At 65.7% G+C, this 109,831-nt stretch carries 119 protein-coding genes and 3 tRNA genes (2 of these 122 cut by a window edge); 85 read left to right on the top strand and 37 right to left on the bottom strand.

Features of this window, described 5'->3' with window-relative positions; genetic code table 11:
- The 6 genes from ACFOOR_RS03595 to ACFOOR_RS03570 form a co-directional block, all read left to right on the top strand.
- Positions 1–972, top strand: the 3' portion of a protein-coding gene (locus tag ACFOOR_RS03595) for a DNA-packaging protein (RefSeq protein ID WP_380213818.1). Its footprint begins 252 nt before the window's first position; only the last 972 of its 1,224 coding nucleotides appear in the window; its start codon lies beyond the left edge, outside the window; the stop codon is at positions 970–972.
- Positions 973–1,119: 147 nt separating this feature from the next.
- Complete coding sequence (locus ACFOOR_RS03590; protein WP_343164059.1) at positions 1,120–1,869, top strand: DUF3800 domain-containing protein; 750 nt, start codon at positions 1,120–1,122, stop codon at positions 1,867–1,869.
- Positions 1,870–1,943: 74 nt separating this feature from the next.
- On the top strand, positions 1,944–3,101 hold the full coding sequence (locus tag ACFOOR_RS03585) for a phage portal protein (RefSeq protein ID WP_343164058.1): 1,158 nt from the start codon (positions 1,944–1,946) through the stop codon (positions 3,099–3,101).
- On the top strand, positions 3,098–3,340 hold the full coding sequence (locus ACFOOR_RS03580; protein WP_236955088.1) for a hypothetical protein: 243 nt from the start codon (positions 3,098–3,100) through the stop codon (positions 3,338–3,340). Before ACFOOR_RS03585 ends, ACFOOR_RS03580 begins: the two co-directional genes overlap by 4 nt.
- 23 nt (positions 3,341–3,363) lie before the next feature.
- Positions 3,364–3,822, top strand: coding sequence for an HK97 family phage prohead protease (locus tag ACFOOR_RS03575; protein ID WP_343164057.1), 459 nt, complete (start codon positions 3,364–3,366; stop codon positions 3,820–3,822).
- A 32-nt stretch (positions 3,823–3,854) separates the two neighbouring features.
- A complete protein-coding gene (locus tag ACFOOR_RS03570) occupies positions 3,855–5,075 on the top strand; it encodes a phage major capsid protein (protein ID WP_343164056.1) in 1,221 nt (406 codons plus the stop codon).
- Positions 5,076–5,126: 51 nt separating this feature from the next.
- On the opposite strand, the gene ACFOOR_RS03565 is transcribed toward ACFOOR_RS03570, so the two are convergent.
- Together ACFOOR_RS03565 and ACFOOR_RS03560 are read right to left on the bottom strand one after the other, a co-directional pair.
- Positions 5,127–5,669 (bottom strand): hypothetical protein, encoded by a 543-nt coding sequence (locus ACFOOR_RS03565; RefSeq protein ID WP_343164055.1) that lies wholly within the window; start codon positions 5,667–5,669, stop codon positions 5,127–5,129.
- Between the two features lie 5 nt (positions 5,670–5,674).
- Positions 5,675–6,304 carry a hypothetical protein gene (locus ACFOOR_RS03560; RefSeq protein ID WP_343164054.1) on the bottom strand — a complete coding sequence of 210 codons (630 nt, stop codon included), beginning with the start codon at positions 6,302–6,304 and terminating at the stop codon, positions 5,675–5,677.
- Here ACFOOR_RS03560 and ACFOOR_RS03555 point away from each other — a divergent pair.
- From ACFOOR_RS03555 to ACFOOR_RS03540, 4 genes are all read left to right on the top strand, one after another.
- Positions 6,303–6,887: a head-tail connector protein gene (locus ACFOOR_RS03555; protein ID WP_343164053.1), complete on the top strand. Its 585-nt coding sequence runs from the start codon at positions 6,303–6,305 to the stop codon at positions 6,885–6,887. The two genes, ACFOOR_RS03560 and ACFOOR_RS03555, sit on opposite strands and share 2 nt — an antisense overlap.
- Entirely contained in the window at positions 6,884–7,297 is a 414-nt protein-coding gene (locus ACFOOR_RS03550; RefSeq protein ID WP_343164052.1) for a DUF3168 domain-containing protein, read from the top strand. Before ACFOOR_RS03555 ends, ACFOOR_RS03550 begins: the two co-directional genes overlap by 4 nt.
- A gap of 94 nt (positions 7,298–7,391) precedes the next feature.
- Entirely contained in the window at positions 7,392–7,721 is a 330-nt protein-coding gene (locus ACFOOR_RS03545; protein ID WP_343164051.1) for a DUF4258 domain-containing protein, read from the top strand.
- Entirely contained in the window at positions 7,718–8,179 is a 462-nt protein-coding gene (locus tag ACFOOR_RS03540) for a helix-turn-helix domain-containing protein (protein ID WP_343164050.1), read from the top strand. The genes ACFOOR_RS03545 and ACFOOR_RS03540 overlap by 4 nt, the downstream gene beginning before the upstream one ends.
- Before the next feature lie 155 nt (positions 8,180–8,334).
- Here ACFOOR_RS03540 and ACFOOR_RS03535 read toward each other — a convergent pair whose 3' ends face one another.
- From ACFOOR_RS03535 to ACFOOR_RS03525, 3 genes are read right to left on the bottom strand one after another with little or no spacing between them, the layout of a single operon-like run.
- The gene (locus tag ACFOOR_RS03535; protein ID WP_343164049.1) at positions 8,335–8,781 is read right to left on the bottom strand and encodes a hypothetical protein; all 447 of its coding nucleotides are present in this window, start codon (positions 8,779–8,781) and stop codon (positions 8,335–8,337) included.
- Positions 8,778–9,230, bottom strand: a complete 453-nt coding sequence (locus ACFOOR_RS03530; RefSeq protein ID WP_343164048.1) for a hypothetical protein — start codon at positions 9,228–9,230, stop codon at positions 8,778–8,780. The genes ACFOOR_RS03535 and ACFOOR_RS03530 overlap by 4 nt, the downstream gene beginning before the upstream one ends.
- Positions 9,227–9,736 carry a hypothetical protein gene (locus ACFOOR_RS03525; RefSeq protein ID WP_343164047.1) on the bottom strand — a complete coding sequence of 170 codons (510 nt, stop codon included), beginning with the start codon at positions 9,734–9,736 and terminating at the stop codon, positions 9,227–9,229. Before ACFOOR_RS03525 ends, ACFOOR_RS03530 begins: the two co-directional genes overlap by 4 nt.
- A 46-nt stretch (positions 9,737–9,782) precedes the next feature.
- Here ACFOOR_RS03525 and ACFOOR_RS03520 point away from each other — a divergent pair, with 46 nt between their 5' ends.
- The 27 genes from ACFOOR_RS03520 (at position 9,783) to ACFOOR_RS03390 (ending at position 36,579) form a co-directional block, all read left to right on the top strand.
- Complete coding sequence (locus tag ACFOOR_RS03520; RefSeq protein ID WP_343164046.1) at positions 9,783–10,199, top strand: phage major tail protein, TP901-1 family; 417 nt, start codon at positions 9,783–9,785, stop codon at positions 10,197–10,199.
- Entirely contained in the window at positions 10,196–10,471 is a 276-nt protein-coding gene (locus ACFOOR_RS03515) for a GTA-gp10 family protein (protein WP_343164045.1), read from the top strand. The genes ACFOOR_RS03520 and ACFOOR_RS03515 overlap by 4 nt, the downstream gene beginning before the upstream one ends.
- Before the next feature lie 41 nt (positions 10,472–10,512).
- Positions 10,513–10,746 (top strand): phage tail assembly chaperone, encoded by a 234-nt coding sequence (locus tag ACFOOR_RS03510; protein WP_343164147.1) that lies wholly within the window; start codon positions 10,513–10,515, stop codon positions 10,744–10,746.
- A gap of 241 nt (positions 10,747–10,987) precedes the next feature.
- A complete protein-coding gene (locus ACFOOR_RS03505) occupies positions 10,988–11,416 on the top strand; it encodes a phage tail tape measure C-terminal domain-containing protein (protein ID WP_343164044.1) in 429 nt (142 codons plus the stop codon).
- Positions 11,413–12,045, top strand: a complete 633-nt coding sequence (locus ACFOOR_RS03500) for a DUF2460 domain-containing protein (RefSeq protein WP_343164043.1) — start codon at positions 11,413–11,415, stop codon at positions 12,043–12,045. Before ACFOOR_RS03505 ends, ACFOOR_RS03500 begins: the two co-directional genes overlap by 4 nt.
- Position 12,046: 1 nt before the next feature.
- Positions 12,047–12,943, top strand: coding sequence for a DUF2163 domain-containing protein (locus tag ACFOOR_RS03495; RefSeq protein WP_343164042.1), 897 nt, complete (start codon positions 12,047–12,049; stop codon positions 12,941–12,943).
- Entirely contained in the window at positions 12,940–13,365 is a 426-nt protein-coding gene (locus tag ACFOOR_RS03490) for an NlpC/P60 family protein (protein ID WP_343164041.1), read from the top strand. Before ACFOOR_RS03495 ends, ACFOOR_RS03490 begins: the two co-directional genes overlap by 4 nt.
- A gap of 1 nt (position 13,366) precedes the next feature.
- Positions 13,367–17,251, top strand: a complete 3,885-nt coding sequence (locus ACFOOR_RS03485; protein WP_343164040.1) for a baseplate multidomain protein megatron — start codon at positions 13,367–13,369, stop codon at positions 17,249–17,251.
- Between the two features lie 68 nt (positions 17,252–17,319).
- Positions 17,320–18,198, top strand: a complete 879-nt coding sequence (locus ACFOOR_RS03480) for a DnaJ C-terminal domain-containing protein (RefSeq protein ID WP_343164039.1) — start codon at positions 17,320–17,322, stop codon at positions 18,196–18,198.
- A 48-nt stretch (positions 18,199–18,246) separates the two neighbouring features.
- On the top strand, positions 18,247–18,579 hold the full coding sequence (locus ACFOOR_RS03475) for a PepSY domain-containing protein (RefSeq protein WP_343164038.1): 333 nt from the start codon (positions 18,247–18,249) through the stop codon (positions 18,577–18,579).
- A 10-nt stretch (positions 18,580–18,589) separates the two neighbouring features.
- Positions 18,590–19,264: a response regulator transcription factor gene (locus ACFOOR_RS03470; RefSeq protein ID WP_343164037.1), complete on the top strand. Its 675-nt coding sequence runs from the start codon at positions 18,590–18,592 to the stop codon at positions 19,262–19,264.
- Complete coding sequence (locus tag ACFOOR_RS03465) at positions 19,261–20,643, top strand: ATP-binding protein (protein ID WP_343164036.1); 1,383 nt, start codon at positions 19,261–19,263, stop codon at positions 20,641–20,643. Before ACFOOR_RS03470 ends, ACFOOR_RS03465 begins: the two co-directional genes overlap by 4 nt.
- Positions 20,644–20,704: 61 nt before the next feature.
- A complete protein-coding gene (locus ACFOOR_RS03460) occupies positions 20,705–22,060 on the top strand; it encodes a hypothetical protein (RefSeq protein WP_343164035.1) in 1,356 nt (451 codons plus the stop codon).
- Between the two features lie 47 nt (positions 22,061–22,107).
- Complete coding sequence (locus ACFOOR_RS03455) at positions 22,108–22,758, top strand: DUF938 domain-containing protein (protein ID WP_343164034.1); 651 nt, start codon at positions 22,108–22,110, stop codon at positions 22,756–22,758.
- Positions 22,755–23,696, top strand: a complete 942-nt coding sequence (locus ACFOOR_RS03450; protein WP_343164033.1) for a tetratricopeptide repeat protein — start codon at positions 22,755–22,757, stop codon at positions 23,694–23,696. Before ACFOOR_RS03455 ends, ACFOOR_RS03450 begins: the two co-directional genes overlap by 4 nt.
- Entirely contained in the window at positions 23,696–24,154 is a 459-nt protein-coding gene (ccmE, locus tag ACFOOR_RS03445; RefSeq protein ID WP_343164032.1) for a cytochrome c maturation protein CcmE, read from the top strand. Before ACFOOR_RS03450 ends, ccmE begins: the two co-directional genes overlap by 1 nt.
- Positions 24,151–26,091 carry a heme lyase CcmF/NrfE family subunit gene (locus ACFOOR_RS03440; protein WP_343164031.1) on the top strand — a complete coding sequence of 647 codons (1,941 nt, stop codon included), beginning with the start codon at positions 24,151–24,153 and terminating at the stop codon, positions 26,089–26,091. The genes ccmE and ACFOOR_RS03440 overlap by 4 nt, the downstream gene beginning before the upstream one ends.
- A complete protein-coding gene (locus ACFOOR_RS03435; protein ID WP_343164030.1) occupies positions 26,088–26,450 on the top strand; it encodes a cytochrome c-type biogenesis protein in 363 nt (120 codons plus the stop codon). The genes ACFOOR_RS03440 and ACFOOR_RS03435 overlap by 4 nt, the downstream gene beginning before the upstream one ends.
- Positions 26,451–26,468: 18 nt before the next feature.
- Positions 26,469–27,689 (top strand): bifunctional alpha/beta hydrolase/OsmC family protein, encoded by a 1,221-nt coding sequence (locus tag ACFOOR_RS03430; protein WP_343164029.1) that lies wholly within the window; start codon positions 26,469–26,471, stop codon positions 27,687–27,689.
- A gap of 123 nt (positions 27,690–27,812) precedes the next feature.
- Positions 27,813–29,288 carry a Do family serine endopeptidase gene (locus ACFOOR_RS03425; RefSeq protein WP_343164028.1) on the top strand — a complete coding sequence of 492 codons (1,476 nt, stop codon included), beginning with the start codon at positions 27,813–27,815 and terminating at the stop codon, positions 29,286–29,288.
- A gap of 31 nt (positions 29,289–29,319) precedes the next feature.
- On the top strand, positions 29,320–29,991 hold the full coding sequence (locus ACFOOR_RS03420) for a response regulator transcription factor (RefSeq protein WP_343164027.1): 672 nt from the start codon (positions 29,320–29,322) through the stop codon (positions 29,989–29,991).
- Between the two features lie 4 nt (positions 29,992–29,995).
- Entirely contained in the window at positions 29,996–31,399 is a 1,404-nt protein-coding gene (locus ACFOOR_RS03415) for a sensor histidine kinase (RefSeq protein ID WP_343164026.1), read from the top strand.
- 45 nt (positions 31,400–31,444) lie between these two features.
- Complete coding sequence (locus ACFOOR_RS03410; protein WP_343164025.1) at positions 31,445–34,327, top strand: bifunctional [glutamine synthetase] adenylyltransferase/[glutamine synthetase]-adenylyl-L-tyrosine phosphorylase; 2,883 nt, start codon at positions 31,445–31,447, stop codon at positions 34,325–34,327.
- 67 nt (positions 34,328–34,394) lie between these two features.
- Complete coding sequence (locus tag ACFOOR_RS03405; protein WP_343164024.1) at positions 34,395–34,958, top strand: hypothetical protein; 564 nt, start codon at positions 34,395–34,397, stop codon at positions 34,956–34,958.
- 48 nt (positions 34,959–35,006) lie between these two features.
- On the top strand, positions 35,007–35,642 hold the full coding sequence (locus ACFOOR_RS03400; RefSeq protein WP_343164023.1) for an RNA polymerase sigma factor: 636 nt from the start codon (positions 35,007–35,009) through the stop codon (positions 35,640–35,642).
- Positions 35,639–36,046 carry a hypothetical protein gene (locus tag ACFOOR_RS03395; protein ID WP_343164022.1) on the top strand — a complete coding sequence of 136 codons (408 nt, stop codon included), beginning with the start codon at positions 35,639–35,641 and terminating at the stop codon, positions 36,044–36,046. The genes ACFOOR_RS03400 and ACFOOR_RS03395 overlap by 4 nt, the downstream gene beginning before the upstream one ends.
- A complete protein-coding gene (locus ACFOOR_RS03390) occupies positions 36,043–36,579 on the top strand; it encodes a periplasmic heavy metal sensor (protein ID WP_343164021.1) in 537 nt (178 codons plus the stop codon). Before ACFOOR_RS03395 ends, ACFOOR_RS03390 begins: the two co-directional genes overlap by 4 nt.
- A 15-nt stretch (positions 36,580–36,594) precedes the next feature.
- Here ACFOOR_RS03390 and ACFOOR_RS03385 read toward each other — a convergent pair whose 3' ends face one another.
- From ACFOOR_RS03385 to ACFOOR_RS03370, 4 genes are all read right to left on the bottom strand, one after another.
- Positions 36,595–39,135 carry a PAS domain-containing sensor histidine kinase gene (locus tag ACFOOR_RS03385; RefSeq protein ID WP_343164020.1) on the bottom strand — a complete coding sequence of 847 codons (2,541 nt, stop codon included), beginning with the start codon at positions 39,133–39,135 and terminating at the stop codon, positions 36,595–36,597.
- Between the two features lie 96 nt (positions 39,136–39,231).
- Positions 39,232–39,738 carry a response regulator gene (locus tag ACFOOR_RS03380; protein WP_343164019.1) on the bottom strand — a complete coding sequence of 169 codons (507 nt, stop codon included), beginning with the start codon at positions 39,736–39,738 and terminating at the stop codon, positions 39,232–39,234.
- A 70-nt stretch (positions 39,739–39,808) separates the two neighbouring features.
- Complete coding sequence (locus ACFOOR_RS03375; RefSeq protein ID WP_343164018.1) at positions 39,809–40,366, bottom strand: hypothetical protein; 558 nt, start codon at positions 40,364–40,366, stop codon at positions 39,809–39,811.
- 75 nt (positions 40,367–40,441) lie between these two features.
- Positions 40,442–41,623, bottom strand: coding sequence for an aspartyl/asparaginyl beta-hydroxylase domain-containing protein (locus tag ACFOOR_RS03370; RefSeq protein WP_343164017.1), 1,182 nt, complete (start codon positions 41,621–41,623; stop codon positions 40,442–40,444).
- Between the two features lie 103 nt (positions 41,624–41,726).
- On the opposite strand from ACFOOR_RS03370, the gene dusA reads away from it, so the two are divergent.
- Positions 41,727–42,713, top strand: a complete 987-nt coding sequence (gene dusA, locus ACFOOR_RS03365) for a tRNA dihydrouridine(20/20a) synthase DusA (protein WP_343164016.1) — start codon at positions 41,727–41,729, stop codon at positions 42,711–42,713.
- On the top strand, positions 42,710–43,537 hold the full coding sequence (locus tag ACFOOR_RS03360) for a sulfite exporter TauE/SafE family protein (protein ID WP_343164015.1): 828 nt from the start codon (positions 42,710–42,712) through the stop codon (positions 43,535–43,537). The genes dusA and ACFOOR_RS03360 overlap by 4 nt, the downstream gene beginning before the upstream one ends.
- On the opposite strand, the gene ACFOOR_RS03355 is transcribed toward ACFOOR_RS03360, so the two are convergent.
- From ACFOOR_RS03355 to ACFOOR_RS03345, 3 genes are read right to left on the bottom strand one after another with little or no spacing between them, the layout of a single operon-like run.
- Entirely contained in the window at positions 43,534–43,794 is a 261-nt protein-coding gene (locus ACFOOR_RS03355) for a hypothetical protein (protein WP_343164014.1), read from the bottom strand. The genes ACFOOR_RS03360 and ACFOOR_RS03355 overlap by 4 nt on opposite strands.
- On the bottom strand, positions 43,791–43,976 hold the full coding sequence (locus ACFOOR_RS03350; RefSeq protein ID WP_343164013.1) for a DUF1289 domain-containing protein: 186 nt from the start codon (positions 43,974–43,976) through the stop codon (positions 43,791–43,793). The genes ACFOOR_RS03355 and ACFOOR_RS03350 overlap by 4 nt, the downstream gene beginning before the upstream one ends.
- Before the next feature lie 4 nt (positions 43,977–43,980).
- Entirely contained in the window at positions 43,981–44,703 is a 723-nt protein-coding gene (locus ACFOOR_RS03345) for an acyltransferase (protein ID WP_343164012.1), read from the bottom strand.
- A gap of 28 nt (positions 44,704–44,731) precedes the next feature.
- On the opposite strand from ACFOOR_RS03345, the gene ACFOOR_RS03340 reads away from it, so the two are divergent.
- The 3 genes from ACFOOR_RS03340 (at position 44,732) to ACFOOR_RS03330 (ending at position 46,743) form a co-directional block, all read left to right on the top strand.
- On the top strand, positions 44,732–44,986 hold the full coding sequence (locus tag ACFOOR_RS03340; protein ID WP_343164011.1) for a DUF3253 domain-containing protein: 255 nt from the start codon (positions 44,732–44,734) through the stop codon (positions 44,984–44,986).
- Positions 44,983–45,576, top strand: coding sequence for a uracil-DNA glycosylase family protein (locus ACFOOR_RS03335; protein WP_343164010.1), 594 nt, complete (start codon positions 44,983–44,985; stop codon positions 45,574–45,576). The genes ACFOOR_RS03340 and ACFOOR_RS03335 overlap by 4 nt, the downstream gene beginning before the upstream one ends.
- A gap of 105 nt (positions 45,577–45,681) precedes the next feature.
- Positions 45,682–46,743, top strand: a complete 1,062-nt coding sequence (locus ACFOOR_RS03330; RefSeq protein ID WP_343164009.1) for a Leu/Phe/Val dehydrogenase — start codon at positions 45,682–45,684, stop codon at positions 46,741–46,743.
- A 3-nt stretch (positions 46,744–46,746) separates the two neighbouring features.
- Here ACFOOR_RS03330 and ACFOOR_RS03325 read toward each other — a convergent pair whose 3' ends face one another.
- From ACFOOR_RS03325 to ACFOOR_RS03310, 4 genes are all read right to left on the bottom strand, one after another.
- Complete coding sequence (locus tag ACFOOR_RS03325) at positions 46,747–47,772, bottom strand: ABC transporter ATP-binding protein (protein WP_343164008.1); 1,026 nt, start codon at positions 47,770–47,772, stop codon at positions 46,747–46,749.
- Entirely contained in the window at positions 47,769–49,367 is a 1,599-nt protein-coding gene (locus tag ACFOOR_RS03320) for an ABC transporter permease (RefSeq protein WP_343164007.1), read from the bottom strand. Before ACFOOR_RS03320 ends, ACFOOR_RS03325 begins: the two co-directional genes overlap by 4 nt.
- Entirely contained in the window at positions 49,358–50,431 is a 1,074-nt protein-coding gene (locus ACFOOR_RS03315) for an extracellular solute-binding protein (protein ID WP_343164006.1), read from the bottom strand. Before ACFOOR_RS03315 ends, ACFOOR_RS03320 begins: the two co-directional genes overlap by 10 nt.
- A 127-nt stretch (positions 50,432–50,558) precedes the next feature.
- Positions 50,559–50,633: transfer RNA gene (locus ACFOOR_RS03310), tRNA-Val, on the bottom strand.
- A gap of 238 nt (positions 50,634–50,871) precedes the next feature.
- Between ACFOOR_RS03310 and ACFOOR_RS03305 the strand changes: the two genes are divergently transcribed.
- Positions 50,872–51,120 carry a phosphoglycolate phosphatase gene (locus ACFOOR_RS03305; RefSeq protein WP_343164005.1) on the top strand — a complete coding sequence of 83 codons (249 nt, stop codon included), beginning with the start codon at positions 50,872–50,874 and terminating at the stop codon, positions 51,118–51,120.
- Between the two features lies 1 nt (position 51,121).
- On the opposite strand, the gene ACFOOR_RS03300 is transcribed toward ACFOOR_RS03305, so the two are convergent.
- Positions 51,122–51,805 (bottom strand): HAD-IA family hydrolase, encoded by a 684-nt coding sequence (locus ACFOOR_RS03300; RefSeq protein ID WP_343164004.1) that lies wholly within the window; start codon positions 51,803–51,805, stop codon positions 51,122–51,124.
- Between the two features lie 103 nt (positions 51,806–51,908).
- Between ACFOOR_RS03300 and glmU the strand changes: the two genes are divergently transcribed.
- The 5 genes from glmU to ACFOOR_RS03275 are packed head-to-tail and all read left to right on the top strand — an operon-like array spanning position 51,909 to position 58,184.
- Positions 51,909–53,255 (top strand): bifunctional UDP-N-acetylglucosamine diphosphorylase/glucosamine-1-phosphate N-acetyltransferase GlmU, encoded by a 1,347-nt coding sequence (glmU, locus tag ACFOOR_RS03295; RefSeq protein ID WP_343164003.1) that lies wholly within the window; start codon positions 51,909–51,911, stop codon positions 53,253–53,255.
- Positions 53,256–54,719, top strand: coding sequence for an NAD-dependent succinate-semialdehyde dehydrogenase (locus ACFOOR_RS03290; RefSeq protein WP_343164002.1), 1,464 nt, complete (start codon positions 53,256–53,258; stop codon positions 54,717–54,719).
- Positions 54,719–55,420 (top strand): ribose-5-phosphate isomerase RpiA, encoded by a 702-nt coding sequence (rpiA, locus tag ACFOOR_RS03285; RefSeq protein WP_343164001.1) that lies wholly within the window; start codon positions 54,719–54,721, stop codon positions 55,418–55,420. Before ACFOOR_RS03290 ends, rpiA begins: the two co-directional genes overlap by 1 nt.
- 9 nt (positions 55,421–55,429) lie before the next feature.
- Positions 55,430–56,812: a glutathione-disulfide reductase gene (gene gor / locus ACFOOR_RS03280; RefSeq protein WP_343164000.1), complete on the top strand. Its 1,383-nt coding sequence runs from the start codon at positions 55,430–55,432 to the stop codon at positions 56,810–56,812.
- A gap of 1 nt (position 56,813) precedes the next feature.
- Positions 56,814–58,184: a class II 3-deoxy-7-phosphoheptulonate synthase gene (locus ACFOOR_RS03275; protein WP_343163999.1), complete on the top strand. Its 1,371-nt coding sequence runs from the start codon at positions 56,814–56,816 to the stop codon at positions 58,182–58,184.
- Positions 58,185–58,265: 81 nt separating this feature from the next.
- Here ACFOOR_RS03275 and ACFOOR_RS03270 read toward each other — a convergent pair whose 3' ends face one another.
- On the bottom strand, positions 58,266–58,532 hold the full coding sequence (locus ACFOOR_RS03270) for an HU family DNA-binding protein (RefSeq protein ID WP_039718716.1): 267 nt from the start codon (positions 58,530–58,532) through the stop codon (positions 58,266–58,268).
- 206 nt (positions 58,533–58,738) lie between these two features.
- On the opposite strand from ACFOOR_RS03270, the gene ACFOOR_RS03265 reads away from it, so the two are divergent.
- A complete protein-coding gene (locus ACFOOR_RS03265; RefSeq protein ID WP_380213741.1) occupies positions 58,739–58,930 on the top strand; it encodes a hypothetical protein in 192 nt (63 codons plus the stop codon).
- Here ACFOOR_RS03265 and ACFOOR_RS03260 read toward each other — a convergent pair.
- From ACFOOR_RS03260 to ACFOOR_RS03250, 3 genes are read right to left on the bottom strand one after another with little or no spacing between them, the layout of a single operon-like run.
- Positions 58,917–59,645, bottom strand: a complete 729-nt coding sequence (locus tag ACFOOR_RS03260) for a hypothetical protein (protein ID WP_343163997.1) — start codon at positions 59,643–59,645, stop codon at positions 58,917–58,919. The two genes, ACFOOR_RS03265 and ACFOOR_RS03260, sit on opposite strands and share 14 nt — an antisense overlap.
- Entirely contained in the window at positions 59,642–60,637 is a 996-nt protein-coding gene (locus tag ACFOOR_RS03255) for an NADP-dependent oxidoreductase (RefSeq protein WP_343163996.1), read from the bottom strand. The genes ACFOOR_RS03260 and ACFOOR_RS03255 overlap by 4 nt, the downstream gene beginning before the upstream one ends.
- A complete protein-coding gene (locus ACFOOR_RS03250; protein ID WP_343163995.1) occupies positions 60,634–61,428 on the bottom strand; it encodes a hypothetical protein in 795 nt (264 codons plus the stop codon). The genes ACFOOR_RS03255 and ACFOOR_RS03250 overlap by 4 nt, the downstream gene beginning before the upstream one ends.
- Before the next feature lie 128 nt (positions 61,429–61,556).
- Between ACFOOR_RS03250 and ACFOOR_RS03245 the strand changes: the two genes are divergently transcribed.
- Genes ACFOOR_RS03245 through gltX form a run of 3 tightly spaced genes read left to right on the top strand, consistent with a single transcriptional unit; the run spans position 61,557 to position 65,507 of the window.
- On the top strand, positions 61,557–62,480 hold the full coding sequence (locus tag ACFOOR_RS03245; protein ID WP_343163994.1) for a Gfo/Idh/MocA family protein: 924 nt from the start codon (positions 61,557–61,559) through the stop codon (positions 62,478–62,480).
- Between the two features lie 28 nt (positions 62,481–62,508).
- Positions 62,509–64,167: an NAD+ synthase gene (locus tag ACFOOR_RS03240; protein ID WP_343163993.1), complete on the top strand. Its 1,659-nt coding sequence runs from the start codon at positions 62,509–62,511 to the stop codon at positions 64,165–64,167.
- A gap of 5 nt (positions 64,168–64,172) precedes the next feature.
- Positions 64,173–65,507: a glutamate--tRNA ligase gene (gene gltX / locus ACFOOR_RS03235; protein WP_343163992.1), complete on the top strand. Its 1,335-nt coding sequence runs from the start codon at positions 64,173–64,175 to the stop codon at positions 65,505–65,507.
- A 277-nt stretch (positions 65,508–65,784) separates the two neighbouring features.
- Here the strand turns inward: gltX and ACFOOR_RS03230 are convergent, their stop codons facing one another.
- Positions 65,785–66,378, bottom strand: a complete 594-nt coding sequence (locus tag ACFOOR_RS03230) for an LOG family protein (protein ID WP_343163991.1) — start codon at positions 66,376–66,378, stop codon at positions 65,785–65,787.
- A gap of 112 nt (positions 66,379–66,490) precedes the next feature.
- On the opposite strand from ACFOOR_RS03230, the gene ACFOOR_RS03225 reads away from it, so the two are divergent.
- Positions 66,491–67,483, top strand: coding sequence for a LysM peptidoglycan-binding domain-containing protein (locus ACFOOR_RS03225; protein ID WP_343163990.1), 993 nt, complete (start codon positions 66,491–66,493; stop codon positions 67,481–67,483).
- 38 nt (positions 67,484–67,521) lie between these two features.
- Positions 67,522–69,375 (top strand): ABCB family ABC transporter ATP-binding protein/permease, encoded by a 1,854-nt coding sequence (locus ACFOOR_RS03220; protein ID WP_343163989.1) that lies wholly within the window; start codon positions 67,522–67,524, stop codon positions 69,373–69,375.
- Here ACFOOR_RS03220 and ACFOOR_RS03215 read toward each other — a convergent pair.
- The 3 genes from ACFOOR_RS03215 to selD form a co-directional block, all read right to left on the bottom strand.
- On the bottom strand, positions 69,347–70,888 hold the full coding sequence (locus ACFOOR_RS03215; RefSeq protein WP_343163988.1) for a hypothetical protein: 1,542 nt from the start codon (positions 70,886–70,888) through the stop codon (positions 69,347–69,349). The genes ACFOOR_RS03220 and ACFOOR_RS03215 overlap by 29 nt on opposite strands.
- 11 nt (positions 70,889–70,899) lie before the next feature.
- Positions 70,900–72,765, bottom strand: a complete 1,866-nt coding sequence (locus ACFOOR_RS03210) for a vWA domain-containing protein (RefSeq protein WP_343163987.1) — start codon at positions 72,763–72,765, stop codon at positions 70,900–70,902.
- A 63-nt stretch (positions 72,766–72,828) separates the two neighbouring features.
- Positions 72,829–73,884, bottom strand: coding sequence for a selenide, water dikinase SelD (gene selD, locus ACFOOR_RS03205; protein ID WP_343163986.1), 1,056 nt, complete (start codon positions 73,882–73,884; stop codon positions 72,829–72,831).
- A gap of 55 nt (positions 73,885–73,939) precedes the next feature.
- Between selD and mnmH the strand changes: the two genes are divergently transcribed.
- Positions 73,940–74,998 carry a tRNA 2-selenouridine(34) synthase MnmH gene (gene mnmH / locus ACFOOR_RS03200; RefSeq protein ID WP_343163985.1) on the top strand — a complete coding sequence of 353 codons (1,059 nt, stop codon included), beginning with the start codon at positions 73,940–73,942 and terminating at the stop codon, positions 74,996–74,998.
- A gap of 8 nt (positions 74,999–75,006) precedes the next feature.
- Here mnmH and ACFOOR_RS03195 read toward each other — a convergent pair whose 3' ends face one another.
- The 3 genes from ACFOOR_RS03195 to ACFOOR_RS03185 all read right to left on the bottom strand — a co-directional run bounded on the left by ACFOOR_RS03195 (position 75,007) and on the right by ACFOOR_RS03185 (position 76,400).
- Positions 75,007–75,645: an SOUL family heme-binding protein gene (locus ACFOOR_RS03195; protein WP_343163984.1), complete on the bottom strand. Its 639-nt coding sequence runs from the start codon at positions 75,643–75,645 to the stop codon at positions 75,007–75,009.
- Between the two features lie 87 nt (positions 75,646–75,732).
- Positions 75,733–76,152, bottom strand: a complete 420-nt coding sequence (locus tag ACFOOR_RS03190) for a hypothetical protein (protein ID WP_343163983.1) — start codon at positions 76,150–76,152, stop codon at positions 75,733–75,735.
- A gap of 172 nt (positions 76,153–76,324) precedes the next feature.
- A tRNA-Asn gene (locus ACFOOR_RS03185) sits at positions 76,325–76,400 on the bottom strand.
- Between the two features lie 287 nt (positions 76,401–76,687).
- On the opposite strand from ACFOOR_RS03185, the gene ACFOOR_RS03180 reads away from it, so the two are divergent.
- A complete protein-coding gene (locus ACFOOR_RS03180; RefSeq protein WP_343163982.1) occupies positions 76,688–77,047 on the top strand; it encodes a DUF962 domain-containing protein in 360 nt (119 codons plus the stop codon).
- Positions 77,048–77,060: 13 nt separating this feature from the next.
- On the opposite strand, the gene ACFOOR_RS03175 is transcribed toward ACFOOR_RS03180, so the two are convergent.
- Positions 77,061–77,134: transfer RNA gene (locus ACFOOR_RS03175), tRNA-Cys, on the bottom strand.
- A 140-nt stretch (positions 77,135–77,274) separates the two neighbouring features.
- On the opposite strand from ACFOOR_RS03175, the gene ACFOOR_RS03170 reads away from it, so the two are divergent.
- From ACFOOR_RS03170 to ACFOOR_RS03140, 7 genes are all read left to right on the top strand, one after another.
- Positions 77,275–77,928: a protein-L-isoaspartate O-methyltransferase family protein gene (locus ACFOOR_RS03170; RefSeq protein WP_343163981.1), complete on the top strand. Its 654-nt coding sequence runs from the start codon at positions 77,275–77,277 to the stop codon at positions 77,926–77,928.
- A 145-nt stretch (positions 77,929–78,073) separates the two neighbouring features.
- Positions 78,074–79,423: a TolC family outer membrane protein gene (locus ACFOOR_RS03165; protein ID WP_343163980.1), complete on the top strand. Its 1,350-nt coding sequence runs from the start codon at positions 78,074–78,076 to the stop codon at positions 79,421–79,423.
- A gap of 94 nt (positions 79,424–79,517) precedes the next feature.
- Positions 79,518–80,123: a PopZ family protein gene (locus tag ACFOOR_RS03160; RefSeq protein WP_343163979.1), complete on the top strand. Its 606-nt coding sequence runs from the start codon at positions 79,518–79,520 to the stop codon at positions 80,121–80,123.
- A gap of 70 nt (positions 80,124–80,193) precedes the next feature.
- Positions 80,194–83,019, top strand: coding sequence for a valine--tRNA ligase (locus ACFOOR_RS03155; protein WP_343163978.1), 2,826 nt, complete (start codon positions 80,194–80,196; stop codon positions 83,017–83,019).
- Between the two features lie 64 nt (positions 83,020–83,083).
- A complete protein-coding gene (locus ACFOOR_RS03150; RefSeq protein ID WP_343163977.1) occupies positions 83,084–84,067 on the top strand; it encodes a DUF3137 domain-containing protein in 984 nt (327 codons plus the stop codon).
- Between the two features lie 157 nt (positions 84,068–84,224).
- Complete coding sequence (locus tag ACFOOR_RS03145) at positions 84,225–84,662, top strand: hypothetical protein (RefSeq protein ID WP_343163976.1); 438 nt, start codon at positions 84,225–84,227, stop codon at positions 84,660–84,662.
- Positions 84,662–84,895, top strand: coding sequence for a helix-turn-helix domain-containing protein (locus tag ACFOOR_RS03140; protein WP_343163975.1), 234 nt, complete (start codon positions 84,662–84,664; stop codon positions 84,893–84,895). Before ACFOOR_RS03145 ends, ACFOOR_RS03140 begins: the two co-directional genes overlap by 1 nt.
- 74 nt (positions 84,896–84,969) lie before the next feature.
- Here the strand turns inward: ACFOOR_RS03140 and xth are convergent, their stop codons facing one another.
- The 4 genes from xth to ACFOOR_RS03120 form a co-directional block, all read right to left on the bottom strand.
- Positions 84,970–85,752 (bottom strand): exodeoxyribonuclease III, encoded by a 783-nt coding sequence (gene xth, locus ACFOOR_RS03135; RefSeq protein WP_343163974.1) that lies wholly within the window; start codon positions 85,750–85,752, stop codon positions 84,970–84,972.
- A 61-nt stretch (positions 85,753–85,813) separates the two neighbouring features.
- The gene (locus ACFOOR_RS03130; RefSeq protein WP_343163973.1) at positions 85,814–87,070 is read right to left on the bottom strand and encodes a hypothetical protein; all 1,257 of its coding nucleotides are present in this window, start codon (positions 87,068–87,070) and stop codon (positions 85,814–85,816) included.
- A gap of 176 nt (positions 87,071–87,246) precedes the next feature.
- Positions 87,247–87,918: a nitroreductase gene (locus ACFOOR_RS03125; protein WP_343163972.1), complete on the bottom strand. Its 672-nt coding sequence runs from the start codon at positions 87,916–87,918 to the stop codon at positions 87,247–87,249.
- Positions 87,918–88,250, bottom strand: coding sequence for a HesB/IscA family protein (locus ACFOOR_RS03120; RefSeq protein ID WP_343163971.1), 333 nt, complete (start codon positions 88,248–88,250; stop codon positions 87,918–87,920). The genes ACFOOR_RS03125 and ACFOOR_RS03120 overlap by 1 nt, the downstream gene beginning before the upstream one ends.
- Positions 88,251–88,318: 68 nt before the next feature.
- Between ACFOOR_RS03120 and ACFOOR_RS03115 the strand changes: the two genes are divergently transcribed.
- The 9 genes from ACFOOR_RS03115 (at position 88,319) to serS (ending at position 96,160) form a co-directional block, all read left to right on the top strand.
- Positions 88,319–89,509 carry a deoxyguanosinetriphosphate triphosphohydrolase gene (locus ACFOOR_RS03115; RefSeq protein ID WP_343163970.1) on the top strand — a complete coding sequence of 397 codons (1,191 nt, stop codon included), beginning with the start codon at positions 88,319–88,321 and terminating at the stop codon, positions 89,507–89,509.
- A gap of 77 nt (positions 89,510–89,586) precedes the next feature.
- Positions 89,587–90,447, top strand: a complete 861-nt coding sequence (locus ACFOOR_RS03110; RefSeq protein WP_343163969.1) for an SPOR domain-containing protein — start codon at positions 89,587–89,589, stop codon at positions 90,445–90,447.
- Entirely contained in the window at positions 90,444–91,460 is a 1,017-nt protein-coding gene (gene nagZ, locus ACFOOR_RS03105; protein WP_343163968.1) for a beta-N-acetylhexosaminidase, read from the top strand. Before ACFOOR_RS03110 ends, nagZ begins: the two co-directional genes overlap by 4 nt.
- Entirely contained in the window at positions 91,457–92,263 is an 807-nt protein-coding gene (locus ACFOOR_RS03100) for a segregation and condensation protein A (protein ID WP_343163967.1), read from the top strand. Before nagZ ends, ACFOOR_RS03100 begins: the two co-directional genes overlap by 4 nt.
- Positions 92,260–93,039 (top strand): SMC-Scp complex subunit ScpB, encoded by a 780-nt coding sequence (gene scpB, locus ACFOOR_RS03095; RefSeq protein WP_343163966.1) that lies wholly within the window; start codon positions 92,260–92,262, stop codon positions 93,037–93,039. The genes ACFOOR_RS03100 and scpB overlap by 4 nt, the downstream gene beginning before the upstream one ends.
- 177 nt (positions 93,040–93,216) lie before the next feature.
- On the top strand, positions 93,217–93,465 hold the full coding sequence (locus ACFOOR_RS03090; RefSeq protein WP_343163965.1) for a twin-arginine translocase TatA/TatE family subunit: 249 nt from the start codon (positions 93,217–93,219) through the stop codon (positions 93,463–93,465).
- 9 nt (positions 93,466–93,474) lie between these two features.
- The gene (gene tatB, locus ACFOOR_RS03085) at positions 93,475–93,903 is read left to right on the top strand and encodes a Sec-independent protein translocase protein TatB (protein ID WP_343163964.1); all 429 of its coding nucleotides are present in this window, start codon (positions 93,475–93,477) and stop codon (positions 93,901–93,903) included.
- Positions 93,896–94,711 (top strand): twin-arginine translocase subunit TatC, encoded by an 816-nt coding sequence (gene tatC / locus ACFOOR_RS03080; protein ID WP_343163963.1) that lies wholly within the window; start codon positions 93,896–93,898, stop codon positions 94,709–94,711. Before tatB ends, tatC begins: the two co-directional genes overlap by 8 nt.
- A 168-nt stretch (positions 94,712–94,879) precedes the next feature.
- Positions 94,880–96,160, top strand: a complete 1,281-nt coding sequence (gene serS / locus ACFOOR_RS03075; protein WP_343163962.1) for a serine--tRNA ligase — start codon at positions 94,880–94,882, stop codon at positions 96,158–96,160.
- Here the strand turns inward: serS and ACFOOR_RS03070 are convergent.
- Together ACFOOR_RS03070 and ACFOOR_RS03065 are read right to left on the bottom strand one after the other, a co-directional pair.
- The gene (locus ACFOOR_RS03070) at positions 96,157–96,534 is read right to left on the bottom strand and encodes a type II toxin-antitoxin system death-on-curing family toxin (RefSeq protein WP_236955223.1); all 378 of its coding nucleotides are present in this window, start codon (positions 96,532–96,534) and stop codon (positions 96,157–96,159) included. The genes serS and ACFOOR_RS03070 overlap by 4 nt on opposite strands.
- Complete coding sequence (locus ACFOOR_RS03065; protein ID WP_343163961.1) at positions 96,531–96,758, bottom strand: hypothetical protein; 228 nt, start codon at positions 96,756–96,758, stop codon at positions 96,531–96,533. Before ACFOOR_RS03065 ends, ACFOOR_RS03070 begins: the two co-directional genes overlap by 4 nt.
- A 120-nt stretch (positions 96,759–96,878) precedes the next feature.
- On the opposite strand from ACFOOR_RS03065, the gene surE reads away from it, so the two are divergent.
- From surE to ACFOOR_RS03030, 7 genes are all read left to right on the top strand, one after another.
- On the top strand, positions 96,879–97,667 hold the full coding sequence (surE, locus tag ACFOOR_RS03060) for a 5'/3'-nucleotidase SurE (protein WP_343163960.1): 789 nt from the start codon (positions 96,879–96,881) through the stop codon (positions 97,665–97,667).
- Between the two features lie 2 nt (positions 97,668–97,669).
- Positions 97,670–98,311, top strand: coding sequence for a protein-L-isoaspartate(D-aspartate) O-methyltransferase (locus tag ACFOOR_RS03055; protein WP_343163959.1), 642 nt, complete (start codon positions 97,670–97,672; stop codon positions 98,309–98,311).
- 223 nt (positions 98,312–98,534) lie between these two features.
- Positions 98,535–99,503 (top strand): M23 family metallopeptidase, encoded by a 969-nt coding sequence (locus tag ACFOOR_RS03050; RefSeq protein WP_343163958.1) that lies wholly within the window; start codon positions 98,535–98,537, stop codon positions 99,501–99,503.
- 84 nt (positions 99,504–99,587) lie between these two features.
- The gene (yajC, locus tag ACFOOR_RS03045; RefSeq protein ID WP_343163957.1) at positions 99,588–100,007 is read left to right on the top strand and encodes a preprotein translocase subunit YajC; all 420 of its coding nucleotides are present in this window, start codon (positions 99,588–99,590) and stop codon (positions 100,005–100,007) included.
- A gap of 24 nt (positions 100,008–100,031) precedes the next feature.
- Positions 100,032–101,690, top strand: a complete 1,659-nt coding sequence (gene secD, locus ACFOOR_RS03040) for a protein translocase subunit SecD (protein WP_343163956.1) — start codon at positions 100,032–100,034, stop codon at positions 101,688–101,690.
- A 9-nt stretch (positions 101,691–101,699) separates the two neighbouring features.
- Entirely contained in the window at positions 101,700–102,632 is a 933-nt protein-coding gene (gene secF / locus ACFOOR_RS03035) for a protein translocase subunit SecF (protein WP_343163955.1), read from the top strand.
- Between the two features lie 61 nt (positions 102,633–102,693).
- Positions 102,694–103,302 carry a urate hydroxylase PuuD gene (locus ACFOOR_RS03030; protein ID WP_343163954.1) on the top strand — a complete coding sequence of 203 codons (609 nt, stop codon included), beginning with the start codon at positions 102,694–102,696 and terminating at the stop codon, positions 103,300–103,302.
- Positions 103,303–103,363: 61 nt separating this feature from the next.
- Here the strand turns inward: ACFOOR_RS03030 and ACFOOR_RS03025 are convergent, their stop codons facing one another.
- The gene (locus ACFOOR_RS03025) at positions 103,364–103,969 is read right to left on the bottom strand and encodes a superoxide dismutase (protein ID WP_343163953.1); all 606 of its coding nucleotides are present in this window, start codon (positions 103,967–103,969) and stop codon (positions 103,364–103,366) included.
- Positions 103,970–104,061: 92 nt separating this feature from the next.
- Here ACFOOR_RS03025 and ACFOOR_RS03020 point away from each other — a divergent pair, with 92 nt between their 5' ends.
- Positions 104,062–104,901 carry a squalene/phytoene synthase family protein gene (locus ACFOOR_RS03020; protein WP_343163952.1) on the top strand — a complete coding sequence of 280 codons (840 nt, stop codon included), beginning with the start codon at positions 104,062–104,064 and terminating at the stop codon, positions 104,899–104,901.
- 106 nt (positions 104,902–105,007) lie between these two features.
- Positions 105,008–105,217, top strand: a complete 210-nt coding sequence (locus ACFOOR_RS03015; RefSeq protein WP_343163951.1) for a hypothetical protein — start codon at positions 105,008–105,010, stop codon at positions 105,215–105,217.
- Here the strand turns inward: ACFOOR_RS03015 and trmFO are convergent, their stop codons facing one another.
- A complete protein-coding gene (gene trmFO, locus ACFOOR_RS03010) occupies positions 105,218–106,612 on the bottom strand; it encodes a methylenetetrahydrofolate--tRNA-(uracil(54)-C(5))-methyltransferase (FADH(2)-oxidizing) TrmFO (protein WP_343163950.1) in 1,395 nt (464 codons plus the stop codon).
- A 128-nt stretch (positions 106,613–106,740) separates the two neighbouring features.
- On the opposite strand from trmFO, the gene ACFOOR_RS03005 reads away from it, so the two are divergent.
- The 4 genes in view from ACFOOR_RS03005 to ACFOOR_RS02990 are tightly spaced (at most 49 nt apart) and all read left to right on the top strand, a layout consistent with a single transcriptional unit that may run on beyond the window.
- Positions 106,741–107,604, top strand: a complete 864-nt coding sequence (locus tag ACFOOR_RS03005) for a hypothetical protein (protein WP_343163949.1) — start codon at positions 106,741–106,743, stop codon at positions 107,602–107,604.
- A gap of 4 nt (positions 107,605–107,608) precedes the next feature.
- Positions 107,609–108,760, top strand: a complete 1,152-nt coding sequence (locus ACFOOR_RS03000; RefSeq protein ID WP_343163948.1) for an energy transducer TonB — start codon at positions 107,609–107,611, stop codon at positions 108,758–108,760.
- The gene (locus ACFOOR_RS02995) at positions 108,757–109,584 is read left to right on the top strand and encodes a hypothetical protein (RefSeq protein ID WP_343163947.1); all 828 of its coding nucleotides are present in this window, start codon (positions 108,757–108,759) and stop codon (positions 109,582–109,584) included. The genes ACFOOR_RS03000 and ACFOOR_RS02995 overlap by 4 nt, the downstream gene beginning before the upstream one ends.
- Before the next feature lie 49 nt (positions 109,585–109,633).
- Positions 109,634–109,831: the 5' end (the start) of a hypothetical protein gene (locus ACFOOR_RS02990; RefSeq protein WP_343163946.1), read on the top strand. 648 nt of this gene lie beyond the right edge of the window; 198 of the gene's 846 nt are visible here — the first part of the coding sequence; it begins with the start codon at positions 109,634–109,636; its stop codon lies beyond the right edge, outside the window.

The raw sequence follows: 109,831 nt of genomic DNA, 5'->3' as shown, positions 1-109,831 counted from the left end.
AGGCCGTCCTACGAAACCTCGCGCAGGCGGCTGGTCTGGCCGTGCGGTGCGGTGGCCTATGTCTTCTCTGCGGAAGACCGGGATTCGCTGCGCGGGCCGCAATTCGACACCGCATGGGCGGACGAATTCGCAGCGTGGCCGGACCCGCAGGGCGTGCTCGACACGCTGCGCCCGGCCTTGCGGCTCGGCAACGACCCGCGCCTGATGGTGACGACCACTCCGCGCCCGATCCCGGCACTGAAGCGCCTGATCGCGGCGGACGGCACGGTGGTGACGCATTCGGCGAGCGCGGAAAACGCGGCCAATCTGGCGCCCGGCTTCATCGCGGCGATGGAGGCGGCCTATGGCGCGTCTCGCATGGGGCGGCAGGAACTGGGCGGTGAACTGATCGAGGATCCGCCGGGCGCGCTGTGGACGCGGGACGGGGTCGAAGCCGCCTTTGCGGCGCGGCCCGCAGACTTCGACCGCATTGTTGTGGCGGTCGACCCGCCGGCAAGCGCCAATGCGAATTCGGACGAATGCGGCATCGTGGTCGCCGGGGCGGCAGGCGAGGGGGCGGCGCGAACCGCCTTCATCCTCGCCGACCGCAGCTTCGGCCCGGCCAGCCCGTCCGCCTGGGCGGGCGTGGTGGCGCAGGCGTTTGAAAGCTTCGAGGCCGATGCGGTGATCGCCGAGGCCAATCAGGGCGGGGACATGGTGGCGAGCGTGTTGAAGGCCGCCGCGCCGGACCTGCCGGTGACTTTGGTGCGCGCCAGCCGGGGCAAGCGGACGCGGGCCGAACCCGTCGCCGCGCTCTATACCGCGGGCCGCGTGCGCCATGCCGGGCGTTTCCCGGCGCTGGAAGACCAGATGTGCAGTTTCGGCGCGCCCGACGGCCCCCGCACCAGCCCCGACCGGGTCGATGCGCTGGTATGGGCGGTGTCGTCGCTCTTGCTGAAGTCCGCCGGCACGCCGCGCCTCCGAGCGCTTTGAGGAACTTTGAAAGCTGAAGAACGTTCTTGCCCTGTTAACAAATTCCACTGTATGGTGGAGACGTGGTTGGGAGAGCTGCATTTGCGGTTCGCTGAGACATAGCTCTCGCCCAACTGCATTTTTTATATTACATTTCGGCACATGCACGTGCTTTATGTCGATGACTCTGGCTCGGTTGGGAATCCTGGCGAAGAATTCTTCGTCTTGGGTGGTGTTTCTGTGTTCGAGCGCGGCATATATCATTTAATCCGAGATTGCGATGAATGCGTCGCCGAATTTGGCATTGGCGATGGGGTCGATGTGGAGCTTCACGGAAGCGAAGCGTATAGTGGCCGGGGTCGCGTCTGGGGTGCTCTGAGAAGCCGCGCCGAACGGGAGGAGAAAATCCAACTAGCATTGGATTTGCTTGCGCGCCCGACGCCTGCGGTTCGGTTGTTCGCTGTAGCAGTAAACAAGGAAGCCGTGAGTCCTCGTGACCCGATTGAGCTTGCATTCGAAGAAATCTGCAACCGCTTCAATCTTTTTTTGCAACGAAACAACAATCGAAAGCGGACCAATGAGCGCGGCTTGATTGTGATGGACAAAAGTAAGCATGAGCGCCCACTTCAATCACTCGCGCGTCACTTTCGTGTCAACGGAGCGACGTGGGGGCAATTTAGAAACTTGGCTGAAGTGCCGCTTTTTGTCGATTCGACATCCACTCGCTTAGTCCAACTTGCAGATTTAGTTGCATGGGCCACTTGGCGAAAATTTGAACATCAAGATGGTCGCTTTTTTGATAAGCTAATTCCCCGTTTTGATGCTGATGGCGGCGTAATTCATGGTCTGTACCACGCAAAAGGTAACGGAGCATTGGATTGCTATTGTCCAGCTTGTCACTCTCGAGCGACACGCTAGGCACAAAGTTAGACAACCCCGTTTGATCTAAGAAGCCCGCCAGTTGGCGGGCTTTTTTGTTTCCGGAGAAAACCATGAGCTTCATCGATCGCGTCCTCGGGCGCGAAACGAAGACGAGTGCCGCGAAACGGCTGATTGCGCTGTCGCTCGGCAGCCGGGCGGCCTGGACACCGCACGACTATGCCGCGCTGGCGCGGGAAGGCTTTGCGCGCAATCCGGTGGCGCATCGCTGTGTCCGCCTGATCGCCGAGGCCGCTGCCGCCGCGCCGCTGAAGGTTCTGCGCGGCGGGCAGGTGCGCGAGGACGATCCCGCTGCCGCGATGCTGGCCCGGCCCAATCCCGACCAGTCGGGGGCGGAGCTGCTGGAGGACCATTACGGCTATCTTCAGGTCGCGGGGAATGCCTATCTGGAACTGGCTGCGCTCGACGGGACACCGCGCGAACTGTTCGCGCTGCGCCCCGACCGGATGCGGGTTCTGCCCGGGCCGCGCGGCTGGCCGGACGGCTGGGAATACACGGTCGGCGGCCGCAGTGTGCGTTTCACCCGCGACCGGGCGAGCGGGCAGAGCCCGATCCTGCATGCGCGGCTGTTTCACCCCTCCGACGATCATTACGGCCTGTCGCCGCTGGAGGCCGCCGCCGCGGCGGTGGATGTGCACAATGCCGGCGGGGCGTGGGCGAAGGCGCTGCTGGACAATGCGGCGCGCCCGTCCGGTGCGCTCGTCGTGACGGCGAAGGAGGGAGAGGGGCGGCTGACCGATGAGCAGTATGAGCGCCTCAAGGCCGAGCTGGCCGATGCGCATGCCGGGCCGACCAATGCCGGGCGGCCGATGCTGCTGGAAGGTGGGCTCGACTGGAAGCCGATGGCGCTGACCCCGGCCGACATGGATTTCAGCGGCGCGCGGCGCGAGGCGGCGCGGGAGATCGCACTGGCCTTCGGCGTGCCGCCCATGCTGCTGGGTCTGCCGGGCGACAATACGTATGCGAACTATCGTGAGGCCAATCTCGCCTTCTGGCGCCACACCGTGCTGCCGCTGGCGCGCAAGACGGCGGCGAGCCTGACCGGCTGGCTGCAGCCCTGGTTCGGAGCCGACCTGTCCGTGAGCGTGGAAGAGGACCGCCTGCCGGCGCTGGCCGAGGAGCGCGCGGCGCGTTGGGCGCAGGTCGGGGCGGCGGACTTCCTGAGCGCGGACGAGAAACGCGCCCTGCTGGGCGTCGAGGGTGAGCCATGAACGACCCCGTGAACAGCTGGCGGATCGAACGCTCGGTGACGCTGGGCGTGATCGTCGCGCTGGCGTTGCAGACGGGCGGAGCGCTGATCTGGGCCGGGGCGGCGGGCGAACGGCTCGACCGGCTGGAGGCACAGGGTGCGGCCCTGACCACGGCCGGAGAGCGCCTGGCGCGCCTCGAAGAACAGATCGGCCAGGCCCGCGAAAGCCTCGCCCGCATCGAGCGCAGGCTCGAAGACTGACCTAACCGAAAAGGAAGAAGCCCATGGAGCCGGACGCTTTCGCGCCCGATGGCGGAGCCTTGCCCATCGAGGGCTATGCCAGCCTGTTCAACATCCCGGATCTGAATGGCGATGTCGTGCGCCCCGGCGCCTTCGCGCGGAGCCTGAAACGCCAGGGCGCGCGCGGTGTGCGCATGCTGTTCCAGCACGAGGCGGGCGAGCCCGTCGGTGTGTGGGACGAGATGCGCGAGGACGCGACCGGGCTTTATGTCCGCGGCCGGGTGCTGAAGGCCGCGCCGCGCGGCCGGGCGACGGCCAGCCTGATCGCGCAGGGCGCGGTCGATGGCCTGTCCATCGGCTTCCGCACGATCCGCTTCGCGCCGCTGAAAGCCGGCGGACGCGAGCTCATCGAACTCGATCTCTGGGAAGTGTCGGTCGTGACCTTCCCGATGCTGCCGCAGGCGCGCCTTCGCGTCGCGGAACCGGCCGCCGTCGCGGCGTGACCGGCCCCCGTCTCAACAAACCAGGAAACACCATGAGCAAAGAAACCAAGATGGCGGCGCCGTCGGCGGAAACGCGCGCGGCGCTGGGCGAAGTGCTGTGCGCCTTCGAAGCCTTCAAGGACGCCAATGACCGGCGCCTCACCGAGATCGAGGCGAAGTCCTCCGCCGATCCGCTGCTGACTGAGAAGGTGGCGCGGATCGACACGGCGCTGACCGAAGCCAAGTCGCGGCTCGACCGGCTGTCGCTCGACGCGGCGCGGCCGGGCCTCGAGGCCGGGCGTCCGTCCTCCGAACGCAAGGCGGCGTGGGACGGCTATATGCGCTCCGGCCAGCTGAGTGCCGGCATCGAGGGCAAGGCGCTGTCGGCGGGATCGAACCCCGATGGCGGCTATGTCGCCCCGGCGGAGACGCAGGCGCTGATCGACCGTCTGATGGCCGACGTCTCCCCGATCCGCGCCATCGCCAGCGTGCGCCAGACCACGGCGAACGTGTTCAACAAGCCGGTCTCGCTGGGCGGGGCCGCGACGGGCTGGGTCGCGGAAACCGCGGGCCGTCCGGAGACCGACACGCCGACGCTGGACCTGCTCGACTTCCCGGTGGCCGAGCTCTACGCCATGCCGGCGGCGACCACCGCGCTGCTCGACGATGCGGCGACGGATCTCGACCTGTGGCTGGCGGAAGAAGTGCGCGACGTGTTCGCAGCGCAGGAAGGCGCGGCCTTCATCTCCGGCAATGGCACGAACAAGCCGAAGGGCTTTCTCAGCTACACGATGGTCGCCGAGGCGAGCCATGCCTGGGACACGATCGGTTATCTCGCGACGGGCGTGGACGGCGATTTCGCCGCTTCCGACCCGGCGGACGACCTGATCGACCTGATCTATGCGCCGAAGGCGGCGTACCGCGCCCATGGCCGCTTCGTGATGAACCGCCGCACGGTGTCCGCCGTCAGGAAGTTCAAGGACTCCAATGGCGATTATATCTGGCAGCCCTCGCTCAATGCCGGGGGCGAGGCGACGCTGCTCGGCTATCCCGTCACCGAGGCCGAGGACATGCCGGACATCGGCTCGGACGCGTTCGCGATCGCGTTTGGCGATTTCGAGAAGGGCTATCTGATCGTCGATCGGCAGGGCATCCAGGTGCTGCGCGATCCGTATTCGGCCAAGCCCTACGTCCTTTTCTACACCACCAAGCGCGTCGGCGGCGGGGTGCAGAATTTCGACGCCATCAAGCTTTTGAAGTTCGGCGTGTCGTAAGGCGCGCCGGAGGTTGCCCGGCCGGGTGCGCCCCTCCGCCCGGCCGGGTGGCTAACCTTCGTCGAGCATTTTCAGAGCGCGATTGAGAAAAGCGATCTCTGAGGCGTACAGCTTGCGCCGATCGGCCGATGATGCAGCCTTGATCTCGGCCCGGCGCAACTCCTCCGTGATCAGGCTTGCAAGGGTCCGAAGCTTTGCCTTCGCGGCGTGGGCCTCTGCCTGGCTCAGCTTATTATCGCGGCGCATGGAGCGCAGCGCCCGGACAAGGTCGGCTTGGTCGGCCGTTTGACGGGACAGGGTGACCCGTTCGCCCTTGAGGGAGAGCTTTCGGCCACCGACCACCTCAATGTCGATTCCGTCAGCGACAGGATAAACAACCAGCCAGCCGTCGGACTCTTCGTTGAGCCCGTCCAGCGCGCCGGGTTCGAAGCGCGGCGCCGTGATGACAATCTCGAGCACATCTGTCTTGTCGGGAAGTTCGTGATCCCAGAAATCGGGAAAGCGAAGGACGGCCTGCTCGGAAGAGAATTCGCGCAGCTCTACCCATCGCGTATCGATGGCGTCGGAGTTGGCGGGCTGAATAGCGTTGTCCATTCAAACTATCCCCATCCGTCGACGTTGGGCCAGGCGGTGTTGAACCGCTCGCGGCGCTGGCGGAGTTTGTAGGGCAGGACCGAGATCCGGAACTCCTGATCAGGCGTTCGGCGGGCGATCCAAACTGCATGGGAGACGGCGAGGGGAAAGAGAAAGGGCCAGCCAACACGGGCCACGAACGCTGCCATCACCATGAAGGACCCAAGGAAGGTGTTGAAAACGAACACGCCAGCCCATGTGAACCCCCACGCGGCGGCGCCGACTGCGAGCAGTGCACCCGTTGCACAGGCCGACCAGCGCAGCCAGAAGGCCACCTCTGGCGCCCAATGCTTCGGCGGCGGGCCGTCCGCCGGGGTGAAGGGCCAGGCCCCGTCTCCGGTCGGGGTCTTGAACCACGCCCGCAGGATGAGGACGAAACCGACATTCAGGGCGATGCCGAAGATCGCGTAGAGCACCCAAGACTGCATCCACAGGCTGGCCGCGAACATCAGCGGCGAGACCGCAACGAGGACGAGACCACTGCGGATCATGGTGCGTGCGGGGTGGGTCTCTCCGGGCTCGCCTGAATCCAAGATCTGAACCGCCGATCCGGCACCGGACTGCGGCTTTTCTTTATCGACAGGACGAAGAGACATGACCCTCCAACTCGTCACGCCGCCGGCGGCCGAGCCGGTGACGCTCGCCCAGGCGAAAGCCTATCTGCGCGCCGGTTACGACGCCGAGGATGAACTGATCCTACAACTTGTCCGCGCCGCGCGCGAGCGGGTCGAGGCGGAAACCGGACGGGCGCTGATCACGCGCGCATACCGGGAGGTGCTGGACGACTGGGCAGTGCCGGGGCGGTTCGTGCCGCCGGGTCAGTTGCGCCTGCCCATGCCGCCGCTGATTTCCGTCGGCGGGATCGCCTTCCTCGACGAGGAGGACGCCGAGACCGAGTGGCCGGCGGACCAGTATGCCGTCGACATGGACGCCGATCCGGGCCGGATCGCGGTGCGGGGACGCTCGACCTTTCCCCGCCCGCCGCGCGCGGTCGCGGGGATCAGGATCACCTTCGATGCGGGTTATGGCGCCGACCCCGAGGACGTGCCCTCGGCCCTGCGCGATGCGGTGCTGCGACTGACGGTGGAGGGGTATGCGCGGCGCGAAGCGGTCGGAAATTCGCCGCTGCCGCTGTCGGTCCAGGCACTGCTCGCGCCCTACCGCCGGGTGCGGCTATGAGCGCCGAAGCCGCATTCCAGGACGCGCTGATCCAGCACCTCAGCGCCGATGCCGGCGTGATCGCGCTCTTGGGTGATCCGCCGCGCGTGTTCGACGAGGAGCCGGCCGGGGCGGCTTACCCCTATGTCACGATCGGGCGCGGGGTGAGCGAGGACGCGGACGGAGACGGTGCGCGCGTGATCGAGCACCGGCTGACCCTGCATGTCTGGGTGCGCCATGGCGGGCGGCGCGAGGCAAAGACCATCGTCGACGCCATGCGCACCGCCGGGCATGAGGCGGCGCTATCGCTTTCGGGCGGGTGGCGCTGCGTCTTCTGCCGCTCGGTCTATGCCGACGCCTTCCGCACCGCCGACAGCCGCATCGCCCACGGCGTCATCCGCTTCCGGGCGCTGCTGGAGGAGGTGGCGTAGGGCGAGCCGCTTGAACAAGAAATGTGATATTTTTGTCACCAAATTTGAACTCGCGTTAACTTGTCAACATATATCACCGTGATATGTTTCCCTCATGCGAGGGGAGCCAAAAGCATGGAGTCCGGCCGATGCAACGCATCGCATCAACGAATGCGGCAGAAATGACCATCTGAGCATTTCGTTCACGCTTCATGCAAAGGAGCGAATGGCGGAACGCGGCCTGATCATGGCCGATTTGCTGCACCTGCTCAAAACGGGTTTCGTTTACCAAGAGGCGGAACCTTCGAGCAGGGATGGTCTGTTTAAGTACAAGATTGAGGGGCCAACCCCCAACAGCGATGGCCGGACGGTTTGCGCCGTGGTCATCCCCGGTTCGGGTTGCGCGATGAAAATCGTGACGGTGATGTGGAGAGACGAGAAATGACCACGAGGTTCGTGAACTACCAATACGACGAATGCGGCCTCGACAATGTCGTGCTGGAAAACTTTCCTGTGCACACGGATGATGCCGGGGAAGAGGTCGTGACGATTCCCAATGTCAATTTGCTTCATCGGGTGCTGGTAGGCGCTGTCGCTGTGAAGCAAGGAGGCCTGAAGCCGAAAGAGATACGCTTCCTTCGTTCGGAACTGGGTCTGTCCCAGGCTGAGCTTGCTAAACTCGTCGGTCGCGATGGCCAGACTGTTGGGCGCTGGGAGCGTGGTGAAACCGAGATTGACCAAGCATCAGAGATCGTCGTGCGGATGAAGGCGCTCGAGCACGCGATGAACGCAGACGACCTCGGAGTCGATGAACTTGCTGAACGATCGGTCTTTCGCGCCGTTCAGTCCCCGATCCGCATCAAGGCGGACGACCCGGAGGACTATCGGCCGATTGCAGCGTAAGCGATCGTTGCCTGCCGATCAAAGGCCGCCCAACCGGGCGGCCTTTTTCGTTGGAGAAAGCCCATGACCGCGCAGAGCGGAAAAGACCTGCTGTTGAGCATTGCCCACGGCGTGATCCGCTTCCGGGCGCTGCTTGAGGAGGTGGGGTAGGGTGGTCACCGCGCCTCCCGCCAGTACGCGATGTAGTGAGACGCGGAGAGGTAAATCATTGTCGGGGCAAAAAGGACGATCATCAGTTCGATCGGGCGGCTGTCCGACGCAATGATCCAGTTCTTCGCAATCAGAATTGCCGTAACGATGCTTGCGAATATGGCGAACACCATTGCCATGCCCGGGAAGTAGGGATCATCGCGATCCAGCGGCCAGGTGAACGATTTTCTGGTGATGTTGCGCATGATCGAACTGCCGATTGAGCGTTCGAACCGCCAGAAGACCAAAGCCGCCGATAAACCGATCAGGGCCGCGAGAAGTGTGCCGAGCCAGGGGAAGAACGCACCTTCGGAGAAGGTCAGGTCGAGCGGCTCGTCAGGCATGATGATGGTGATCAGGAATCCGACCACGAGTGCTGCCACGAAGAGCGAGAATACCGCGATGCGGTTCATGCCGGATCGTTCCGCTGCGAATGGTAATGCGAGCCCATGAGGTAGACGAGCGAGGGCCAGAGCATCACGCCGGCCAGCTCGATCGCGCGGTGATCGGCCGGCAAGAAAAGGGTCTTCACCGTCAGGGCGATGCCCGCGATCGCGATGAGCACCGCAAACGCCATGCTGAGCCCGGCGACGAAGGCACCGTCGCGCTGGAAGGGCCAGGTGTTCGCGTCTGCGTTCATGCTGCGCCAGATCGAACTGCGCAGCAGTCGCTCGATGAGGGCGAAGACCGTGGCCAGTGCGAAGCCGATGGCGAGCGCAATCAGAATGCCGAGCGTGGGGTAGAAATGTCCGTCGGAGATCTGACGGTCGATCTCACCGCCGGGCGGAAACAGCCGGGTCGCAATGAAGAGCGAGGTCGAAACCAGCGCCAACAGGCTGATGAAGGCGATCAGAGATCTCACCGCCGCCACCGCCACCCTCGGGCGCGGAGGGTTTCGAGCATGTAATACCCTGTCCAGACGCCTGCCGCGATCGCGATCAGGTGCATGGCGGGAACAGACCGCCCCTCGAATTCGATCCGGATCCAGATATAGCCGCCGAGTGCGAGAATGAGCGCGAAGGCATAGATCAGAGCCATGCTGCGGCCGGTATTCACGCGCCGCGCGGCGCGCAGGACCTGGGGCATTGTGAGGATGTCAGCCCGTTCCGCCTTGCCGAAATAGGCGATCACGAGCCCCGTCATAATGGGCAGACCGGACAGCCAGCAGACGAACAGGATGGCGACATCGAAAGCGGGATTCATCGGCCAGTTCGCGAGCGCCGGACCGATCCCGAAAATGGTCGCCGAGGTCATTCCGAGGGTGACGATCAAGAACACCAACGCGACAGTGAAATTCTGACGCAAGGCTTCAAGCCGGCCTGAGAAGAGCGGAACAGGCAGGGTTCGCGAGTCCGTCGCATCCGTCATCGCCTGTCCTTTCAGACATCTACACGCCCAAGTGGAGGAGTATTCCATGACCGCGCAGAGCGGAAAAGACCTGCTGCTCAAAATCGGCGACGGGGGAGACCCGGAAAGCTTCGCGAGTGTCGCGGGGCTGCGCGCGAAGACGATCACGCTGAATGCCCTCACGGTGGACGCCACCAACGCCGACAGTCCCGGCGCGTGGCGCGAGCTGCTGTCCGGTTCGGGGGTGAAGTCCTGCGCCGTGTCGGGCAGCGGCATCTTCGTCGATGCGGCCGCCGACGAGACGGTGCGCGCCGCCTTCTTCGCGCAGAGCGCGGACACCTGGCGCATCGTGGTACCGGATTTCGGCACGATCGAAGGGGCTTTTCTGGTCACCAGCCTGGAATATTCCGGCCGGCATGACGGCGAGGCGGCCTATGCCCTCTCGCTCGCCTCGGCCGGGGCGCTGGGCTTCACCGCGGCATGAGCAATCCCGCGCGCGGCGAGGTGACGCTCGACGCCGGCGGCGAGACGCACACGCTCTGCCTGACGCTGGGCGCGCTCGCCGAGATCGAGGCGGGGCTTGGCGTGTCCGGCTTTGCGGCGATGGCCGAACGGCTGAAGACGCTGTCGGCGGCGGATCTGGCGCTGGTGTTGGCGGCGCTGATGCGTGGCGGTGGAGCGGTGGCGGACGTATCCGCGATCGATCCGGTGCGGGCCGCCCGGGCGGTTGCCGACTGTTTCGAGCGGGCGTTGTGAGCGGCATTCCCTTCGACGCCTGGCTGCTTCTGGCGGTGCGGATGGGGATTACGCCGCGCGACTTCTGGCAGCTTTCGCTGAAGGAGTGGCGGGCGCTGACGCAAGCCACCGGCCCCGCGCCGTTGGGGCGAGACGAGCTGGAGGCTCTGCGGGCCAGGTTTCCGGACGCCCCCACCCCAACCCTCCCCCGGTGGGGGAGGGAGGGCACGCTCCGACCTGACTCCTCTCTTCCCAACCCTCGCCCGTCGGCGGAGGGAGGGCACGCGAAGACCTGACTCCCTCCCCTTCGAGGGGAGGGCCGGGGTGGGGTGGCAATGCCCGCCCTTCGAGACGCCGCCTGCGGCGGCTCAGGACCAGGCCTTGCTCGAATACCGGAATAGACCCCGTTGTCCCCGTGAAAACGGGGACCCGGCGTGCGCACGACATTCAGGTCCCCACTTTCGTGAGGACCCCATGTGATCTGGATCCCGGACCGCGCCTCGCGCGTCCGGGAAGCGTCGAACTTGAGGACAAGACATGACCACCGACACCAACCTGATCGCCGAGGAAGCGGAGCGGGCGGGCGAGGCGCTGCGCGCGCTGGCCGACGGGCCGGGCCGCGACGCCGCCGACAGCCTCGCCGACGCCTTCGAGCGCGCCGGATCGAGCATCGAGGCGGCGCTGACCCGCGCCGCGCGCACCGGCGAGCTGAGCTTCGCCGGCATGGCGGAATCGATCCTGCGCGATCTCTCGCGGCTGGGCGCGGAGCGCTTCGTCTCCGGGCCGATCGAGACGCTGCTGGGTGGGCTGAGTGGGGCGGCGAAACCCGAGGCGGCGGGTGCGCCGCCGGTGACGATCAACCTCACCCTGCCGCCGGGTGCGGATGCGTCGAGCATCCGGCGATCGGAGACGCAGATTGCCAGCGCGCTGGCGCGGGCAGTGCGGAAAGGCGCGGGGCGGCTATGAGCGGATTTCACGAGGTGAGCTTCCCCTTCGCCGTAGCGCTGGGTGCGCGGGGCGGGCCGGTGCGGCGCACGGAGATCGTGACGCTCGGGTCCGGACGGGAAGAGCGCAACACGCCGCATGCGCATTCGCGCCGGCGGTGGAATGCCGGGCCGGGCGTGAAGACGCTCGACGACCTGCACACGCTGGTGGAATTCTTCGAGGCGCGGCGCGGGCGGCTGCACGGCTTCCGGTTTCGCGATCCGCTCGATCACAAATCCTGCGCGCCGTCGGCAAGCGTGTCCGCGACCGACCAGCTGCTCGGCACCGGCGATGGCGTCACGACAGAATATTCGCTTGTGAAGCATTATGCGAGCGGTGGCGAGAGCTATGCCCGCCCGATCCCGAAACCGGCGGCCGGGAGTGTTCGCATCGCGGTGGATGGCGTCGAACTCGACGCGGCGGATTTCGCGGTCGATCTGGCGACCGGTCTCGTCAGCTTTGTCGCCCCGCCGGCATCGGGGATGGCCGTGACGGCCGGGTTCGAATTCGACTGCCCGGTGCGGTTCGATGCGGATGCGCTCGACATCTCGCTCGACGCCTTCGGCGCGGGCGAGGCGGCGGATGTGCCGCTGATCGAGCTGAGGCTCTGACATGCTGCCGCTTCCCGAAGACTTGCAAGCCCGGCTCAATAGCGGGGTGACGACGCTCGCCTGGTGCTGGCGCGTGACGCGCCGCGACGGGGCCGTGTTCGGCTTCACCGAGCATGATGGCGACCTGGTCGTCGACGGCCTGACCTGCCGCGCCGCCAGCGGTTTTGCGCCCGGCGAACGCGACGGACGGGCCGATCTCGGCGCCGATCAGGCCAGCGTGTTCGGCGCGCTGAGCGACGAGGCGATCACCGAAGCGGATCTCGCCAACGGGCTGTGGGACGGGGCGCGGGTCGATGTGCTGCGGGTCGACTGGCAGGACCCGAGTGTCTTCGCGCATGTCTGGACCGGAGAAATCGGCGAGACAAGACGCGGCAAGACTTCCTTCGAGGCGGAATTGCGCGGCCTGTCGGCGCGGCTCGAACGCGTGACCGGCCGGATCTATTCGCGGCAGTGCGATGCCGAGATCGGAGATGCGCGCTGCGGCGTCGACCTGGGCGATCCGGCCTTCCGGGGCGAGGGGAGCGTGGCGAGCATTTCGGGCGATGATCTGTTTCTGGCCGACGGCCTCGGCGGTTTCGGTGACGGCCTGTTCGCCGGAGGCCTGCTGACCTGGACCGGCGGCGGCAATGCCGGCGCGATCTGTCTGGTCGAGGCGCACCGGGTTTCGGGCGGTGTGGTCACGCTGCAGCTGTCCAAGGCACCCGCGCAGCCCATCGCGCAGGGCGATGCGTTCACGGTGACCGCAGGCTGCGACAAGCGGCATGCGACCTGTCGCGACCGTTTCACCAATATCGTGAACTTTCGCGGTCATCCCTTCCTGCCGGGCAATGACGTGCTGATCGCCGGCCCTGCCGGTGACACGCTGCGCGACGGGTCGAGCCGGGGCGGGGCACGGTGAGTGTTCGCGCGGCGGCGCTGGCCGAAGCGCGGCGCTGGATCGGCACGCCCTATCGCCACCAGGCCAGCGTGTGCGGGGCGGGGGCGGATTGCCTCGGGCTGGTCCGCGGCGTGTGGCGCGCGCTGAATGGGGCGGAGCCCGAGCCTCCGCCGCCCTATCCGGCGCGCTGGGATGCGGGCGGTGACGACCTGTTGATGCAGGCCGCCGAACGCTGGCTGACCCCGGTGGCCGAGGCGCAGCCGGGCGATGTCATCCTGTTCCGTCTGAAGCCCGGCCTGTCGGCCCGGCATTGCGGCATCCTCTCCTCGCCCGACGCGCTGATCCACGCCTATTGGGGCCGCGCGGTCTGCGAGACCGCGCTGACGCAATGGTGGCGGCGGCGGATCGCCGGGCAGTTCCAGTTTCCTTCACAAGTGAAATAACATGGCGCAACTTCTTCTCGGTGCGGCAGGCTCGGCCCTGGGCGGTTCGATCCTGCCCGGCAGTGTCTCGCTGTTCGGAAGCTCGATTTCCGGTGCGGCGCTCGGCGGTTTCGTCGGGGCACAGCTCGGTGCCATTGCCGACCGGACGCTGCTCGGTGCACTAGGCCCCGACCGCGAAGGTCCGCGCCTGCCCGATCTGCGTCTGCAGGCTTCGACCGAGGGTGCGCCGATCCCGCGCCTTTATGGCCGCGCGCGGATCGCCGGGCAGGTGATCTGGGCGGCGCGCTATACCGAGACGGCAACAAAGGACCGGGCTGGCAGCAAGGGCGGGCCGAGCGCCACTGCCTATTCCTACACGGTCAGTTTCGCGGTCGGGCTGAGCGAAGGCGTGATCGACGGGGTCGGCCGGGTGTGGGCCAATGGCGCGCCGCTCGACCTGTCACAGACCGACATGCGCATCCATCGCGGCACCGAGGACCAGCTGCCCGACGCCCTGATCCAGGCGGTCGAGGGCGCGCAGAATGCGCCCGCCTTCCGGGGTCTGGCCTATGCCGTGTTCGAGGACTTTCCGCTCGACGATTTTGGCGCGCGGATTCCCAATCTGAGCTTCGAGGTCTTTCGCCCGTCCCCCGTGGCCGATCCCGGTCAGCCGCGCCTTGAACAGATGATAAGGGGCGTCGACCTGATCCCCGCATCGGGTGAGTTCGCCTACGCCGTCGAGCCGATGATGCGCCGGATCGGGCCGGGCAAGGAAGAGCCGGAGAATGTCCATAACGGGCGCGGCGTAACGGATTTCGCCGCGGCGATCGACGATCTCGAGGCGCGGCTGCCCAATTGCCGGTCAGTGCTGATCGTTTCAGCCTGGTTCGGAGATGATCTGCGCTGCGGCGCGTGCGAAATCCGTCCCGGCGTCGAGACGCGCGACAAGGTCACGCGGCCGTTGGGCTGGCAGGTTGCGGGCGAGAGCCGAACCACGGCCTGGCTGGTGACCGAGGAAAGCGGGCGTCCGGTCTATGGCGGTACGCCGGACGATGCCTCGCTGATCGCGGCGATCCGGGAACTCAAGGCGCGCGGTTTCACCGTGTCGCTCTACCCCTTCATCCTGATGGATATTCCTGCCGGGAACGGTTTGCCGGACCCGTATGGCGGGGCCGAACAGGCCGCCTTTCCCTGGCGCGGACGGATCACCTGTCACCCGGCGCCCGGTCAGCTCGGAACGCCGGACAAGAGCGCGGCGGCGGGCACGCAGGTCGCCGATTTCTTCGGCAGTGCCGCCGCCGCGGATTTCGCGATGTCCGGTGATGCGGTCAGCTATGCCGGACCGGCGGAGTGGGGCTTCAACCGTTTCATCCTGCATCATGCCGCGCTGGCGGCGATCGCCGGGGCGGACGGCTTCCTGATCGGGTCGGAAATGGTCGGGCTGACGACGATACGCGATGCCGCGGACCACTACCCGGCGGTGGACGCGCTGTGCGGTCTTGCGGCGGACGCACGATCGATCCTCGGCTCCGGCGTTCGCCTGTCCTATGCTGCGGACTGGAGCGAATATTCCGGCCACCGCCCGGCCGACGGGTCGGGCGATGTCTTCTTCCATCTCGACCCGCTGTGGTCCCACCCCGCGATCGATGCGGTCGCCATCGACTGGTATGCCCCGATCGCCGACTGGCGCGACGGCGACGGTCACGCCGATGCCGCGCTGTCGCGCAGCGGGCACGACCTCGACTACCTTGCCGCGGGCGCCGAGGGCGGGGAGGGGTATGACTGGTATTATGCCAGCGATGCCGACCGCCTGACCCAGACCCGCACGACGATTTCCGACATCGCGCATGGCGAGGACTGGGTGTTCCGCGTCAAGGATATTCGCGGATGGTGGTCGCATGCGCATCACAACCGGCCGGGCGGGGTGCGCTCGGCGACGCCGACAGGCTGGGTGCCGCAATCGAAGCCGGTCTGGCTGACCGAGACTGGCTGTCCGGCGGTCGACAAGGGCGCCAACCAGCCGAACGTCTTCGTCGATCCCAAGAGCGCGGAAAGTTCGGTTCCGTACTTTTCAGCTGGTGCGCGCGACGATCTGATCCAGCGCCGTTATCTGGAAGCGGTGATCGGGCACTGGACCGCCGACGACACCGTCTCCGCGCTCTATTCCGGTCCGATGATCGACCCGGCCGACATCCATGTCTGGACCTGGGATGCGCGGCCCTTCCCCGACTTTCCCGCCCGGGACGATGTCTGGGGCGATGGGGCGAACTGGCGGCTCGGACACTGGCTGACAGGGCGGATGGGGCTGGCCCCGCTGGGCGATGTGGTGCGTGACCTGGCCGGCGGGGCCGGGATCGGGGCCGATGTGTCCGCACTCGACGGGCTGGTGAGCGGCTATCTGGTCGACCGGCCCATGGCGGTGCGCGATGCGTTGGCGCCGCTTGCCGAATTGTTCGGCTTCGGCGCGACGGATACGGCAGGCGGCGTTCGGTTCGGCCGGGCGGACGGCCCGCCTGCGACCCTGATCGAGGCCGAGCTTGTCGTGCCCGATCGGGGTGAAGTTATGCGCTGTGAACGGCAGGACCTTGCCGGTCTGCCGTCGGATCTGCGCATCCATTTCATCACGGACGGGGATGATTATTCGCGCGGGGCGGTGCTGGCCCGCAACCGGCTTGGCGCGGCGCGCGGCGTGACGGATCTGGCCGTGCCGCTTCTGGCCGATGCCGGACAGGCGGCCGGCTGGGCGCAGATCGCGCTGCGGCGGCTGGAGGGCGAAGGCGAGCGTTTCGCTTTCACCCTGCCGCCGTCGGCGCTTTCGATCGAGCCGGGCGACCGGGTTTTGCTGCACCACGGTGGCGGCACGCTCGACCTGACCCTTGCGGACCTGTCGGGTGGAAATGAGCGGCAGGCCACGGCGCTGCCTTCGCAGGAGACCGGGTCCGCGATATCCGGTGCGACGCCCGGACGACCGCGCGGATCGGTCCGTCCGCCGTCGCGGGCGGATTTGTTCGTTCTCGATGTGCCGCTGCTCGGCGGCGAAGCCGCGCGGCCGGGACCGCTGGCGGCGGTAGCGGCGGAGCCCTGGTACGGGGTCGCGGCCATTCACGCCGGCGACGGGCTAACGCGCCGCGCCGTAGCCGAGCGGCCATGCCTGTCCGGGCGATTGCTCGAACCGCTCGTTCCGGCCGCAAGTGGCCGCATCGTGGCACAGTCCATTGCCATCGCGCTCGACCGGGGCGGGCTGGGAAGCGTCACCGAGGCTGCCTTGCTCGCCGGAGCGAACCGGCTGGCGGTCGAGACCGGCGAGGGCTGGGAGGTCCTGCAGTTTCGCGATGCCACCCTGGCCGGCGAAGGTGTCTGGCAAATCGGAACGCTGCTGCGCGGCCAGTGCGGCAGCGAGACGGACGCCCCCCTTCCGGCCGGCAGTACCATCGTCATCCTCGATAATGCGCCGGTCGCCTGCCCGGTCTGGGACCATGAGTGGAACACACCGATCGAGTTCCGGGGCGGTCCGGTGCAGCTCACGGCCGACCACGCCTCCTACGGAATTGCCACGGTCACGATCGCGCGTACCGATCTGCGCCCGCTTTCGCCCGTTCATCTGCGGGCGGTCCGCGAAGACGGCGATCTGACAGTGAGATGGATCCGCCGGACACGCGTTGGAGGCGATGCCTGGGGTATCGGCGATGTGCCGCTGGGCGAAGCGTTCGAGCGTTACCAGATCGCCGTCGGACCGCCCGGAGGGGTTTCCGAGACGTTCTTGAGCGCAGTGCCCGTGTGGACGCTCGACCCGGGGGAGGAGGCTGCGCTGTTCGGCGGCCTGCTCGACGAGGTGGAGATTGCGGTCAGCCAGGTCTCCGAATGCTACGGGCCGGGTCGCGCCGCGACCGGCGTGTTCATCCTCTGACGCGCGGTTGGCGTTTTCACGGAAACCCGCCTACATCTCGGCGGCATGTTTCGTGAACGCACCGCCGCATGACCGATCCGTATTCCATCCTGGGTGTCCCGAAATCCGCCGACGCGGACGAAATCCGGCGCGCCTATCGCAAGCTGGCGAAGGAACTGCACCCCGACGCCAATCCCGGTGACCAGGCGGCCGAGGACAGGTTCAAGAAGGTCAGCTCAGCGTTCAAGCTCTTGTCCAATACCGAAACGCGCGCCCGCTACGACCGCGGCGAGATCGATGGCGAAGGCAATGAGCGCGCGGCCTTCCATCCGGGTTATGCGGGAGCGGGGCGGGCGCAGGCCCGCGGGGCCGGCTTCGAGGACATCAGCGACATCTTCTCCGACCTGTTCACCGATTTCCGGCCGCGGTCGCGGGCGCGCAAGGGGGCCGATCTGCGCTTCCGGCTCGATCTCGACTTTCTTGACGCAGCAAAGGGCGCGACCAAGCGCGTGACCCTGCCAGCAGGCCGGACTCTGGACGTGCGTACACCGCCGGGCGTGACCGATGGCCAGACGCTTCGCCTCGCCGGACAGGGCGAACCGGGCGTCTCGGGCGGTCCCCCGGGGGATGCGCTGGTCGAACTGCATGTGCGTCCGCACAAGTATTTCTCCCGCGATGGCGATGATGTGCGCCTCGATCTGCCGGTGTCCTTTGCCGAGGCGGTGAAGGGAGCCAAGGTCCGCGCGCCGACGATTGACGGCGCGGTCGAAGTGCAGGTACCGGCCGGGGCCAGTTCGGGCACGCTGCTGCGCCTGCGCGGCAAGGGATTTCCGACCAAGGGCGGGAAGCGCGGCGACCAGATCGTGCGGGTGCTGATCGATCTGCCCGCGGACGATGCCGCCCTGAAGGCGTTTGTTGCGGACTGGCAACCGCCCAAGGGGTATGATCCGCGCATGAAGCTGCGCTAGACTCACCGTTCAGAAGCTGTTCAGCGAGCTTTCGCCAGTATGCCCGGCATGATGAAGACCCTGATCACCGCCGCCGCGCTGCTTGCCGGCCTCATGCTGGGCGCCGCGGCCGACGCGCTGCAATACCGGCAACCGCCGGACGATGTCCGCAACCGCTATACGGCGGATGAAGCGCGCAATGCGGTTCAGTCCGGCCAGGTTCTGCCGGCGCTTCAGGTCATCCGGACCGTGCGCCAGCGCTATCCCCAGGCCGAGGTGATCGACGCCGAACTCGAACAGGGTGCGCGCCCCAGTTACATTATCAAGATTCTCACCGAAGATGGCCGCCGGGTCGATGTCGTGGTCGACGCCCAGTCCGGCAACATCCTTTACGAACGCTAGGAGAAGGGCGATGCGCGTCCTGGTCATTGAAGACGATCCGGATCTGAACCGGCAGCTTTCGCGTGCACTCGGCGATGCCGGCTATGCCGTCGATTCAGCTACGGATGGCGAAGAGGGGCATTTCCTCGGCGAGACCGAACCCTATGACGTGATCGTGCTCGATCTCGGCCTGCCGAAGCTCGATGGGGTGACCGTCCTGGAGCGCTGGCGCCGCGATGACAATGCCACTCCGGTCCTGATCCTGACGGCCCGCGACCGCTGGAGCGAGAAGGTGGCGGGCTTTGATGCCGGGGCTGACGACTATCTGACCAAGCCGTTCCATACCGAGGAATTGCTGGCGCGTCTGCGGGCGCTGACCCGCCGAGCAGCCGGTCACGCCACCTCCACGATCGATTGCGGGAACCTGTCAGTCGACACGCGCGGTGCCCGTGTGTTCATCGACGGCGCACCGGTGAAGCTGACCTCGCATGAATTCCGCATGCTCAGCTATCTCGCCCATCACCAGGACCGGGTGATCTCGCGTTCGGAACTGGTCGAGCACATCTACGATCAGGATTTCGATCGCGACTCCAACACGATCGAGGTGTTTGTCGGGCGCTTGCGCAAGAAGATCGGACCCGACCGGATCGAGACGGTTCGCGGGCTGGGTTACCGGCTGACCGATCCCGACGCCCGGTCCGCGTGACACCCAGACGCCATTCGCTTGTTCTCAGGCTGATCGCCACCGGGGCGATCTGGGCCGCGGCGCTTCTCGTCGCTGGCGGCATCGCATTGACCGGCCTGTACGAGCGCGCCGTGCTCGGCGCGCTCGAAAGCCGGCTGCAATCGACCGTGAATGCGCTGGTTGCCGCCTCGGAAACCAGTGCCGACGGCGAGGTCTCGCTGGCGCGTGAACCGACGGATCCCGAATACAATCTCGTCTTCTCGGGCCGCTACTGGCAGATCGCCGACTGGCGGACCGAGGACCGTCTCCGTGTGATCGCGCGGTCGCGGTCGCTGTGGGACGAACGCCTGCGCCCGCCCGACCGGTTGATGGAGGCGGCGGCGGCCCAGCCGGGCACGCCGATCACGATGAAGACCGTGGGGCCCGACGAGGAGCCCCTGCGGGTCATCGCGCAGGCCGTGATCCTGTCGGGTCGTCCCGACATGGTCGTCGTGCTGGCGGCCGAAGACCAGCGGCCGGCTGACCGTGAGGTTCGCCGTTTCGGGTTGATTTCACTTGGACTGATCGCGTTCTTCGCCATTGCGCTCGTGGCCGGTCTGGTCCTGCAGGTCCGTTTCGGCCTCGCGCCGCTTTTCCGCATGCGCGAGGCTGTCGCGGCGGTACGGGAAGGCCAGGCCGAGCGGGTCGAGGGACAGTTTCCGAGCGAGCTTCAACCGCTCGGCGACGAGCTCAATTCCCTGATCGACCATTCGCGCGAAGTGGTCGAGCGAGCCCGGACCCATGTCGGAAACCTGGCGCACGCGCTGAAGACGCCGATTGCCGTGCTGCTCAATGAGAGCCGGAGCGAACAGGGCGGCTTCGCCGAACTCGTCGAACGTCAGGCCGACACGATGTCGCGCCAGGTCGATCACCATCTCCGCCGCGCCCGCGCAGCGGCGCATGCGAAGGCCGTGGGTGCGAAGACCGATGTTTGCGCCACGCTCGACGATCTGACCCGGACGCTGCAACGGATTTATGGCCGCCAGGGCATTTCGATCGGTTTCGAATGCGAGGGCGAGGTCTTCTTCCGCGGGGAGCGGCAGGATCTCGAGGAAATGGCCGGCAATCTTCTCGACAATGCCTGCAAATGGTCGGGCGGCGAGGTGAAAGCGACCGTCCGTCTCGCCGGGGACGGGAGGTTCGAACTCCTGGTGGAGGACGACGGGCCGGGCATGGATGCCGAGCGCCGCGAGCAGGCCCTTCAGCGCGGTGTCCGCCTTGATGAAAGCACGCCGGGAAGCGGACTCGGACTGTCGATCGTCGGCGATCTTGCCGCGGTCTATGGCGGTGCGCTGACGCTCTCGGAATCGGAGCTCGGCGGTCTCCTGGCGCGGCTCGAACTCCCGTCAAGGAAGCGCTAAAGCGACGTTAACCGTAACCGATGCAGATTCGACCGGTCATGACACGAACCGGCGCATCGCGATGACAGGCCTCACCGCGAAGAATATTGAAAAACTCGGCATGTTCTGGGGCACTTTGTCTCCGGAAATGCGCAAGCGCGTGCTGGCGTCCGCGAACGCCGCCGCGGCTTGCGATCCGGCGCAGGCCGGCATCGCCCGCCTGCTTGAAAAACTCGACACGCTCAATGCACCCGACGAAGGCCGTTTGCGGTGCCAGCGGCTGTTTGCTCCGCTCGATCCGCTCACCGGTCATCCTGAAAGCGACCCGCCGTCACGTGCCTATTTTTCTCCGGGCTTTCTGGCCGGGCTGTGGGCCTGGTTCGACGACACGGAGCAATCCGGTTTCACCGCGGATTTTCCGGCGATCAATGCTCCGACGGAGGATTGGCAGGCGATCCGGGCCCGGGCCGGCGAATGCCTCAAGGCGTTTCTCGCGAGCGCGACGGGAGACCGCAAGCTCGAAAGCCGCATCGTCACGATGTGGGGCGCGGGCGGCCGCGAAACGGCCGATCTCGCGGCGACGCTTCTGATCCACGACACGGTGCTGAAAGAGGCGCTGCGGGACGTTCCCGAAGTAATCTCCGATTTCGATCCTGAACTGTGTACGCATGTTCGCGACGTCTATGACGAATTGTCCGAGCGCGCCCCGGCTGCGGGCGTCTGGATGCTCTTGCTCCTGATGACCCGTCTGACCAAGACGGCGCAGATATTCCGCGCGGTCGAAAAGATCGGCCGCCGCAGCGACGATCAGCTGATCTCGAAGACCGACCTTGCCGTTGTTGGCGATGCGGTGCTGAAGGACGCCGAATTCCACGCCACCCGTTTCCGCCGGGCGCCCGCGACGATTGCGGAAGCCGACGAGGCGGTCTCCGGCCTGGCGTGCTTCGTGACGGTGACGGTCGGCATGACGCGCGAATTCGGCATCCGGAAGGACGGACAGTGGGGCAAGACGCTGTTTGCATTGCGTGCTCAGGCATCGAGCGATCTCGAAAAGTTGCTCGCCGGCACCCAGAAGGCGCTCGATGCGGCGCTGCCGGTACCGAAAAAGGCCAAGGGCGGTGTGCTGATCCCGGTGGCATGCCCGGATGAAGCCGTCATCGTCAGGGCCGAAGCCCAGCTGCGCTTTCTTGGCGGGGCGGGAGAGTGGGCCTCGCAGGCCGCGACCGGAAGCGTGCAGAAAAAGGCCGAGGATGCGGCGGTCAATGCACTCGAGGAATGCTGCGGCCAGCTGATCAATGTGCTGCAGCATTCCGAAGGCGAAACGCAGCAACTTGCTTCGGACGGACTCGACGTGATTGCCCGCCTGCAAGAGGCGCTCGGGCAGGAGGAAAGTGCCAGCCTGACCCGCCGACGCAACGCCGCAGCCATGGCGGCGTGACGATCTGACGCTTGCGCGCGCGCGGGGCAGGCCCTAATCCGCCTGCCATGACGCCGGAAAATCAGCCTCCCACCGTCGCCCTCGAAGACCGCATGCGCGATGCGGCGAAACTCTATTCGCCCAGCGCCGCGCGCAATCGCGAACCCGTCCGCGCCGTTCTGGCCGAACGTCTCCGGGACAATGCGCGTGTGCTGGAAATCGGATCCGGGACCGGCGAGCATGGTGAGGCCTGCTGTGCGGCGCGCCCTGACATCGCCTGGCAGTTCACCGAGATCGACCCGGAGTCTCTGGCCAGTTGTGCGGCGCGCGCCGCAGAGATGGACGGGTTGCTGCCTCCCCTTCGCCTTGACGCCGGTTCACCCGGCTGGGTCGACGGGATCGAGCCGGTGGACGCGCTGGTCTGCCTCAACGTGATCCACATTGCTCCGTGGCCCGTTGCCGAAGGTCTGGCTTCGGGTGCAGCAAGACTTGTGAATCCGGGCGGCTTCGTCTTCCTCTACGGCCCCTTCCTGGACGGCGAGCGGACCGCACCGTCGAACCTCGCATTCGATGCCAGCCTCAGGCAACGCAACCCGGCATGGGGTGTTCGCCCGATCGGGACGGTAACGGACCTGTTCACGAAGAACGGTCTGGCGCTCGATGAACGGATCGAGGTGCCGGCAAACAATCTGGCGCTGATCTTCCGGAGGGCGGCATGATGATTTTTGCGCTCATCGCCGCCCTGATCGGAGCTGCGGTCGCGATCTTTGTCCTGGCGCCGTTCCGAGGCGCAGATGTGCCGCGCTGGGCGGGACCGGTTTCGGCCACTGCCTTGCTGGTGCTGGCCGGTGCGGTCTACTGGGCCGGAGGTGCTCCGGATCAGCCCGGCGCGCCCTATGCGCAACAGGCTGCCGAGCGGCGAGCCGCCGACCCTTCCGAGCTCAACCTCGAATCCCGCATCGAGCGGTTGCGCGACATTGTGCGCGAGGACCGGGAGGATGCCGAGGCCTGGGCCATGCTGGGCCGTGAGCTGGCGCGCGCCGAGCGCGAAATGGAGGCGATCAACGCTTTCCAGCGTTCGCTGTCGATCGAGCCGCAGGCGCGGACCTTCTCCGATCTCGGTCAGACCGTGATCAATCTGAACGAAGGCGATGTGACGCCCGACGCTCAGGCCGCGTTCGAAGCTGCATATCAACTGGACCGCGATCTGCCGGAGGCAGGATTCTTCCTTGGGCTTGGTGCCTACCAGAACGGCGATCGCGAGACCGCTGCGCAATACTGGACCGACACGCTGGCCCGGCTGGAAGCGGGTGACCCGTTCCGAATGATCATTTCGCGGCAGGCGGCCGAATTGCTGTCACGACCCAATGTCGATGCCGGAGCGGTCGCTGCGGCCCAGGCCGAGGACGCGCCCGCCCTTTCGCCGCAGGAACGGATCGCCGGCATGGTCGGACGGCTGGACGAACGTGTCCGCAGCGGCGAAGGGTCGCTGTCGGACTGGCTGGTCCTGATCCGGGTCCGCGCCATGATGGATGATGTCGCTGGTGCCCGTGCCGCGCTGACAGAAGCGGAAGCCGACTTTGCCGATGACTCCGGCGCGACCGCCATTCTGGCCGTCGCCCGGCAGGCAATCGGCAATGACGACGGAGAGGAATGATGCGCAAGAGCCGTCAAAGACTGTGGATGGTTGGCGGGGCCGGAGTGATCCTGGCCGGTGCGCTGGCGCTGATGCTGCTCGCCTTCGGTGACGCGCTGGTGCTGTTCTACAGCCCGTCCGAAGTCGCCGCGAACCCGCCGCCCGCAGGAGAACGCGTGCGCGTCGGCGGCCTGGTGGAGGCCGGCAGTGTCCTGCGCCCGGACCAGGGCGGAGCGCTGTTCACCCTCACAGACACCGCCGCGACCATCCGCGTGAGCTATGACGGATCTCTGCCCGACCTGTTCCGCGAAGGTCAGGGGATCGTCGCCGAAGGCCATTTCGACCATGAGGGTCTGTTCCAGGCCTCGAACGTGCTGGCGAAGCACGATGAGACCTACATGCCGCCGGAAGTGGCCGAGGCGCTGCGCGCGCAGGGCGTCTGGCAGGGTGATGGCGACGCCGGCGAGGCGGGCGAATGATCGCGGAAATCGGCCGGTTTCTCGCCGCCATCGCCCTGGTCCTGTCTCTGGTCCAGCTGATGGCTGGCTGGCGTGCGGCCATGGTTCCGGCAAGCGGTCTGGCCAAGGTCAGCGCGCGCGCTGCACAAGCCGCGACCGCGGCATTGGCGATCGCCTTCGGTCTGCTGATCTATCTTTTCGTCGTGTCGGATTTCTCGGTCGCCTATGTCGCCGGGCACAGCCATGTCGACAAGCCGCTCTTCTACAAGATCGCCGCGGCCTGGGGCGGTCATGAAGGTTCGATGCTGCTCTGGTGCACGCTGATGGCGGCGGTCGGTGCCGGCCTTGCAGCGTACGGCCCCAAGGGCGATCCGGGTCTCCGCTTGCGCGCTGTTGCGATCCAGGGCGGCCTGCAGCTGCTTTTCCTCGCCTTTCTCGTCTTTACCTCCAATCCGTTTGACCGGATTGCGATTGCCGACATCCCGGTGCAGGGGGCGGACCTCAATCCGATCCTCCAGGACCCGGCGCTCGCGCTGCATCCGCCCACGCTCTATCTCGGTTATGTCGGGATCTCGGCGGCCTATTCCCTGGCGCTCGCCGGGTTGATCGAAGGGCGCGGGGGACGGCTTGTCGCGGCGGCCATCCGACCGTGGGCCATCGGGGCGTGGACAGCGCTGACCGCCGGAATCGCGCTCGGGGCCTGGTGGGCCTATTACGAGCTTGGCTGGGGGGGCTGGTGGTTCTGGGACCCGGTCGAGAATGCCAGCTTCATGCCCTGGCTCGTCTCCGCGGCGCTGATCCATTCCGCGATCGCCACGCAGCGCACCGGAGCCTTTCCGGGCTGGACGGCGCTTCTGGGGCTGCTGGCCTTCTCGCTGTCGGCGCTCGGGGCCTTCCTCGTTCGCTCGGGCGTCCTGACGTCGGTTCATGCCTTCGCGCTCGATCCGGAACGCGGCATGTGGATTCTTGCCATCCTCGCCATTCTCGCGGGTGGCGGGCTGGCCGTGTTCGGCCTGCGCGCCACGAAGCTGGGCGAGGGCGACGGGTTCGAGCCGACCAGCCGCGAGGCCTTCATCGGACTCAACAATCTCTTCCTTGCCGTGACCGCCGGCATCGTGCTGTGCGGGACGATCTACCCGCTGTTCGCCGATGCGCTTGGCTGGCGCTCGGTGTCGGTCGGCGCGCCATATTTCAACCAGACGGCCACGCCGATGATGGCGGCCCTGCTGATCCTGCTTCCCTTTGCGCCCTACCTGCCCTGGCGGTCGGGCGGCATGAAGCGCGCCGCGTTCAGCTGGCGGCCGCTGGTCTGGGCCATTCCGGGCACCGCCGCCGGACTCGCGGTCCTGCTGATGGGCGGCAGCGTGCTTGCCATTGCGGGCGCCGTGCTCGGCGGCTGGGCGTTGGCCGGAGCCGTGACCGACCTCGTCGAAAGCCGAATTCTGGCGCAATTACCGGCCAGGATTTCGGCGTATGGCCGGGGTCTGGCGCATGCCGGCGTTGGACTGATCGCGCTCGGAGCCGCGGCGGATTCGACGGGTGCTCCCGAAGTCGTCCGGGCACTGGCCGAAGGTGAGACGATGGTGATCGGCACCCGCACGGTCGCGCTTGCCGACCTGCGCCGTGCCGACGGGTCAAATTATCTCGCCGATCAGGCCCAGCTTGTCGTGACCGAGAACGGACGCCGGACAGGCGTTCTGACTCCCGAGCGCCGCTTCTATGTCGCGGCAGAGCAGAATACGCGGGAAGTCGATATCCAGACGACGTTGAGCGGCGACCTCTATGCGGTGCTTGGCGAGCCTCGACAACGCGAGGATGGAAGTGTCGCCTTCGAAGTCCGGCTGAGTTTCAATCCGATGACCTGGCTGCTCGGTTTCGGCGCTCTGATGATCGCGCTGGGCGGTCTGACGGCTCTGACCGGGTTGGCGATCGGGCGCCGGAGGGAGGCCAAGACATGAATCTCATCCTCGTTGCCGTCGCCGCGCTGCAGACAGTAACACTGTCACCGGTGCAGGAAGATCAGGCCCGCGCGATCATGCAGGAAATCAACTGCGTGGTGTGTTCGGGCCAATCCATCGCCGATTCCGATGCCGCGCTGGCACAGGACATGCGCGAATTCGTGCGGCGCCGCGTCGCCGAGGGTGATCGGGCGAGCGAGGTTCGCGCTGCCCTGGCCTCGCATTATGGCGACGAGGTTCTGATGCGGCCGCCCTTCGCCTGGCGCACGGCCTTCCTCTGGGTCCTTCCGGTCCTGTTGCTGATCGGCGGAGGCGCTATGATGGTGTCGGCATCGAGGAAGAAGACGCCGGCGAACTGACGCCGGCAGGAGGCTGGCGTGGCGCGATCGGAAAAAGTCGAGTTTGAAGGCGCCTTCGGCGACACGCTGGCCGCCCGGCTCGAACGCCCGTCCGGCGTACCGCGCGCCTATGCGCTGTTCGCGCACTGCTTTTCGTGTTCGAAGGACATCCTGGCCGCCTCGCGGATTTCGCAGCGCCTTGCCCGTCAGGGCATTGCGGTGCTGCGTTTCGATTTCACCGGGCTCGGCCATTCGGATGGCGAATTCGCCAACACCAATTTTTCCTCGAATATCGAGGACCTGGTTCGGGCTGCCGAATTTCTCGGTGAGGCCCATGAAGCCCCGTCCCTGCTGATCGGTCACTCGCTGGGCGGCGCGGCGGTGATTGCAGCCGCCCGGAGGATCGCCTCCACCCGCGCGGTCGTCACGATCGGCGCTCCGGCCGATGCCGACCATGTCCGAAAGCAGTTCACCGAACGGGTGCCCGAGATCGAGGCGCGGGGCGAGGCCGTGGTTCATCTCGCCGGCCGGCCGTTTCGCATCAAGAAGCAATTCCTCGACGATATCGAGGGCCGGTCGCTGGAGGACGCGGCCAGCGCGCTGAAGCTCCCGATTCTCATCGCGCATTCGCCGGTTGACGAGACGGTCGGCATCGAGAATGCGACGCGGCTATTCGTGGCGGCGCGGCATCCGAAAAGTTTTCTCAGTCTCGATCACGCCAACCATTTGCTGAGCGGCAGGGATGACGCGCGGTTCGTGGCGGACGTGATCGCGGCCTGGGCGAACCGCTATGCCGCCGAAGACCGTTTGCCCGATCCGCCCGCCGCCGTGCCGCAGGGCGTGGTGGTGCAGGAAACCGGGCAGGGCAAGTTCCAGAACTGGGTGGTCGATGCGGATGCGACGTCGCTGACCGACGAGCCCGAAACCTATGGCGGGATGGGGTCGGGACCCACACCCTATGGCCTGCTCAGCGCCTCGCTCGGGGCCTGCACCTCGATGACGATCCGCATGTATGCCGATCGCAAGGCATGGCCGCTCGACCGGGTCACGGTCACGGTCAAGCACAACAAGGATCACGCCGAGGATTGCGAGCATTGCGGCGATGAGCACCGCAAGGTCGACATCTTCGAACGCAGCATCCGCCTTGAAGGTGCGCTCGGTGCCGACCAGATCGACCGGTTGATGGAGATCGCCGACCGCTGCCCGGTTCATCGCACGCTGCACGAACCCGTCGTGATCCGAACCCGCCGCGAGTCTTGATCCTCAAGCGCGGCGTTCTCATGTAATGTTTTCGTAAGACTCGGGCCACGCTCGCGTTACGTGGCGGGCGGCATGGATCATGCGACAGCTCGGTTCAGTTCAGTTGCAGGGAATGATCGACACATGATTTCGACACCTCGTATCCGCCAGCTTTTCGGAGTTTCTCTGGTCGCGCTGTCCGCCTTCGCGGGCGGGGCAGTGGTGACCGGCAGCGTGCCGGCCGCCATGGCCCAGGAGGTCCAGACCCAGAGCGTTGCCGTTCCCCAGGGCGCCTCGCTTGCCGATCTGATCGAACGGGTCAGTCCGGCGGTGGTCTCGATCAATGTGCGTGTTTCCGCGCCGGTGCAGGGCATGCAGGGCGCTCCGAATTTCGAACAGCTCCCGCCGCAATTCCGTGAATGGCTGGAACGCGAATTCGGTGGCCAGCCGCAGCCGCAGATGCGTGAAGGCCTGTCGCTCGGATCCGGCTTCTTCATTTCCGAAGACGGCTATGTGGTCACCAACAACCACGTTATCGACGACGCCACCGAAATCACGGTCGTTCTGTCGGATGGCGAGGAGTTCGCCGCGCGCGTGGTCGGCACCGACCCGCTGACCGATATCGCGCTTCTTGAAGTCGAGAATCCGGACGACCGCAGCTTTCCCTTCGTCCGCCTCAATACCGATCCCTCGCTGAGAGTCGGTGACTGGGTGGTGGCGGTCGGGAACCCGTTCGGCCTGGGCGGTACGGCGACCTTCGGGATCATCTCGGCGCTGGGACGTGAGAGCCGTCTCGCGACCTACAATGAATTCATCCAGATCGATGCACCGATCAATCGCGGCAATTCCGGCGGACCGACCTTCGACATGGAAGGCAATGTGATCGGCGTGAATTCGCAGATCCTGTCGCCGACCGGCGGCAATATCGGAATCGGTTTTGCCATTCCGTCCGACGTCGCGTCGGAGATTGTCGACCAGCTGATCGAAAACGGCCGCGTGTCGCGCGGCTGGCTTGGCGTGCAGATCCAGGACGTCACCGAAGACATTGCCGGCAGTGTCGGCCTCGATTCGCAATCGGGGGCGATCGTCTCGTCGCTGGTCTCCGGCGGTCCGGCGGCGGCAGCTGGCCTGCGCCGCGGGGACGTGATCCTTGCGATGAATGGCGAGGACGTCGAGAACGCCAACGGCCTGACGCGCCGCGTCGGCGCGGCCCGCGCCAATGAGGAAGTCCGCTTCACCGTTCTGCGCGAAGGGCGTGAGCAGACGATCCGCGTCCGGCTGGGCGATCGTCCTTCCGAACAGGCGCTCAACCAGACACCGAGTGTCGGCGAGCCGGCACAGCCGGAGACCTATTTCGGCATGACGCTCGCGCCCACCGTCGGTGAGAACGATGTGACCGGTCTCCTGGTGGAGAATGTGGAGCCGCGCAGCGAAGCGGCCGAAAAGGGCCTGCGTCCGGGCGATATCGTCGTGGAAGCCGGCGGCGCGACCATCCAGTCGGTTTCCGATCTGACCGAAGCCGTCGACGACGCGCGCGGGGAGGGCCGCCCGGCCATCCTGCTGCTGGTGCAGAATGGCAGCACGCAGCGCTACATTGCGCTGCAGCTCGACGGCTTCTGATCCGCAACTCCAGACAAGGACGGGGACGGGAATGCGAATTCTGATCATCGAGGACGATCGCGAGGCAGCGGGTTATATCCGCAAGGGTCTCCGGGAATCCGGGCACGTCGTCGACCACGCGGCCGATGGCGAAGAAGCCCTCGAGATGGCACGGGCTTCGGAATACGACATTCTCGTCGTCGACCGGATGCTGCCGAAGCTCGACGGTCTGACGGTCATCGAGACGCTGCGGACCGAAAATGACCGCACGCCGGCCCTGATCCTGTCGGCGCTCGGCGAGGTCGATCACCGGGTCGAGGGGCTGAAGGCTGGCGGCGATGACTATCTGGTCAAGCCCTACGCCTTCGCCGAACTCCTGGCCCGGGTCGAAGCTCTCGCCCGGCGCCGCGATCCCGAGACGGTCAAGACCAAGCTGGTCGTGGGTGACATGGAAATGGATCTGCTCGCCCGCACCGTCGTGCGCGGCGGCGAGGAAATCATCCTGCAGCCACGTGAGTTCCGCCTGCTCGAATTCCTGATGAAGCATGCCGGGCAGGTCGTGACGCGGACCATGTTGCTGGAAAAGGTCTGGGACTATCATTTCGACCCTCAGACCAATGTCATCGACGTGCACATCTCGCGCCTGCGTTCGAAGATCGACAAGCCCTTCGACCAGCCGATCCTGCACACGGTGAGAGGCGCCGGCTACCGCCTGCAGGCCTAGCGTCATGGCCCGCCGGCTTCCGGCCTTTCTCAACACCACCGCTTTCCGGGTGACGTTGCTCTCGGCAGCGCTGCTGGCGCTGTCGAGCCTCGTCATTCTGACCTTTGTCTATTTCGCATCGGTCGGGGCTTCGCTCCGCCGGACGGACGCGACGGTCGAAGAGGAAATCGCGGTGATCGAGAACCGCGTCCGCAATGGCGGAATCGACGCGGTGAACCGTTATATCCTGCAGCGCAGCGTCGGTGGCAGCGACTTCCTCTACCTCCTCGTCCATCCCACCGGTCGCCGGGTTTCCGGCAATCTGTCGGGTCTGCCCGAGCAGGAGGCCGACGAAGAGGGGCGCCTGGAATTCTCCTATCGCAGACCCCCCGCGGGCGAGGAAGAAAGCGAAAAGGACGAGCGTCTCGCGCGCGGCCGTCTCGCCCCTCTGCCGGGCGGATATGCGGTCTTCGTCGGACTGGATGTCGAGGACGAGGACCGTCTGGTCGGCGGTCTGTTGCGGGCGGTGCTGGCCGCGTCCGCGCTCGCGCTCGCCCTTGGTATTGCCTCGGGGATTTTCATCAGCCGCCGGTTCGCGCGGCGACTCGATGCGATCAACAGCGTGGCTCGGCATGTCCGCGCCGGTGATCTGAGACAGCGGACACCGCGGACCATGACCGGCGACGAACTCGACGAGCTGTCGGCGAATTTCAACGCCATGCTCGACCGTATCGAGGAGTTGATGCACCGCATGAAGAATGTCGGTGATTCGATCGCCCACGATCTGCGCTCGCCGCTGACCCGCATGCGCAACCGGCTCGACGAGGCGTTGCGCGACGAAGGCACGGACCGGGAGGCCACGGTCGCCCAGGCGATCTCGGATGCAGACGAATTGCTGCGCGTGTTCAACGCCATCCTGTCGATTTCCCGGCTCGAGTCCGGGGATCGCCGGCAGAAGCTTGAAGCGATCGATCCGCAGGCGATCGCCGAGGATCTGGCCGAGCTCTACGACCCGGTCTGCGAAGATGCCGGGATCAGCTTCTCGTCCGAGATTGCCGAAGGCTGCCACATCGAGGGCGAACGCGACCTGGTTTCCCAGGCGATCGCGAACCTGCTGGACAATGCGGTGAAATACACGCCGGCGGGCGGGGCGATTGCCTTGCGCCTGCGGTGCCGGGCCAATGGCGAGGTCGAGTTCTCGGTCACCGATACCGGACCCGGCATTCCGGGTGCGGACCGGATCCGCGTGATCCAGCGCTTCGTGCGTCTGGACAATTCCCGGTCGAAGCCCGGATCGGGTCTCGGTCTCAGCCTGGTCAAGGCCATCGCCGAATATCACGGGGCCCGGCTTGAGCTCGACGACGGTCCGGGAACGGGGCCGCACGGCCCCGGCCTGCGGGCGGCACTGGTTTTCCCGGCGCCGAATTAGGCAGCGGGGCTTTTCAACCCCCTCGCAGCACGCCAGTTTCGGCGCATGGCGAAATCCGGCCCGCTTCTCGAAAGGCGCACCCACGACCTTCCCGAATTCCGCGATCCGCGCGGAGTCGAGGTATTGCAGCGGCTGACGGAATCCGGCGCCGGGCTGAGCGATTCCGACCGCGTCTTCCTGACGACGGCATTTTCCGCGGCCCCCTATCTGGGCCGCATCGCCACCCGGCGTGCCGACACGTTCGCGCAAATCCTCGCGCAATCGCCGGACGCGGTCTTCGAGGGAATTCTCGCCGCGGTGCGCGCCACCGGGGCCGAGTCGCCCGATGCCGAAGCGCTGGGGCGCGACCTGCGCCGGGCAAAGGCCGACATGCATCTGCTGACCGCGCTCAGCGATCTCGCCGGCGTGTGGACGCTCGATGACGCAACCTCGCGCCTGTCGCGCTTTGCAGATGCGTGCGTCGCGGCAGGGCTTTTCGGGCTGGTGCGCGATGGCGCGGGCAAGGGGCGCTTCCTGCCACCCGGTGACCCCGGCAACCCGCTGCCCGGGTTGTTCGTTCTGGCGCTCGGCAAGATGGGCGCGGAAGAACTCAACTATTCCAGCGATATCGATCTGGCGATCTATTACGAGCCGGACCAGGTGAGGCTGGCGGAGGGACGGGACGCAGAGCGGGACTTGCCCCGGCTCGTCCAGAACCTCGTTCGCCTGCTGCAGGAACAATCCCCGGAGGGCTATGTCTTCCGGACCGATCTGCGGCTACGCCCGGATCCGTCTGCGACTCCGACCGCGATGTCGTGCGACGCGGCGCTGCGATACTATGAATCCATCGGTCAGAACTGGGAGCGTGCCGCTTACATCAAGGCGCGGGTGTGCGCCGGTGACCCGGGCGCGGGCAGCGCCTTCCTCAAGGCGATGTCGCCCTTCATCTGGCGGCGGTCACTCGACTATGCCGCGGTCGACGACATCCGTGCTCTGGCCCGGCAGATCCAGTCTGTCGGCGCCCGTGCCCAGGTCCGCGCCGCCGGTCACAATCTCAAACTCGGACGCGGCGGCATCCGCGAGATCGAGTTCTTTGCCCAGGTGCCGCAACTGGTCTTCGGCGGACGCGAAGCGTCGCTGCGTATCCGCAGCCCGATCCTGGCGCTCGAACGCCTGTCGGCGCTGGGCAAGGTTCCTTCCGACCGGGCGGCCACACTCATCGAAGCCTACGGTTTCTTCCGGTCGGCCGAGCACCGCATCCAGATGCTGGAGGACGAGGCGACGCAAATCCTGCCCGAGGCCGACGACTTGCGGCGCCGGGTGGGAGTGCTGTGCGGATTTTCGGACCTGTCTGCGTTCGATGACGCCGTGCGATCGCGCCTGACCGGCGTGCATGCCGCCTTCTCCGAGCAATTTGCGCTCGACGAGACGCTGGCCTCGAATTCTGGAAGCCTGGTTTTCTCCGGCGTGGAACCGACGCCCGACACGCTGGAGACCCTGACGCGGCTCGGTTTTTCCGAACCGAAGGCGGTCTGGACCAAGATCAACAGCTGGCTCGGCGGCCGGACGCGGGCAACGCGTACCCAGCGCGCACGCGAGCTCTTGACCACGCTGACACCGCGACTGCTCGATGCCATGGCCGAGACCGGCGAGCCGGATGCGGCGTTCGCGCGTTTCGCGGCGTTCTACGAAAATCTGCCGATGGGCGTGCAGCCTCTGTCGCTGCTGCGAAGCGAGCCGGAACTGGCGCGCGAACTCGTGGCGATACTTGGTCTCGCGCCGCGCATCGCGAGGACGTTGGCGCAGCGTCCCGTCATTCTGGACGTGATGCTCGATGCGCGCTTCTCCCGCCCGCTTTCACAGGATCCGCCCGACGATCTGCGCACGCGCTTCCTCGACCAGATGGCCGCTTCCGAAGGGCTTGAGGATGCGATGAACCGGGCGCGGCGGCTGGCGCGCGAGGAACGCTTCCGGATCGGCGCGCAAATTCTCGTGGGGCGCGCCGACGCAGGCGCGGCGGGGGCGGCCTTTGCCGAGCTGGCCGAAGCCGCCATCGAAGCCATGGCGCAGGCCGCGCACCAGCGCATGGAGGAGAAGCACGGTCCGATGCCCGGGCGGTTTGCGATTCTCGGTCTGGGGAAGCTGGGCGGACGGGAGCTCGCATCGGATAGCGATCTCGACCTGATGCTGGTCTATGAGGCCGAGGGGGAGGGGGCCGAAACCTGGTTCACGCGCTTCACCCAACGCTTCGTCAGCGCCCTGTCCGCACCGACCGAGGAGGGCGAGTTGTTCGAGGTCGACCTGCAACTTCGCCCGTCGGGAAAGGCGGGTCCCGTCGCGGTCTCGCTGCCAAGCTTCCTGTCCTATTATGCCAGCGAAGCCTGGACTTGGGAGCGGATGGCCCTGACCCGGGCGCGCATTGTGTGCGGAGACCCCGATCTGTCGCAGCGGATCGAGGACGGGATTGCGGCCGCTCTGTCGCAGCCGCGAAATCCGGACATCACCGTGGAAGATGCCGTCGCCATGCGGGCGCGCCTGCAACAGGAGAAGCCGGGCCGTGGTCTGTGGGACCTGAAGCGAAAGCCGGGTGGGCTGGTGGACATCGAATTCATCGCCCAGACACTTCAACTGCTTCGGCTCGCGGAAGGGCAGGGAAAGCGCGCCACCTCGACCGTTGCGTCGCTCGCGGCACTTCATCGTGCCTCTGCGCTCCGGGATGAGGATGCGGAACTGCTGACGGGCGCGGCCCGGCTTTACCTCGACCTTCTACAACTGGTGCGGACCGCGCACGGATCGGGCTTCGATCCGTCACAGGCCGCCAAGGGGTTCGCGGCCCGTCTCGCGGGGGTCGGCGGCATGGCGTCGATTGCGGAGTTGAACGCGCGCCTGGAGGTCCTCTCCGAAGCGGTGCGCGCCCGGTTCGAGGCGCTGCTCGGTCCGCTGAATTAGGCGCGACGGAATCCGCCTGTGTCCCGCGTTAAAGGTTCAGCGAGGGTGAAACAGGAGATTCCTCACCATGACAAAGTCCTTCCTCATGATTGCCGGCGCCGCCGGTCTGGCGATGAGCCTGACGGCTGTTGCCGACGCCCAGCATCGCGGCATGCGCGGTCATCACGGCGGCCCGGGTGGCGGTCAGGCCATGCACGGCCTGATGATGCTGCGCGCGGCAGATGCCAATGGCGACAACACGATCACGCGCGCCGAAGTCGACCAGCTCCAGGCGGAAATGTTCACCTGGATGGATCGCAACGACGACGGCGTGCTGTCGTCTGCCGACCGTTCCCCGATGCACCAGCGCCTCGCCGCGATGCGCGACGAGCAGGCCGGCACCGGCGCGGGCGATCGTCCGCGCGGCCGGATGGGCCGGCGCGGCCCCGGCGGTCCCGGCGGCGATCCTGCCCGGATGGATGCCAATGGCGATGGCCAGGTGACGCGCGAGGAATTCATGTCGCGCGGTGCGCCGGGCTTTGAACGTCTCGACGCCAATTCCGACGGTTCGGTGACACCCGACGAGCTGGACGCCGCCCTGGAACAGGGACGCGAACGGCGCGAGGAACGTGTCTTCTGGTGGCGCGACTAGGGTCGGCGTGCCAGACTCGGGTAATCGCGGCGGAGGACTTCGCAGAGCATGTCGAAGCCGGCAGGCACTTTGCCTGACCCCTCCGCCGCTTTCTCCGACCCCGATGCGCCTCTGCTCGAGGCCGTCGGGCGCGGAGACCGGGATGCTGCCCGCCAGCTGATGGCGCGGCGTCTTCCGCGGCTTCTCGCGATTGCCCAGCGTCTCCTGTCCGATCCGGTCGAGGCCGAGGATATCGCACAGGAGACGTTCATCCGCGTCTGGAAAGCGGCCGCACGCTGGCGCAGCGGAGAGGCGAAGGTGGAAACCTGGATGAGCCGTATCGCGATCAATCTCTGCTATGACCGGCTTCGCCGCCGCCGCGAGATCCTGACCGATGCGCTGCCCGAACGGGTTGATGGTGCGCCCGGGCCCGAGACTGCCCTGTCGCTGGGTCAGGCGGCGCGGCAGGTCCATTCCGCGGTCGCGAGCCTGCCGGACAGGCAACGCCTGGCACTGGAATTGTGTCACTTCCAGGAAATGACCAATATCGACGCCGCCGAGGCCATGGACATCAGCGTGGAGGCGCTTGAATCCCTCCTTGCGCGCGGCCGTCGCAGGCTGCGAGCAGTTCTGACGGGACAGGAAGACGCGTTACTGGCCGGATTCGGGGGAGATCTGCCGGTCCACGAGGGGACGAGAGGATGAATATCGAACGCTTCAAAGCCATTCTGGAGGCCTATGGTGCCGACCCGGACCGCTGGCCCGAGGCCGAACGCGATGATGCCGTCGCGTTCCTGCGTTCCGAACGGTCGGCACAGGCTGCCCACGATGCCGCTGCCGAACTGGACGGGCTTCTGGCCCCTGCCGCGATTTCGGCCATGCCGAGCGAGATACTGACTGCGCGACTGCTGCGCGCCGTGCCGCAGCCGGAATTCCTGGCTGACTGGAAGCGTGTCGCTGCCGCCGCAGCGCTGGCGCTCGCGATCGGTCTCGGCGGTGGATATGTCTCCGGTACCTTGGTGCCGCCGGCCGACGAGGAGGCCTATTACGAGATTGCCTTCGACGGGCTCGACAGCGAAGTCCAATTCGATTGGGAGGGCGGCGCATGAACCGCGCAACACCTTGGGTGATTGCCCTTCTGGTTTCGGTTCTGGCCAATGGCGCGATGCTGGGACTGACGCTCCACAGCGTGTCGGGCGGACCGCGCTTCGACCGCGGTCACGATCACACGCCGCCCGCCGGCTTGCGCGGAGACGGGTTCAGTGTTCGCGCGTTTCTGGGCGCGCTTCCGCCTGAGGACCGCGAATCCGCAGCCGGCCGGCTGCGCGACGGACGGGACGAGGTGATCGCGCACATGCGCGATGTTCGTGATGCGCAGCAGGCGGTCGAGGCCGCGCTGCGCCGTGAGCCGTTCGATGCCGAGGCGGTGCGGTCTGCCATGCAGAATCTGCGCGCGGCGCGCGGAGAGCTGGAAGGCGAGATCGAACGCGCCATCATCGATATCATCGCCGATCTGCCGCCCGAAGAACGTATGCGCGTCCTTGAACAGGGCATGCGCGGCGACCAGGGCCGGCGAGGCCTTCCGCCACATCGCCGCCCAGGGGACGGCCCGATGCGCGACGGGCCGCCGCGCGAAGGCTGACGTCCGCCCTTGGGATCAGGCCGCGTCATCGGACAAGACGAAACGCTCGTCCTGTCCTGCGCGATCGGTCTCGTCGTGCGTTTCGAATTCCGAGATATCCGCGGCCAGCGGCATCGTGAAAGTCACCGACGTGCCTTCGCCGATCGTGGATTCGATGGCGAGCCTGCCGCCATGCATCTCGACGAGGGATTTTGACAGGGCAAGGCCGAGACCGGACCCCTGGTGGCTCTTGGAGTGCTGGCTCTCGATCTGTTCGAAGGGCCGGGCCAGGCGCGGAATGTCCTCCTGCGCGATGCCGATGCCGGTGTCCGACACCTGAATGGCCACGGACTTCTCGACCGTGAAGGTCCGGATCGTGACCCGGCCGCCTTCGGGCGTGAATTTCACCGCATTGGAAGCGAGATTGAGGATGACCTGCTTCAAGGCTCGCGGATCGGCCTCGATGTCCGGAGCATCGATCAATTCGGCGATGACGCGGATATTCTTTTCCTCGGCCCGGCCGCGGACCAGGCGCACGCATTGTTCGATGATGTCGCGCGGCCGCACCGGCTCGGTCTGAAGCTGCATCTTGCCAGCCTCGATCTTCGACATGTCGAGAATGTCGTTGATGAGGGCCAGCAGGTGTTCGCCCGAGGTGTGGATGTCGTTGACATAGTCCGCATAGCGGGCGTCACCGAGCGGCCCGAACATTTCGCGCAGCATGATCTCCGAAAAGCCGTTGATGGCATTCAGCGGCGTGCGCAATTCGTGGCTCATATTGGCGAGGAATTCGCTCTTCGAGCGGTTGGCCTCTTCGGCGCGAATCTTTTCCTCTTCGTACTTCTTCGCCAGTTCGGCGATCCGGCGCTCGTTCCGCTTCACGTCCTCGACCGTGCGGCGCAGTGCGGATTCGGAATCCTTCAGCTGGTTTTCCTGGCGCTTGAGGTCGGTGATGTCGGCGCCGACCGAGACGAGGCCGCCATCGGCGGTCGTGCGTTCCGAATAATGCAGCCAGCGCCCGTCCTTCAATTCGATTTCATAGGTCTCGCCGCCAATCTCCGCGCCATGGACCGCCGCAATTGCGCGCGCGGCTTCGGTCTCGACATCGCCATAAGGCAGGCCGGGACGAAGGCCGCTGTCGGTAAAGTCGAAGAAGTCGCGGAACTTCCGGTTCCAGAGGACGAGACGCTGGCGGGAGTCCCAGAGCACGAAGCTCTCGCTCATCGATTCCAGAGCCGCGCGGAGCCGGTTCTCCGCTGCCGCAACCCGGGCCTGCGCGCCCTTGCGCTCCGTGACGTCGATCGCCACGCCAACGATCCGGTCGGTGGTCACGGCGTCGTCCGTGCTCCAGAGCCGGCCACGCAGGTGAATCCAGATAGGCAGGTTGGACGCCTGAAGCTCGACATCGATCTCGCCGGCGCGGGCCGATCCGCGAATGGCCGCAGACAGGCGTTCCCGGTCGCGTCTTGAGAACAGGGCGAGGAAGTCGGCGCTCGACATGACCTCGCCTTCCTCGCGCCCGAGAATGCGGGCCATCGAGTCCGTGACATAGACCTGGTCGGATTTGCGGTTCCAGTCCCACACGCCGCAGCGCGCACCTTCGATGGCGACGCGGAAGCGCCGCTCGCTGTCACCCAGCGCAGCGCGTGCCGCACGCAGATTGCTCATCTGCATGGACAGAGCGGAGCCGAGACCCACGGCAAAGATCACCGGAGCGACAAAGAGCAGGGCGTAGAGGATCTGGGTCCGGATCCAGGCACTGGTATCCATGCGCATCGGTCCGATCAGGACGACGCGCATGTCGGAGCCCGGAAGGCTGGCGGATGCGATCGTGGCCTGGCCCTGGCCCAGTGGGATGCCATTGACCGCGCCGCCGCCCTCGCGCAGGCGGCTCGCCTGTTCCGAGGTGAGCGCGAAGCGGTCGAACAGGCTTTCGGAGAATACGCCCGCCTGCGGCATCGGCCGGATCGACAAGGGGCGTCCGTCCGGACCGGCGAGAATGGCCACGCGCCCGTCATTCCAGTCGGGAAGAAGCGCAAAGGGATCGAGCCGCAAGACGATCGCACCGACACTGCCATCCGCGAGGGCAACCGGGTGTGCCATGGAAATCGAGCGTGCCGTCGCGTCAATGGCGGTGCCGCTGTCGCTGGCCAGCGCGTCGTCGGCGGCGACACGCAGCGCTGCGCTGTCGGCATTTTCCGACAGGATTTGCGTGTTGGCGGTCAGAAGCGCTGCATCCAGAACGCCCGGCGACCGCGCCAGAGCCGAAACGAATTCGCCGCCCTGCGCGGTAACCGTTTCGGTTGGAAGGGCGGAGATCGCCATGACCGCGGAGTCGAGACTGCCGTCGATACCGGCGAGGCGCGAGGCGGTGCGTTCGGCCAGAAATGCGGCTTCGCGCGCATAGGACTGGCCGGATTCGGCCAGCATCGCGCTGCGCTCCTGGAACAGCTTGTAGCCGATCACGGCCGCGAACATCACGATGAAGACAAAGACGGCGACGACAATCCAGACGACGCTGTTCTTGCCGACGGCCGCAGGCGGGCTGTCCGCGCGCTTCCGGCGTTTGCCGGGCACGGGTGATTTCCGCCCCCTGGAGCGGGCCGCGTCATCCCCTCGAATCATGCTGTCAAAGTTAAGGTGACAGGGGTGTGTCTGTCACCCTTTCCGCGCCTAGGCGACGTTCGGCTTGGCCTCGTCGTCGGAGCGCCGTTCCGGGCCGCGATATTTCGACGGATCGTGGCGCCGGCGGTCGGGGCCGAAATAAACCTTTGTGCGCACGAAAGGGCGCGGCCGGTCGATGATCATCGCGATCTTCGCCAGCAGGTCCTTGGCCGTGATCGGCTTGCAGCAGAACTCGGTTGTCCCGGCATCACGCGCCTCGAAGACGCGCGATTTTTCCGAATAGGCCGACAGCATGATGATCGGTACGAGTGGGTTGGCGACCCTGTTCTGGTCTCGCAGCGACTTGATCAGCTCGACGCCGTTCATGCCGTCCATCTGATAATCGGTGATGATGATGTCGATGGCTTCGTTGCGTGCCACTTCAAGCGCCTCGTGCCCGCTCAACGCCTCATAGATGAGGGTGACGCCGAACGCATTGAGGATCGTGCGGACGATCTTCAACATGTGCGGATTGTCGTCGACAATCAGGATGCGGAGTGGTCGCAGGTCGGCCATCTGTGGTCGCTCAAGATCGAAAATCAGGCGTTATCGGAAAACACCGTAAAGCTAAATGGTTAGAAGCCGATTAAGCCGCCGGGCTTTCACGGCGGTCGAGCACCATCGGCTCGTCTGCCGTCGCACGGATCGACCGTACGATGTCGCCGGCATGGCGGCAGAACCCCAGCAGGTCCTGGGGCAGGTCGGGATTGCTCGCCGGCAGGTCGGCCCAGTATTCAGCCAATGTCAGCAGGGCCGGAGCCTGCTCGATAAGGCGGGCCTGAAACTCGACCTTGTGGGGATCCCGGTCGTATTCCGCCCCCGGCACACGCCAGCCGCCCCAGTTCTGCTCGTCGGTCACGACCACGGGATAGGTCCCCGGGAAGGGGTGGTGCGCGCACTCCGTTTCGGTTTGCCACTTGTTCCTGGCGCGCAGCACGCGCCATCCGTCAGGCGAATGATCCTCGACCTGTTCGGCGGCGAGGTCCGCAGCCGTGAAGTCGCGGCCGAGACCGCAATCGTAGTAGATGCGCACCGGCTCTTCGACATCCTTCACCCATTGCGGCTTGACCTGTTCGATCAGAGCCCAGGTTCCGACGGGCCGTACGAAAACCCGCTGGTGTTTGTGAAAGACCGCCTTGGCCATGTCTCGCTCCCGTATTCACACGGGCCAATAGCAGGCCGGGGTTAGGACAGCGTAAAGCCGGGGTCGAATTGCGGCTCAGATATCCCAGTCGGGCCGTCTGCCGTCCTCGTCCTCGATCGCTTCGAACAGGGCCGTGACCTGTTCACGCTCCCGCGGCGTCAGTTCCGGCCGCCAGATCTCCCAGAGCAGGATCACCCGGGTTTCGTTCGAACGGTTCCACGCCTCGTGATTGATCGTGTCGTCAAACGCCCAGGCCTTTCCCATCTCCCATTGCCGGATCTCGTTGCCGACGCGGAATTCGCAGCCCTCGGGCAGGATCACCGGCAGGTGGCAGATCAGCCGTGTGTTCACGAGGCCGGAATGCGGCGGGATATGCATGCCCGGCTTCATCAGCGAAAAGAGGATGGATGGAGACCGGTGCCGGATTTGCGGGATCGGCGCGCCCGCGAGGGCGGCCATCGTTTTCGGACAGCGGGCGATATTGTCCTCGATCGGGCGGCCATTCTTCCAGAGATAGAAGGCGCTCCAGGCGGGATTGTTGAGCAGTTTGTGGACGTCGTTCTGCGGCCGGTCCTTCTTGCCTTCGATATAGGGGGCGAAGGCGGCATCGTCGCTCAGGACTTCGATCAGTTCGGCGCGGATGTCGTCCGTGGCGGCTTCAACCCGGTCCATCCACGGAAACATCGCCCGGTCATAGAACTGGACCTGGGGGAGTTCCGGGAAATTGTAGACTTTCGGTTCCTGGTAGAAGATCTGCCGCTTGCCGGTCAGGACGTCGAAGGAGCGCGAAAAGCGGTCGCGCTCCCCGCCGAGCACCACGCCTTTCGCGGCCAGTCTGGCGCTCAGCTTGTCGGCGTATTCGCCCGCATACTGGCTGCATTTCAGCCGTGCCCGCGCAACGGCCTTTTCGAGATCGGGCGGCAATTGCGCGCCGTCCGGGATCATCCGCAGAACGATGTTGTAGTGCGCCGCCGCGGCCCGGTCGTTTCCCGCGAGCGCGTAGTCGTCGGCCTTGAGGATCAGCAGTCGGGGATTGTGGGGTTCGAGTTCCAGCCCCCTGGTGATGGCCTCGGTTCGCACGGCGTGGTCTTCGAGCGCCGTGGCGGCCAGCGCGACACCATACCAGATACTCGCATCCTCACCGCCAGCGGCCAGGATGGCGCGAAAGCCCGTCAGGGCTGCCGCGGCATTGCCGTCGTTCAGCGCCGCGCCGGCTTCAGCGGCCATCTGGCGGAAGTCGAATCCCGATGCCTGCATGTCACTCCCCCGGTCACATGCAATCCGCCCCGATGCCCTGCGTCAATGCGGCAGCCTCGCTGAACTGTCGCATTCCGCCTTTCGAGCCGCTAAAGAGGCGGCAATGACCGATCTCGACCGCAGATTTTCCGTTGCGCCGATGATGGACTGGACGGACCGGCATTGCCGGGCCTTCCACCGCGTCCTGACGCGCCGCGCGCTGCTGTACACGGAAATGGCCACCGCGCCCGCCGTGGTGCGCGGCGATCATGCGCGCCTGCTGCGCTTCGATCCCGCCGAGCAACCCGTCGCGCTTCAGCTCGGCGGATCGGATGCAGCCGAGCTGGCCGAAGCCGCGAAGTTCGGCGCGGCGATGGGCTATGCCGAAATCAATCTCAATGTCGGGTGTCCGTCCGACCGGGTGCAGTCCGGACGGTTCGGCGCCTGCCTGATGCTCGAGCCGCCCCTGGTCGCCGAGTGCGTGGGCGCGATGCGGTCGGCGGTCGATGTTCCCGTGACGGTCAAATGCCGGATCGGCGTCGATGACCAGGAGCCGGAAGCCGCGCTGTTCGGCTTCGTGGAGACGGTCGCGGCGGCCGGGTGCCGGAGCTTCACCGTCCATGCGCGCAAGGCCTGGCTGAACGGGCTGAGCCCGAAGGAAAACCGCGACATTCCTCCGCTGGATTATCCTCTGGTGCGGCGGCTCAAGGCCGCGCACCCGGAGCTGGAAATCATCCTCAATGGCGGGCTGGCCGATCTTGATCACGCTCGGGCGGAAATGACCGGCCTGGACGGGGTGATGCTGGGCCGGGCGGCCTATCACACACCCTTTGTTCTGGCACAGGTCGACAGCCGCTTCTTTGGCGAACCCGATCCGGTGTCCGGCCGCGCCGAGGTGGTCGAGGCCTACCGGCCCTACATCGAACGCGCGCTCGACGAGGGCACGCGCCTGCACGCCATCACGCGCCAAATGCTGGGCCTGTTCCATGGTGAACCCGGCGCGCGGCAATGGCGGCGCATCCTGTCGGAAAAGGCCAACCGCGACGGAGCCGGACTTGAGGTGATCGACGAGGCACTCGATGCCATCGACCGCCGGCGGGAGGCCGCGTGAGCGCCACCCCCGACCTGCTTTGGCTGGCCGCCGGACTGGCGGCGACCGGCGCGTTTGCCGGGCTGATCGCCGGCCTGTTCGGGATCGGCGGCGGCGTGGTCATGGTTCCGGCGCTCTACTTTGCCTTCGGTCTGCTCGGATACGATGACGGTCCACGTATGCAGGTGGCTGTCGGCACATCGCTGGCGGTCATCGTCGCGACCTCGCTGAGATCGGTGACCTCGCATGCGAAACGCGGCGCGGTCGACGGTCAGGTCTTGCGCACCTTCATCCCGTGGATCGTCGTGGGGGCGCTGGTCGGTGGTTTCGTCGCCGACATCGTGCCGGGCCGGGCGCTGACCGCGCTGTTCGGCGTGACGGCGCTGCTGCTGTCGGCGCAATTCTTCTTCGGCCGCCCGGACTGGAAGCTGGCGGACGATCTGCCGACCGGCCCGGCGCGCGCAGGTCTCGGCGGCCTGATCGGGCTGTTGTCGTCGCTGATGGGGATTGGCGGGGGTGTATTCGGCGTGACGATGATGACGCTGTGCGGCCGGTCGATCCACAAGGCCGTCGGCACGGCGGCAGGGTTCGGCGTGGCGATCGGCGTACCGGGCGCTCTCGGTTTTATCCTGTGGGGGTGGAACGAGACGGGGCGGCCGCCGCTCTCGCTCGGCTATGTGAACCTGCTCGGTTTCGCGATCCTGGCGGCTTCAGCCTTCTTCCTGGCTCCGGTTGGCGCGTCGCTGGCCCACAAGCTGCCGGCGGCCACGCTGAAGCGGCTGTTCGCGGTCGGGCTGGCCGTCACGGCAATCTCGCTGATCCGCGAGGCGTGGGTGGCCGGTTAGACGCCGAACATGTGCAGCACCAGCGCTAATGCCGCGATGATGCCGGCCCATGCCGCGATGTAGAACACCGACTGGCCGAAATTGGCCCGGAAACGGTGCGTGCGCGCGACCAGCAAAAAAGCCAGTAGCAGCACCAGATAGAGCGCGTTCGCCGGATCGACATTCTCGGGCAGCAGATTGCGCGCAGCCGGCACCAGGATCAGGGCGATGACCGCGGTCAGCGCGCCAGCGGCGGCAAATAGCAGAAAATTTCTCATCGTTTCGCCTCCTTTGCCGCACGATAGGCTTCCCTGCGGGCCGGCAGTTCATCTCCGATCGCCGCGCGTTCCGCGTCGCTGTAGCGGGTCCAACGCGCCAATTCTTCCATCGAGCGGAAACACCCGACGCAAATCTGGCGTTCCGGGTCGACGAAGCAGACCTGGATGCACGGGCTCCACATCGCGTCAGTCGCCGCGCCGCGGCAGGAAGCGCGAGCGGAGCCAGCCGAAGGTGGAATTTCCTTTAAGCGCATTGCGATAGGCTGCGTCCATGAAGCGGGTGAGCGTGCGAACCTCGCCCAGCTGGTCGAGACGGGTGCGCATCGGAGCCTCCGGGTCGAGCATCTTCACGATCTTCGCCGGCGAACCGGCCACCACGGCATGGGCCGGGACGTCCCGGGTGACCACGGCCCGGGCCCCCACGACGGCATGATCGCCAATCGTCACTCCCTTGCCGATGAAAGCGCCATCGCCGATCCAGACATTGTTGCCGATCGTGACCGGCCGGCCCTCGGGTGCGGGGTCGATCCGGTCGTACAGGCCGTGCCAGTCGCAGTCGGTCACGGTCGCATTGGCCGCGAACATGCAGGCATGGCCGATGGTCACACGTTTCGCGGCGAGGATGCGCGTGCCGCCGGAGAACAGGCAGGCATCGCCGATCTCGATCGCGGCCTCGCGGTCGTGCGGGGCCCAGACGGTGAAGCGGACGACCGAGTCGCGGGAGGCGATGACATGCAGCGAGGTCCCGACGGAAATGTTCGGGCCGAAGACCTCGACATGCCAGGGCCGCACGATTTTCGCGGCCGGACCTATACGTTCGAAATGCGGATGCAGGAAATGCCGTGCCCACGCATTCTCGAAACGCTCCCAAGCCTGATGCATCCAGTAGGGGCGATGATCTCTTCGCATTCGTCCTCTCCCGCGTTAGACGGGTAGCATGAGCCCCGAAACCATCGAAGCCTCCATCCTTCGCCTGACCGAAAAGCGCGGTCCCGGCAAGTCGATCTGCCCGTCCGACGTGGCCAAGGATATCGAGCCGGACAACTGGAACCGTCACATGCGGGCTGTACGCGCCGCCGCCATCGGGCTGGCACGTGCAGGACGGATTGTGATCCTGCGCAAGGGCAGGCCGGTGGATCCGGACGATTTCCGCGGTGTCTACCGGCTGGCCGTCCCTGCCGCGGACGCATGACCGAATCCAGCGAGTCGCTAGAAGCCCTGCTCGCCCGCATCCGTGCATGCCGGGTTTGCGCCGACCGGCTCGATCCGCGCCCGGTCGTCCGCGGTGCTGCACGTGCGAAAGTGCGCATCATCGGCCAGGCTCCCGGTACACGGGTTCATGCCTCCGGTATGCCGTTCACCGACCCGTCCGGTGACCGTCTCAGGGACTGGCTGGGCGTCGACGAAGAGACCTTTTACGACGAAAGCAGGATCGCGATCACCCCGATGGGATTCTGCTTTCCCGGGCTCGACGCAAAGGGGGGCGACAGGCCGCCTGACAGGCGGTGCGCGCCACTGTGGCAAGGTGAACTCGACGCCCGGCTTGACGCGGTCGACCTGACGCTCCTTGTCGGTCGTCATGCGCAGCAATTTCATCTCGGGAAGCGGGCCAGGCCGACCCTGACCGAAACGGTGCGGAACTGGGCCGAGTATGCACCGGATTTCGTGCCCCTGCCGCACCCGTCCTGGCGCAACAATACATGGCTGAAAAAGCATCCCTGGTTCGAAGCAGAGGTACTTTTCATGCTGCGCCGCCGCATGAAAAAACTGCTCCAAACCTAAGCGCCGCGTTCTTGTGCAAACAGGTTTCAGCGGCTATCCCCGCGCCGCGTTTGCCAACCGCCTTCCGGCGGCGGCCCCTTTCGCGTCCCATCCAAGGATCGCCACATGAGCGTTTTTGAACACCCGTCCTTCGACAACCACGAGAAGGTGCTTTTCGCCACCGACGAGAAGACCGGCCTCAAGGCCATCATCGGCGTGCACTCGACCGTGCGCGGTCCGGCTGTCGGGGGCTGCCGCATGTGGCGCTACGAGGACTCGGCGGCTGCGCTCAATGACGTGCTGCGCCTGTCGCAAGGCATGAGCTACAAGAATGTGATGGCCGACCTGCCGATCGGCGGCGGCAAGAGCGTGATCATGAAGCCGGACGGCGATTTCGATCGCGAAGAACTCTTCCTTGCCTTCGGCCGGGCCATCGAGGCCCTGAACGGCAACTACATCACCGCCGAGGATGTGGGCGTGAGCCCGGCCGACATGATGACCGTCCGCAAGGAAACCCGCTGGGTGACCGGCCTGCCTGAAGGCAAGGCGGCGTCGGGTGATCCCTCGCCGGTGACGGCGGAAGGCGTGTTCCGTGGTATCCGGGCCTGTGTGAAGCGCGCCGGGATGAGCGATCTTCAGGGCGTCCGCATCGCCGTGCAGGGCGCATGCGGCCACGTCGGTCACTATCTGATCGGGCACCTGGCCAAGGCGGGTGCGGAACTGGTGATCACCGATATCAACGAGCCGAAGCTGAAGGAAATCGCCGAGGAATTCGGAGCGAAGATCGTCGACAAGGACGCGATCTACGACCAGGACGTTGACGTGTTCGCCCCGTGCGCCCTCGGCGCCATCATCAATCCGGAAACGATCGACCGCCTGAAGGTGAAGATCGTGGCTGGTGCGGCGAACAACCAGCTCGCGACTCGCGACATGGGCGGACAGCTGCAGCAGCGCGGCATTCTCTACGCCCCCGACTACGTCATCAATGCCGGCGGCATCATCAATGTGATGGGTGAAATCCAGGGTGATTTCGATCCTGCCTGGGTGCAGGGCAAGCTGGACGGTCTGGAAAAGACGCTGGGCGAGATTCTCGACCGCGCCGAATCCGAGGGTCGCCCCTCCAACGTCATTGCGGACGAAATGGCGCGGGCCCGGATCGAAGAGGCCCGGGTCAGCAAGGCCGCCTGACCGTCAGTCCCTGACGATCACGACATCCGAAGGGCTGGCCGAAAGGCCGGCCCTTTCGCTTTCCGGCAGTCCGTCCGGCGCCACCCGGGCGCACCATTCGCTGCCATCCGGCGCGAAGGTGACCAGGTCGACAGCCCCGCCGCGGAAAGTCCGCGTGACCAATGTGAATGTGTCGCCGCTTCCGACCCTTGTGCGCTCCGGCCTGACGATCAGGTGTGCGGTTTCGCCGTCGGGAATGTCGGGGGCTTCGACGTGGCCGATCGGCGAATCCAATCCGCCTTCCCTGACCGTCCCGGTCCAGATATTGGCCGGTCCCAGGAGACGGGCGGCGGCGCGTGAATTGGGCCGGGCGTACAGCGCTTCGGGCGGTCCCGCCTGCACGATCCGGCCCTCCTGCATCAGGATGATCGTCTCAGCCATTTCCATGGCTTCCTCGGCGTCATGGGTCACGAGAAGCGCCGAAATCCCCGAGGCCGCCAGCAATTTGGCCGTGCTTCGCCGGAGGTCGTCACGCAGCGACCGGTCGAGGCTGGAGAAGGGTTCGTCGAGCAGGATCAACCGGGGTCCCGGCGCGAGCGCGCGCGCAAGTGCCACGCGTTGCTGTTCGCCGCCCGACAATTCATGGGGATAGGCATGGGCGCGATGGGCCAGCCCGACCCGGTCGAGCCAGATCATCGCTTCGTCACGGCGCGCCTTGCCCGCGAGATGGTTCAATCCGAAGGCGGTATTCATCACCGCGGTCATGTGGGGAAACAGGGCGCCGTCCTGAAAGACAAGCCCGAATCCGCGACGATTGGGAGGCACCCAGGCCGTCTGGTTGTCGAGGATGCCGGACGGCGTCGAGATTTCTCCCCCGTCCAGACGTTCAAGACCTGCAATCGCGCGCAGCAGCGTGGTTTTTCCGCTGCCGGACGGTCCGAGCAGTGCGACGATTCCACCCTGGGGCAGGTCGAGATCGACGCCGCTGAGAATTTCGCGGCGGCCGCGCAGGAAGCGCGCATCTCGAACGGACAGAAGCGGGCGTGTCATCGGACCTCGATGCGTTTGGGGGCGATGGCCTGGCGCGCGACAATCGCCATGGCCGGCAGGGCGAGCGCGACGAGCACAAGCGCGGGCAGGGCGCTTTGACCCAGGCGTTCGTCGGACGCGTAATTGTGTGCGACGACGGCGAGCGTGTCGAAGTTGAAAGGCCGCAGGATCATCGTGGCGGGAAGCTCCTTCAGCACCTCGACGAAGACGATCAGCGCGGCGGCCAGAATGCCGCCCGAGGCGAGCGGCCAGTGGATCTGCACGAAGCGGCGGACCGGCCCGGCTCCGGCGAGGTGCGAGGCTTCATCCAGCGAGGGCGGGATGCGGCCGAGTGCGGCCTCGCACGGACCGATTGCCGCTGCAGCAAAGCGCGTGAGATAGGCGAAGACGAGGGCCAGAACCGTGCCGGTCAGAAGCACGGGAAAGATCCCGCCGGCGGCGCGGTCCAGCCCGGACTGAAGGGTGCCAAGAACGGCCAGGACGCCGACCGCGGCGACAGCGCCCGGCGCGGCGTATCCGAGCATGGCGGTCCGGACGGGAAAGGCAGCGAAGCGTCCGCCGGAGCGCAGCGCATAGGCGCTCGCCAGACCGAACAGTGCGGCCAGGCAAGCCGTCACGGCGGCGAGCGAGATCGAATTCAGCGACGAATTCCAGACATTGCGCGCCGGCTCGGAGTGAAGCGCGTGCCAGGCAAGCCGGGCCAGCGGCGCGACGAGCGCCAGGAGCAGCGGCGTCAGGCAGGCGATGATGGCGAGCAAAGCAGCGCCGGGTCCCAGAGCGGTCCGGTTGGGCTGGCTGCGCTGACCAGCCGTGCGCGCCCGCGAGCGGCCCGCGCGTTCGAGCGTGGTCAGCACCAGGGCGATCGCGACGATCATGACAGCGAGCCGGGCGGCATCCGCCAGCGACCCCGCCCCGGACCAGGCCCGCAGCACGCCGACGGTCAGGGTCGGGGCGCCGAGATGAATGACTGCGCCATAGTCGGCCAAGGCTTCCATCGCCACGAGGGCGAGTCCGGCCGCAATCGCCGGCCGGGCGGCGGGCAGGGCGATGGTCAGGAATGCGGATGCGCCGGAGCGGCCGAGGGCGCGCGCGGCTTCCTCGAGGTGCGGCGGTTGCCGAAGGAAGGCGTCGCGGGTCAGCAGGTAGACATAAGGGTAAAGCGTCACCGCGAAGATCACGCCCGCGCCCCACCAGCCGCGGACCGTCGGCAAGGCGCCGAGCGGACCCGCTGCAAGGGTCAGGTCGAGCCAGCCATAGGCCGCGATATAGGCCGGCATGGCGAGGGGAAGGGCCAGTGCCCATTCGAAGATGCTCCGGCCCGGGAAACGGGTCCGCGCGATCAGCCACCCAAGACCGGTTCCGATCAGCGCGGCTCCAGCCGCCGCCGTGACCAGCACCAGGACCGTGTTGGCGGCATAGCCGGGAAGGCGGGTCGAGGCGAGGTGCTGCAGATAGCCGTCCGCCCCGCTGCCCGTGACAGCGAGTACGAGAACGGCCAGCAGCGGGAGCGTTGCCACCCCCGCTGCCGTCACGGCCAGAATTACGGAAACCGGCGGCAGACCGACTCGCCGCCGCCAGACTGAGATCACGGCCATTCGGCGCGGTCGAAGATCCGCACTGCAGCTTCGGTATGGTCGCCCAGCTCGCCGAGATTGACCGGATCACGGGCCCAGGCCGCAACCGCCTCGACTCGCGGATTGTCGTAGGTCACGCCGGACCGGGCCGGGATTTCGTTCGTCACTTCGGCGAAGACCCGCTGGGCTTCGTCGCTGAGCAGGAAGCGGATGAATTCGCGGGCTTCATCCGGGTTCGGCGCACCGGCGGCGATCCCGGCACCGGAGACGTTCACGTGCGCGCCGCCGTACTCCTGAGCCGGCGCATACAGCGCAACCGTGTTTGCCACCGCCTGATCCTCCGGAGTCTCGGAATTCGCAAGCCGGACGTAATAGTAATGGTTCACGAAGGAGGCGTCGCAGGTGCCCGCCGCGATGGCGCGAATCTGGTCGGTGTCGCCGCCGCTCGGCGGAACCGCCAGGTTGGCCGCGATGCCGTTGGCCCATTGCTCGGCGGCATCCTCGCCATTGGCGATGATGCGCGATGCCAGAAGGGACTGGTTGTAGGCGTTGTCGGACGACCGCATACACAGGCGGTTGTCCCACTCTTCGCTGGCCAAGGCCTCGTAGCCGGTCAGCGAGGCCGGATCGACGCGTTCGGTCGAATAGGCAATGACGCGTGCGCGTGCAGTGAAACCGAGCCAGTAGCCTTCGGGGTCACGCAGTTCTGCGGGGACGAGGGCGAGAATGTCCTGGTCCTCGATCGGCTGGAACAGACCGGCCTGCTCGGCGCGGTGGAGGCGTGCGGCATCGACCGTCACGATCACGTCGGCCGGGCTGCGCTCGCCATCGGCGCGAACGCGCTCGATCAGCAGGTCGCCATTGGCTTCGACGAGATTGATCTCGATGCCGGTTTCCTCGGTGAAGCGCTGATAGATGATCCGGTCCGAATCGTAGTGCCGGGCCGAGTAGATGTTGACCACCCGCGACTCGCCGGCCGCGGCATCGTTCGCTGCCCGGGAGTCGCCGGTGGTGTCCGAACCGCCGCAGGCGGCGAGGATGGCCCCCGACGCGGCGAGCGCGGCGAATGAAATTTCAAGGCGCATGGGACATGTCTCCTTCGTGTTGGAGACGTTCTGTCAAAAATGCGAATGGTTCGCAACACCTGATCGTGACGTGATGCTGCGGAATGGCGCCGGACAATTGGAAAATCGGACTTAAATGGCCGGGGAATGGTGGGCGATAGTGGGATCGAACCACTGACCCCCTCGGTGTGAACGAGGTGCTCTCCCGCTGAGCTAATCGCCCCCGACAGGAAGGCCGGTGCTATACGAGCCGTCCAACGGACGGTCAAGCACCGGCGTAAGTGACGAGAAATTCATCCTGCGGCGACTTGACGCACGGTCATACTATCGTCACAGAGGCGCGGTCCTTATATGAGGCGCAGCGGTCACGCCGCGATGAGGCGGCGTCACTGCTTTCTTCAAGGGGAGTGCACGTAACGCTGGCCGGACCCGGTGGTCCTGCCGTTACGGAGGTTTTTGACATGACCAATGACTATTGCACGCCCGAAGGCGCGCGCCGTCTGAAGCAGCGTATCGAAGCGTACTGGTCCGAACGGGGCTATAATGTCTCCGTGGATCTCGTCGATGCCGGCTTCATGCCCGCGATGCGTTCGGCTCGTACCGATGTCCGTTCGGACATGGTGAATGGCATGCCGCGCCGTACGGTCGCGGCCAATGACCATGGCCCCAGCTCTGCCAACGACTCCGAGCTGGAGCGCCGCTCGGCCTGAATCAGGGCCTGAGTGACAGGATCGCCTCCAGGGCATCCGGCAATTCCACGAATGACTCGAGTAGCCGGTCGGCACCCAGCGTGCCGACCGGTATCTCGCTGTAGCCGTGCGTCATCAGGATGCAGGGAACCCCCGCAGCCTTTGCGCAGGTGGCATCCGGCTCCGAATCCCCGACCATGACGATCCGCGTCGCACCGGCTTCGACCGAAGCGAACAGATGCGCCGCGTCCGGCTTCTTGGCCGGCGCGCGTTCCGGCCCGACGATCCGGCTGAAATACTTTTCCATACCCAGTTCGCGCAGCAGCAGGTCGGCCAGTTCCGATGGCTTGTTGGTGCAAACCGACAGCGTCGCCCCGGCGGCCCTGAGCCCTTCGAGCGCCTCGATACAACCCGTGAAGGGCTGGCTCCGGTCGGCGATTCCGCCGCGATAGACATCGATGAAGCGGCGCACATGCGCGTCGACGTCGTCGCTTTCGAGATGCCGCCCCTGGGCGGCATAGGCCCGCTCGATCAGGACGCGGGCGCCGCGGCCGACCATGGCGCGAACCTCGGCGACCGGCACCGGCTCGAGCCCCTCCGGTTCGACCACCTCGTTGAGTGCGCGCACCAGATCGGGTGCGGTATCGACGAGCGTGCCGTCCAGGTCGAAGACGATCGAGGCCCCGCTGACATGTTCGGAAAACAAAACTGATCTCCTTCACGCATATGGCGTAACCGGTGCTGTCGCATCGTGCGCGGCGATGGGCTATAGCCCGACGCAGACTCGCGAATTCCCGGGAGCCCCGCTTATGCCTCAGCCTCGCGCAGCCGTCATCCTCGCCGCCGGACTCGGCACGCGGATGAAATCCGACCTGCCAAAATGCGCTCACGCCGTGGCCGGCCGGCCGATGGTGCAATGGGCCATCGATCTTGCCCGCCAGTCCGGCGCGGACCGCATCGTGACCGTCTATGGCCGCAAGTCGCCGCAGATCGCCGCGCTGGGCGAAGCCGCCGGGACGGAAACCGCGCTGCAGGATCCGCCGCTCGGGACCGGGCATGCCGTGCGTGCCGCGGAACAGGCGCTGAAGGGGTTCGACGGCGATATGATCGTGCTCTACGGCGATACGCCGCTGATCACGGCAGCAACGGTCTCGCGCGTGTTCGAAGCGCTTGAAGGCGGTGCGTCGGTCGCGGTCCTGGGATTCGAGCCGGACGATCCGGCAGCCTATGGCCGGCTGATCGTGAATGCGGGCGGTGAGCTGGAGAAGATCGTCGAGTTCAAGGACGCCAGCGCGGAAGAACGCGCGGTCCGCCTGTGCAATTCCGGCGTCATGGCCGGCAATGCGGCGCTGATGTTCGAGTTGCTGGGCGAGGTGACGAACGACAACGCCAACAAGGAATACTACCTGACCGATGTCGTCGGCTTGGCCCGCGCGCGAGGGCTGAAAGCCGTCGCAGTCCATGGCGACGAGGCCGAGGTGCTGGGCGTCAATTCGCGCGCCGACCTGGCCGACGCCGAAGCGGCATGGCAGTCACGCAAGCGCGCCGAGGTCATGAAGGAGGGGGCGACGCTGATCGCTCCCGAGACGGTCTGGTTTGGCTTCGATACCCGGATAGGCCGCGACGTGCTGATCGAGCCGAATGTCTTCTTCGGCCCCGGCGTGACGGTCGAGGACAACGCCGTCATCCACGGATTCTCGCATCTGGAAGGCTGCAGGGTGCGGGCCGGCGCACAGGTCGGTCCTTTCGTCCGATTGCGCCCTGCCGCGGACATCGGGCCGAAGGCCAAGGTCGGCAATTTCGTCGAGGTGAAGAAATCCACACTGGGAGAGGGCGCGAAAGCCAGCCACCTTTCCTATATCGGCGATGCCGAGGTCGGCGCGAACGCGAATATCGGGGCCGGAACCATCACCTGCAATTACGACGGTTTCGGCAAGCACAGGACGGTGATCGGCGATGGGGCCTTCATCGGGTCGAATTCGTCGCTGGTCGCGCCGGTCACGATCGGGGCCGGGGCCTACACCGGGTCCGGCAGCGTGGTGACGGACGACGTACCCGCTGACGCGCTGGGTCTCGCCCGCGCCAAGCAGGCGAACAAGGAAGGCTGGGCCGCCCGCTTCCGGGCCGCCATGACGAAACGCAAAGGGGAAGGCTGAATGAACCCGCTCGACCGGCTCAAGGACCGCGCTCTGTTCCGCACCGAATCCTATATCGGCGGACGCTGGGAGACGGGGGACAGCCGGTTCACGGTGTACAATCCCGCCAATCGCGGCGCGCTGGCCGAGGTTCACGATGTCGGCGCCGAGGGCGCGAAGGCGGCGGTCGCGGCTGCCGCCGAGGCGCTGAAATCCTGGCGCAAGACGAGCGTGTTCGAGCGCGGCCGGATCCTTCGCCGGTGGTATGATCTGATCGTCGAGCATCAGCACGATCTGGGTGTCCTGATCACCGCCGAAATGGGCAAGCCGCTTCCCGAGGCGAAGGGCGAGGTGATCTACGGCGCCGCCTTCGTCGACTGGTCGATCGAGGAAGCCAAGCGCATGCATGGCGAGACCATCGCCGTGCCGATCCCAGGCTCGCGCGGCTGGACGGTGCGTCAGCCGGTCGGGGTCGTGTCCTGCATCACGCCGTGGAATTTCCCCTCCGCCATGGTGACGCGCAAATGCGCGCCGGCGATGGCGGCGGGCTGCACGATCGTTCTGAAACCCGCGCCGGAAACCCCTTTGTCTGCGCTGGCGCTCGCCGAGCTGGCGGACCGGGCCGGCATTCCGGCAGGCGTGTTCAACGTGGTGTGCGGCGACGCGGAAGCGATCGGCCCGGTGCTGACCGGATCGCCGGACGTTCGCCTCGTCGGCTTCACCGGCTCGACCGAGGTCGGGAAAATCCTGATGCGGCAGGCCGCCGACGGCATCAAGCGGGTCGCCCTCGAACTGGGCGGCAACGCGCCCTTCCTGGTCATGGACGATGCCGACATCGAGGAAGCCGCGAACGGGATCGTACGCGGCAAATTCCGCGCCGCGGGCCAGACCTGCGTCTCGCCCAACCGCATCATCGTTCAGGACAGTGTCGCCGAGGAGCTGATCGCGGCGCTGGAAGCCAAGGTGGCAAAGATCAAGGTCGGCGACGGGTTCGAGGCCGGGGTCGAGGTCGGACCGCTGATCCATGACGAGGCTGTCGAACGCGTCTCTGGTCTTGTCGAGTCTGCCCGGCGCGAGGGTGCCCGCATCATCGTCGGCGGCGAGGCGCGCACCGATCTGGGCGGCAGCTTCTTCGCGCCGACGCTGATCGAGGGCGGCAGTTTTGCGCTCGACCTGGCGTGCCACGAGATTTTCGGACCGATTGCGTCTGTCTATCGTGCCAAGGACGAGGCGCAGATGATCGCCGCGGCGAACGACACGCCCTACGGGCTCGCCGCCTATCTCTACACCAACGATATCGGCCGCGTGCACCGCATGTCCGAAGGGCTGGATTTCGGCATGATCGGCATCAACGCCCCGACGGTCGGGGCCGCCTCCACGCCGTTCGGCGGCATGAAGCAGTCCGGTATCGGACGCGAAGGCGGCAAGTGGGGCGTCGAGGAATTCACCGAGCTGAAATACGTCCTCCTCGCGGGAGTGGAATGATGAGCACCTCGCACCAGAAGACCAGCGCCGCCGTGGCTGCGCTCAAATACGTCCAGGACGGGATGGTGCTCGGCCTGGGCTCCGGCTCGACGGCCGAGATCTTCGTGAGGAAGCTGGGTGAGCGCGTTGCGCAAGGGCTGAGCGTCAAGGGCGTTCCGACCTCGGAGCGGACGGCCGAGGTGGCGCGCGAGGCGGGCATTCCCCTCATCCCGGTCGACCAGGCCGACTGCCTGCACGTCACCGTAGACGGGGCGGACGAGGTCGACGGGAAGTTCCAGCTGATCAAGGGCGGGGGCGGCTGCCTGCTGCGCGAGAAGATCATTGCCCACGCCAGCGATCTGATGGTCGTGATCATCGACGAGACCAAGCTGGTCGGGGCGCTCGGCGAATTCCCGCTGCCGGTCGAGGTCGATCCCTTCGCCTTCACGATCACCGCGAAGAAGGTGTTCGACGCGCTGCGCAGCGCCGGTATCGAACGCCCGGATGTGCAGCTGCGCCGCAAGGGGGACGGGCTGGAGCCTTTCATCACCGATGGCGGCAACTACATTCTCGACTGCGCCTGCGGAATGATCCCGGACGCGCCGTCGGCGGACCGGGCGCTGAAGGCCATCCCCGGCGTGATGGAACACGGCCTGTTTCTCGGCCTCGCCCGTGTGGTGATCGTGGGCGAGGACAGCGGCGCCCGTGTGATGGAACTCTAGGAGACCGTATTGGCTCAGTTCGACTACGACCTCTTCGTCATTGGGGCGGGCTCAGGCGGCGTGCGCGCCGCGCGCATGTCGGCGATGAAGGGCGCGAAGGTCGCCATCGCCGAGGAATACCGGGTGGGCGGGACCTGCGTCGTGCGCGGCTGCGTCCCGAAGAAATTCCTCGTCTACGCCAGTGCCTACGGGAAGGGCTTCACCGCCGCCAAGGGCTATGGCTGGACGGCGAAGGACGTGTCCTTCGACTGGAAGACGCTGATCGACGCGGTCCATGACGAGGTGTCGCGCCTGTCGGGCATCTACTGGAAGAATCTTTCCAACAGCGGTGTGGAAATCATCGAGGACCGGGCGGTGTTTGAGGACGAACACACGATCCGCCTGGTGAAATCCGACCGGACGATCACGGCGAAACACATCCTGATCGCGGTCGGCGGCACGCCAGCGCGGCTCGACATTCCGGGCGACGATCTGACGATCACCTCGAACGAGGCCTTCCACCTCGACACGCTGCCCCGGCATGTCGTGATCAATGGCGGGGGCTATATCGCGTGCGAATTCGCGCAGATCTTCGCCGGACTCGGCAGCGAGGTCTGCCTCGTCTATCGCGGCGATACGGTGCTGCGCGGCTTTGACGACGACATTCGTGCCCACATCCACGAAGAGCTGAAGAAGTCCGGCGTCCGGGTCATCACCCATGCCAACACGGTCAGGATCGAGGACCGGGGCGAGGGCTGGAAGGCGGTGCACCTTGATACCGGTGACACGATCGACGCGGACGTTGTGATGCATGCGGTCGGCCGCGTGGCGAAGACCGAAGGGCTGAACCTCGAGGCCGCGGGTGTCGAAACGCGCGAGAACGGGGCCGTGAAGGTCGATGCGTTTTCGAAGACAACGGCCGACCACATCTATGCCGTCGGCGATGTGACCGACCGGATCCAGCTGACCCCGGTGGCGATCCGCGAGGGCGCGGCCTTTGCCGAGACCGTGTTCGGCGGAAATCCGACGGCGTTCGACCATGCCGATGTTGCCAGCGCCGTCTTCACCCAGCCGCCGGTCGGCTCGGTCGGGTTGACCGAGCATCAGGCGCGGCAGACGCACGGCAAGATCGACATCTACAAATCGGTCTTCCGGCCGATGAAGAATGTGCTGTCGGGCAGCGACAGCCGGATGATCATCAAGCTCGTCGTGAAGGCTGACGACCAGCGTGTGCTGGGCGTTCACATGGCGGGCGACGACGCGCCCGAAATCATCCAGGCCGCGGCGATTGCGGTGAAGGCCGGACTGACCAAGGGACAATTCGACGCAACCTGCGCCGTTCACCCCACAGTCGCGGAAGAAATGGTAACCTTGCGCGAAAAATGGACCCCGCCCGAACTTGGAGCGAGCTGACGTGACGGCCTGGATACCTGCCTCCTGGCGTTCCCGCCCGGCGCAACAATTGCCGGATTATCCCGATGCGGATGCCTTGACCCGGGTCGAGGCGGAGCTGTCCGCGCGGCCGCCGCTGGTGTTTGCCGGCGAAGCGCGGCGGCTGAAGCGCCAGCTCGCGGAAGTGGCTGCGGGCCGGGCCTTCCTGTTGCAGGGCGGGGATTGCGCCGAGAGCTTCAAGGAATTCTCCGCCGATGGCGTGCGCGACACGTTCCGCGTGCTGCTGCAGATGGCCGTCGTTCTGACCTTCGCGGCCTCGCGCCCGGTGGTGAAGGTTGGCCGGATCGCCGGCCAGTTCACCAAGCCCCGTTCAAGCGGCACCGAGGTGAAGGACGGGATCGAGCTGCCGAGCTATCGCGGAGACAGCGTAAACGACATGGCGTTCGAGGGGGCCGCGCGGGTGCCGGACCCCGCCCGTCTGATCAAGGCCTACGACCAGTCGGCCTCGACGCTGAACCTGCTGCGCGCCTTTGCCTCCGGCGGCTATGCCGACCTCAACAACGTCCACCAGTGGACGCTCGAATTCGTCAAGGACAGCCCGGCGACCGAACGCTATCTCGAAATGGCCGAGCGGATTTCCGAAGCGCTGGATTTCATGCGCGCCTGCGGCGTGTCGGGCGATGCGGCAAGGAGCCTGGAAAGCGTCGACTTCTACACCAGCCACGAGGCGCTGCACCTGCCGTTCGAGGAAGCGCTGACACGCCGCGACCCGGCCACCGGGCAGTGGCTCGCCAGCTCCGCGCACATGTTGTGGATCGGCGAACGTACGCGGCAGCCCGACGGGGCCCATGTGGAATTCATGCGCGGCATCGCCAATCCGATCGGGATGAAGTGCGGCCCGACGATGGAGCCGGGCGAGCTTCTTACCCTGATCGACCGTCTGAATCCGTCAAACGACCCCGGCCGTCTCGTGCTGATCACACGCATGGGGGCGGACAAGGTCCGCGACCGTCTGCCCGCGCTGGTGCGGGCGGTCGAACGCGAGGGCCGCAGCGTGGTGTGGTCGTGCGATCCGATGCACGGCAATACAGTGAAGACCCGGAGCGGCTACAAGACGCGGGATTTCGACCGCATCGTCATGGAGCTGGAAGGCTTCATGGAGGCGGTGTCCGGCGAGGGCGGCTATCCCGGCGGCGTTCATTTCGAACTGACCGGGCGGGACGTGACCGAGTGCGTCGGCGGCGCGCGCGCCGTGACCGAGGCGGATTTGTCCTCGCGCTACCACACGCATTGCGATCCGCGTCTCAATGCCGATCAAGCCATCGACATGGCATTCCGGATCGCCGAGGCGATGAAACGCTCGCGCCGGGCCCGGTCCGAAGACGCGGCGTGATTCACGGGCCGGCCAACCGGCAAAGAAAAACGCCGCCCCGTTGAGGGCGGCGTTTTCAATTCAGCGATCCGTGAGTGCGGATCAGATGTCCTTCAGCGAAGCCGCCGGGCGGAAAGCCGCCGACGTCTTGGCCTTCGACATCATGGTCTCACCCGTGCGCGGGTTGCGGACCTGACGGGCATCGCGGTGCTTGGCGTAGAAGGTGCCGAAGCCGGCCAGCTGGACGCTGTCCTTCTTCTTCACCGCGCCCACGATGGCGTTGACGGTGGCGTCGACGGCGTCAGAGGCTTGCGACTTGGACAGGCCGGTGGCGTCGGCAACCGCTTTCGCGAGATCGGATTTGTTCATGGTCAGGGACTCCCCCAGTGATTGATGGTCGTTCCACATCCGGGTGTGATCCCGACGGGGAAACGATTCCGTTTTACGAGTGCCATTGAGGACACGGGAGGGCTGTATGGCAAGGCGTTTGGGCCGTTCAGCCGCATGAATCCGTGCTTTTTTGGTGAAAAAGCACTCAATCGGGCATGCGGCGTGGTTATTGCGGGGTAAACGGAATGATGTTCCGCGCTGAAACACAGCCCCGCCGCCGATCCTTCCTGCCGGCGATTCGCGCCCTGATCGTGGCGATACCCGCGGCGATGGCCGCGTATTACGGCCTGGAATGGTTCGGTGCCGCTGCGCCATGGCCCGAACTGGCCGGCGCGATGGCGGGCGGATTTCTGGTCGGGAAGCTCAGCCGCCGTTGACGCGGATCGCCGCGTAGACGAAGCCGATCAGGGCCATGATCAGTCCGCCGAGAAAAACGAGCAGGATCGCCGTCAGCGAAAACAGGAATCCCTTCACGATCGCGCCGGTCCTGGTGCTGGCCAGGATTCCCGGTGCCCCCCGGTAGAATGTGATCCCGTAGAGCAGGGCGATGACCGGGAGGGACCAGGTCATCAGGGTGAAGTGACCGGTTACGGCGGTCACGACGAGCAGAAGCAGTCCGACTACCGAAGCAACCGACAGGATGGCAAAGGTGATGTTGATCCGCGCCGTCCAGTGAAGCGACTTGTTGAAGGCTCCGATCAGGAAGGCCGACAGACCGGTCATGCCCCCTACCAGAACGGCATGAAGCAAATTGGCCACGTCGCCATAATGGCGCGCGATTTCCTCGATCGGCCCACCCATGGCCTGCTCGATCAGCGCGACATTGGTGTCACCACTTTCCCATTGCGACAGCAACAGGCCGCCATAGCCACCCCAGATCACGGAAAAGAGGACCTGAATGCCGATGATGCCGAGCCAGATCCGCAGGCTCGGCGTGTAGGCCTCCCGGTCTCTGTCCGCGTAAGCCTGGAACACGGCACGCGGCTTGACGAACAGGGCGTAGATCGTCCGGAAACTGCGGAAGTTGAAGCCGAGGATGTCTTCGACGAAATCCTCGACATCATCATTGCGCGGCTTCGGACTCGTCGTCACAGCTTGACCAGCATCTTGCCGAAATTCTCTCCGCGGAAGAGGCCGAGAAAGGCGTCGGGCATCGACGCGATCCCGTCACGCACGGTCTCGCGTGTCTGGATCTTTCCGGCCATCATCCACTGCGCGAGATCGGTCATGAAGTCGCCAATCATGTCCATGTGGTCGGTGACGATGAAGCCGCGGATCATCAGCGACTTGGCGACGATGTTGGTGAGGTTGTCGGGCAGGGGCTGGGCGCTGGCATCATTGTAGCGCTGGATCATGCCGCATGCGGCGATCCGGCCCTTCGGCTTGAGCACTTCGAGGGCTGCGGTCCAATGGCTGCCGCCGACATTCTCGAAATAGCCATCGACCCCGCCGCCCGCGGCTTCGCGGATGGCCTTGGCCAGATTGCCGGTGTCCTTGTAGTCGACGACCGCATCAGCCCCGATCTCGAGGCAGAAGTCGCACTTTTCCTTGCCGCCGGCAGTGGCCACGACCTTCGCGCCCATCGCCTTGGCGAACTGGATACCGGCCGAGCCCACCGCGCCGGCACCCGCCGACATCCACAGCGTCTCGCCTTCCTTCAGGTCGATGATCCGCTTGATCCCCACATAAGCGGTCATGCCGGTCAGACCGGCAATGTGCAGATAGGCCTGGGGCGGCAGCAGGCTGGTGTCGATCTTCTGCAGGCCCTTGCCGTCACTGACATAGGCTTCGCGCCAGCCATTCATCGACAGCACCCAGTCGCCCTTGGCGAATTTGGGATTGTTGCTCTCGATCACTTCGCCGACGGCTCCGCCCTCCATGGCCTGCCCGATCTGGAAGGGGTCGACATAGGTGCGGATTCCGCTCATCCGGCCGCGCATATAGGGGTCGACCGACAGCCAGGCGTTGCGCACCAGAACTTCCCCGTCCTTCGGTGCGGGAATGTCGACTTCCGCGAGTTCGAAATTGCCGGGGCCGGGTTCGCCCTTGGGATAGGCCGTCAGGTGGATTTCACGGGATTTCATTGCGAAGGATTCTCCAGCGATGTGGTCATGAGATCGAGAAACGTGGTGTCGTGGAAGGTCTGCAAGGCGAACTCGGCAACGAGAAACTGTCCGGTTCCGACAATGATGAACGACAGCGGCAACAACAGGACTACGCCCAGGGTCTTGAAGATCACGCCGGCGACCGTGGTCGCGTAATGGCTGGCGAAGATCCGGGCCGTGGCCGCGAAATAGGTCAACAGACCGATGGTCGTCGAGACCAGGTACCAGAACAGAAAGTTGCCGAACACCGCCAGCGCCAGGATGGGCAGCATGATGATGTAGGACACATTCGTGGTCAGCAGATAGGCCAGCACATGCCCGTAGAAGGAACGGGATGGGCGATAGGCCTTCATCAACAGTATGTAGGGCAGTGAGGACAGCAGGATCAGTGCGGTGATCGACAGGCTGGCCGCGCGCTCGAGCGTCTGGTCGACCGCGGCGCGGTCAAGTCCCTCTGCCGCCAGCCAGGCATCGAGCCGGGCTGCGGCTTCCGGGGTTGTCGCGAAGGATTCCGTGGTCAGCGAGACGGGCACGCCCACAAAGGCCATCACCGCGAACTGCATGCCGAACAGGATCAGGAAAATCCGGATGATGGGAATGTAGAGGTCGCGGTCGCCCGCATAAGCGGCCTGTAGCACGCGCGGCGTGTGGATGATCGTGTCCCAGACGGTCCTGACGATGCGCGTGTCGAACCCGATCATGGCCTCGGCGACATCGTCGGCATCGGCCCGGGTCGGGCGCGTGTCGTCAGGCTTGTTCGAATCCGCCATGGTGTCCCCCGCTTCGGCATGATCCTAGGCTCAAAGCGTTGCAGGGCAAGTCTGCCAGAAAGCGCAACAATGATTGATGCAGGCCGTTATTGTGCCGGTGGTGCGTGCATGCGAGGTGCGCTGTCGAGATGAAAAGCAAAACCACATCCCTGAAAGCCGGCGTGTTCGGAGCCGGCGTTTTCGGCGGGCATCACGCGCGCAAATACGCTGCGTCGGGCCGGGCCGAACTGGTCGGCGTGTTCGATATCAGCCGCGAACGCGGCGAGGCGCTGGCGGCCGATCTCGGCGTGACGGCATTCGACAGCGCCGAAGCGCTCGTCGAGGCCTGCGAGGCGGTGACAATCGCCAACCCGGCGATCGCCCATTACGACAGCGCCAAACTGGCGCTTGAGGCCGGTTGCCATGTGCTGTGCGAAAAGCCCCTGGCCGATACGGCGGTGCGCGGCCGCGAACTGATCGCGCTGGCCGACGCGACGGGGCGGGTGCTGCAGGTCGGGCACCAGGAACGCTTCGTGTTCAAGGCGATGGGCCTGTTCGACATCAACGAAGTGCCGCGGCGCGTCACGGCGCGGCGTATGGGTTTGCCCTCGACGCGCAATCTCGACGTCTCGGTGACGGTCGATCTGATGATCCACGACCTCGATCTCGCCATTGCGCTGGCGCACGCGCCGCTCGACCGGATGGAGGCCGAGGCGCGGATCGTCAAGAATGACTCCGCCGATGTGGCGCACGCTGTTCTCACCTTTGCCAATGGCTATGTCGCTGAACTGACGTCCAGCCGCGTTGCCGACGCGCTCGACCGGGTGATGCGGATCGAATACCGGTCCGGCGTCCTGGAGATCGACTTCGTGAAGAAGACATTTTCCAACACGACCGGTTTCCCGCTCGACCCGGATTTCGGTGAGAACCCGCAGGCCAAGGACTCCCTTGGTGCCAATGTGAACGCCTTCCTGGCGTCCGTGCTGGACGGCGCGCCCGTGGCGGTTCCGGCGGAGGCCGGGCTGGCTGCGCTTCAGGTGGCGCGGGATATCGACCGGCTCGCGGTTGCCTGAAACCGCCCCCGGGTCTAAAGGCGCGCGCATGACGACGACGCTCCGCATCGCTTCGGCCCAGCTCAACCCGACCGTCGGCGACGTGGCGGGCAATCTGGAACTCGTGCGCGAATACCGCCGGATGGCAGGCGATGCAGGCGCGGATCTCGTTATCTTCCCCGAACTGATGCTGATCGGCTATCCGCCCGAGGATCTCGTGCTGAAGCCGGCTGCCGTGCGCGCCTGCGCCGAGGCGCTGGAGGCGCTTGCGGGGGATCCGGGACCGGCCATCCTCGTCGGTGTGCCATGGGATGATGACGGCAAGCTGCGCAATGCCGTCGCGCTGATCGACGCGGGCAAGGTGCAGGCGCTTCGTTTCAAGCGCGAACTGCCGAACTATGCGGTGTTCGACGAGAAGCGCGTCTTCGAATCCGGCCCGCTGCCCGAACCGGTGGACTGGCGCGGCGTGAAGCTGGGCCTGCCGATCTGCGAGGACATCTGGTTCGAGCATGCCCCCCGCGCGCTCGCTGAAAAGGGTGCCGAGCTCTTCATCTCGATCAATGGTTCGCCCTGGCGGCGTACGATCGAGGCCGACCGCAAGCGCGCCTTCTCGCGCTGGGGCGACCTCAAGATTCCGCTGATCTTCGTCAACCAGGTGGGCGGACAGGATGAGCTGGTGTTCGACGGGGCTTCCTTCAGCTGGGACGCTGCCGGCAAAGAGGTGCAGCGGCTGAAAGGCTTCGCCACCGATCTGTCGATCGCCGACTGGGAGAAGGGCGAGGACGGCTGGGTCTGCAAACACGCCGAACGCGCCGATGTGGTCGGCGGCCTTGACGCAGACTGGCAGGCGATGCGCCTCGCGCTCGCCGACTATGTCGACAAGAACGGTTTTCCCGGCGTTGTTCTGGGAATGTCGGGCGGGATCGACAGCGCGATCTCCGCCGCCATCGCGACCGATGCGCTCGGGCCCGACCGGGTCTGGGCGGTGATGATGCCGTCTAAATACACGTCGCAGGACAGTCTCGACGATGCGAAGGCCTGTGCCGAGGCCCTCGGCGTGCGCTACGATATCATCGATGTCGAACCGGCCATCGCTGCGTTTGGTGGCATGTTGGCTCCCGTTTTCGAAGGCCGGGACGCGGATGCGACGGAGGAGAATATCCAGTCGCGCGTGCGCGGCGTCACGCTGATGGCGCTGTCCAACAAGTTCGGACCGATGGTGCTGTCGACCGGCAACAAGTCGGAGATGGCGGTCGGGTACGCCACGCTCTATGGCGACATGAATGGCGGCTATAACGCGCTGAAGGATGTCTACAAGACCGAGGTCTATGCGCTGGCGCGCTGGCGGAATGACCGCAATGCGCCGGTGGGGTTCGGCCCGGCGGGCGAGGTGATCCCGGAGCGGATCATCACCAAGGCGCCGAGCGCCGAACTGAAACCCGACCAGACCGACCAGGACACCTTGCCCGACTATGACGTGCTCGACGCGATGCTGGAATGCCTCGTGGAGCAGGAAGGCGATCCCAACACGCTCGTCGCGGCGGGACATGACGCCGCCACTGTCGCGCGGATCGAAAACATGCTCTATCGCGCCGAGTACAAGCGCCGCCAGGCGCCGCCGGGCGTGAAAATCGGTCCGAAGAATTTCGGCCGGGACCGGCGCTATCCCATCACCAACAAGTTCCGCGCAAGCAAGACAAAGCTGTAAATTCGATGTCCGCCAAAGTCCGTTTCGCCCCGAGCCCGACCGGCAAGCTGCATGTCGGCAATATCCGCACCGCGCTGACCAACTTCCTCTACACCAAGGGGCAGGGCGGTCAGTTCGTGCTGCGGATCGACGATACGGACCTGGAACGCTCCACGAAGGAATACGAGGACGGGATCAAGGCCGATCTCGACTGGCTTGGCCTTCACTGGGACGAGACCTTCAGGCAGTCCGAACGCTTCGAGCGCTACAATGCCGTCGCGGCAGACCTGCGCGCCAAGGGCCTGCTCTATCCCTGTTACGAGACCGAGGACGAACTTGACCGGAAGCGCAAGCTGCAGCGCGCTCAGGGCAAGCCGCCGGTCTATGACCGCGCGGCACTCGATCTGACCGACGCGCAGAAGGCCACGTACGAGGCCGAGGGCCGCAAGCCGCACTGGCGCTTCAAGCTGTCCGGCAGGACCGTGACCTGGACCGATCTGGTGCGCGGCGAGACGCCGATCGATACGGCTTCGCTGTCCGACCCGATCCTGATCCGTGAGGACGGCAGCTATCTCTACACGCTGCCGAGCGTGATCGACGATATCGACAGCGGCATTTCTGCGATCATCCGCGGCGAAGACCATGTGACCAATTCCGGCGCCCAGATCGAGATATTCGAGGCCATTGCCGGGCATTCGCCGCAGCTGGGTCATCATCCGCTTCTGGTCGGGCCGGATGGCGGCAAGCTGTCCAAACGTCTCGGCACGCTGTCGATCTCCGGCCTGCGCGAGGAAGGCATTGAAGCGATGACCATCCTGTCGCTGCTCGCCAAGATCGGCACGTCCGACCCGGTCGAGCCGCGCCTGGAGATCGCGCGCCTGATCGAGGAATTCGACCTGTCGAAATTCTCCCGTGCCCCGGCCCGCTTCGATCCCGAGGAGTTGATGCGCCTCAATGCGCGCCTGCTGCACGAGACGCCGTACGAAAGTGTGCTGCCGCGCCTGCAGGCGCTGGGTGCTGACGCCGGCCCGGATTTCTGGGATGCCGCGCGTCCCAATCTCCACCGGCTCGAGGATGCCGTGGGCGTACTGAAGATCGTCGAAGGCCCGGTCACGCCGGTCGTGGAGGATGCCGATCGCGACTATATCGCGGCGGCTGCGGAGGCCCTGCCGGCCGGCGAACTCGATGCCGGTTCGTGGTCGATCTGGATATCGGAGCTGAAGGCGAGAACCGGCCGGAAGGGACGCGATCTGTTCATGCCGCTGCGCCTGGCGCTGACCGGCGACCGGCACGGGCCGGAAATGGACAAGCTGATCGTCCTCATCGGTCGCGAACGCATTCTTCAGCGCCTCAAGGGCTGATCGTCCGTTCACACCGCTTCATGCAGCGAAACGGGAATCGCGAAAACACGAATCCTTTGAATCGGTTGGTGGATAGCGCTGAAATCCGGATTCGGGGGCTTCACATCCCGATTCAACTGGCCGGGCGGGCTTGAGATTTCGATTCAACTTCGCCGTTGAGAGATCGATTCAACTGCGTCCGCAGAGCTCAGAAACCGATTCAATCCGGAGCGCGCTGCCACTCGACGGGCAATCAATAAAGGCTTTTCAAATCAGTTCTTTGCCGGCGATTGTTGAATCAGAAATTCACCCGCTCGTCATCCGGGTGACGGCTCTCGCCGTGGTTCAGGGCGTCCATCAGATGCGCCACCGCGGTGTCCGGGTCGCTCTCGATCAGCACGCCGCTGGAGAATCCCTGCGGCGTGAAGCCTTCGTCCTCGGTCTTGCGCATCAGCTTGAACAGCGGGTCCCAGAAGCCGTCGACATTGAGGAAGGCGACGGGCTTCTTCTGCAAGCCGAGCCGGTTGCGCGACAGGACGTCGAAGATTTCTTCCAGCGTACCGACCCCGCCTGGCAGGATCAGGAAGCCGTCGGATTCCGCGATCAAAATGTTCTTGCGCGAGGACATCGTGGTGACGATCCGGGTCTCGGCCTTTTCCAGCAGGCCTTCGCGCGAAATCATGAATTCGGGAATTACGCCCAGCACCGGTCCGCCGGCATCGAGCGCAGCCAGCGCGGAGGCGGCCATCAGTCCGACATCGCCACCGCCATAGACCAGACGCGCCCCGTGGCGCGCGATCGCGCCTCCCGCCTTGCGGGCATTGGCGGCATAGGCCGGGCTGACGCCGGAGGCGGACCCGCAAAACACACCGATGGACCAAATTTTCGCCATTTCGATCAGGCCTTACATATTGAGTTGCGTGATCACACTATCGGGTGAAGCTTCCCGATGGAAAACCGCTTCGTCAGTCGTATGCTCTGCGACGGACCGCAAGGAGGCCTCCATGTCCGCCACTCGTTCGATCATCATCGCCGCAGCGCTCGGTACGCTGGCAGCGGGTGTGGCGACGGTCTTCATACTGACGCGAGTGCCCGCGGCGGACGAGGGGCCGGCCCCGGGGACGTCAGTCACCCAGAACCCGTCCGGAGCCGACGATTCGATCGCCATGGTCGCGCCCCCGAGCTTCGATGTGGTGCGGGTGGATCCTCGTGGCACGGCGGTCATTGCCGGGCGCGGCGAGCCGGGCGCGACGGTCTCGGTCCTCGTTGACGGCGAGTCGATCGCCGACCTCCCGGTCAACGATCAGGGCGAATGGGTGCTGATCGTCGAGGAGCCGCTGCCGGCCGGATCGGTCGAACTTGGCCTGCTGATGGTCACGCCCGGCGGCCAGGAAATCCGATCCGAACAGATCGTGGTCGTGTCGATCCCGGAATCACGCGCCGAGACGCCGCTGGTCGTGCTGGGCCGCCCCGGCGAAGCCAGCCGCGTACTGCAAGGACCGTTCGAAGGGCTCGAGACCGGACCGCTGGCGCTTGAAACGGTCGACTATGACGAGGCAGGCGGGGTGATCTTCTCCGGACGCGCCGAGCCGGGCAGCCGCGTTCGCGTGATCGCCAACGGTGCAACGGTCGGTGACGCAGCGGTCGGACAGGACGGACGCTGGACGGTTCGCGCCGGCGATGCCCTGGCGCCGGGCGTCTATGACCTGCAGGTCGACATGATCCGCCCGGACGGCACGGTCGCCGCGGTGATCGTGCTGCCCTTCGAACGCGTCGCGCCCGAAGCGCTCAATCTCGGCGAGGGCAGCGTGATCGTTCAGCCGGGCAACAGCCTGTGGCGGATCGCGCGCCGGATTTATGGCGAGGGTATCCAGTACACCGTGATCTACGAGGCGAATGCGGATCAGATCCGTGATCCCGACGTGATCTATCCCGGCCAGGTGTTCGCGACGCCCCCGCAGGGCGATGGCGATTCGGAAACTCCCGACGGTGATTGATCTGGCGAAACGCCGCGCGGCGTCCTATCTGACCGCCAATGTCTGATACCGAACCGGCGCAAGGCGCCACCGGCGGGCTGGCTCCCGCCATGTCCCGTCTCCTGTCGCTGCTGAGCTCGCCGGAAATGGCGCGCTGGCGGCCGCGAATGGCGTTCGCGCTTGTCCTGACGATCGCGTCGAAATTCTTCGCGGTTGGGGCGCCGGTGGCCTTCGGCGAGGGTGTCAACGCGATCACCGAACATGCGACCGGCGTGACGGCGATGGCCTTCGTTATCGCCTTCCTGCTCTATGCCGGCGCCCGTTTCGCGAGTGTCGGCGCGCCGCAATGGCGCGATGCGATCTTCGCGCCGGTCAGCCAGGACGCGCAGCGCCTCGTTGCGGTCCGCGTCTTCGGCCATGTCCAGCGCCTGTCGCTGAACTTCCACCAGACCAAGCGGACCGGGGCGCTGAACCGGATCATCGACCGCGGTGCGCAAGCGATCGACTTCCTCCTGCGTTTCCTGGTGTTCAATATCGGCCCGACCATCATCGAGCTTTTGTTGGCCGCGGCGGTGATGGGCGTGGCCTATGGCTGGGAATTCCCGGTCATCGCGGTGATCACCGTGGCGCTGTACGCCGCCGCGACCTTCTCGGTCACGGAATGGCGGGTCCGCCTGCGCCGGGAAATGAACGACGCCGACAATGAAGCCAGCGCCCGCGCGGTCGATGCGCTGATCAATTTCGAGACGGTAAAGAGCTTTGGCGCCGAAGCGCGCGAGACCGGGCGCTACAACGACTCCATGCAGCGCTATGCCGACGCGGCGGCGAAGTCGCAGAGTTCGCTGGCGCTGCTGAACGGCTTGCAGGCGCTGGTGATGAATCTGGGCCTGCTGGCGATGGCGCTTGTGGCCGGTTGGAAAGCCTGGATCGGCGTGCTGCAGGCCGGCGATGTGGCTGCCGTCACCCTGATCCTGATGAATATCTACCAGCCGCTGAACATTCTCGGCTGGGCCTACCGCGAAATCAAACAGTCCGCCGTCGATATGGAACGGCTCTACGATACGCTCGACCTTCAGCCCGACGTCGCCGACGCCGACAATGCGCAGCCCTTGCAGGTGCAGGGCGGCGAAGTGGCGTTCGAGAACGTCCATTTCAGCCATGCCGGGCGGGACCGCTCGGTCGACGGGGTCAGTTTCGAGATTCCGGCGGGCAGTTTCGTTGGCGTTTGCGGGCCGTCAGGCGCGGGCAAGTCGACCATCCTCAAGCTGCTGTTCCGCTTCTACGATCCGGCCGACGGGGCGATCCGGATCGACGGTCAGGACCTCAGATCGGTAACTCAGGACTCGCTGCGCCAGGCCCTCGGTCTCGTCCCGCAAGAGGTCGTCCTGTTCAATGACACGCTGCGCATGAACGTGCTCTATGGCGATCCTTCGACTGACGAGGCTGCGATCTGGGATGCGCTCGACCGGGCGCATCTGAAGGCGTTCGTGGAAAGCCTGCCGGACGGGCTCGACACGATGGTGGGCGAGCGCGGACTGAAACTGTCGGGCGGCGAGAAGCAGCGCGTCGGCGTGGCGCGGGCCATCCTGAAGAACCCGGCCATCCTCGTACTGGACGAGGCAACCTCGGCGCTCGATTCGGAAACCGAGCGCGAGGTTCAGCTGGCGCTCAACGAAGCCGCCAAGGGCCGCACGACGATTGCCGTGGCGCACCGGCTGTCGACGATTGCCGGGGCGGACCGGATCCTGGTCATGGACAAGGGCCGGATCGCCGAGACCGGCACACACGCCGAGCTGATTGCGCAGGGCGGGATCTATGCCGGCATGTGGAAGCGCCAGATCGAGGCGGGTGAGCGGTATTCAAGTGCACCGGCCGTTCCGGTAACTAGCGCCTCGGATCGAACCACAGCGTAGCGATTCGTTCGCCCTCGTCGACGATCTGCACATTGTAGCTGACGAACCATTCCGGGGCCCCGGGCGCGATCTCACGACCGCCGCCTGCCTGACCCGCCATCGGAATCGGCATCGAATCCAGCGAAAATCCTTCCGGAAGTGCGGCTTCGATCTCTGCGGCACTCGGCGCGTTGGCTCCGCCATAGGCCTGGGCCATGGCCAGCGCATCGCGGATCGATGTGGACTGCACCGGTCCGCTGGCGATGGCCGCGGGAGCGCCGGGCGCGAAGCCCCGTCCGTTGAGCGCGACCATGCCGCCGGGCCAGCTGAAATGGCCGTAGGCCGTGCCCGATTCCAGCTCCATGTCTGCGAGATTCTCGCACGCATCCATGACGGTATGGATCAGGTAATCGACGTTCAGTCCGGTCAGCTGACCGTCCGGATGATTGACCCGCTGCATTGCGTGATCGGCTACCTGGCGCGCGGATGGCTCTCCGCTGCCGCGGTAGGCGGCGTCTCCGGCCCGCGCGATGTCCATCATCATCTGTCCCGGATCGGGGAGTGCGCCCTCGATATAATGGTTGGCCACCTGGACGACGGCCCATCCGACCGCTCCGCCTGCGCCGCGTGCCAGGGTCGGAGCCTGCGCGAAGATCTGGCCGAGTTCCCGGCCCATCGAAACAGCATCGGCCGCCCCCGAGGCCGCTTCGACGACGTCACGCGTGTTGAACAGGCCGTCAGCGAAACTGGCTTGCTCGCCGTTGGTATACCCCTCCGGCACGGGAGTGATCACGCTCCAGTCGATCGGGCCTTCGAACTGGTTGCCGATGAAGCCCCAGCGCCGATTCAGGTCCTGGTAGGCGCTGAGCATGTTGTCCTGGAACATGCGGCAGGCATCCTCGACATTCTGAAGGCTTACGGTCGAGGGATGCGGGTAGGCGACGAAGTTCAACGGAACGATGTGTGCCTGGGTCTCGTAGTCGAGGCGCAGCATGCCGCGCCCGCTGCCGGCAAGAACGTAGTCTCCGTCATCGCAGAAATTGGGGCCGGGAACCCATTCGCGCACATCGCCGTGGAGATAGATGACAGCATGGTTGAGTTCCTGGTTCACGACTAGACGGCTCATCTGGTTTTCGCCGAGGAAGGGTCCCGATCCGGTCCAGACGTCCATCGCCACGATCCGGGACCGGCCGCGCATGTCGGCGCGGCTGGAGCCGTCGCAGGTCGGCGGATCGCCCGCGGCGGTATAAACGGCCTGAAGCGACGAACGCGCCATGAAGTCGCCGTCAATTCCGTTGTCGCGGCCGATGGCGCGATCACCCAGCAGCCCTTCGTGAATTCCGGATGCAACCGGGTAGAGCCAGGTGCCTTCCTGGACCTGCAGCGACGTGCCGGGCATCTGTCCGGCCTGCATGAGCCGCAGCAATTCCTCGGGGTCGGGTGTCGTTTGCGCCGTCTGCGCCGACACCGGGGCGGCACTGATCACGGCTAACGCGGCGGATGCCGCGGCAAGGCGGCCGGTCGAAGCCTTCATGGTCATCTCTCCTAGTCCAGGCCGACTGTGGTCACTTCGTCGGAGACAATGGTTGCGGTGGTTTCGCCGGCCGGGGAGACGATCCAGTAGTTTCCCGTGGCCAGGGTGATCGGATCGCTGCCGGTCAGGCCCGACGCGACGACGGCGCCATTCGCGTCGATGACTTCGAACCGGGTCGCGACCGCGCGGGTCATGGCTTCGCCCAGACCTTCCGCATCGGCGGCGCTGAAATACGCCCCGCCACCGGCGGCGGCCCAGCTTTCGAACGTGCGTTCCAATTCGGCGTCGTCGATGGCGAAGCCGACGATGTTGACCCGGATGTCCCAGCCCAGATCACGCAGCGCCTGAATGGCGAGCGCCGGGTCGCCGTCGCACGTCTCTTCGCCATCGGTCAGGATGATGAGAACGCGCTGCCCGGTCGCGCCTGCCAGATCGGTCGGGACATGCCGGATCGAATCAGCAATCGGCGTCCGGGCCAGATTCATCGCGTTGATGCTGCCGATCGCGGCACTGGCCGCAGCCGGATCGAGCGGGGCGAGCGGTATTTCAAGATCGGTACGGCAGGAATCGGCTTCGCTATGTCCGAAGACACGCAGGGCAAAGCCGGTGCCCGGCGGGATGGTATCAGAGACGAGATCGGTCAGCGTGGCCTTGGCGATGACTATGCGGCGCTCACCCCCGATCCGTTGCAGCATCGAGCCGGAGGCATCGAGAATGATTTCGACCGCGTCTCCCGAGCCGAGTACGGCCCGTCCCTGTGTCACGACAAGCTGTCCGGGCGGGTTGGGGGCTGGAATGACCGAAAGGGGTTCGCGGTCCATTTCCTGACCGCCGCGGGTTTCATAGACGAGTTCGTAGTCGCCGGTTTCGGCAGGAGCCTCGATCTCGACGATGCCGGTCAGCGGGTCGACATAGCTGTAGTGATATTGCGCGCCATCCGCGCCGGCGATGTAGATCAGATCACCGCCATTGCCAGCGCCCTGCCACGACACCGTGAAGCGAAATCCTGCCCAGACCTCCGCGGGACCGTCGATTTCGACGTTTGCCGCGATGATCTCGATCGGGGAGCGGCCGATCACCCCCCCGTTCGAAACATATACGACGTCGTAGCTGCCGAGCGCTTCGCCTGCACGCAACCGCACCGTCCCTTCGGTCGCGTCGCCGACATAGACATAGGAGCCGATGCCGCTGCGGGCTTCGCCGCCCCGGTCGGCAAAGGTGATCTGGTCACCCGAATTCGCCGGGCCCTCGAAGCCCACCTCGAAATTGCCACCGGCATGAATGCTGGCAGGTGCCGTCAGGGCTGCTGAAACACTGCCCACAGAGACCGGATGGCGCGCCAGAATGGTCGATCCGGTCACGTAGACGATGTCGTACGTACCGGCTTCCGCCGGAGCACGCAGGTCGCGTGTGCCGTCGGTCGCGCCCGGATAGAAATAGCCGGCGCCGCGGATCACCGCACCGTCGCGCTCCGCCCAGGTGATGGTGTCGGAGCGGCTCGCCGGGCCGGTCCAGTTGACGGCAAAGGTTTCACCGGCTGCGGCGGAGTCCGGAGCGGAAAGGCTGGCTTCTGCCATGACGACGGTAAGCGGCGAGGTTGCCCGGTCCTCGTTTCCGATCGACAGGACGAGGAAGTAGCCGCCCGGGGCCTCGGGCGCTTCGATCGTCTGGGGATTGTTCTGCGTGTAGGCGTAGCTGGCACGGCGTCCACCCGCCTCGGGCCGGATTTCGAGGATACCGGTCTCGCCCTCGGGCGCGGTCCAGCTGACCTCAACCCCTTGCCGGATATGGACTTCCGACGGTGCATCGAGCGCGTAGTCCTGCGCGAATGCTACCGGTGCAGCGGCGAACACGGCGGCAATGAATACAGCCCGCATGTCAGTCTCCCCTATTCCCTTGACGGGAGAATAGGGGAGGCGGCAGTGAAGCCATAGCTTAAACTATTCGACGCGGATTTCTGATTTTCCTTCAACCACTTCGCCGATGACGCATGCGTCGCCGTGGCCGTGGCGGCGGAAGACGTCAAGCACCGCTTCGACACCGTCCGGGGCCACCGAAACCAGCAGGCCGCCGCTGGTCTGCGGGTCGGTCAGGAGGTCGCGTTCGAAATCCGGCAGGCCGTCCGGCAGCTCGACGAAACCGGATACGGCCTTCCAGTTCCGGCCTGAAGCCCCTGTTTTCACGCCCTTTTCCGCGAGGGTACGGGCGCCAGGGAAGACCGGCAGGGCGGTGCGGTCGATCCGCGCGGCGACGCCGCTGGCGGCGCAGACTTCCTTCAGATGTCCCAGCAGGCCGAAGCCGGTGACGTCGGTCAGGGCGTGGACAGAGTCCAGCTCGGCCAGGTCCGGGCCGGGCGTGTTCAGCCGCGTGGTGGAGTCCACCATCTCCTTGTAATCGCTGTCGGAAAGCAGGCCCCGTTTCATCGCGGCGGAGTAGACACCGATGCCGAGCGGCTTGCCGAGGACGAGGATATCGCCCGGTTTCGCCATCGCATTGGTGCGGATTTTTTCCGGTGCGGTTAGCCCAAGCGCGACGAGTCCATAGAAGGGTTCGGCGCAGTCGATGGAATGACCACCGGCGATCGGGGCACCGGCGGTTTCCGCAACGCTTTGACCGCCTTCGAGTATACGCCTGATCTGATCGGCGGGGATGACATCGACCGGCATGCCGAGCAGGGCGAGACAGAAGATCGGCTTCGCGCCCATGGCATAGACGTCTGAAAGCGCATTGGTGGCGGCGATACGGCCGAATTCGTAGGGGTCGTCGACGACCGGCGCGAAGAAGTCCGTGGTCGCGACCAGCGCGGATTTCCCGTCGATCACCCAGACCGCGGCATCGTCCCGCGTCGAGGCATCGACCAGCAGATTTGCGGGGACAAGCGCCTTCGCGCCGGATGTGCCCAGCAACCCGTCCAGCACCGCCGGATCGAGCTTGCAGCCGCAGCCGCCGCCGCGGGCGAGCGAGGTGAGGCGGGGCGGGGATATCTCGTCACTCATGGGATCACCGTGTGGCGGGCGCGACGGGAACGCCGGGCTTTGCTATGGGAGCGGCATGGGCCGCTACCAGCACACCGAAGACCTGTCGCCGCAAGGGCTTGCGCAGTTCGACGCGATCATAGACGTGCGCTCTCCGGCTGAATACGCCGAGGACCATCTGCCCGGGGCGATCAATCTGCCCGTCCTCGATGACGGGGAAAGGGCGGAGATCGGCACGATCTACAAACAGGTTTCGCCCTTCGAGGCGCGGCGGCTCGGCGCCGCGATGGTCTCGCGCAACATTGCCCGGCATCTCGAAACCGCGCTGGCCGGCTATCCCCGCGATTTCCGGCCGCTGATCTATTGCTGGCGCGGGGGGATGCGCTCGCGCTCGATGGCGCTTGTCCTCCAGGATGTCGGCTGGCAGTCGACCGTCGTGAAGGGGGGATATCGTCACTGGCGCCAGCAGGTCACGGCTGCATTATCGGATGATGATCGCGAACTTTTCCGCATCATCATCATCGACGGCCAGACTGGCAGTGCCAAGACGCAAGTGCTTCAGGCGATGGCGGAAAAGGGCGCGCAGGTCCTCGATCTCGAAGATCTCGCAAAACATCGCGGATCGATCTTCGGTGATCTTCCCGATCTTCCCCAGCCGAGCCAGAAGCGGTTCGAGTCGCTCCTCTGGGAAAATTTGCGGGATATGGACCCGGATATCCCCGTATTCGTCGAGGCGGAATCATCGCGGCTCGGAAACCGGACGATTCCGGTCCGTCTCTGGAATTCGATGAAGGCGGCGCCGCGCATCGCCATCGCCGCGCCGGCAGAGGAGCGCGCCCGGCACCTGCTCGCGACCTATCCGGACATCGCGGAGAACCGGGACCGCCTGATGGCGGCGATCGACGGGCTCGCCGCCTTCCATCCGAAAACGGACATCGCGCAATGGCGAGCGTGGGCCGAGGCAGGCGATTTCGACCCGCTCGCCGTGGCACTGATCGAGGCGCATTACGATCCGGCTTATGACCGGGCGCGCGAGCGCCATGGCCAACCGCTGATGGCGACGCTCGAGACCGACCGGCTCGATGCGGATGCGATCGACGCGCTGGCGGATCGGGTGATGGCGGCCGGGCGCTGACCTTCGCCTCAGGAGGCGATCTCGATCATCACCTCGTTGCGGCGGAAGGGCGTCGGGACCCAGGGCGGGTCGTAGCGGGCATAGACGGGTTCGCCGACAATCTCGTAGCCCTCGCGCTCGAGGAAGGCGGTCAACTCGCCGGTCATCTCCTCGAACCGGTTCATGTCCGGGCCGCCGGAAAAGCGGATCGCGGCCATGCGGCGCGCCGGCATTTCGCGCAGGGTGACGCGCGGGTCATTCGGCGCGGGCAGGGTCTCCATCGACCATTCGGGCGGCATCACGAAGGCGACGCGCCATTGTCCGGCCTCGCCGCGCGTCTGGGTGACGGGCGTGGTCATGGCGATCTCCTCGGACCGGGTCTGGATGACCGGCGAGGTCATCGCGATTTCCTCGCTGCCCTGCGACTGGCGGCTGGTATTCGCGCCGAAGATATAGCCGGCCAGCGGGCGGAAACCCGAATTGCCCGCCCCGGCCATCGAGCCGGAAACCTCCACTTCGGCGAGGATCATCGGCGCATAGTCGCGGATCTCGATCGGGCCCTCGCTGCGGGCCACGGTGTGCGGCGGCTCGTCGGCGGCGCGCGCTTCGGAGAACGGGACCAGGGCGGTGAGCGCGGCGGCGAGGGCAAGCGGTCTGACGAAGGGCATGGCGCGATCTCCTGAACTGAGGAGATATACGCAAGCGAAGGCGCGCCGGATGCCCGGACCGGATCGAGCAAGGCGCGCGGCGACAATTCAGCTGCAGTCGGACTCCTCGAAGTCGCAGTCGCAGTCGCCAGCGCCAGAATAGGTGCGGCCGCTGTCGTGACAGTCGATCTCGCACTGCATCGTTTCCAGCGGACCCTCGCCCACGCGGACCAGAATCTCCGTCGTGTCGGGACACCGCCATTCCTCGGCAGCTTCGCACACCAGGCGGCCGAGCGCGCCGTAGCGGCAGTACCCGATCATTGAAAGCGTGCGCAGGCGTGGAACGATCACGCGCTGAGCCTGGATGTCGCCGTCGGGTGCCGTCGCAGGCGGGCCGGGCCGCCGACCCGGATCGGGCGTGAAGGCGCCTTCAGAAGGCGTCCGGATAGGAGGCGCGTCAGATCTCTGGGAATGGGCGGGAGGCACGGCGATCGCGACAATGGCGGCGAGAAGGACAATGCGGAACATTGCGAAACTCTCCATCCTCGCGTCCTTGGACAGGATTCGCGCAGGCACCACCCATAGCCCATCCGTAACACACTCGCAGCTGATTTCCTTGAAGCCGGTTGGTACCGAACTCACCGAATCGGCAGCTGTATCGCCTTGCGTGCGGGCGTCCGTCCAAGATTGTTTGGTAAAATGGCTCCCCGGGCCGGACTCGAACCAGCGACCGATCGGTTAACAGCCGATTGCTCTACCAACTGAGCTACCGGGGAACACGGATCCCGAAGCGGCAGCGCGCTCGGGAGCGGGGGCTATAGCAGACCCCAAAACCGCCTGCCAAGACACAAATCGCACTTGGATGACGCGGCTTGCCCGCAAAGAAAAACGGGGACCCTGAAAAGGGCCCCCGGAAAGGCATTGGGTGGATGGTGGGGTGTCTTCACGAGAAGACACTGGTAAATTGCCCATTAAGGGTAAACGCCGCGTTAACGGGCATCCGGTTTTCACGAAAAGGATTCACCGGTATTGACGCGGGGTTACCGGCAGGGAGGCCAAACCCATGGCAAGACTCGCGAATTACACCGAATTCTGGCCGCACTATCTGCGTGAGCACGCGCGTCCGGCGACGCGCACTTATCACTATATCGGCTCGGTCATCGCGATCGGCGCGCTGATCTTCGCGCTGGCGACGCAGACCTGGTGGGCGCTGATTCTGGTGCCGGTCTCGGGTTATTTCTTCGCCTGGATGAGCCACGCCTTCGTGGAGCGCAACAAGCCGGCGACCTTCACGCACCCGCTGTGGTCGCTGATCAGCGACTACCGGATGCTGTGGTGCGCGATCACCGGGAAGCTGCCCGGCGAGCTGCGCAAGGCCGGCGTCACGCCGTCCGCCGAGGCGGAAGCGACTCATTCGTCCTGAGGAAGGAATTGGTTGGAGGCTCCGCCCGGAATCGAACCGGGGTGCAAGGATTTGCAGTCCTCTGCGTCACCACTCCGCCACGGAGCCACCGATGCGGGAGGCGTGTTCTAACGGACGCAGCGCGGCGCTGCAATGCGTCCCCGCACCGCAGCGGACGGAGAGGTTGCGGGGGCGTTCGGGCGGGGTATACAAGCGCCTCGCACTGTTTCCTGCGGAGGGCTGAAGACGTGGACGAATTCGAGCGCGAACGCCGCATGATGGTGGACGGTCAGATCCGTACCGCCGACGTGACGAACCGACGCCTGCAGTCGGCGCTGCTGAGTGTGCCGCGCGAGATCTTCCTGCCGCGCGCCAAGCACGCCCAGGCCTATGCCGATGCCGAGGTGGAGTTCGCGCCGGGCCGCTGGATGATGCGTCCCCGCGATTTCGCCAAGCTGGTCCATGCCGCCGACGTGCAGCCCTCCGACCTGGTGCTCGATCTCGCCTGCGGGCGCGGTTATTCCTCTGCCATCCTGTCGCGCATGGGCGAGACTGTGGTGGCGATGGAATCGGACGGCGAGATGGTGTCGAAAGCCGAGGACGCACTGTCCAAGGCCGGGGCCGACAATGTCGCGGTGATCGAGGGCGATCTGAAGACCGGTTCGCAATCGCAGGGTCCGTTCGACGTGATCTTCGTCAACGGCGCGGTGGAAGAGGTGCCGCGGGCCTGGCTCGACCAGCTGGCCGATGGCGGGCGCCTGGCCGTGGTGGTGCGCAAGGGGCCGATCGGCAAGGCGACGATCTTCATCCGCTCCGGTCTCGGGGTTGGCGAGCGCGTTGTTTTCGACTGCACGCCGCACGTCCTGCCGGGCTTCGAGCGCGAGGCCGGCTTCGTGTTCTGATCGCGGCGCGTGCGGGAGTGCGACAAAAAGGTGAACGCTGTTCACTTTCTGGCGGCGGAGTCCTATATCACCGACGTTTAATGTGTGCGGCCGGTCGCGATCTGCGATAACGGTAACGACAGGATCTAGCGGGCGGACGATTTCGATGGCGTTCAAGACCTTTCTGACAGCCGGGGCGATGGCCCTGACCCTGGCCGGCTTGGCCGGTGCGCAAACGCTCGAGGAAACCCTCGCGCTGGCCTACAACAGCAATCCGACGCTGCAGGCCGAGCGGGCGCGGGTCCGCGCCACGGGCGAAGGTGTGATCCAGGCACGCGCATCCTGGCTGCCGAGCATCACGGCCAGCGCCAGCATCACGCGGCGCTCGATCGACGGCGTGAACTTCTTCGACGAAAGCAACGCCATCACGCCGCAATCCTATTCGCTGAACGCCAGCCAGGCGATCTGGCGGTCCGGGCAGATTTCCGGCGGGATCGATCAGGCGCAAGCGACTGCTTATGCCGCGCTGGAAAACCTCCGCGCGGTGGAACAATCGGTGCTGCTCGATGCAGCGACCTCCTTCATGAACATTCGCCGCGACGCAACCATCGTCGAAATCCGGCGCAACAATGTCGAGGTCCTTAACGCGCAGCTGCGCGCCGCCGAGGACCGGTTCGAAGTGGGCGAGATCACCCGCACGGACGTCGCCCAGGCCGAGGCGCGCCTGTCCGCCGCCCGCGCCCAGCTGACTGCCGCCCAGGCGCAGCTGTCGGTCAGCCGGTCGGCCTATGCCCGCATCGTCGGTCAGCCTTCCGCCACGCTGAGTGAGCCGCCGGCACTGCCGACGCTTCCGGCTTCGGTGGAAGAGGCGGAGAATATCGCCCTTGATTTCAGCCCGACGCTGCGCTCGGCGGCCTTCTCCGAAGAGGCTGCAACGGCGGCGATCCGCGTGGCGCAGGGTGCCATGGGCCCGTCCGTGTCACTGTCGACCGGAGTGTCCGCCAACCGCAATTCCGGCGGTTTCACCGTTGGAGGCGACAGCGAAACCGCGTCAATCGGCGTGCAGGCCTCGATGCCGATCTTCACCGGCGGTCTGAACCGGTCGCGCGTGCGCCAGGCCGGCTATAGCGCCGATGCCGCGCGCCAGCAGGTCTTCGTCGCCCGCCGCCTGACGCTCGAGAATGTCTCCAACGCCTACAACAATCTCCTCGCCGCGCAGTCGGTGATCGTGTCGAGCCGCGAAGCGGTGCGCGCGAACGAGATCGCGCTCGATGGCGTTCAGCAGGAAGCCCAGGTCGGCCTGCGGACAACGTTGGATGTCCTCAACGCCGAGCAGGAATTGCTCAATGCCCGCCTGACACTGGTCTCGGCCGAGCGTGACGCCTATGTCGCAGGCCTTGCCCTGCTGCAGGCGATGGGGCTGCTGACGGCGGAAACGCTTGATCTGCCAGTCGAAACCTCAGACCCTTTGAACGACGGCGCGCGGGATAACGTTGACTTAACGCCGTGGAATTAGTGTCACGAATCGGTCCGATGCGCTGGACATCAAGGCGCAGGACGGATTTATTCGCGTAACAGGCGAAAGCGACTCAGCGGGGACTCGCGGTTTCATGGCTCAGGAAGCGACCGAATCCGAACCGACGATGGAAGAAATCCTGGCGTCCATACGCCGGATCATCGACGAGGACGAACAGCCGGCTGAAGAAGCCGCCGCCGAGGAGGCTCCGGCCGCCGAAGCCGAACCGGAGCCCGAAGTCGAGGCCGCCCACGACGATGTGCTGGAGCTGACTGATCGGGTCGAGGAACCGGCTGGCGGCACCGAACCGCTCGCGGTGGAAGACGATCTGATGATCATCGACCGCGAGGAAGACGAAGTCGCGCCGGAACCTGCGCCGGAACCCGAACCGGAACCGGTCGCGGAAGCTCCGATGCCTGAGCCCGAACCCGAACCTGTTGCTGCCGCACGTGAACGTGCTCCGGAGCCGCAAATGGACGAAGACGCCCTGCTGGACCAGACGGCCGCCAGCGCGGCCGCCGGTGCGTTCAGCGCGCTCAACGAGAACCTCAAGGTCGCGTCCGGTGACGGCACGACGCTGGAGACGATCGTGCGCGAACTGATGCGTCCGATGCTGAAGCAATGGCTCGATACCAACCTTCCCCGCATCGTCGAGGAAAAGGTAGAAGCCGAGATCGCCCGCGTCTCCCGCAGACGCTAACCGTCGAACCCTGTCATCAAGAGAAATCGGGCGTCGACGGGATCGTCGGCGCCCTTTACGTATGCGCGCCATGCTCGAGAAAACATTCAATCCGCAAGAAGCCGAACCGCGCCTGTACCAGGCGTGGGAGGACTCCGGTGCCTTCCAGCCGAAGGACGATCCCGACGCCGAGACATTCTCGATCGTCATTCCGCCGCCCAACGTCACCGGGCGGCTGCATATCGGCCACGCGCTGAACAACACGCTGCAGGACGTGCTGATCCGCTATCATCGCATGCTGGGCAAGGCGGTGCTGTGGCAGCCGGGCACCGACCATGCGGGCATCGCCACGCAGATGGTGGTCGAGCGCAAGCTGGCCGAAGAGGGCAACCAGTCCCGCCGCGAGATGGGCCGCGAGGCCTTCATCGAGCGTGTCTGGGAATGGAAGGAAGAATCGGGCGGGATGATCCTGACCCAGCTCCGGCGTCTCGGGGCGTCGTGCGACTGGTCGCGCGAACGCTTCACGATGGACGAGGGGCTGTCCGAAGCCGTCCTGAAAGTCTTCGTCGAACTCTACGAGCAGGGGCTGATCTACCGCGGCAAGCGGCTGGTGAACTGGGACCCGCATTTCGAGACCGCGATTTCCGACCTCGAGGTCGAGAATGTCGAGGTCGACGGCCATATGTGGCACTTCAAATACCCGCTCGCCGATGGCCGGACCTACACCTATGTGGAAAAGGATTCGGACGGGAATGTCGTGCTGGAGGAAGAGCGCGACTATATCTCGATCGCGACGACCCGCCCGGAAACCATGCTGGGCGATGGTGCGGTGGCGGTGCATCCGTCAGACGAGCGCTATGCCTCGATCGTGGGGGCGTTGTGCGAAATTCCGGTCGGACCGAAAGCGCATCGCCGCCTGATCCCGATCATCACCGACGAGTATCCGGACCCGGAGTTCGGCTCAGGCGCGGTGAAGATCACCGGCGCGCACGACTTCAACGACTACGAGGTCGCCAAGCGCAACAACATCCCGCTCTACCGGCTGATGGACATGCGCGGGGCGCTGCGAACGGACGGCGCGCCCTATGGCGAGGAATCGGCGAAGGCGACCGCGCTCGCCAGGTCCGGCGAACTGCCGGACGAGAACACGGTCGATGCGATCAATCTCGTGCCCGAGGACTATCGCGGGCTCGACCGGTTCGAAGCGCGCGAGAAGATCGTCGCGGCGATCACCGCCGAAGGGCTGGCCGTGACGGTGAAGGACGAGGAGGGAAATGACGTCCCGCTCGTCGAGAACAAGACCATCCAGCAGCCCTTCGGCGACCGCTCGCACGTGGTGATCGAGCCGATGCTGACCGACCAGTGGTTCGCCGATGCGGCGGCGCTGGCGAAGGAGGCGATCGCCGCCGTCGAGGACGGGCGCACCACCTTCCACCCGAAGAACTGGGAGAAGACCTATTTCGAGTGGATGCGCAACATCCAGCCCTGGTGCATCTCGCGCCGGCTGTGGTGGGGCCATCAGATCCCGGCCTGGTATGACGAGGACGGCAATGTCTATGTCGCCGAGAGCGAGGGGGCCGCGCGCGAAAAGGCCGGCGGCAAGCCGCTGACGCGCGACGAGGACGTCCTCGACACCTGGTTCTCGTCGGCGCTGTGGCCGTTCTCCACGCTCGGCTGGCCGGAAGAGACCGACGAGCTGGAGCGCTTCTACCCGACCAGCGTGCTCGTCACCGCATTCGACATCATCTTCTTCTGGGTCGCCCGGATGATGATGCAGGGCCTTCACTTCATGAAGGAAGTGCCGTTCCCCGACGTCTACATCCACGCCCTCGTCCGCGACGAGAAGGGGCAGAAGATGTCGAAGTCGAAGGGCAATGTGATCGACCCGATCGAGCTGGTCGATGAGTTCGGCGCCGACGCGGTGCGCTTCACGCTTGCCGCGCTGGCGGCGCAGGGCCGCGACATCCGCATGTCGAAGGACCGCGTCGAGGGCTATCGGAATTTCGGCACCAAACTTTGGAATGCCGCGCGCTTCTGCCTGATGAATGACTGCCGCCCGCAGCCGGATTTCGATCCGTCGGCGGTGAAGGAAACCGTCAATCGCTGGATATTGCAGGAAGCCTATGCGGCGTCCGAGGCGGTGGCGAAGGGGCTGGAGACCTACCGCTTCAACGAAGCGGCGGCGGCCGCCTATCGCTTCGTGTGGAACGTGTTCTGCGACTGGCACCTGGAATTCGCCAAGCCGCTGTTCGCCGGAGACGACGAAGCCGCCAAGGCCGAGACGCAGGCGACGACCGCGCACGTGCTCGAGATCGCGCTGAAAATCCTGCATCCCTTCATGCCCTTCGTCACCGAAGAGCTGTGGGCGCAGACGGCGGGCGAGGGTGGCCGCGATGGCCTGCTGATTACCGCCGACTGGCCACGCGCTGTGCGACTGGCCGATGGCGAGGCGCAGGGGGAGATGAACTGGGTGATCACACTGATCACCGAGATCCGCAAGCTGCGCGCGGAGATGAACATTCCGCCGAAGTCGAAACTGTCCGCCATCCTGACCGGGGCGTCGGAACAGACGAAGGCGCGGATCGAGCGCCAGCGTCCGCTGCTGATGCGGCTCGCCGGTCTCGAAGCCATATCCGCCGGGGATTCAATCCCGGAAGGCTCGGCGCAGACCGTGGTCGAAGAGGCGACCGTGGCCCTGCCGCTTGAAGGCGTGATCGATTTCGGCGCGGAAAAGGCGAGGCTCGACAAGGAGATCGCCCGCGTCGCAGGCGAGATCGAACGGCTCGACCGCAAGCTCGGCAACGAGAAATTCGTCGCCAATGCGCCGCCCGAAGTCGTCGAGGGCGAGAAGGACAAGCGCGCGGCCTATGCTGCCGAGAAGGATGCGCTGGAAGCCGCGCGGTCGCGCCTCCCCTGAAGCGAGGATTGCCGAGGCGCGGTCCGTGCTGTGAAGTCGCGTTCAGCTGACAGGGGGATTCGCCATGGCTGACGCGGCCGAACGGCTCGGGATCGATTCGGAAACGCTGTGGACGGAACGGCTTTTGCCCTTCCTCGAAGAGCGGGAGGGTCAGCGCAGGACGGCGGTCCGGCGCGTCTTCATTTTCGGCCCGCTGGCCCTGATCAGCCTGATCGTGCTGTTCGTCGGCATCGCGGCGTTCGACTCAGCCATCCTGATGTTCGGCATGTTCGGCCTGATCGTCGTCTTTTTCTATCTGGCCGCCGCACCGATGGTGAAGCTGCACGGAGAGATCAAGGAAGGCCTTCTGACCGCGATCGCGACCGCAGCGGGGATGACCTATTCGAAGAAGCCGGTCCAGCCTGCCCGTTTCAGCGAATTCTGCGAACTCGGCATGCTGCCGAACCACAACCAGCGCAGTTTCGAGGACCATTTCGCCGGAGACCGCCACGGTGCGGCCTTCGAACTCTACGAAGCCAAGCTGGTGCAGAAGACCCAGTCGGGCAAGAACACGACCTACACAACCGTGTTTCAGGGCGTGTGCATCCGCATCGAGTTTCCGCGCACGGTCGAGGGCGTCACCGTGGTGACGCGCGATGCCGGATGGTTCAATGGGCTCGCCGGCCTGGCTCAGGCGCGGATCAACGGCCGGAAGCTGGAACGCGTCGGCCTGGTCGATCCGAAATTCGAGCAGATTTTCGAAGTCTTCTCCACCGACCAGGTGATGAGCCGCTACCTGCTGACCCCGTCCTTCATGGAGCGGCTGCTGTCGCTGGAAACCTCGCTGAAGGGCAAGCGCGTCCGCGCGGCGTTCGACGAGCGCAATGGCGGCGGCGAATTGCTGATCGCGACGGAGACCGGAAACCTGTTCGAGCCGGGCTCGCTGTTCAAGCCGCTCAATGACCGCTCGCGGTTCGAAAGCCTGATCACCGAGATCGACCTCATTACCGAGATCGTCGACCTGATGGTCCGCCCCGCCACGCTGGGCGAGGGGAGTGCGGTTTCGTAGATCCGCCGTCACTCCCGCGCAGGCGGGAGTCCAGCTGCACGGCCGCTCTGGATTCCCGCCTTCGCGGGAATGACGTTGCGCGACCGTTGACTTTATATGAAACTTAAAACAATATGTCTCCAACGCCAAGTTATTGGCTTCATATATGGAGCGTATCATGATCGAAATTCGTCAGCCCGTTTCCGCTCTCGTTGTCAGGGGTGCCGTTCTTCTCGCCGCCGCCGGGCTGGTCGCGAAACAGGCCGTTTCCGGCGACGGATCGGCCTGGACCCTGTTGATCGCGCCGGCCTTCTACCTGTCGGCGATGTGGGCCTTGTCGGGCGTGTTCGCGCAGGTGGACCGGGGCGTCGCCTTCGGTCCCGCCATGGTGACGGCCTTGCGCCTCGCCGGGTATGCCCTGCTCGCCGGGGCGTTCGCGGCGGTCATCCTTCAGCCCAGCCTGATCCACCTCATCGCCAACGGTTTCACGGAAATGCGCGGCGTCCGGCTCGACTGGTCGGTGGCCAATCTGATGCTCGCGCTTCTCGGCTTCACGCTGTTCCTGATCGCGCGCCGCGGCGCGGACCTCAAAGCCCGTCTCGAGGAGTTCGTCTGATGCCGGTCAAGGTGACGCTCGACGTGCTGCTCGCGATGCGCAAGCGCAAGGCGCGCGAGGTGGCCGAGGAGATCGGCCTGTCGGAAACCCAGCTCAGTCTTTTGCGGACCGGCAAGGTCAAGGGCATGCGCTTCGATACGCTGGCGAAGCTCTGCTACGTCCTCGAGTGCAGCCCTGCCGACATTCTCGACTATGAGCGGGATGCGGCGGATCTGAGCGGCGGGGAGGGTTAGGACGACGAAGCCGTCAATCTTTGCCGTCACCCCTTCAGAATTTTTCTGGATTCCCGCCCTCGCGGGAATGACGCCTAGAAATCAAACGTCCCCACGACCGGCACGTGGTCGGAGGCCTTTTCCTTCCCGCGCACCGGCTTGCAGATCTCGACGCTCTTCAGGGTGTCGGCGGCTTGCGGCGAGAGCAGGAGGTGATCGATGCGGATGCCGTGATCCTTCTGCCAGGCGCCGCGCTGATAATCCCAGAACGTGTATTGGTGGCCCTTGCCGTCAGCCTGCAGGAAGGCGTCGGTGAAACCGAGATTGAGGATTTCGCGGAAGGCGGCGCGGCTCTGCGGCAGGATCAGCGCGTCCCCGGCCCAGACGGCGGGATCATGCACATCGCTGTCGCGCGGGATGATGTTGTAATCGCCGGCGAGGATCAGCCGCTCTTCGTATGCCAGCAGTTCCGCGGCATGGCGCTTCAAACGGCGCATCCAGGCGAGCTTGTAGTCGTATTTCGGTCCCGGCGCGGGATTGCCGTTCGGCAAATAGATCGAGGCGACGCGGACGGGGCCGGAGTCGTGGGAGATCACGCATTCGATGTAGCGCGCCTGATCGTCGTCCTCGCCGCCGGGCAGGCCGCGGACGGTTTCCTCGATCGGGAATTTCGACAGCAGGGCGACGCCGTTATAGGTCTTCTGGCCGTGCGTCTCGACATTGTAGCCGAGGTCCTCGATGGCGTCGCGCGGGAAGTCGGCGTCGACCGTCTTGATCTCCTGCAGGCAGACGACGTCCGGAGAGGCCTCGCGCAACCAGTCGGTGACATTGGTCAGGCGGGCCTTGACGGAATTCACGTTCCAGGTGGCGATCTGCATGCGAGTCATCCTGCGGCGGCGGGCCCGGCAGGGTTAGCACGGATCGCGGTGAAGAAAACCGTCAGACGAGGTGGCGCGAAGCGGCCCGGCGGCGAATGTCCTCCCGCGTGAGGATATGGGGAATGACCGGGTGCGAGAAATCGTCAGCGATGGCCGGGCCCGCCAGAAGCCGCACACCCAGGCGAAGGGCCGCGGCGATGTCGCTCTCGCGGACGAAGCCGGTCAGACAGGTGGCGGCGCGTGATCCGGCTGCGCCGCGCAGGATGGCGCGCTCAGAAGCGATCTCGCGCTGTCGGTCGTCATCCAGCGAGCGCGGGTCGCTGCCGTCGGTCACGAACATGGCGACGTGACAGCCGGAAAAGCGGTCGAAGGCAAGCGGATCACGGCCGAGCGACACGATCACGCCGGGACTGAAGGCATGACAGATTCCGAGCGTTTCCCGGATCGTGCTGACCGGCGTGCCCGGCCCGATGCCCTCGACCATGAGACGGAAATACCGGCGCATCTCGCACGGGATGGCGGTCAGGGTTTCAAACAATGCGACCCGGGTCGAACGCAAGGCGAGAGACTGGATTCCGACCGGCAGGCAGAGCGCCACGGTCCGGCCCTTTCCGAACGCCGTCCGGAAGGCGTTCATGCCCGCATGGGCTGCGTGGCGGTCAAGCTCGAGATGGTCCCTGGGCTCTGTGCGCCCGCGCAGCGTGTCGCGGCCGAAATAGGTCTGGCGCGTCCGCTTCTCGATCAGCCGCGGCACGACGAACTGGGTTGCTATGGCATTGCGCGTGGCATCCCAGATCGGGCGGTAGATGACGCTGCGCTCGCGCCGGAAATCGATGTCGATGACGCGCCGCCGCGGCGCAAGGGCAACGCTTTCGGCAGACGGGTCGCCCGGGAGGTCGGGCTGAGCGGGCAGGCGGCCCGACACGGCGAACATGGCGTGCAGTTCCGCAGTGTCGAGCCGCGACGCAGACGACCGGACATTCAGCGAACGCAGGATCTCGTCGCCGAGGAAGAAGAGGTTCAGTTCGGTGGAAATGGCATTGACGCGTTCCGCAGCAGCCGGAGCGTCAAGCGCGTCGAAAACGACAAGAAAACCTTCATTGCAGCGGACCAGAACATCCTCGGCGCTGATCCGTTTCTCGATGAAATGAGCGCTGACGGCGAAAATCTTGGACTTGAGCCGCTCCCATTGATTGCCGGCCCCTTCGCGGACCCGGTCGAGATTGATGATCTGGAACTGGCCGAGATCGGCATGGTCCCGCCCGTGCAGCTTCTGCTCCAGGCGGTGAAGAATATCGGCAGAGTTCATCGTGAACATCGGCGCGGTCCCGGCCTGCCCAACTCGCCTTAAGGTATATGCTGCGGGCGGTAACACCTCGTTCCCGGAATGCTTCGGATTTTAGCGAATTCGCCCGCGTGACAGCGGTCCGCGCTCGATGTCCCTGCAAAAGTGGCGGGGCGCCGGGCTATGCGCTGGAGATGGCCGGGGGCCGGTCAGTCCGCGTGAAACACCGCGAAATCGTCGACCGGGGCGCGCGGGCTGCGCAGCCGGTTGACCGGGGCGTTCGGGTCGGCATGGCCGAGCGCCATGCCGCAATAGACCTGTTCGCCCTCCGCCACGCCGAGCGCGGCACCGACGGTCTTCGAATAGCGCGTCCAGGCTTCCTGCATGCAGGTGGCGAGGCCGGCTTCCCCCGCGGCGAGGGCGACGGCGAGCATGAACATGCCGAGATGCGCCCACTGGTTCGGGTTCATCGCCCGCTCGATGACGAAGAAGAGGCCGACGGGCGCGTCGAAGAAGTCGAGATTCTTCAAGAGGTGGTTCAGCCGCCCCATCTTGTCCTCGCGCGGGATGGCGAGCAGCTCGTACATCGCTTCGCCGAGGTCGTAACGGCGGCTGCGATAGGGCTCCCACAGCTTTTCCGGATAGACGGGGAAGTCGTTCTCGTCGGCGAAGGGGTCGGTGTTCAGCCTGGCCTTCACCGCATCGATCACGCGCTGCCGCGCAGCGCCGGTGACGACATGAACCTTCCAGGGCTGGAGATTGCCACCCGAGGGCGCCCAACGGGCGGTGTCGAGGATGCCGCGGAGCGTCGCCTCGTCGACCGGACGGTCGAGGAAGGCGCGCGTGGAGATCCGTCCGCGCAGCGCTTCGCCGACCTGCATCAGATCGAGAAGCTGGTGCCGCAGCCGCAGGCCGCCGTGGCGTTCGGATTGTCGATCCTGAAGGACGCGCCGATCAGCTCGTCGGCGAAATCGATCTTCGAGTTTTCGAGGAAGGGGATGGAGGCGCTGTCGATGGCGACGCGCGCGCCGTCGCGTTCGATGACGAGATCGTCGTCCGTCGTCGCGGTCTCGAGGTCGAACTTGTAGGAGAAGCCGGAACAGCCGCCGCCGATGACCGATATGCGGAGCAGTTCCGCACCGGCCTGTTTGGCGAGGATGGCGTTGATCCGCTTCGCGGCGGACGGGGTCAGCTGGATATTCGGATCGCTCATCACTGGTTCCGCATTGTCGTCTCGCACGATATATGGAGGCACATGACCCAGCCGAAAAGCCCCCGCGCATGAGTATCGGTGCCACCGACCGCAATCGTGCGCCGTATTCGAACCACCCGGCGCAGTCGCGCGGGCGGTTCCATCCGCAAAATGACAGCGCCAGCCGCAACGCCTTCCAGCGCGATCGCGACCGGATCGTGCATGCCACGGCCTTCCGGCGGCTGAAGGAAAAGACGCAGGTCTTCGTGGCCCACGAGGGCGACCATTACCGCACCCGTCTGACGCATTCCCTCGAAGTGGCGCAGATCGCGCGGACGATCGCGCGGGTGCTGAATGTCGACGAGGATCTGACCGAGGCGCTGGCATTGGCGCACGACCTTGGCCACCCGCCCTTCGGCCATGCCGGTGAGCGGGCGCTGGCCCAGTGCATGACCGAATTCGGCGGCTTCGATCACAACGCCCACACGCTGCGCGTCGTCACCAAGATCGAAACCCGCTACGCCGAGTTCGAGGGCCTCAACCTGACCTGGGAGACGCTGGAAGGCGTGGTGAAACATAACGGCCCGCTGGTCACGCCGGAACATGGCGAGGACGCTCTGCCGTGGGCGATCCGGGAGTATCCCGACTGGCAGGGGCTGGAACTCGACAGTTTCGCCGGGGTCGAGGCGCAGATCGCGGCGCTGGCCGACGACATCGCCTATAACAATCACGACATCGATGACGGGCTGCGCGCCGGACTGCTGAACCTGGAGGACCTGGCCGAACTGCCGCTGGTCGGGGACGTGCTGCGCGACTGCCGGCGGCGTTATCCACAGGCGAGTGAGAGGCTGATCATCCTCGAAGCGGTGCGCGACCTGATCGGACTGATGGTCGACGATGTGCTGAAGGAGACGCTATCGCGGCTCGATGCCGCCGCGCCGGACAGTGCCGAGGCGGTGCGCCGTGCGGACCGGGAAATGGTGGCTTTCTCACCGTCCATGCTCGATGCGCTGGCAGGTCTGAGACGCCATCTCTTCGCCAATATGTACACGCATTACAAGGTAAACCGGGCGATGGCCCAGGCCGAGCGCGTGGTGCGCGAACTGTTCCAGCTCTTCCTCGACGATCCCGGCCTGTTGCCGACGCACTACCGGCGGCAGGCGGGCGAAAAGGGCAGCGAGAAGCAGGCGCGTCTGGTCTGCGACTACATCGCCGGGATGACGGACCGGTATGCCGTTGAGGAACACAAGCGCCTGTTCACTGTGCAAGGGTATTTCTGAGCGCCGATTGAGCCTTCAATGGGTGGTATCTTTTCAGCAATGTTCCCGATTCGGTTCCGGGAACGGGATAAGGACGGATGACGGATCGCGACACAGACCGCCGTGTCGGGGCCTATGCGCCGCCGACCGATGACGACGAAACGTTCGACGCGCGTGAGGATTCGCGCCGCGGCCCGCTGCTGCTGACCGCGGCCTTTGCCGTCTTCGTCCTGTTCATCGGCGTGGTGTGGAGCGCCTATCGTCAGGGCATCCGCGAAGGCGGGCGCGACGCGCCGCCCCGCATCATGGCCGATGCCGAACCCTATCGCGAACGCCCCGCCGACCCGGGCGGGCAGGAAGCGCCCGACCAGGACCTGACCGTCTATGACCGGCTGACCGGCGAAACCACCGAGGGCGACGGCAGTGACGCCCGGGTGCGGCCCGGTCCGGAAGAACCGATGGACAATGCCGAGCGTCCGGGTCTGCAGATCGAAAGTGTCGATCCCGATGCGGCCGGCAGCGACCGGGTCGCCGAAACGCCGACGCGCCCGCCGGAAATCCGCACGGAAACGCCCGCCGACACTCCGCCCGCGGAAACGCGCGGCCCGGCGCAGATCATTCCCGACGAGACACCGGACGACCCGGTCGTGGAGACTCCTGCCGAACCCGATCCCGAACCGGTGCGCACGGCGGCTGTCTCCGTCCCGGGCGGGGAATGGGTGGTCCAGATCGGGTCCTTCCGGACCCAGCAGGAGGCCGAAGAAGCCTGGCTGAATTTCGCGACGCGCTATTCCCAGCTGGGCAGCGGCTTCGCTCCCGACATCCAGGCCACCGAGATCGAGGGCCGGGGCATGTATCACCGCCTGCGCATTTCGGCCTTTGCCAGCCGTGACAGCGCCACCGACTATTGCACGCGCCTGCAGTCGGCCGGCCAGGACTGCTACGTCACGCGGCGATGACGAGCGCGGCGATCTACGGCCTTGCGGGCCTCGAACTCACGGCCGACGAAAAGGCGTTCTTCCGGGACGCCGCGCCCTGGGGTTTCATCCTGTTCGCGCGCAATGTGGACCGGCCGAAACAGGTTTCGAAACTGTGTGTCGCGCTGCGCGATGCGGTCGGCTGGAATGCGCCGATCTTCATCGACCAGGAAGGCGGTCGGGTGCAGCGGCTCAAACCGCCGACCTGGCGCGCCGCGCCGCCGGCCGAAGTCTTCGGCGATCTGTTCCGCAAGGACGAGGCGGCCGGGCTTGAGGCCGTCCGCCTGAACCACCGCCTGATCGCCGCCGAATTGATGGCGCTGGGTATCGACGCGGACTGTGCGCCCTGCATCGACCTGCAGATCGAGGGCGCGGACGCTATCATCGGCGACCGGTCCTACTCGACCGAGCCTGAAATCGTTGCCCGGCTCGGCCGGGCAGCGATGGAAGGCCTGCTCGCGGGCGGTGTCGCGCCAGTGATCAAGCACATTCCCGGGCATGGTCGCGCCGATGCCGACAGCCATCTGGCCCTGCCGCGCGTCGACACGCGGCGCGAGGTGCTCGAAACGACCGATTTCGCACCCTTCCGCGACCTGGCCGACGCGCCGATGGCGATGACCGCCCATGTCGTCTATTCCGACATCGATGCGGACGATCCGGCGACCCATTCCGAAGCCATGATCGCCGACGTGATCCGCGGATCGATCGGCTTTGACGGCCTGTTGATGAGCGACGATCTGTCGATGCAGGCGCTGTCGGGCACGCTCAGGGTGCGCGCCGAACGCGCGCTGGGGGCCGGGTGCGACCTCGTCCTGCACTGCAATGGCCGGATGAAGGAAATGGTCGAGATCGCCCATGCCGTTCCGGCCTTGTCGGGGCGGGCGCTCGATCGCGCCAACGCCGCTGCCGATTGCCGCAAGACGCCGGACGATTTCGATGCCGAATCCGGGCTGGCCCGCCTCGATGCCCTGCTGAACACGGGGGCGGCGCCGTGAGCGAGGAATTCCAGGAAGACCTGCATTTCGAGGCCGCCGAGGACGCCGAGGGCGATGCCCTGATCGTCGATGTCGACGGGTTCGAGGGACCGCTTCATTTGCTGCTCGCCCTGGCGCGCAAGCGCAAGGTCGATCTGGCGAAAATCTCGATCCTCGAACTGGCCGAGCAGTATCTCGCCTTCGTCGCCGAGGCGCGTAAGAAGCGCTTCGATCTCGCCGCCGAATACCTCGTGATGGCGAGCTGGCTGGCCTATCTGAAATCGCGGCTTCTTCTGCCCAAGCCCACCAAGAATGACGACGAACCCGAACCCGAAGCGATGGCCGCCGCGCTGGCCTTCCGACTGCGCCGGCTGGAAGCCATGCGGCTGGCCTCGCAGGCATTGTTCAAGCGTGATCTCCTGAAGCGCGACGTGTTCGACCGCGGCGCGCCGGAAGGCGTGCGCACGCTGCGTGCGCACAAATACCAGGCGAGCCTGCACGATCTTCTGAAGGCCTATGCCACGCGGCGTCAGGCGCGCTATCGCGCGGACTATCAGCCGAGCCTGCCGAAAGTTTACGGCCTCGACAGCGCGCGCACGCGGATGGAGCGGATCGTCCCGGAACTGAAGGAGTGGCGCGACCTCGACGACATCCTGCCGGACATGGGCGAGCTGGGCTTCGATCCGCCGCCGCACCGCTCGGTGCTCGCCAGTTCGACGCTCGCCGTGCTCGAAGTCACCAAGGACGGCATGGCCGAGCTGCGGCAGGACGGGCCATTCACGCCGATCAAGGTGCGCGGCCGGGCGGAGGACAATCCGCAATGACCCAGGACAACGATCCGATCGGTGAAGCGATCGCACGGCTTCGCGAGCGCGCGCAGCGGCAGGGCGCGGCCGAGACCGGGTCGGACGAGGCTGGACCGCGCCTGGCCATCGATGCGGAACGCCACCGTCTGCGCCAGCTCGAAGCGCTGCTGTTCGCGGCGGCCGAACCGCTCGACATCGAGACGCTGCAGGCCCGCCTGCCGGCGGAAGCCGAGGTGGAGGCGCTGCTCGCGGCGCTGCAGGCCGATTATGCCGAACGCGGCGTGCGACTGGTCGAGGTCGGCGGCCGCTGGCGGTTCGAAACCGCGCCCGACCTCGCCAGCCTGCTCGAAGAGGTCAAGGAAGAGCCGCGCCGCCTGTCTGATGCCGGGCTCGAGACGCTCGCCATCATTGCCTATCACCAGCCGGTGACGCGTGCCGAGATCGAGGAAATCCGCGGCGTGGCCGTGTCCAAGGGCACGATCGACCTGTTGTTCGAGATCGGCTGGATCCGGCTGCGCGGCCGCCGCCGCTCGCCGGGCCGGCCGGTGACCTATGGCACGACCGACGCCTTCCTCGACTATTTCGGCCTCTCTGCAATCGGCGATCTGCCGGGCGTGGCCGACCTCAAGGCCGCCGGCCTGCTCGATTCGCGCCTGCCGCCCGGCTTCGAAGTCCCCGATCCGGGCCTGGGCCTGCGCGGCGAAGGCGAGGATGACGCGCTTGACCTGACCGGCGAGGACGCCCCCGACTTCCATGTCGACTTCATGGAAGACGAGGAGGGGGAGGACGATTGATCTCCCTGTTTCCCGTCGCCCCCATTTGGGGGAGAGGCGAGGCTCGCTTCGCGAGCGCCTCAGGATGAGGGAGATTTCGGGATGCAACAATATCGACCATCCAACTGCCCCAAGCCGTTGGACGGGGAGGGGCGCATGGTTTAAGCCATTTCCAGACTGAATTTCACGGAGGTGAGCATGGCTCCCGGCATGTGGCAGATCATTCTTGTCGTGCTTCTGGCGCTCGTCCTTTTCGGCGGCCGCGGCAAGATTTCCTCGTTGATGGGCGATGTCGCCAAGGGCATCACCAGCTTCCGCAAGGGGCTGAAGGACGAGGACAAGGCCGAGGACGAGGCTGGCGATGAGCGTCCGCAATCGGTCGAACAAAATCCGAACCGGACCGCCGAACCGGCGGCGCAAGAGGAAAAGTCCTCGACGCGGGGCTAGGGGTTCGCCATGAATCCCGGAATCGGGATGCCCGAAATTGCCGTGCTGCTTCTGCTGGCGCTCATTGTCGTGGGCCCGGCGGAACTGCCGAAGATGATGCGCACGATCGGCCGCTTCGTGAACCAGGCGCGTTCGATGGCGAAGGATTTCCAGCGCAGTTTCGACGAGATGGGCCGCGAGAGCGAACTGGCCGATCTGCGCAAGGAGATCGAGAATCTGAAAAGCGCGAACCCGGTCGGCGAGATCAGCGAGGAGCTGCGCAAGGCCAAGGAAGATTTGCGCCATGCCGAGGCGGTCGGGTCGAAGGAAAAGGCGGTGAAGCCGGCGGCCAAGCCTGTGGCCGATCTCGTCCCCGACGACGGCAACACGATCGCGCCGCCGCGCGAGAAGCCGAAGCCCGCCCAGCCGATCAAGACGGGTGCGCCGGAAGATGAGTAAGTCGAAGGCGAAGGACGCGCCGCGCCTCGAACACGAGGACGCGGACGACGAGGTCGAGGCCTCGCGCGCACCGCTGATGGATCACCTGGTGGAGCTGCGCACGCGGCTGATCCGGCTCGTGGCGGCGGTGATCATCGGCTTCATTGTCTGCTTCATCTTCGCCGAGACGATCTACAACGTGTTGCTGATCCCGTTCGAGGAGGCCGCCGCGCGCGTTCGCGGGGAAGACCTTCAGCTTGAACTGATCTTCACCGCGCCGCTGGAATTCTTCTTCGCCAAGGTGAAGCTGGCCCTGTTCGGCGGGCTGATCCTCGCCATCCCGGTCTTCGCCTACGAGATCTATTCCTTCGTCGCGCCGGGCCTCTACAAGAACGAGAAGAAGGCGTTCGCGCCCTTCCTGATCGGTGCGCCGGCCCTGTTCGCGGCTGGCGCGGCGCTGGTCTACTTCTTCGTTCTGCCTTTCGTGATGCGCTTCGCGCTGGGGCAGGAGCAGCCCGCGACCGGCGATGGCCCGTCGATTCAGCTTCTGACGCGGGTCTCGGACTATCTCGACCTCGTCACGACGCTGATCCTCGCCTTCGGGATCAGCTTTCAGCTGCCCATCCTTCTGATGCTGCTGGCGATGGCGGGGATCGTCACCTCGAAGCAGCTGGTGAATTTCTGGAAGTTCGCGCTGGTCGGGATTTTTGGCTTCGCCGCCTTCGTGACACCGCCCGATCCGATCAGCCAGATCATCCTCGGCAGCGTCCTGATGGCGCTCTACGGGCTGGCCATCATCGGCGTGAAATTCGTCGAGCCGAAGGACTGATTTTCACCTGACATGGGGTCCCCGCGGACGCGGGGACCTGAAGAGCGCACCCGGGTTCGGACTCCCGCTTTCGCGGGAGGCCCAGGGGGTAGGGCGAGGGCCCCTGTTGCCCCTTTCCCGGCGCGGCGATATGCACGGGCGCGATACCGCCCGAAAGAGTCTGACCCCATGCACGACATCCGCTTCATCCGCGACAATCCCGAGGCGTTTGACGCCGGTCTGAAAGCGCGCTTCCTGGCGCCGCAATCGGCCGAGATCCTCGCGCTCGATGCGAAACGCCGCGAGGCGATCACGCGCCAGCAGGAGGCCGAGCAGGGCCGCAATGCGCTGTCGAAGCAGATCGGACAGGCCAAGGCGAAGGGCGACGAGGCCGAGTTCGAGCGGCTGCGCGGTGAAGTCGACCGGCTGAAGGCGGTGCTGGAAGAGGCGGGTGCCGAAGCGGAAAAGCTGGACGAGGCGCTGAACCAGCATCTCGCCGGCCTACCGAACCTGCCCGAACTTGGCGTTCCGGTCGGCGAGGACGAGGACGCGAACGAGGAAGTCCGCGGCTGGGGCGAGCCGCGCGAATTTTCCTTCACGCCGAAGGATCACAGCGATCTCGGTGAAGGGCTGGGGATGCTGGATTTCGACGCGGCGGCGAAGATTTCCGGCGCGCGTTTTTCGGTGCTGAAGGGCGGTCTGGCGCGGCTGGAGCGCGCGCTGGCGCAATTCATGCTCGACCTGCACACGAGCGAGCACGGCTATACCGAGGTCAGTCCGCCCTACATGGTGCGCGACGAGGCGATGTTCGGTACCGGCCAGTTGCCGAAATTCGCCGAGGATCTGTTCAGGACGACAGATGATCGCTGGCTGATCCCGACCGCGGAAGTGCCGCTGACCAATCTGGTGCGCGACGCGATCCACGATGAAGGCCTCTTCCCGCTCAGGATGACGGCGCACACGCCCTGCTTCCGTGCCGAGGCGGGATCGGCGGGCCGCGATACGCGCGGCCTGATCCGCCAGCACCAGTTCCACAAAGTGGAGATGGTCTCGATCACGACGCCGGAGCAATCGGCCGACGAACTTGACCGGATGACGGGCTGCGCGGAAGAAGTGCTGCGCCGTCTCGAACTGCCCTACCGGGTGATGCTGCTGTCGTCGGGCGACATGGGCTTCGGCGCGAAGCGGACCTATGACCTCGAAGTCTGGCTACCGAGCCAGAACACCTACCGGGAAATCTCGTCCTGTTCGAATTGCGGGGATTTCCAGGCGCGGCGCATGAATGCCCGCTTCCGCCGCGAAGGCGAGAAGAAGCCGGACTTCCTGCACACGCTGAACGGCTCGGGCGTGGCGGTCGGCCGCGCCATGCTGGCGGTCATGGAAAACCACCAGAACGAAGACGGCTCGATCAATATCCCGAAGGCGCTGCAACCCTATATGGGCGGTCTCGAAGTGTTGAGGCGCGACTAGCGGGAAACGGTATTGGCGCGAAGCCAGGTGTCGATCTCGTCGAACGACAACCCGTGCCGCTGGTATAGAGGTTCCAGCCAGGCAAGGACGTCCGCCGGTTCAGCCGTAACCTGAATACCGTTGATGTCGAGAAAGACGAGTGTCGCAGCAAAGGCCGTGCGCTTGTTTCCATCAACGAAGGGATGGTTCTGGGAGAGGCTTTCCCAGAGCGCTGCGGCTTCGGCTATCAGATCGTCATAGTATCCCGACTGCGGCCTGTAGAGCGCCGATTCGAGCTGTCCAGCGTCCCGAAGTGAGTGGTCACCGCCCCAAGCTTCGATCTGATCGGAATGGATCGTCAAAACCTCGGCAATGGTGAGGTATTTACGGCTCATTCCGCCAGCTTTTTGAAGACCGAAGCATAGCGCGTTCTCGCCCGCTCATATGCGTCCATTACCTCTTTTCGAGGTTGCTGGTCTCGCCGTTCCGCGATCAGCTTCGACACAGCTTCCTCGACCAGCGACTGGATCTGGCGGCCTTCAGCCTTGGCGAGACCACGCAGGTCAGCGAGGAGGGCACTGTCGAGCTGGGTGGCGAATTTTTCGAGCGTCTTGTTCATAGGGCACCTCGTCAGTCCATCATGATACATCATGATGGCGCCGAAAGCGAATGCGGGGATGGACGCGGAGGCGAATTGTTCTAGAAGCCCAGTCCTGAGATCCGAGCGAAGCGAGACACGATGACCGGCCCCCGCATTCTTCTGACCAATGACGACGGCATCCGCGCGCGGGGCCTGCAATCGCTGGAAAAGATCGCGCGGGCGATTTCCGACGACATCTGGATCGTCGCGCCGCACGAGGAACAATCGGGCGCGAGCCGGGCGCTGACGCTGCACGAACCGCTGCGCGTGCGGAAACACGAAGACCGGCGTTTCTCGATTACCGGAACGCCGACCGATTGCGTCCTGATGGGGGTGCAGGACCTGATCCCGGGCAAGCGGCCGGACCTGGTCCTGTCGGGCGTCAATCGCGGCGCGAATATCGCCGAGGATGTGACGTTTTCCGGCACGGTCGCCGGCGCGATGCAGGGCATGCAGCTGGGGATCAAGTCGATCGCGTTTTCGCAGGCCTATGCCTGGATGGCGGACAGCCCGATCCATTGGGAAACCGCCGAGACCTTCGGCGCGCCGATCCTGAAAAAGCTGCTGCAGCAGAGTTGGGGAGACCATGTCCTCCTCAACGTCAATTTCCCGGACCGCACGCCGGAGCATGTGAAAGAAGTCGAGGTCACCCGTCAGGGCCGCCGCAATCAGGAAGTCGTCCACGCCGACAAGCGGACCGACCCGCGCGGCGTCGACTATTACTGGATCGGTTTCCGCGGCCTGCCGCAGGAGCCCGAAGAGGGCGACGATCTGCATGCGGTGATGGAAGGGCGGATCTCGATCACGCCGCTGCATGTCGACCTGACGCATATGGAAACGCATCATCGCCTGAAGGGCGTGCTCGGCGGCGCCCCGCCGAAGGAGTAAAGATGCTGCCCGATCCCCGCGTCATTCAGCTGGTCATGACGCTTCGCGGCGCCGGGATCTCCGATTCTCGGGTGCTGGCGGCGATCGAGCGCACGCCGCGCGACCTGTTCGTGCCGCAGGGTTTCGCCGACCACGCCTATGACAATCGCGCCCTGCCGATCGATTGCGGGCAAACGATCAGCCAGCCCTTCGTCGTCGCGGCGATGACCCAGGCGCTTGAGGTCGATGACCGCTGCAAGGTGCTGGAGATCGGCACCGGGTCCGGTTACCAGGCCGCCGTGCTCGCCCGGCTGGCGCGCCGGGTCTACACGGTGGAGCGCTATCGCACGCTGTCGAAGACCGCCGAGGCGCGCTTCGCCGACCTGAAGCTGACCAATGTCGTGACCAAGGTGGCCGACGGGAATGAGGGCTGGCCCGAACAGGCGCCGTTCGACCGGATCATCGTGACGGCGGCCGCGCCTGTGAAACCCGATGTGCTGCTGGATCAGCTCAAGGTGGGCGGGGTCGCCGTGGCGCCGGTCGACAAGGGCGAGGGGCTGCAGGCGCTGATGCGCTATGAGCGCACCCATGAAGGCATCGAGGAAGAGGCGTTGTTCGACGTGCGCTTCGTGCCGCTGATCAAGGGCGTGGCCCGCGCGCTTTGATCTTTTTTCTCCGTCTCCCCTCGGGGGAGAGGGCCGGGGTGAGGGGTGATTGTAAGAAGACCCCTCATCCGGCCTTTCAGGCCACCTTCTCCCCCGAGGGGAGAAGGAAAACATCTCGCCGCCTCTAAATCGCCGTACGGGCGAATATCACTAACCGCCGGTTAAGGCTTGCGCGCTTTGCTGTGCGGCGAGTGTGCCTGGAGGGTTTCCGCCGGTGTTTCGCGTGCGCGCATTTACGGTCCTTGCGATCGCCGTTTCGGCGGCGCTGGCAGCCTGCGCCAATACCGGGCCGCGCGAACCTGCGCGCGTCGACTATCGCAGCCCGTCGGGCGGGCCGTCGCGGACCGTCGCGGCCGGCACAAGCTGTGCTCCGGGCGGGACCTATACCGTTCAGAGCGGCGATACGCTGTCGCAGATTGCCGAGCGTTGCCGTGTGGAAACCCGCGCGCTGGCGCAGGCCAACGGGCTGAACCCGCCTTACCCGATCCGGACGGGCCAGGAATTGCGCATGCCGCAGCCGCGTCTGCACACCGTGCAGCGGGGCGAGAATCTCTACCGGATCGGGTTGCGCTACGGCATCGACTACCGGGAGATCGCGTCGATCAACAACATCTACCCGCCCTTCGAGATCGAGGTCGGGCAGGAGCTGGTGCTGCCGAACGAGGCGGCTTCGACCACGATGGCGTCCAATACGCCGCCACCGCGTCAGGCCACCACGCCGCCCCCGCGCCAGACAACGACCACGCCCCCGCGCCAGACGACCACGACGCCGCCGCCGCAGACGACGACAACCCCGCCGCCGCCTGCGAATGTGGCGGTGCGCTTCCAGTGGCCGCTGGAAGGCGAGATCATCACCGGCTTCGGCGACAATGACGGGCGGCGCAATGACGGCATCAATATCCGCGCCGCGGAAGGCGATTCGGTTCGCGCCGCCGCTGCGGGCACGGTCGTCTATGCCGGCAATGAACTTCAGGGCTATGGCGAGCTGATCCTGATCCGCCACGAGGGCGGGTTCGTGACGGCCTATGCCAACAATTCCCGCCTGCGCGTGCGCGAGGGCGAGGCCGTGGAAGCTGGCCAGATCATTGCCGAGGCAGGCTCGACCGGATCGGTGGATTCGCCGCAGCTGCATTTCGAGATCAGGCGCGGCGTGACCCCCGAAGACCCGATGCGGCATTTGCCGAGAAACTGACAGCCCGGCCTTGTTGCAAGCCCGGCGCGCCCCGATATAGTCCCGCGACCTTTCGAAGACCCGCTACCCGTTGCGAGGACCCCCATGTTTGAAGGAATGGCCTATGCCGCCAGCGCTGCTGGCGCCGGAGCCGAAGGCGGACTTGGATATCTGCTGATCCAGATTTTCCCGTTCATCCTGCTGTTCGGTGTTTTGTATTTCGTGATGATCCGCCCGCAGCAGAAGCGGATGAAGGAACATCGCGAGCTGATCGCCAGCGTGAAGCGCGGCGACCAGATCGTCACCTCGGGCGGCATGATCGGCAAAGTGACCAAGGTCGATGAGACCGAAGTCACGGTCGAGTTCGCCAAGGACGTGCAGGTCCAGGTCGTGAAGGCAACGATCGCCGAGGTTCGCGGCCGTACGGCGCCCAAGCCGGCCAATGATGCCGGGTCGGACGGCGACAAGCCGGCACCGCGCACGCGGCGCAAGGCCAAGGACACGCCCACCGTCTCCGGAAACTAGACCAGACAGGGGCCGGGGGCCGCCATGCTGTATTTCTCGCCGTGGAAAATCTTCCTCATTCTGGCAGTGGTTCTGCTCGGAGTGCTGTTCTCGATTCCAAACCTCGTTCCGGCCAATGAACGGTTCGTGGTGCGAAATGAACAGGTGACGGATGAACCGCGTGGCATCTGGGCCTTCCCCCTTGTTCCGCACAACAGCGTCAATCTCGGTCTCGACCTTCGCGGCGGTGCCCACCTGGTGTTCGAGGTCAATCTCGACGAAGTGAAGGAAGACCGGCTCGAGAACCTCGCCGAGGAGGCCAGTGTCGCGCTGCGCCAGGCACCGGTGATCAATGTCCGCCGCCCGTCCGTCGTCGGCGAGGAAGTCGTGGTCCGGGTCGCGCGCGCCGAGGACATGGATGCGGCGTGGGACCGCCTGCAGGATCTCTCCCAGCCGGTCGGCAACAATGCGCTGGCCCAGCAGGGCGGGTTCGGTGCGCAGACCGTTGCCTTCACCCGCGATGATGCCGAGCGCATCATCCGGCTGACGATCACGCCCGAAGCGCTGGAAGAGATCCAGACACGGACGGTGACGCAGTCGATCGAAGTGATCCGCCGCCGGATCGACGAGACCGGCCTGACCGAGCCTACGATCGCCCGCCAGGGCGACAACCGGGTCCTGGTCCAGGTGCCGGGCGAGGCCAATCCGCAGCGCATCATCGAGCTTGTGAACACGACGGCGCGGATGACGTTCCACCTGGTCGATTCCACGGTCACGATCGACGCCAGCGGCCAGGGCCGGACCCCGCCGGGCGTGGAAATCATGCCGACGGAAAATCCGGGCGAACCCTTTCTGGCGGTGCAGCGCCGGGCGATGGTCGATGGCGAGAACCTGACCAATGCCTCGGCGACCGCCCAGAATGGACAGCCGGTCGTGCAATTCCAGTTCGATACGGCGGGCGCGACGGCGTTCGGCCGGGCGACCAGCCAGAATGTCGGCCGCCGCTTCGCGATCGTGCTCGATGACGTGATCATCTCGGCACCGCGCATTCGCGGTCCGATCCTCGGCGGGTCGGGCATCATCGAAGGCGGTTTCACCTATGAGAGCGCCAACGACCTCGCCATCCTGCTCAATGCCGGTGCGCTGCCCGCCAGCCTGACGCCGGTCGAACAGCGCACGGTGACCGCCGGTCTTGGTCAGGACCAGATCCGCGCCGGCACGCTGGCCGTGATCGTCGGCTTCCTGGCCGTCATGATCTTCATGCTGGCGGCCTATGGCGTGTTCGGCATCTTCTCGAACCTCGCGCTGCTGGTGAACGTCACCCTGATCCTCGGCGCGCTGTCGGGGCTGCAGGCCTCGCTGACCCTGCCCGGCATCGCCGGCATCATCCTGACGATTGGCATGGCGGTGGATGCGAACGTGCTGATCTATGAGCGGATCCGGGAAGAGGCGCGCGCCGGGCGAAGTCCGGCCAATGCGATCGAGACCGGTTATTCACGCGCGCTCAGCGCCATTCTCGACGCCAACATCACCACCTTCATCGCCGCCGCCGTGCTGTTCATGCTCGGTGCGGGGCCGGTGCGCGGCTTCGCCGTGACGCTGGGTATTGGCATCATCACCTCGGTCTTCACCGCCTTCCTCCTGTCGCGCTTCATGGTCGCGATCTGGTTCAAGGCGTTCAAGCCGCAGAAACTCGGATTCTAGGAGCGGGACATGGCCTTCGGACTTGTCAGCCTCATCCCGAACGATGCCGGCATCCCCTTCATCCGGGGCCGCCTGATCGCGTTCGCCTTCTCGCTCCTGATGATCGTCGGATCGCTGACGGCCTATGCCATCAACGGGATCAATTTCGGCATCGATTTCACCGGCGGCATCCAGATGGAGATCGACACGGAGGGCCCGGCCGATCTGGCGCAGATCCGTGAAATCGCCGGCGGCCTCAATCTCGGCGCCGCCGATGTGCAAGGCTTCGGCGAAGCCGACAAGGTGCTGATCCGGCTGCAGGCGCTGGAAGGCGAGGGGCTCGATGTCGAAGCCGCGCAGCAGCAGGCGCGCCAGACGCTTCAGGCCGCGCTGGAAGAACAGCTTCCCGGCGTCACGATCCTCGCCGCTGACGTGCTTGGCGCGAAGGTGTCGGGCGAGTTGCAGATCGCCGGTCTGACCGCCGTCATCGTCGCGCTCGCGCTGATGCTGATCTACATCTGGTTCCGCTTCGAGTGGCAGTATTCGGTCGGCGCGGTGCTGGCGCTGGTGCATGACGTGATCATCACCATCGGCCTGTTCGCCGTGACGCAGATGGAATTCAACCTGTCGACCGTCGCCGCGATCCTGACCATCGTCGGCTATTCGATGAACGACACGGTCGTGGTGTATGACCGGATCCGCGAGAACCTCCGGAAGTTCAAGAAGAAGGAGATCGGCGAGGTGCTGAACCTGTCGATCAACGACACGCTGTCGCGGACGATCCTGACCTCCTTCACGACGCTGGTGGCGCTGTTTGCGCTGTTCGCGATCGGCGGGCCGACGCTGCAGGGCTTCTCGGCGGCGATGATCTTCGGCATCGTGGTCGGCACCTATTCCTCGATCTTCGTGGCGGCGCCGATCCTGATGATCACCAAGGTCAACCGGGAAACTTCCGAAGACTGAGTGTGACACTCGGGTATCGCTGCTAACATCGCTCCCGGCTGTCTGAGTCGGGAGGGATGACATGGCTGCACTGCTTTCCAATCTTCGCAATACGGTGATCGTTTCGCTGGTGCTCGCGGCGGCGTTCTTCGTCGCCTACGGCATGACCGGGGCGTACGAGTTCGGCGGCGGCTTCTGGCAGGCGCTGGCCCGCTGGACGCACGTCGTCTCCGGCATCATGTGGATCGGCCTGCTGTGGTATTTCAACTTCGTGCAGATGCCGACCATGCCGAAAATCCCGGACGAGCTGAAACCGGCGATCGGCAAGCATATCGCGCCCGCGGCGCTGTTCTGGTTCCGCTGGGGCGCGGCCTTCACCGTGCTGACCGGGATCATTGTCGCCGTGCTGCGCGGCTATCTCGTCGAGTCGCTCAGCTTCGGCCTTCTCGCGCCGAGCTATTCGCCGCACTATTCCTTCCTCGGGATCGGCATGTGGCTGGCGCTGATCATGGCGTTCAATGTCTGGTTCATCATCTGGCCGAACCAGAAGATCGCGCTCGGGCTGGTCGAGGCCGAGGCGGACGCCAAGCCGAAGGCGGCGCGCACGGCGATGCTGTTCTCGCGGACCAATACGCTGTTGTCGCTGCCGATGCTGGTGACGATGGCCGGAGCGCAGACGCTGTTCGGCTAGATACAAGAAACCCCTCGGCCCAGGTGGCCGAGGGGTTTTTCCTGTGCGCGGGTCTGACGGATCAGATCGTCTGCAGGTTCTTCGCGGCAAAGTCCCAGTTCACCAGGTGATCGAGCCAGGCCGCGATGAAATCCGGCCGCTTGTTCTGGTAGTCCAGATAATAGGCGTGCTCCCAGACATCGAGCGTGAGCAGGGGCGTGACCCCGGCTTCGGTCAGCGGGGTGTGGGCATTCGGTGTCTTGCGCACTTCCAGCTTGCCGCCCTTGGCGACGAGCCAGGCCCAGCCGGAACCGAACTGGCTTGCGGCGGCGTCGGAGAACGCCTTGCGGAAGCCGTCATAGCCGCCCTCGAAGCAGCTTTCGATGCGCTGGGCGAGGTCGCCCGACGGCTTGCCGCCGCCCTTCGGCGTCATCGAATTCCAGAAGAAGGTGTGGTTCCAGACCTGGGCGGCGTTGTTGAACACGCCGGACCTGGACGGGTCGTTCTCGGTGGCCTTGATGATGTCCTCCAGCGACTTCTCGGCGAGATCGGTACCCTCGATCGCGGCGTTGAGCTTGTCGACATAGGCCGCGTGGTGCTTTCCGTAGTGGAAATCGAAGGTCTGCGCCGACATATGCGGCTCGAGGGCGTCTTTCGCGTAGGGCAGGTCGGGGAGTTTGAAAGCCATGTCGAACAGTCTCCGTTGTCCGGTTTTCGTTGAGTGTCGACGCGCGCTTTGCCGCCCGCGTCCTCGCAGGCGATATGGGGTCGCGTTCATCCGTGTCCAGTGAAGACAACGCATCCGACGGTCATGAGTTTCGTGTCAGCGATGGCGAACTGGCCGCCCTGTTCGCTCCGGTGGCCACGCGCGCCGCGCTGACCGGGCTTCATCGCTGGCACGAGGAAATCGCAGCCCTGCCGCTGCGGATCACCGAACCCATGATCGGCGCGATGCGGATCGAGTGGCATCGCGAGGCCGTTGAAGCGCTTTTTGCCGACCCAGCCGTGGTCCGGCGCAATCCGGTGATCGAGGGACTGTCCCTGGCCGTTCACCATGCCGGCGGACCGGAAATGGACGAGTTGAACGCCATACTCGATGCGCACGGCGCGGATTTCGAGGGACGGCGGTTCGAATCCCTTGCGGACTTGACCGATCATGCCACCGCAACAGACGGGCGGATCGCGCGGATCGCGGCGCGCATGCTGGATCCCGGAAACCACCATCCGGGCGCGGCATCTGCGGGAGGGGCATGCGGCATTGTCCGCCTGCTGCGCCAGTTCCCGCTGCGGGCCGGGCGGCAGCTGGCCGCGGTGCCCGAAGACGCGCTGGGCGCGGCCGGGCTGAATGCGGCGCGGCTGGCGACGGGCCGTGAGGCCGAGGCGGCACGAGTGGCGCTCGAACCGGTCCATCTCACCGCACGCGAAGCCCTTATTGCCGCCCGGGCCGATGTCCGCGGCGTTCCGGTCGCCCAGTTCCCGGCGGTCCTGCCGGCGGCGCTCGCCGCGCAATCCCTGAAGCGGCTGCGGCGTCAAGCCGATCCGTATCGGCCAGCGGAGGAGGCGGGACCGATGGCGCGGCAAGTCCGGCTGATCCGGGCCAGCCTGTCCGGCCGGATCTGACGCTTCAATTCCGGCACGCGGAACGTTTTCCGCCCGCCTGCCGTTACGCTTTCGTGACACCGGCACGAAGGTGATCGTGATGGACTTTTCCTATCGAGATTCCGTGATGGGACCGCTGTTTGGCGAGGCCGGCGAACCCGATCCGCCGCCTTTTCCGGAAAAGCCGGTGCCGGGCGAGCCGACGGTCGAGCCGCCCAAGCCGGGCCCCGACATCCTTCCGCCGAAGGACCCGCCGGGCCGCAAGCCCGGCCGCGAGATCGACCACCCCAGTCCCGATTTGCCGGGCAAGCCGGAGGTCATTCCGCCCGCGCAGTGATCATTCCGCCGCGAGCCGGTCAGTCCCGAGCCAGACCTGAAGATCGCCGAGCGCGCGCGCCGACATGGCGCGCTTGCGCGCGACCGACTTGTCCTTGCCGCGCAGGCGCTTGCCGTCCTCGGTCTTCAGCGGTGTGTCGATATCGGGGAATAGACCGAAATTCACATTCATCGGCTGGAAGGTGGCCTTGCCCGACAGGTGTCCGCCGGTGACGTGCTCGATCAGGGCGCCGAACGCCGTCGTCGGGGGCGGCGCGGACAGTATTTCGCCCTTGCGTTCGGCGGCAGCCAGACGGCCCGCCATCAGCCCCATGGCGGCGGATTCGACATAGCCCTCGACGCCCGTGACCTGGCCGGCAAAGCGCCAGGCCGGGTTCGCCTTCAGACGCAGTTGCTTGTCGAGCAGGCGCGGGGAGTTGATGAAGGTGTTGCGGTGGATGCCGCCGAGGCGGGCGAATTCCGCATTCTCCAGCCCCGGGATCATCCGGAAAATCTCGCTCTGCGCGCCGTATTTCAGCTTGGTCTGGAAACCGACCATGTTGAACAGCGTGCCAAGCGCATTGTCCTGGCGCAGCTGGACGACGGCCCAGGGCTTCACATCCGGATTGTGCTTGTTGGTCAGACCGCGCGGCTTCATCGGGCCGTGGCGCAGCGTTTCGCGGCCACGCTCCGCCATCACTTCGATCGGCAGGCAGGCCTCGAAATAGGGCGTATCCTTTTCCCAGTCCTTGAACTCGGTCTTGGGCGCGGCCATCAGCGCGTCGATGAAGGCCTCATACTGCGCCTTGTCCATCGGGCAATTGATGTAGGCGGCCTTGTCGGCCTCGGTCTCGCCCTTGTCGTAGCGCGACTGCATCCACGCCACGTCCATGTCGATACTCTCGTGATGGACGATCGGCGCGATGGCGTCGAAGAAGGCGAGGCTGTCTTCCCCCGTCAGGTCGAGGATGGCCTGCGACAGGGAAGGCGAGGTGAGTGGGCCGGTCGCGATGATCACGCTGTCCCACTCTTCGGGCGGCAGGCCGGCGACTTCGCCGCGCTCGATCGTGACATTGGGATGGGATTTCAGCGTTTCGGTCACCGCCTCGGAGAAGGCGACGCGGTCGACGGCAAGGGCGCCGCCGGCCGGAACCTGGTGCTTGTCGCCCATTGCCATGATGATCGAGTTGCAGCGCCGCATTTCCTCGTGCAGCAGGCCGACCGCGTTCGTCTCCGCGTCATCGGAGCGGAAGGAATTCGAACAGACGAGCTCGGCGAGACCATCGGTCAGATGGGCTTCGGTGCCGCGCACCGGGCGCATTTCGTGGATCACGACGGGCAGGCCGGCCTCGGCGATCTGCCAGGCGGCTTCGGAGCCGGCCATGCCGCCTCCGACGATATGAATGGGCTGTGTCATGCGGGCGATATACGCGCGACGCTGTTGCGCGTGAAGGGGCCGGCAGCTGCGCGCTGTCACATCGGCTTCACTTGCGCCGCCAAGCAATTGCAACGCATGATGGTCCCCGGTTCAGGGGAGTTGTGTTCATGGTTCGCAGTGTGCTGATTACGGCCTGCCTTCTGGCAGCGCCTGTCACGTCGGTCTGGGCGCAGGCCCCCGAACAGGTGGCGACAATCGACGCGGCAATCGCCGAAGCGGACCGCCAGGCCGACCGGCGGCGCTGGAACAATGCCGAGGAGGCGCTGCGCAGCGCGCAGGCGACCTATCAGGCGCTGGGCGGCGAATACCCGCTGATAGAGGCGCGGATCGAGACGGCGTGGTCGGATCACTACCGCGACCGGGAGCGCTGGGAGGATGCGGTCGCGCATGCCATGCTGGCGTTCGAGCTGACGCAGGAGGGCGGCGGGGACGCCGAGGCGGTCGGCAATGCCGCCTATGACCTCGGTTATGTGGCGTATCGCAACGGTTCCAATCTTGCCGCCGAGCAGGCCTTCGAGATCGCGGTCGAGCAGTACCGCACGGCGCTACCGGTGGATTCCTCGCGGCGCTGGCGCGCCAATGGCTGGCTCGAACTCGCGCGCTCGGCGATCATTCTCTATCGCGGCGATGTCAATGAGGACGCCCAGCAGCTGAACAATTACCGCTTCCTCAACATGACCGCCGTGCCGGACCTGGATCTCGCCGGTTGGTTGCCGCTCGATGGCTGGGCCGAGCGCATGTCGATCGGCATTCCGTTCACCGCGCACGCCAACGAGATCGACGGCTTCGTCGTGCTGCGCCTGCAATTCCGCGAGGACGGCAGGCCGACCCATCTCGAAATCATGTCGAGCTATCCCGGCGACGTGTTCGACGATTCCGTCCTGACCGGCGTAGGCAACGGCCGCGCCGACATGTCGGTTGCGGTGCCCGGCACGACCTATGCCGTGATCGTCACCTTCGTTCAGGAGTAGGGCCATGAGACTGGTCGCCGCCGCATGCCTCGCCCTCGCTCTGGCAGCTCCAGTTGCCGCTCAAGGTCTGCCGGACAGCGTGTCGGAGCCCTACCGGGCGTATCAGACCGCCATGGAGGCGGGCGACGAGGCCGCTGCGCTCGACCCGGCCTACCGCGCCTGGCAGGCGGCCGAGACTGCCGGCGTCGATGCGGAGACGACCGGGCTTCTGGCTGACAACTACGCTGCGCTCGCCAGCGCGGCCGGGCAGCACGAGCAGGCCGCGGCGGCTTTCGCCCGGTCGGCGGAAATCCTCGCCGACACCGAGGGCGGGACGCTTCTCACTGCCGAGACGTGGCGGCTGGCCGCGATGGCGGCGTATCAGGCCGGAGAGGAGAGCACGACCGAACGGTATGCGAGCCGCGCCATCGATATTCTCAGCGCGCTGCCCGCCAGCCGTGAGGTTTCCGCCGCGATCTTCCAGACCGAGACCATCCTGGCCTACCGGCAATTCGACCGGAGCAATATGCGCGCGGCCGGTCGCCATGCCGAACGCGCCATCACCGCCTTGCTCGAGGTCGGGCCGGTCGCGAACATGGATGCCGCCAATATCGCCTTCTTCGCCGGAATTGCGAATGCCAGTGACTACAATCACGAGGAAGCCGCCTTCTATTTCACGATTGCCAGCTACATATACGGGGCCACGAGCGGCGATGCCGAGACACGCCAGATCGCAGAGGCGTGGGCCTATTATTCGCGCACGACGATTGACGACGACGACCGGCTGGAACTGGTGCGCCGCCTCGACGCCAGTGGCTATCGCCCTGTCGAATGCGACGATGAGGATGCCGGTTGCGGTGCCGGGGAAACCGGATTGCCGGACTACCCAGAAGGTACGGACGTCGAGGATGCCTCACCGATACATCGCCGGGAAGTGACCTATCCGTCCCAACTGCTCAGTGCCGGGTATGAAGGCATCGTCCTGATCCGATTTGCGGTCGAGGCAGACGGCGATGTGGACGACATCCAGGTGCTCTATTCGGTTCCGCACCCGGCCTTCGGCGAAGCGGCGGAGCGTGCTGTGAGGCACTGGCGGTACAACCCGCTGCGTGTGGATGGCGTGGCGACACGCCGCGAAGGCGTCGTGACCCAGTTCATCTTCCAGATTACGGAATGATCTCGGCCCTGATCACTTCTGCCGCCCTGTCGGTTGCGGTTCAGTCTGAGCCGGGATGCGAGGATTCCGCGCGGGACGCGGCATTTGCGTTCTCGCGCAGCGATGATGCTGCGGCCACCGAATTCCTCGATCGCGAAGCCTGTCACGGCAATGCGGCGTTCGATGCGATGCGAGCGGTGGCGGCGTGGCGGCAGGGCAATTTCGGGGAGGCGGCGGCGCTTGCCGAAGGTGTCGTCATCTCCCGAGCCCGAAACGGTTGCGCGCGGACGCGCGAGGTCGCGCGTCTCGCCTTTATCGCCGGGGCGTCATATCTCGCCGAAGATGACGAGGCGCTGAGCCGCTATCATTTCTGGGTGGCGCACCGCGTCTCGGATGCAGGCGGCGGACTGACGCGGAATGAACGCGACGTCGCGGAGCATTTTTCCGAGGATATCGGGACATATCGATCGGATCATCGAAGGATGATGGATGGTGGATTTCTGGATCCGCTTCCAACTCCCGGCAGCGCTTGCGCAGGCTTTCCCTCGGTTCAGCTCTCGCCAGCTCCGCCTCGAGACGGCGTCCTGTTCCTGGTGGTCGAACTCAGGACCAATGGCGCGGGCCGGGTATCGCGTGTCGAGGAGATGTTCTCCTTTCCCGATGCGCCGCCGCAGGCGTTGATCGATTCGATTGAAGGGCGGCTGGCGTTCGACACCCGGACTCGTCAGCAGGTGGCACTTGTTCTGAACCCGTGTGCCGACCAGTTGACGTGGTTCGACCGCGAGCCGGTCTGTCTGCCGGGATATCAACCGGAGGATAGCCAAGCCCAGGCTGCGGCCGACTGACGCCTTCGCCGCATTGCCCTGCCCGCCGGGGCGGGATATCTCCGCGCGCATGATGCAACCGATCCTGTTCACGCTGGCCGTCTGGCGCAGCACGCTGTCCCGGCTTCCCGCCCTGCTCCTGGCCGCGGGAGTCGTGCTGGTTCCCGCCGCGATCGTGGCCGTGCCGTTTGCCCTGACGGGCCACCGCTTCGGTCCCGAGGCCGACAATCCCTGGCTGGTCTGGCTGGCCTGGCTGGCGGTGCTGATT

It is taken from the genome of Hyphobacterium vulgare (assembly GCF_042643335.1).
Lineage (GTDB): Bacteria > Pseudomonadota > Alphaproteobacteria > Caulobacterales > Maricaulaceae > Hyphobacterium > Hyphobacterium vulgare.
This window is presented reverse-complemented; position numbering and strand designations above follow the sequence as displayed.

Coding starts and splice junctions, on each gene's coding strand:
- ACFOOR_RS03585 (WP_343164058.1), top strand. CDS start 1,944: ATGAGCTTCATCGATCGCGTCCTCGGGCGCGAAACGAAGACGAGTGCC.
- ACFOOR_RS03580 (WP_236955088.1), top strand. CDS start 3,098: ATGAACGACCCCGTGAACAGCTGGCGGATCGAACGCTCGGTGACGCTG.
- ACFOOR_RS03575 (WP_343164057.1), top strand. CDS start 3,364: ATGGAGCCGGACGCTTTCGCGCCCGATGGCGGAGCCTTGCCCATCGAG.
- ACFOOR_RS03570 (WP_343164056.1), top strand. CDS start 3,855: ATGAGCAAAGAAACCAAGATGGCGGCGCCGTCGGCGGAAACGCGCGCG.
- ACFOOR_RS03565 (WP_343164055.1), bottom strand. CDS start 5,669: ATGGACAACGCTATTCAGCCCGCCAACTCCGACGCCATCGATACGCGA.
- ACFOOR_RS03555 (WP_343164053.1), top strand. CDS start 6,303: ATGACCCTCCAACTCGTCACGCCGCCGGCGGCCGAGCCGGTGACGCTC.
- ACFOOR_RS03560 (WP_343164054.1), bottom strand. CDS start 6,304: ATGTCTCTTCGTCCTGTCGATAAAGAAAAGCCGCAGTCCGGTGCCGGA.
- ACFOOR_RS03550 (WP_343164052.1), top strand. CDS start 6,884: ATGAGCGCCGAAGCCGCATTCCAGGACGCGCTGATCCAGCACCTCAGC.
- ACFOOR_RS03545 (WP_343164051.1), top strand. CDS start 7,392: ATGCGAGGGGAGCCAAAAGCATGGAGTCCGGCCGATGCAACGCATCGC.
- ACFOOR_RS03540 (WP_343164050.1), top strand. CDS start 7,718: ATGACCACGAGGTTCGTGAACTACCAATACGACGAATGCGGCCTCGAC.
- ACFOOR_RS03535 (WP_343164049.1), bottom strand. CDS start 8,781: ATGAACCGCATCGCGGTATTCTCGCTCTTCGTGGCAGCACTCGTGGTC.
- ACFOOR_RS03525 (WP_343164047.1), bottom strand. CDS start 9,736: ATGACGGATGCGACGGACTCGCGAACCCTGCCTGTTCCGCTCTTCTCA.
- ACFOOR_RS03520 (WP_343164046.1), top strand. CDS start 9,783: ATGACCGCGCAGAGCGGAAAAGACCTGCTGCTCAAAATCGGCGACGGG.
- ACFOOR_RS03515 (WP_343164045.1), top strand. CDS start 10,196: ATGAGCAATCCCGCGCGCGGCGAGGTGACGCTCGACGCCGGCGGCGAG.
- ACFOOR_RS03510 (WP_343164147.1), top strand. CDS start 10,513: ATGGGGATTACGCCGCGCGACTTCTGGCAGCTTTCGCTGAAGGAGTGG.
- ACFOOR_RS03505 (WP_343164044.1), top strand. CDS start 10,988: ATGACCACCGACACCAACCTGATCGCCGAGGAAGCGGAGCGGGCGGGC.
- ACFOOR_RS03500 (WP_343164043.1), top strand. CDS start 11,413: ATGAGCGGATTTCACGAGGTGAGCTTCCCCTTCGCCGTAGCGCTGGGT.
- ACFOOR_RS03495 (WP_343164042.1), top strand. CDS start 12,047: ATGCTGCCGCTTCCCGAAGACTTGCAAGCCCGGCTCAATAGCGGGGTG.
- ACFOOR_RS03485 (WP_343164040.1), top strand. CDS start 13,367: ATGGCGCAACTTCTTCTCGGTGCGGCAGGCTCGGCCCTGGGCGGTTCG.
- ACFOOR_RS03480 (WP_343164039.1), top strand. CDS start 17,320: ATGACCGATCCGTATTCCATCCTGGGTGTCCCGAAATCCGCCGACGCG.
- ACFOOR_RS03475 (WP_343164038.1), top strand. CDS start 18,247: ATGATGAAGACCCTGATCACCGCCGCCGCGCTGCTTGCCGGCCTCATG.
- ACFOOR_RS03470 (WP_343164037.1), top strand. CDS start 18,590: ATGCGCGTCCTGGTCATTGAAGACGATCCGGATCTGAACCGGCAGCTT.
- ACFOOR_RS03460 (WP_343164035.1), top strand. CDS start 20,705: ATGACAGGCCTCACCGCGAAGAATATTGAAAAACTCGGCATGTTCTGG.
- ACFOOR_RS03455 (WP_343164034.1), top strand. CDS start 22,108: ATGACGCCGGAAAATCAGCCTCCCACCGTCGCCCTCGAAGACCGCATG.
- ACFOOR_RS03450 (WP_343164033.1), top strand. CDS start 22,755: ATGATGATTTTTGCGCTCATCGCCGCCCTGATCGGAGCTGCGGTCGCG.
- ccmE (WP_343164032.1), top strand. CDS start 23,696: ATGCGCAAGAGCCGTCAAAGACTGTGGATGGTTGGCGGGGCCGGAGTG.
- ACFOOR_RS03440 (WP_343164031.1), top strand. CDS start 24,151: ATGATCGCGGAAATCGGCCGGTTTCTCGCCGCCATCGCCCTGGTCCTG.
- ACFOOR_RS03435 (WP_343164030.1), top strand. CDS start 26,088: ATGAATCTCATCCTCGTTGCCGTCGCCGCGCTGCAGACAGTAACACTG.
- ACFOOR_RS03425 (WP_343164028.1), top strand. CDS start 27,813: ATGATTTCGACACCTCGTATCCGCCAGCTTTTCGGAGTTTCTCTGGTC.
- ACFOOR_RS03420 (WP_343164027.1), top strand. CDS start 29,320: ATGCGAATTCTGATCATCGAGGACGATCGCGAGGCAGCGGGTTATATC.
- ACFOOR_RS03415 (WP_343164026.1), top strand. CDS start 29,996: ATGGCCCGCCGGCTTCCGGCCTTTCTCAACACCACCGCTTTCCGGGTG.
- ACFOOR_RS03410 (WP_343164025.1), top strand. CDS start 31,445: ATGGCGAAATCCGGCCCGCTTCTCGAAAGGCGCACCCACGACCTTCCC.
- ACFOOR_RS03405 (WP_343164024.1), top strand. CDS start 34,395: ATGACAAAGTCCTTCCTCATGATTGCCGGCGCCGCCGGTCTGGCGATG.
- ACFOOR_RS03400 (WP_343164023.1), top strand. CDS start 35,007: ATGTCGAAGCCGGCAGGCACTTTGCCTGACCCCTCCGCCGCTTTCTCC.
- ACFOOR_RS03395 (WP_343164022.1), top strand. CDS start 35,639: ATGAATATCGAACGCTTCAAAGCCATTCTGGAGGCCTATGGTGCCGAC.
- ACFOOR_RS03390 (WP_343164021.1), top strand. CDS start 36,043: ATGAACCGCGCAACACCTTGGGTGATTGCCCTTCTGGTTTCGGTTCTG.
- ACFOOR_RS03380 (WP_343164019.1), bottom strand. CDS start 39,738: ATGGCCGACCTGCGACCACTCCGCATCCTGATTGTCGACGACAATCCG.
- ACFOOR_RS03375 (WP_343164018.1), bottom strand. CDS start 40,366: ATGGCCAAGGCGGTCTTTCACAAACACCAGCGGGTTTTCGTACGGCCC.
- ACFOOR_RS03370 (WP_343164017.1), bottom strand. CDS start 41,623: ATGCAGGCATCGGGATTCGACTTCCGCCAGATGGCCGCTGAAGCCGGC.
- dusA (WP_343164016.1), top strand. CDS start 41,727: ATGACCGATCTCGACCGCAGATTTTCCGTTGCGCCGATGATGGACTGG.
- ACFOOR_RS03355 (WP_343164014.1), bottom strand. CDS start 43,794: ATGAGAAATTTTCTGCTATTTGCCGCCGCTGGCGCGCTGACCGCGGTC.
- ACFOOR_RS03350 (WP_343164013.1), bottom strand. CDS start 43,976: ATGTGGAGCCCGTGCATCCAGGTCTGCTTCGTCGACCCGGAACGCCAG.
- ACFOOR_RS03345 (WP_343164012.1), bottom strand. CDS start 44,703: ATGCGAAGAGATCATCGCCCCTACTGGATGCATCAGGCTTGGGAGCGT.
- ACFOOR_RS03340 (WP_343164011.1), top strand. CDS start 44,732: ATGAGCCCCGAAACCATCGAAGCCTCCATCCTTCGCCTGACCGAAAAG.
- ACFOOR_RS03335 (WP_343164010.1), top strand. CDS start 44,983: ATGACCGAATCCAGCGAGTCGCTAGAAGCCCTGCTCGCCCGCATCCGT.
- ACFOOR_RS03330 (WP_343164009.1), top strand. CDS start 45,682: ATGAGCGTTTTTGAACACCCGTCCTTCGACAACCACGAGAAGGTGCTT.
- ACFOOR_RS03325 (WP_343164008.1), bottom strand. CDS start 47,772: ATGACACGCCCGCTTCTGTCCGTTCGAGATGCGCGCTTCCTGCGCGGC.
- ACFOOR_RS03320 (WP_343164007.1), bottom strand. CDS start 49,367: ATGGCCGTGATCTCAGTCTGGCGGCGGCGAGTCGGTCTGCCGCCGGTT.
- ACFOOR_RS03315 (WP_343164006.1), bottom strand. CDS start 50,431: ATGCGCCTTGAAATTTCATTCGCCGCGCTCGCCGCGTCGGGGGCCATC.
- ACFOOR_RS03305 (WP_343164005.1), top strand. CDS start 50,872: ATGACCAATGACTATTGCACGCCCGAAGGCGCGCGCCGTCTGAAGCAG.
- glmU (WP_343164003.1), top strand. CDS start 51,909: ATGCCTCAGCCTCGCGCAGCCGTCATCCTCGCCGCCGGACTCGGCACG.
- ACFOOR_RS03290 (WP_343164002.1), top strand. CDS start 53,256: ATGAACCCGCTCGACCGGCTCAAGGACCGCGCTCTGTTCCGCACCGAA.
- rpiA (WP_343164001.1), top strand. CDS start 54,719: ATGAGCACCTCGCACCAGAAGACCAGCGCCGCCGTGGCTGCGCTCAAA.
- ACFOOR_RS03270 (WP_039718716.1), bottom strand. CDS start 58,532: ATGAACAAATCCGATCTCGCGAAAGCGGTTGCCGACGCCACCGGCCTG.
- ACFOOR_RS03265 (WP_380213741.1), top strand. CDS start 58,739: ATGATGTTCCGCGCTGAAACACAGCCCCGCCGCCGATCCTTCCTGCCG.
- ACFOOR_RS03255 (WP_343163996.1), bottom strand. CDS start 60,637: ATGAAATCCCGTGAAATCCACCTGACGGCCTATCCCAAGGGCGAACCC.
- ACFOOR_RS03250 (WP_343163995.1), bottom strand. CDS start 61,428: ATGGCGGATTCGAACAAGCCTGACGACACGCGCCCGACCCGGGCCGAT.
- ACFOOR_RS03245 (WP_343163994.1), top strand. CDS start 61,557: ATGAAAAGCAAAACCACATCCCTGAAAGCCGGCGTGTTCGGAGCCGGC.
- ACFOOR_RS03240 (WP_343163993.1), top strand. CDS start 62,509: ATGACGACGACGCTCCGCATCGCTTCGGCCCAGCTCAACCCGACCGTC.
- gltX (WP_343163992.1), top strand. CDS start 64,173: ATGTCCGCCAAAGTCCGTTTCGCCCCGAGCCCGACCGGCAAGCTGCAT.
- ACFOOR_RS03230 (WP_343163991.1), bottom strand. CDS start 66,378: ATGGCGAAAATTTGGTCCATCGGTGTGTTTTGCGGGTCCGCCTCCGGC.
- ACFOOR_RS03225 (WP_343163990.1), top strand. CDS start 66,491: ATGTCCGCCACTCGTTCGATCATCATCGCCGCAGCGCTCGGTACGCTG.
- ACFOOR_RS03220 (WP_343163989.1), top strand. CDS start 67,522: ATGTCTGATACCGAACCGGCGCAAGGCGCCACCGGCGGGCTGGCTCCC.
- ACFOOR_RS03215 (WP_343163988.1), bottom strand. CDS start 70,888: ATGAAGGCTTCGACCGGCCGCCTTGCCGCGGCATCCGCCGCGTTAGCC.
- ACFOOR_RS03210 (WP_343163987.1), bottom strand. CDS start 72,765: ATGCGGGCTGTATTCATTGCCGCCGTGTTCGCCGCTGCACCGGTAGCA.
- selD (WP_343163986.1), bottom strand. CDS start 73,884: ATGAGTGACGAGATATCCCCGCCCCGCCTCACCTCGCTCGCCCGCGGC.
- mnmH (WP_343163985.1), top strand. CDS start 73,940: ATGGGCCGCTACCAGCACACCGAAGACCTGTCGCCGCAAGGGCTTGCG.
- ACFOOR_RS03195 (WP_343163984.1), bottom strand. CDS start 75,645: ATGCCCTTCGTCAGACCGCTTGCCCTCGCCGCCGCGCTCACCGCCCTG.
- ACFOOR_RS03190 (WP_343163983.1), bottom strand. CDS start 76,152: ATGTTCCGCATTGTCCTTCTCGCCGCCATTGTCGCGATCGCCGTGCCT.
- ACFOOR_RS03180 (WP_343163982.1), top strand. CDS start 76,688: ATGGCAAGACTCGCGAATTACACCGAATTCTGGCCGCACTATCTGCGT.
- ACFOOR_RS03165 (WP_343163980.1), top strand. CDS start 78,074: ATGGCGTTCAAGACCTTTCTGACAGCCGGGGCGATGGCCCTGACCCTG.
- ACFOOR_RS03160 (WP_343163979.1), top strand. CDS start 79,518: ATGGCTCAGGAAGCGACCGAATCCGAACCGACGATGGAAGAAATCCTG.
- ACFOOR_RS03155 (WP_343163978.1), top strand. CDS start 80,194: ATGCTCGAGAAAACATTCAATCCGCAAGAAGCCGAACCGCGCCTGTAC.
- ACFOOR_RS03150 (WP_343163977.1), top strand. CDS start 83,084: ATGGCTGACGCGGCCGAACGGCTCGGGATCGATTCGGAAACGCTGTGG.
- ACFOOR_RS03145 (WP_343163976.1), top strand. CDS start 84,225: ATGATCGAAATTCGTCAGCCCGTTTCCGCTCTCGTTGTCAGGGGTGCC.
- ACFOOR_RS03140 (WP_343163975.1), top strand. CDS start 84,662: ATGCCGGTCAAGGTGACGCTCGACGTGCTGCTCGCGATGCGCAAGCGC.
- xth (WP_343163974.1), bottom strand. CDS start 85,752: ATGCAGATCGCCACCTGGAACGTGAATTCCGTCAAGGCCCGCCTGACC.
- ACFOOR_RS03130 (WP_343163973.1), bottom strand. CDS start 87,070: ATGTTCACGATGAACTCTGCCGATATTCTTCACCGCCTGGAGCAGAAG.
- ACFOOR_RS03125 (WP_343163972.1), bottom strand. CDS start 87,918: ATGCAGGTCGGCGAAGCGCTGCGCGGACGGATCTCCACGCGCGCCTTC.
- ACFOOR_RS03120 (WP_343163971.1), bottom strand. CDS start 88,250: ATGAGCGATCCGAATATCCAGCTGACCCCGTCCGCCGCGAAGCGGATC.
- ACFOOR_RS03115 (WP_343163970.1), top strand. CDS start 88,319: ATGAGTATCGGTGCCACCGACCGCAATCGTGCGCCGTATTCGAACCAC.
- ACFOOR_RS03110 (WP_343163969.1), top strand. CDS start 89,587: ATGACGGATCGCGACACAGACCGCCGTGTCGGGGCCTATGCGCCGCCG.
- nagZ (WP_343163968.1), top strand. CDS start 90,444: ATGACGAGCGCGGCGATCTACGGCCTTGCGGGCCTCGAACTCACGGCC.
- scpB (WP_343163966.1), top strand. CDS start 92,260: ATGACCCAGGACAACGATCCGATCGGTGAAGCGATCGCACGGCTTCGC.
- ACFOOR_RS03090 (WP_343163965.1), top strand. CDS start 93,217: ATGGCTCCCGGCATGTGGCAGATCATTCTTGTCGTGCTTCTGGCGCTC.
- tatB (WP_343163964.1), top strand. CDS start 93,475: ATGAATCCCGGAATCGGGATGCCCGAAATTGCCGTGCTGCTTCTGCTG.
- tatC (WP_343163963.1), top strand. CDS start 93,896: ATGAGTAAGTCGAAGGCGAAGGACGCGCCGCGCCTCGAACACGAGGAC.
- serS (WP_343163962.1), top strand. CDS start 94,880: ATGCACGACATCCGCTTCATCCGCGACAATCCCGAGGCGTTTGACGCC.
- ACFOOR_RS03070 (WP_236955223.1), bottom strand. CDS start 96,534: ATGAGCCGTAAATACCTCACCATTGCCGAGGTTTTGACGATCCATTCC.
- ACFOOR_RS03065 (WP_343163961.1), bottom strand. CDS start 96,758: ATGAACAAGACGCTCGAAAAATTCGCCACCCAGCTCGACAGTGCCCTC.
- surE (WP_343163960.1), top strand. CDS start 96,879: ATGACCGGCCCCCGCATTCTTCTGACCAATGACGACGGCATCCGCGCG.
- ACFOOR_RS03055 (WP_343163959.1), top strand. CDS start 97,670: ATGCTGCCCGATCCCCGCGTCATTCAGCTGGTCATGACGCTTCGCGGC.
- yajC (WP_343163957.1), top strand. CDS start 99,588: ATGTTTGAAGGAATGGCCTATGCCGCCAGCGCTGCTGGCGCCGGAGCC.
- secD (WP_343163956.1), top strand. CDS start 100,032: ATGCTGTATTTCTCGCCGTGGAAAATCTTCCTCATTCTGGCAGTGGTT.
- secF (WP_343163955.1), top strand. CDS start 101,700: ATGGCCTTCGGACTTGTCAGCCTCATCCCGAACGATGCCGGCATCCCC.
- ACFOOR_RS03030 (WP_343163954.1), top strand. CDS start 102,694: ATGGCTGCACTGCTTTCCAATCTTCGCAATACGGTGATCGTTTCGCTG.
- ACFOOR_RS03025 (WP_343163953.1), bottom strand. CDS start 103,969: ATGGCTTTCAAACTCCCCGACCTGCCCTACGCGAAAGACGCCCTCGAG.
- ACFOOR_RS03015 (WP_343163951.1), top strand. CDS start 105,008: ATGGGACCGCTGTTTGGCGAGGCCGGCGAACCCGATCCGCCGCCTTTT.
- trmFO (WP_343163950.1), bottom strand. CDS start 106,612: ATGACACAGCCCATTCATATCGTCGGAGGCGGCATGGCCGGCTCCGAA.
- ACFOOR_RS03005 (WP_343163949.1), top strand. CDS start 106,741: ATGGTTCGCAGTGTGCTGATTACGGCCTGCCTTCTGGCAGCGCCTGTC.
- ACFOOR_RS03000 (WP_343163948.1), top strand. CDS start 107,609: ATGAGACTGGTCGCCGCCGCATGCCTCGCCCTCGCTCTGGCAGCTCCA.
- ACFOOR_RS02995 (WP_343163947.1), top strand. CDS start 108,757: ATGATCTCGGCCCTGATCACTTCTGCCGCCCTGTCGGTTGCGGTTCAG.